General features: G+C 71.6%; 107 protein-coding genes and 1 pseudogene (2 of these 108 only partly in view). 68 read left to right on the forward strand and 40 right to left on the reverse strand.

Features of this window, described 5'->3' with window-relative positions; all coding sequences use genetic code 11:
* Positions 1–337, reverse strand: the 5' portion of a protein-coding gene (locus ACFV3I_RS07995; protein WP_247638597.1) for a hypothetical protein. The gene continues 839 nt to the left of window position 1, outside the view; only the first 337 of its 1,176 coding nucleotides appear in the window; it begins with the start codon at positions 335–337; the stop codon falls past the left edge of the window.
* Positions 321–1,556 carry a hypothetical protein gene (locus ACFV3I_RS08000; protein ID WP_378822679.1) on the reverse strand — a complete coding sequence of 412 codons (1,236 nt, stop codon included), beginning with the start codon at positions 1,554–1,556 and terminating at the stop codon, positions 321–323. Before ACFV3I_RS08000 ends, ACFV3I_RS07995 begins: the two co-directional genes overlap by 17 nt.
* A 148-nt stretch (positions 1,557–1,704) precedes the next feature.
* On the opposite strand from ACFV3I_RS08000, the gene ACFV3I_RS08005 reads away from it, so the two are divergent.
* Positions 1,705–2,379, forward strand: a complete 675-nt coding sequence (locus ACFV3I_RS08005; RefSeq protein WP_136029897.1) for a GCN5 family acetyltransferase — start codon at positions 1,705–1,707, stop codon at positions 2,377–2,379.
* A gap of 40 nt (positions 2,380–2,419) precedes the next feature.
* Here the strand turns inward: ACFV3I_RS08005 and ACFV3I_RS08010 are convergent, their stop codons facing one another.
* On the reverse strand, positions 2,420–3,325 hold the full coding sequence (locus tag ACFV3I_RS08010) for an LpxD N-terminal domain-containing protein (protein WP_136037051.1): 906 nt from the start codon (positions 3,323–3,325) through the stop codon (positions 2,420–2,422).
* Positions 3,326–3,391: 66 nt separating this feature from the next.
* Between ACFV3I_RS08010 and ACFV3I_RS08015 the strand changes: the two genes are divergently transcribed.
* From ACFV3I_RS08015 to ACFV3I_RS08070, 12 genes are read left to right on the forward strand one after another with little or no spacing between them, the layout of a single operon-like run.
* Positions 3,392–3,616: an acyl carrier protein gene (locus ACFV3I_RS08015; protein ID WP_136029893.1), complete on the forward strand. Its 225-nt coding sequence runs from the start codon at positions 3,392–3,394 to the stop codon at positions 3,614–3,616.
* Positions 3,609–4,376, forward strand: a complete 768-nt coding sequence (locus tag ACFV3I_RS08020) for an SDR family NAD(P)-dependent oxidoreductase (RefSeq protein ID WP_378822680.1) — start codon at positions 3,609–3,611, stop codon at positions 4,374–4,376. The genes ACFV3I_RS08015 and ACFV3I_RS08020 overlap by 8 nt, the downstream gene beginning before the upstream one ends.
* A gap of 26 nt (positions 4,377–4,402) precedes the next feature.
* Positions 4,403–5,410 (forward strand): 3-oxoacyl-ACP synthase III family protein, encoded by a 1,008-nt coding sequence (locus ACFV3I_RS08025; RefSeq protein ID WP_378822682.1) that lies wholly within the window; start codon positions 4,403–4,405, stop codon positions 5,408–5,410.
* A complete protein-coding gene (locus ACFV3I_RS08030; RefSeq protein WP_366626882.1) occupies positions 5,407–6,576 on the forward strand; it encodes a glycosyltransferase family 1 protein in 1,170 nt (389 codons plus the stop codon). Before ACFV3I_RS08025 ends, ACFV3I_RS08030 begins: the two co-directional genes overlap by 4 nt.
* Complete coding sequence (locus ACFV3I_RS08035) at positions 6,569–7,747, forward strand: hypothetical protein (RefSeq protein WP_378803575.1); 1,179 nt, start codon at positions 6,569–6,571, stop codon at positions 7,745–7,747. The genes ACFV3I_RS08030 and ACFV3I_RS08035 overlap by 8 nt, the downstream gene beginning before the upstream one ends.
* 28 nt (positions 7,748–7,775) lie before the next feature.
* Entirely contained in the window at positions 7,776–8,840 is a 1,065-nt protein-coding gene (gene wecB / locus ACFV3I_RS08040) for a non-hydrolyzing UDP-N-acetylglucosamine 2-epimerase (RefSeq protein WP_378803576.1), read from the forward strand.
* 49 nt (positions 8,841–8,889) lie between these two features.
* Positions 8,890–10,200 carry a nucleotide sugar dehydrogenase gene (locus tag ACFV3I_RS08045; RefSeq protein WP_378803577.1) on the forward strand — a complete coding sequence of 437 codons (1,311 nt, stop codon included), beginning with the start codon at positions 8,890–8,892 and terminating at the stop codon, positions 10,198–10,200.
* A gap of 59 nt (positions 10,201–10,259) precedes the next feature.
* A complete protein-coding gene (gene glf / locus ACFV3I_RS08050) occupies positions 10,260–11,396 on the forward strand; it encodes a UDP-galactopyranose mutase (protein ID WP_136029879.1) in 1,137 nt (378 codons plus the stop codon).
* Between the two features lie 10 nt (positions 11,397–11,406).
* Positions 11,407–12,198 (forward strand): ABC transporter permease, encoded by a 792-nt coding sequence (locus ACFV3I_RS08055; protein ID WP_136029877.1) that lies wholly within the window; start codon positions 11,407–11,409, stop codon positions 12,196–12,198.
* Positions 12,198–13,304, forward strand: a complete 1,107-nt coding sequence (locus ACFV3I_RS08060; RefSeq protein WP_168387290.1) for a hypothetical protein — start codon at positions 12,198–12,200, stop codon at positions 13,302–13,304. The genes ACFV3I_RS08055 and ACFV3I_RS08060 overlap by 1 nt, the downstream gene beginning before the upstream one ends.
* Positions 13,301–13,837: an NUDIX hydrolase gene (locus tag ACFV3I_RS08065; RefSeq protein ID WP_247638603.1), complete on the forward strand. Its 537-nt coding sequence runs from the start codon at positions 13,301–13,303 to the stop codon at positions 13,835–13,837. The genes ACFV3I_RS08060 and ACFV3I_RS08065 overlap by 4 nt, the downstream gene beginning before the upstream one ends.
* Entirely contained in the window at positions 13,837–14,571 is a 735-nt protein-coding gene (locus tag ACFV3I_RS08070) for an ABC transporter ATP-binding protein (RefSeq protein WP_136029875.1), read from the forward strand. The genes ACFV3I_RS08065 and ACFV3I_RS08070 overlap by 1 nt, the downstream gene beginning before the upstream one ends.
* A gap of 39 nt (positions 14,572–14,610) precedes the next feature.
* On the opposite strand, the gene ACFV3I_RS08075 is transcribed toward ACFV3I_RS08070, so the two are convergent.
* The 3 genes from ACFV3I_RS08075 to ACFV3I_RS08085 are packed head-to-tail and all read right to left on the reverse strand — an operon-like array spanning position 14,611 to position 18,090.
* Positions 14,611–15,219 carry a hypothetical protein gene (locus ACFV3I_RS08075; protein WP_247981498.1) on the reverse strand — a complete coding sequence of 203 codons (609 nt, stop codon included), beginning with the start codon at positions 15,217–15,219 and terminating at the stop codon, positions 14,611–14,613.
* Position 15,220: 1 nt separating this feature from the next.
* The gene (locus ACFV3I_RS08080; protein ID WP_136029870.1) at positions 15,221–16,183 is read right to left on the reverse strand and encodes a glycosyltransferase; all 963 of its coding nucleotides are present in this window, start codon (positions 16,181–16,183) and stop codon (positions 15,221–15,223) included.
* Complete coding sequence (locus ACFV3I_RS08085; RefSeq protein ID WP_378803578.1) at positions 16,180–18,090, reverse strand: glycosyltransferase; 1,911 nt, start codon at positions 18,088–18,090, stop codon at positions 16,180–16,182. The genes ACFV3I_RS08080 and ACFV3I_RS08085 overlap by 4 nt, the downstream gene beginning before the upstream one ends.
* Positions 18,091–18,238: 148 nt before the next feature.
* Here ACFV3I_RS08085 and galE point away from each other — a divergent pair, with 148 nt between their 5' ends.
* Positions 18,239–19,228 (forward strand): UDP-glucose 4-epimerase GalE, encoded by a 990-nt coding sequence (gene galE, locus ACFV3I_RS08090; protein ID WP_136029866.1) that lies wholly within the window; start codon positions 18,239–18,241, stop codon positions 19,226–19,228.
* A 15-nt stretch (positions 19,229–19,243) separates the two neighbouring features.
* On the opposite strand, the gene ACFV3I_RS08095 is transcribed toward galE, so the two are convergent.
* Positions 19,244–20,542, reverse strand: coding sequence for an O-antigen ligase family protein (locus ACFV3I_RS08095; protein ID WP_136029864.1), 1,299 nt, complete (start codon positions 20,540–20,542; stop codon positions 19,244–19,246).
* Positions 20,539–21,954 (reverse strand): O-antigen ligase, encoded by a 1,416-nt coding sequence (locus tag ACFV3I_RS08100; RefSeq protein WP_136029863.1) that lies wholly within the window; start codon positions 21,952–21,954, stop codon positions 20,539–20,541. Before ACFV3I_RS08100 ends, ACFV3I_RS08095 begins: the two co-directional genes overlap by 4 nt.
* A 68-nt stretch (positions 21,955–22,022) precedes the next feature.
* Here ACFV3I_RS08100 and manA point away from each other — a divergent pair, with 68 nt between their 5' ends.
* From manA to ACFV3I_RS08120, 4 genes are all read left to right on the forward strand, one after another.
* Positions 22,023–23,150, forward strand: a complete 1,128-nt coding sequence (manA, locus tag ACFV3I_RS08105; protein ID WP_247638605.1) for a mannose-6-phosphate isomerase, class I — start codon at positions 22,023–22,025, stop codon at positions 23,148–23,150.
* Positions 23,151–23,300: 150 nt separating this feature from the next.
* Positions 23,301–23,618: a WhiB family transcriptional regulator gene (locus ACFV3I_RS08110; protein ID WP_136029858.1), complete on the forward strand. Its 318-nt coding sequence runs from the start codon at positions 23,301–23,303 to the stop codon at positions 23,616–23,618.
* An 82-nt stretch (positions 23,619–23,700) separates the two neighbouring features.
* Positions 23,701–26,721, forward strand: coding sequence for a glycosyltransferase (locus tag ACFV3I_RS08115; RefSeq protein WP_378822683.1), 3,021 nt, complete (start codon positions 23,701–23,703; stop codon positions 26,719–26,721).
* On the forward strand, positions 26,718–28,100 hold the full coding sequence (locus ACFV3I_RS08120) for a DUF5719 family protein (protein WP_378822684.1): 1,383 nt from the start codon (positions 26,718–26,720) through the stop codon (positions 28,098–28,100). Before ACFV3I_RS08115 ends, ACFV3I_RS08120 begins: the two co-directional genes overlap by 4 nt.
* Positions 28,101–28,121: 21 nt before the next feature.
* On the opposite strand, the gene ACFV3I_RS08125 is transcribed toward ACFV3I_RS08120, so the two are convergent.
* Positions 28,122–28,544, reverse strand: coding sequence for a hypothetical protein (locus ACFV3I_RS08125; RefSeq protein ID WP_240744592.1), 423 nt, complete (start codon positions 28,542–28,544; stop codon positions 28,122–28,124).
* Between the two features lie 77 nt (positions 28,545–28,621).
* On the opposite strand from ACFV3I_RS08125, the gene ACFV3I_RS08130 reads away from it, so the two are divergent.
* From ACFV3I_RS08130 to ahcY, 5 genes are all read left to right on the forward strand, one after another.
* The gene (locus tag ACFV3I_RS08130) at positions 28,622–28,828 is read left to right on the forward strand and encodes a DUF3499 family protein (protein WP_136032271.1); all 207 of its coding nucleotides are present in this window, start codon (positions 28,622–28,624) and stop codon (positions 28,826–28,828) included.
* A gap of 92 nt (positions 28,829–28,920) precedes the next feature.
* Entirely contained in the window at positions 28,921–29,847 is a 927-nt protein-coding gene (locus tag ACFV3I_RS08135) for an efflux RND transporter periplasmic adaptor subunit (RefSeq protein WP_136036380.1), read from the forward strand.
* Complete coding sequence (locus ACFV3I_RS08140) at positions 29,844–30,593, forward strand: ABC transporter ATP-binding protein (protein ID WP_136032267.1); 750 nt, start codon at positions 29,844–29,846, stop codon at positions 30,591–30,593. The genes ACFV3I_RS08135 and ACFV3I_RS08140 overlap by 4 nt, the downstream gene beginning before the upstream one ends.
* A complete protein-coding gene (locus ACFV3I_RS08145) occupies positions 30,590–31,804 on the forward strand; it encodes an ABC transporter permease (RefSeq protein ID WP_378822685.1) in 1,215 nt (404 codons plus the stop codon). Before ACFV3I_RS08140 ends, ACFV3I_RS08145 begins: the two co-directional genes overlap by 4 nt.
* Before the next feature lie 42 nt (positions 31,805–31,846).
* Complete coding sequence (gene ahcY, locus ACFV3I_RS08150) at positions 31,847–33,292, forward strand: adenosylhomocysteinase (protein WP_378822686.1); 1,446 nt, start codon at positions 31,847–31,849, stop codon at positions 33,290–33,292.
* A 19-nt stretch (positions 33,293–33,311) separates the two neighbouring features.
* Here the strand turns inward: ahcY and ACFV3I_RS08155 are convergent, their stop codons facing one another.
* The gene (locus ACFV3I_RS08155; RefSeq protein ID WP_247638607.1) at positions 33,312–34,121 is read right to left on the reverse strand and encodes an RDD family protein; all 810 of its coding nucleotides are present in this window, start codon (positions 34,119–34,121) and stop codon (positions 33,312–33,314) included.
* A 16-nt stretch (positions 34,122–34,137) separates the two neighbouring features.
* On the opposite strand from ACFV3I_RS08155, the gene ACFV3I_RS08160 reads away from it, so the two are divergent.
* Entirely contained in the window at positions 34,138–35,130 is a 993-nt protein-coding gene (locus ACFV3I_RS08160) for a stage II sporulation protein M (protein ID WP_136032131.1), read from the forward strand.
* 12 nt (positions 35,131–35,142) lie between these two features.
* On the opposite strand, the gene ACFV3I_RS08165 is transcribed toward ACFV3I_RS08160, so the two are convergent.
* The 5 genes from ACFV3I_RS08165 to ACFV3I_RS08185 are packed head-to-tail and all read right to left on the reverse strand — an operon-like array spanning position 35,143 to position 40,700.
* Positions 35,143–36,450, reverse strand: coding sequence for a DUF58 domain-containing protein (locus ACFV3I_RS08165; protein WP_136035404.1), 1,308 nt, complete (start codon positions 36,448–36,450; stop codon positions 35,143–35,145).
* Complete coding sequence (locus ACFV3I_RS08170) at positions 36,451–37,422, reverse strand: MoxR family ATPase (protein WP_136035405.1); 972 nt, start codon at positions 37,420–37,422, stop codon at positions 36,451–36,453. It abuts the gene before it with no gap.
* 52 nt (positions 37,423–37,474) lie between these two features.
* Positions 37,475–38,662 (reverse strand): DUF4350 domain-containing protein, encoded by a 1,188-nt coding sequence (locus ACFV3I_RS08175; protein ID WP_378822687.1) that lies wholly within the window; start codon positions 38,660–38,662, stop codon positions 37,475–37,477.
* Entirely contained in the window at positions 38,659–39,300 is a 642-nt protein-coding gene (locus tag ACFV3I_RS08180; RefSeq protein ID WP_378803583.1) for a DUF4129 domain-containing protein, read from the reverse strand. Before ACFV3I_RS08180 ends, ACFV3I_RS08175 begins: the two co-directional genes overlap by 4 nt.
* On the reverse strand, positions 39,297–40,700 hold the full coding sequence (locus tag ACFV3I_RS08185; protein ID WP_378803584.1) for a hypothetical protein: 1,404 nt from the start codon (positions 40,698–40,700) through the stop codon (positions 39,297–39,299). Before ACFV3I_RS08185 ends, ACFV3I_RS08180 begins: the two co-directional genes overlap by 4 nt.
* Before the next feature lie 95 nt (positions 40,701–40,795).
* On the opposite strand from ACFV3I_RS08185, the gene mtrA reads away from it, so the two are divergent.
* From mtrA to hpf, 5 genes are all read left to right on the forward strand, one after another.
* Positions 40,796–41,476 carry an MtrAB system response regulator MtrA gene (mtrA, locus tag ACFV3I_RS08190; RefSeq protein ID WP_136032889.1) on the forward strand — a complete coding sequence of 227 codons (681 nt, stop codon included), beginning with the start codon at positions 40,796–40,798 and terminating at the stop codon, positions 41,474–41,476.
* Between the two features lie 7 nt (positions 41,477–41,483).
* Positions 41,484–43,163 (forward strand): MtrAB system histidine kinase MtrB, encoded by a 1,680-nt coding sequence (mtrB, locus tag ACFV3I_RS08195; RefSeq protein WP_136032890.1) that lies wholly within the window; start codon positions 41,484–41,486, stop codon positions 43,161–43,163.
* Positions 43,160–44,878, forward strand: coding sequence for an LpqB family beta-propeller domain-containing protein (locus ACFV3I_RS08200; RefSeq protein ID WP_136036241.1), 1,719 nt, complete (start codon positions 43,160–43,162; stop codon positions 44,876–44,878). The genes mtrB and ACFV3I_RS08200 overlap by 4 nt, the downstream gene beginning before the upstream one ends.
* A 92-nt stretch (positions 44,879–44,970) precedes the next feature.
* Positions 44,971–45,618 carry a ComF family protein gene (locus ACFV3I_RS08205; protein ID WP_378803585.1) on the forward strand — a complete coding sequence of 216 codons (648 nt, stop codon included), beginning with the start codon at positions 44,971–44,973 and terminating at the stop codon, positions 45,616–45,618.
* A gap of 131 nt (positions 45,619–45,749) precedes the next feature.
* Positions 45,750–46,406: a ribosome hibernation-promoting factor, HPF/YfiA family gene (gene hpf, locus ACFV3I_RS08210; RefSeq protein WP_136032892.1), complete on the forward strand. Its 657-nt coding sequence runs from the start codon at positions 45,750–45,752 to the stop codon at positions 46,404–46,406.
* Positions 46,407–46,472: 66 nt separating this feature from the next.
* Here hpf and ACFV3I_RS08215 read toward each other — a convergent pair whose 3' ends face one another.
* Together ACFV3I_RS08215 and ACFV3I_RS08220 are read right to left on the reverse strand one after the other, a co-directional pair.
* A complete protein-coding gene (locus ACFV3I_RS08215) occupies positions 46,473–47,798 on the reverse strand; it encodes a hypothetical protein (RefSeq protein WP_206251468.1) in 1,326 nt (441 codons plus the stop codon).
* A gap of 79 nt (positions 47,799–47,877) precedes the next feature.
* Positions 47,878–48,495 carry a PadR family transcriptional regulator gene (locus ACFV3I_RS08220; RefSeq protein ID WP_136032894.1) on the reverse strand — a complete coding sequence of 206 codons (618 nt, stop codon included), beginning with the start codon at positions 48,493–48,495 and terminating at the stop codon, positions 47,878–47,880.
* Between the two features lie 185 nt (positions 48,496–48,680).
* Between ACFV3I_RS08220 and secA the strand changes: the two genes are divergently transcribed.
* Together secA and ACFV3I_RS08230 are read left to right on the forward strand one after the other, a co-directional pair.
* The gene (secA, locus tag ACFV3I_RS08225; protein ID WP_378803586.1) at positions 48,681–51,485 is read left to right on the forward strand and encodes a preprotein translocase subunit SecA; all 2,805 of its coding nucleotides are present in this window, start codon (positions 48,681–48,683) and stop codon (positions 51,483–51,485) included.
* Positions 51,486–51,554: 69 nt separating this feature from the next.
* Positions 51,555–52,781: a pyridoxal phosphate-dependent aminotransferase gene (locus tag ACFV3I_RS08230; RefSeq protein WP_136032898.1), complete on the forward strand. Its 1,227-nt coding sequence runs from the start codon at positions 51,555–51,557 to the stop codon at positions 52,779–52,781.
* Here the strand turns inward: ACFV3I_RS08230 and ACFV3I_RS08235 are convergent.
* Both ACFV3I_RS08235 and ACFV3I_RS08240 read right to left on the reverse strand, forming a co-directional pair.
* Positions 52,672–53,949 (reverse strand): CpaE family protein, encoded by a 1,278-nt coding sequence (locus ACFV3I_RS08235; protein WP_378803587.1) that lies wholly within the window; start codon positions 53,947–53,949, stop codon positions 52,672–52,674. The genes ACFV3I_RS08230 and ACFV3I_RS08235 overlap by 110 nt on opposite strands.
* Positions 53,949–54,569, reverse strand: a complete 621-nt coding sequence (locus ACFV3I_RS08240; protein WP_378803588.1) for an SAF domain-containing protein — start codon at positions 54,567–54,569, stop codon at positions 53,949–53,951. Before ACFV3I_RS08240 ends, ACFV3I_RS08235 begins: the two co-directional genes overlap by 1 nt.
* A gap of 97 nt (positions 54,570–54,666) precedes the next feature.
* Between ACFV3I_RS08240 and ACFV3I_RS08245 the strand changes: the two genes are divergently transcribed.
* Entirely contained in the window at positions 54,667–54,945 is a 279-nt protein-coding gene (locus ACFV3I_RS08245) for a helix-turn-helix domain-containing protein (RefSeq protein ID WP_136032904.1), read from the forward strand.
* On the opposite strand, the gene ACFV3I_RS08250 is transcribed toward ACFV3I_RS08245, so the two are convergent.
* Positions 54,933–55,544, reverse strand: coding sequence for a hypothetical protein (locus tag ACFV3I_RS08250; RefSeq protein ID WP_136032906.1), 612 nt, complete (start codon positions 55,542–55,544; stop codon positions 54,933–54,935). The two genes, ACFV3I_RS08245 and ACFV3I_RS08250, sit on opposite strands and share 13 nt — an antisense overlap.
* 127 nt (positions 55,545–55,671) lie before the next feature.
* Here ACFV3I_RS08250 and ACFV3I_RS08255 point away from each other — a divergent pair, with 127 nt between their 5' ends.
* The gene (locus ACFV3I_RS08255; protein WP_136032908.1) at positions 55,672–56,058 is read left to right on the forward strand and encodes an Rv3235 family protein; all 387 of its coding nucleotides are present in this window, start codon (positions 55,672–55,674) and stop codon (positions 56,056–56,058) included.
* 25 nt (positions 56,059–56,083) lie between these two features.
* Positions 56,084–57,568: a sensor histidine kinase gene (locus ACFV3I_RS08260; protein ID WP_136032911.1), complete on the forward strand. Its 1,485-nt coding sequence runs from the start codon at positions 56,084–56,086 to the stop codon at positions 57,566–57,568.
* A gap of 60 nt (positions 57,569–57,628) precedes the next feature.
* Here ACFV3I_RS08260 and ACFV3I_RS08265 read toward each other — a convergent pair whose 3' ends face one another.
* Positions 57,629–57,877: a WhiB family transcriptional regulator gene (locus ACFV3I_RS08265; protein ID WP_017203224.1), complete on the reverse strand. Its 249-nt coding sequence runs from the start codon at positions 57,875–57,877 to the stop codon at positions 57,629–57,631.
* A 229-nt stretch (positions 57,878–58,106) separates the two neighbouring features.
* Here ACFV3I_RS08265 and ACFV3I_RS08270 point away from each other — a divergent pair, with 229 nt between their 5' ends.
* The gene (locus tag ACFV3I_RS08270; RefSeq protein ID WP_136045625.1) at positions 58,107–58,493 is read left to right on the forward strand and encodes a hypothetical protein; all 387 of its coding nucleotides are present in this window, start codon (positions 58,107–58,109) and stop codon (positions 58,491–58,493) included.
* An 18-nt stretch (positions 58,494–58,511) separates the two neighbouring features.
* On the opposite strand, the gene bcp is transcribed toward ACFV3I_RS08270, so the two are convergent.
* From bcp to aroA, 3 genes are read right to left on the reverse strand one after another with little or no spacing between them, the layout of a single operon-like run.
* Entirely contained in the window at positions 58,512–58,985 is a 474-nt protein-coding gene (gene bcp / locus ACFV3I_RS08275) for a thioredoxin-dependent thiol peroxidase (protein ID WP_136032915.1), read from the reverse strand.
* 9 nt (positions 58,986–58,994) lie between these two features.
* Positions 58,995–60,062 carry a ribosome small subunit-dependent GTPase A gene (rsgA, locus tag ACFV3I_RS08280; protein ID WP_378803589.1) on the reverse strand — a complete coding sequence of 356 codons (1,068 nt, stop codon included), beginning with the start codon at positions 60,060–60,062 and terminating at the stop codon, positions 58,995–58,997.
* 2 nt (positions 60,063–60,064) lie between these two features.
* Positions 60,065–61,381: a 3-phosphoshikimate 1-carboxyvinyltransferase gene (gene aroA / locus ACFV3I_RS08285; RefSeq protein WP_136032919.1), complete on the reverse strand. Its 1,317-nt coding sequence runs from the start codon at positions 61,379–61,381 to the stop codon at positions 60,065–60,067.
* Between the two features lie 71 nt (positions 61,382–61,452).
* Here aroA and ACFV3I_RS08290 point away from each other — a divergent pair, with 71 nt between their 5' ends.
* The 11 genes from ACFV3I_RS08290 (at position 61,453) to ACFV3I_RS08340 (ending at position 72,687) form a co-directional block, all read left to right on the forward strand.
* A complete protein-coding gene (locus tag ACFV3I_RS08290; RefSeq protein ID WP_136032921.1) occupies positions 61,453–62,115 on the forward strand; it encodes a sigma-70 family RNA polymerase sigma factor in 663 nt (220 codons plus the stop codon).
* Positions 62,112–62,357 carry a zf-HC2 domain-containing protein gene (locus tag ACFV3I_RS08295; RefSeq protein WP_136032923.1) on the forward strand — a complete coding sequence of 82 codons (246 nt, stop codon included), beginning with the start codon at positions 62,112–62,114 and terminating at the stop codon, positions 62,355–62,357. The genes ACFV3I_RS08290 and ACFV3I_RS08295 overlap by 4 nt, the downstream gene beginning before the upstream one ends.
* A gap of 42 nt (positions 62,358–62,399) precedes the next feature.
* Positions 62,400–63,701 carry a GNAT family N-acetyltransferase gene (locus ACFV3I_RS08300; RefSeq protein ID WP_378822689.1) on the forward strand — a complete coding sequence of 434 codons (1,302 nt, stop codon included), beginning with the start codon at positions 62,400–62,402 and terminating at the stop codon, positions 63,699–63,701.
* Positions 63,702–63,823: 122 nt separating this feature from the next.
* A complete protein-coding gene (locus ACFV3I_RS08305) occupies positions 63,824–65,488 on the forward strand; it encodes an ABC transporter substrate-binding protein (RefSeq protein WP_378822690.1) in 1,665 nt (554 codons plus the stop codon).
* Positions 65,489–65,529: 41 nt separating this feature from the next.
* Positions 65,530–66,534, forward strand: coding sequence for an ABC transporter permease (locus ACFV3I_RS08310; RefSeq protein ID WP_136032929.1), 1,005 nt, complete (start codon positions 65,530–65,532; stop codon positions 66,532–66,534).
* The gene (locus tag ACFV3I_RS08315) at positions 66,527–67,519 is read left to right on the forward strand and encodes an ABC transporter permease (RefSeq protein WP_378822691.1); all 993 of its coding nucleotides are present in this window, start codon (positions 66,527–66,529) and stop codon (positions 67,517–67,519) included. The genes ACFV3I_RS08310 and ACFV3I_RS08315 overlap by 8 nt, the downstream gene beginning before the upstream one ends.
* Positions 67,516–68,367 (forward strand): ABC transporter ATP-binding protein, encoded by an 852-nt coding sequence (locus tag ACFV3I_RS08320; protein ID WP_378822692.1) that lies wholly within the window; start codon positions 67,516–67,518, stop codon positions 68,365–68,367. The genes ACFV3I_RS08315 and ACFV3I_RS08320 overlap by 4 nt, the downstream gene beginning before the upstream one ends.
* Complete coding sequence (locus ACFV3I_RS08325; protein ID WP_378822693.1) at positions 68,364–69,224, forward strand: ABC transporter ATP-binding protein; 861 nt, start codon at positions 68,364–68,366, stop codon at positions 69,222–69,224. The genes ACFV3I_RS08320 and ACFV3I_RS08325 overlap by 4 nt, the downstream gene beginning before the upstream one ends.
* Positions 69,225–69,251: 27 nt before the next feature.
* Complete coding sequence (locus tag ACFV3I_RS08330; RefSeq protein ID WP_378822694.1) at positions 69,252–70,382, forward strand: ROK family protein; 1,131 nt, start codon at positions 69,252–69,254, stop codon at positions 70,380–70,382.
* A 35-nt stretch (positions 70,383–70,417) separates the two neighbouring features.
* Positions 70,418–71,674: a 6-phospho-beta-glucosidase gene (locus ACFV3I_RS08335; RefSeq protein ID WP_136030860.1), complete on the forward strand. Its 1,257-nt coding sequence runs from the start codon at positions 70,418–70,420 to the stop codon at positions 71,672–71,674.
* Positions 71,671–72,687 (forward strand): N-acetylglucosamine kinase, encoded by a 1,017-nt coding sequence (locus ACFV3I_RS08340; RefSeq protein ID WP_378822695.1) that lies wholly within the window; start codon positions 71,671–71,673, stop codon positions 72,685–72,687. The genes ACFV3I_RS08335 and ACFV3I_RS08340 overlap by 4 nt, the downstream gene beginning before the upstream one ends.
* A gap of 69 nt (positions 72,688–72,756) precedes the next feature.
* Here ACFV3I_RS08340 and ACFV3I_RS08345 read toward each other — a convergent pair whose 3' ends face one another.
* The gene (locus ACFV3I_RS08345; RefSeq protein ID WP_136030864.1) at positions 72,757–76,449 is read right to left on the reverse strand and encodes a multifunctional oxoglutarate decarboxylase/oxoglutarate dehydrogenase thiamine pyrophosphate-binding subunit/dihydrolipoyllysine-residue succinyltransferase subunit; all 3,693 of its coding nucleotides are present in this window, start codon (positions 76,447–76,449) and stop codon (positions 72,757–72,759) included.
* 162 nt (positions 76,450–76,611) lie between these two features.
* Between ACFV3I_RS08345 and ACFV3I_RS08350 the strand changes: the two genes are divergently transcribed.
* The 3 genes from ACFV3I_RS08350 (at position 76,612) to ACFV3I_RS08360 (ending at position 80,555) form a co-directional block, all read left to right on the forward strand.
* On the forward strand, positions 76,612–78,066 hold the full coding sequence (locus ACFV3I_RS08350; RefSeq protein ID WP_136030866.1) for a GuaB1 family IMP dehydrogenase-related protein: 1,455 nt from the start codon (positions 76,612–76,614) through the stop codon (positions 78,064–78,066).
* 111 nt (positions 78,067–78,177) lie between these two features.
* Positions 78,178–79,497 carry a hemolysin family protein gene (locus ACFV3I_RS08355; protein ID WP_136030868.1) on the forward strand — a complete coding sequence of 440 codons (1,320 nt, stop codon included), beginning with the start codon at positions 78,178–78,180 and terminating at the stop codon, positions 79,495–79,497.
* On the forward strand, positions 79,494–80,555 hold the full coding sequence (locus ACFV3I_RS08360) for a hemolysin family protein (protein ID WP_378822696.1): 1,062 nt from the start codon (positions 79,494–79,496) through the stop codon (positions 80,553–80,555). The genes ACFV3I_RS08355 and ACFV3I_RS08360 overlap by 4 nt, the downstream gene beginning before the upstream one ends.
* 69 nt (positions 80,556–80,624) lie before the next feature.
* Here the strand turns inward: ACFV3I_RS08360 and ACFV3I_RS08365 are convergent, their stop codons facing one another.
* Positions 80,625–81,692: an NADH:flavin oxidoreductase/NADH oxidase gene (locus ACFV3I_RS08365; protein WP_378822697.1), complete on the reverse strand. Its 1,068-nt coding sequence runs from the start codon at positions 81,690–81,692 to the stop codon at positions 80,625–80,627.
* A gap of 55 nt (positions 81,693–81,747) precedes the next feature.
* On the opposite strand from ACFV3I_RS08365, the gene ACFV3I_RS08370 reads away from it, so the two are divergent.
* From ACFV3I_RS08370 to ACFV3I_RS08390, 5 genes are read left to right on the forward strand one after another with little or no spacing between them, the layout of a single operon-like run.
* A complete protein-coding gene (locus ACFV3I_RS08370; RefSeq protein ID WP_378822699.1) occupies positions 81,748–82,581 on the forward strand; it encodes an NAD(P)H-hydrate dehydratase in 834 nt (277 codons plus the stop codon).
* Positions 82,578–83,816 carry a hypothetical protein gene (locus tag ACFV3I_RS08375; RefSeq protein WP_378822700.1) on the forward strand — a complete coding sequence of 413 codons (1,239 nt, stop codon included), beginning with the start codon at positions 82,578–82,580 and terminating at the stop codon, positions 83,814–83,816. Before ACFV3I_RS08370 ends, ACFV3I_RS08375 begins: the two co-directional genes overlap by 4 nt.
* 4 nt (positions 83,817–83,820) lie before the next feature.
* Complete coding sequence (locus ACFV3I_RS08380) at positions 83,821–84,156, forward strand: thiamine-binding protein (RefSeq protein WP_136036879.1); 336 nt, start codon at positions 83,821–83,823, stop codon at positions 84,154–84,156.
* A gap of 9 nt (positions 84,157–84,165) precedes the next feature.
* On the forward strand, positions 84,166–85,395 hold the full coding sequence (locus ACFV3I_RS08385; RefSeq protein ID WP_206251449.1) for an MFS transporter: 1,230 nt from the start codon (positions 84,166–84,168) through the stop codon (positions 85,393–85,395).
* A 9-nt stretch (positions 85,396–85,404) separates the two neighbouring features.
* Entirely contained in the window at positions 85,405–86,010 is a 606-nt protein-coding gene (locus ACFV3I_RS08390) for an NUDIX domain-containing protein (RefSeq protein ID WP_247638619.1), read from the forward strand.
* A 2-nt stretch (positions 86,011–86,012) separates the two neighbouring features.
* Here ACFV3I_RS08390 and ACFV3I_RS08395 read toward each other — a convergent pair whose 3' ends face one another.
* Together ACFV3I_RS08395 and ACFV3I_RS08400 are read right to left on the reverse strand one after the other, a co-directional pair.
* On the reverse strand, positions 86,013–87,218 hold the full coding sequence (locus ACFV3I_RS08395) for a homoserine O-acetyltransferase (RefSeq protein WP_136044555.1): 1,206 nt from the start codon (positions 87,216–87,218) through the stop codon (positions 86,013–86,015).
* 106 nt (positions 87,219–87,324) lie between these two features.
* Entirely contained in the window at positions 87,325–88,647 is a 1,323-nt protein-coding gene (locus ACFV3I_RS08400) for a bifunctional o-acetylhomoserine/o-acetylserine sulfhydrylase (protein WP_247638620.1), read from the reverse strand.
* A 209-nt stretch (positions 88,648–88,856) separates the two neighbouring features.
* Between ACFV3I_RS08400 and ACFV3I_RS08405 the strand changes: the two genes are divergently transcribed.
* From ACFV3I_RS08405 to ACFV3I_RS08420, 4 genes are all read left to right on the forward strand, one after another.
* Entirely contained in the window at positions 88,857–89,459 is a 603-nt protein-coding gene (locus ACFV3I_RS08405; protein ID WP_247638621.1) for a hypothetical protein, read from the forward strand.
* 63 nt (positions 89,460–89,522) lie between these two features.
* On the forward strand, positions 89,523–90,305 hold the full coding sequence (locus ACFV3I_RS08410) for an SDR family oxidoreductase (protein WP_247638622.1): 783 nt from the start codon (positions 89,523–89,525) through the stop codon (positions 90,303–90,305).
* Positions 90,305–91,021, forward strand: a complete 717-nt coding sequence (locus ACFV3I_RS08415; RefSeq protein ID WP_136032616.1) for a uracil-DNA glycosylase — start codon at positions 90,305–90,307, stop codon at positions 91,019–91,021. Before ACFV3I_RS08410 ends, ACFV3I_RS08415 begins: the two co-directional genes overlap by 1 nt.
* Before the next feature lie 4 nt (positions 91,022–91,025).
* Positions 91,026–91,643, forward strand: coding sequence for a GNAT family N-acetyltransferase (locus ACFV3I_RS08420; protein WP_136036873.1), 618 nt, complete (start codon positions 91,026–91,028; stop codon positions 91,641–91,643).
* 3 nt (positions 91,644–91,646) lie between these two features.
* Here the strand turns inward: ACFV3I_RS08420 and ACFV3I_RS08425 are convergent, their stop codons facing one another.
* The 6 genes from ACFV3I_RS08425 to ACFV3I_RS08450 form a co-directional block, all read right to left on the reverse strand.
* Complete coding sequence (locus ACFV3I_RS08425) at positions 91,647–92,444, reverse strand: ABC transporter ATP-binding protein (RefSeq protein ID WP_136032612.1); 798 nt, start codon at positions 92,442–92,444, stop codon at positions 91,647–91,649.
* On the reverse strand, positions 92,441–93,232 hold the full coding sequence (locus ACFV3I_RS08430; RefSeq protein ID WP_136044552.1) for an ABC transporter ATP-binding protein: 792 nt from the start codon (positions 93,230–93,232) through the stop codon (positions 92,441–92,443). Before ACFV3I_RS08430 ends, ACFV3I_RS08425 begins: the two co-directional genes overlap by 4 nt.
* Positions 93,229–94,098 (reverse strand): ABC transporter permease, encoded by an 870-nt coding sequence (locus tag ACFV3I_RS08435; RefSeq protein ID WP_136032608.1) that lies wholly within the window; start codon positions 94,096–94,098, stop codon positions 93,229–93,231. The genes ACFV3I_RS08430 and ACFV3I_RS08435 overlap by 4 nt, the downstream gene beginning before the upstream one ends.
* Positions 94,095–95,045, reverse strand: a complete 951-nt coding sequence (locus ACFV3I_RS08440; RefSeq protein WP_136032606.1) for an ABC transporter permease — start codon at positions 95,043–95,045, stop codon at positions 94,095–94,097. Before ACFV3I_RS08440 ends, ACFV3I_RS08435 begins: the two co-directional genes overlap by 4 nt.
* 18 nt (positions 95,046–95,063) lie before the next feature.
* Entirely contained in the window at positions 95,064–96,584 is a 1,521-nt protein-coding gene (locus tag ACFV3I_RS08445; RefSeq protein WP_136036870.1) for an ABC transporter substrate-binding protein, read from the reverse strand.
* Positions 96,585–96,676: 92 nt separating this feature from the next.
* Complete coding sequence (locus ACFV3I_RS08450; RefSeq protein WP_240745409.1) at positions 96,677–97,603, reverse strand: alpha/beta fold hydrolase; 927 nt, start codon at positions 97,601–97,603, stop codon at positions 96,677–96,679.
* Positions 97,604–97,780: 177 nt separating this feature from the next.
* On the opposite strand from ACFV3I_RS08450, the gene ACFV3I_RS08455 reads away from it, so the two are divergent.
* Genes ACFV3I_RS08455 through ACFV3I_RS08465 form a run of 3 tightly spaced genes read left to right on the forward strand, consistent with a single transcriptional unit; the run spans position 97,781 to position 99,490 of the window.
* On the forward strand, positions 97,781–98,257 hold the full coding sequence (locus ACFV3I_RS08455; protein ID WP_378822701.1) for a carboxymuconolactone decarboxylase family protein: 477 nt from the start codon (positions 97,781–97,783) through the stop codon (positions 98,255–98,257).
* Positions 98,254–98,967, forward strand: a complete 714-nt coding sequence (locus ACFV3I_RS08460) for a tyrosine-protein phosphatase (RefSeq protein ID WP_378822702.1) — start codon at positions 98,254–98,256, stop codon at positions 98,965–98,967. The genes ACFV3I_RS08455 and ACFV3I_RS08460 overlap by 4 nt, the downstream gene beginning before the upstream one ends.
* Before the next feature lie 52 nt (positions 98,968–99,019).
* Positions 99,020–99,490: an SIP domain-containing protein gene (locus ACFV3I_RS08465; protein ID WP_136044548.1), complete on the forward strand. Its 471-nt coding sequence runs from the start codon at positions 99,020–99,022 to the stop codon at positions 99,488–99,490.
* Between the two features lies 1 nt (position 99,491).
* Here ACFV3I_RS08465 and ACFV3I_RS08470 read toward each other — a convergent pair whose 3' ends face one another.
* The 4 genes from ACFV3I_RS08470 to ACFV3I_RS08485 all read right to left on the reverse strand — a co-directional run bounded on the left by ACFV3I_RS08470 (position 99,492) and on the right by ACFV3I_RS08485 (position 103,584).
* Positions 99,492–99,935, reverse strand: coding sequence for a Fe-S oxidoreductase (locus ACFV3I_RS08470; protein WP_240744603.1), 444 nt, complete (start codon positions 99,933–99,935; stop codon positions 99,492–99,494).
* Positions 99,932–100,735: an arginase family protein gene (locus ACFV3I_RS08475; RefSeq protein ID WP_247638626.1), complete on the reverse strand. Its 804-nt coding sequence runs from the start codon at positions 100,733–100,735 to the stop codon at positions 99,932–99,934. The genes ACFV3I_RS08470 and ACFV3I_RS08475 overlap by 4 nt, the downstream gene beginning before the upstream one ends.
* Positions 100,736–100,801: 66 nt before the next feature.
* On the reverse strand, positions 100,802–101,548 hold the full coding sequence (locus ACFV3I_RS08480) for a PspA/IM30 family protein (protein ID WP_136032592.1): 747 nt from the start codon (positions 101,546–101,548) through the stop codon (positions 100,802–100,804).
* A 59-nt stretch (positions 101,549–101,607) separates the two neighbouring features.
* Positions 101,608–103,584, reverse strand: a complete 1,977-nt coding sequence (locus ACFV3I_RS08485; protein ID WP_378822703.1) for a TPM domain-containing protein — start codon at positions 103,582–103,584, stop codon at positions 101,608–101,610.
* 53 nt (positions 103,585–103,637) lie between these two features.
* Here ACFV3I_RS08485 and ACFV3I_RS08490 point away from each other — a divergent pair.
* The 5 genes and pseudogenes from ACFV3I_RS08490 to ACFV3I_RS08510 form a co-directional block, all read left to right on the forward strand.
* A pseudogene (locus ACFV3I_RS08490) lies at positions 103,638–104,222 on the forward strand (DUF3097 family protein); the annotation flags it as partial.
* A 44-nt stretch (positions 104,223–104,266) separates the two neighbouring features.
* Entirely contained in the window at positions 104,267–104,992 is a 726-nt protein-coding gene (gene trmB / locus ACFV3I_RS08495; RefSeq protein WP_136032587.1) for a tRNA (guanosine(46)-N7)-methyltransferase TrmB, read from the forward strand.
* A complete protein-coding gene (locus tag ACFV3I_RS08500) occupies positions 104,989–105,873 on the forward strand; it encodes a CPBP family intramembrane glutamic endopeptidase (RefSeq protein WP_378822704.1) in 885 nt (294 codons plus the stop codon). Before trmB ends, ACFV3I_RS08500 begins: the two co-directional genes overlap by 4 nt.
* A gap of 40 nt (positions 105,874–105,913) precedes the next feature.
* Positions 105,914–106,306, forward strand: coding sequence for a DUF1304 domain-containing protein (locus ACFV3I_RS08505; protein WP_378822705.1), 393 nt, complete (start codon positions 105,914–105,916; stop codon positions 106,304–106,306).
* A 50-nt stretch (positions 106,307–106,356) separates the two neighbouring features.
* Positions 106,357–107,433, forward strand: coding sequence for a DNA polymerase IV (locus ACFV3I_RS08510; RefSeq protein ID WP_378822706.1), 1,077 nt, complete (start codon positions 106,357–106,359; stop codon positions 107,431–107,433).
* 2 nt (positions 107,434–107,435) lie between these two features.
* Here the strand turns inward: ACFV3I_RS08510 and ACFV3I_RS08515 are convergent, their stop codons facing one another.
* Both ACFV3I_RS08515 and ACFV3I_RS08520 read right to left on the reverse strand, forming a co-directional pair.
* Positions 107,436–107,837 carry a RidA family protein gene (locus ACFV3I_RS08515; RefSeq protein WP_136035634.1) on the reverse strand — a complete coding sequence of 134 codons (402 nt, stop codon included), beginning with the start codon at positions 107,835–107,837 and terminating at the stop codon, positions 107,436–107,438.
* Between the two features lie 35 nt (positions 107,838–107,872).
* Positions 107,873–108,145 (reverse strand): hypothetical protein, encoded by a 273-nt coding sequence (locus ACFV3I_RS08520; protein ID WP_378822707.1) that lies wholly within the window; start codon positions 108,143–108,145, stop codon positions 107,873–107,875.
* A gap of 35 nt (positions 108,146–108,180) precedes the next feature.
* Between ACFV3I_RS08520 and ACFV3I_RS08525 the strand changes: the two genes are divergently transcribed.
* A complete protein-coding gene (locus ACFV3I_RS08525) occupies positions 108,181–109,845 on the forward strand; it encodes a SulP family inorganic anion transporter (protein ID WP_378822708.1) in 1,665 nt (554 codons plus the stop codon).
* A 279-nt stretch (positions 109,846–110,124) separates the two neighbouring features.
* Positions 110,125–112,309: the 5' portion of a LuxR C-terminal-related transcriptional regulator gene (locus ACFV3I_RS08530; RefSeq protein WP_378822709.1), read on the forward strand. It continues 320 nt past the right edge of the window; 2,185 of the gene's 2,505 nt are visible here — the first part of the coding sequence; the start codon lies at positions 110,125–110,127; the stop codon falls past the right edge of the window.

Below are 112,309 nucleotides of genomic sequence, written 5' to 3' on the forward strand. Positions count from 1 at the left end.
TCGTCGCGATCGCATCGAGCATCGAGCGCTGCCATGCGCGGGAGTGCTCCGCGGTGCGCCAGGTCACGGTGTAGTCGGCGGGGTACTGCAGGAGGTTGTTGCCCGCGTGCACGTAGTTGACCGCGGACACCTCACCCGTCGACTCGGCCGCGCGCGACCACCGGTACCCCTGGCCGGCGTAGTTCACCGGTCCCACCAGCATCCGGATCGGACGGGAGAGGTCGGGCAGCGGCGGCGGGGGCGGGGTCACGCCCTTCGCCCGGTCGACGGTCGACGCGATCGCGTCCTGCACCGGCTTCGGGACGAGCTTCCAGGCGGCTTCAACGCGGGGATGCATCGGTGTCCTCCTCGTGCGGATCAGGGGCGGTGGCATGCAGCCAGGCTTCGTCGAGCACGGCGGCGGAGCGACGGCCGTCGTGGACGGCGCGGACGAACGTGTCGCCGGTGGCGCGGAGGGCGTCGAGGCCTTCGTGTGCGGCGAGCTCGCGCAGGACGCCCTCGATCGTGTCGGGCGTGGCCTCGACGATGGGCGGCTCCAGCCCGGTCTCCTCACGGACGGTCGCGCGCACCCGCTCGCTCAGGTGCCCGACGACGATGCAGCCGGACGCGAGGGCCTCGCACGCCGCCACGCCGTAGGAGCCGATGCGCAGCTGATCGATCACCACGTCGGCCGCGGCGAAGCGGTCGGGCATCTGCGCGGTCGGCACGCCCTGGATCAGGTCGAGCTCGATGACCCCCTCCGCCTGCAGCCGCTCGAGCGTGTCGCGGATGAGGTGCGTGCCCTTGATCACCGACACCGAGGGGGCGTGGGCGACCCGGAGACGCGCGCCGGGCGCGCGCGCCGTCCGCGGTCGCTCCCAGCGTGCGACGTCGACGGCCACCGGGAGCCACCGTGCGGTGGGGAGGTCTTCGCGCAGGTCGGGGGTGGAGACGAACACGGGGCGCCCGCTGCTCTCCAGGAATGCGATGTTGCGCGCAGCGACCACCTCGTCTCGCGCGGCGTAGATCTCGGGGTCTGCGTAGTGCGACCACGGGTGGTCGCGCATGTGCCGCGACGGCAGCCGCACGTCGGTGCCGTGGGCGAGGTAGGCCACGTCCACGCCGCGGGTGACGAGCGCTGCCGCCTGCGCGGCCACCGAGCGACCGAGGAGGCGACCGAAGGGTGGCTCCTCCGCCTCGATCAGCACGTGCGTGGCCGTGGTCGCCGCGGCGAACTGGTCACGCTGCCACGCGGTGTCGTTGTGGTAGGTCGGGATCGGCACGACCAGGTCGGAGGGGTAGTCGAAGCCGCCGGGAACCTCGATGGACATCGTGCGCGCCGAGATGCGCGGCGAGCGGCGCTCCAGGGCCCTGCTCCACGCGAACGCCTGGCCGGAGTAGTTGACCGGCGCAATGAGGACGCGGACGGGTCGGTCGTCGAACGCGGTCGTGCCGACGGCTCCGGGGACGGGCTTTCCGTAGCGGCGGGCGGCGATCCGCCCGAGGGGGCTGGTGGGGGAGTCGGCGATGCGGTCGATCGTGGCGTTGACCCACCGGGGGAGTCTGTTCCGGTTCACGTCGTGCGTGCATTCTCCGGGGGACAGGAACTCATCCCGTCAGTATACCGAGGGGGCGCAACGGCGGTCCGACGGCGGGCGACTATCATGGGCGGGGTTGCCGCGGTCCCGTTCCGGTGGACCGGGACCGAATGGAACGGTGGGATCGATGGCCTCGTCAGAGCCGGGCAAGAAGGGCTTCTCGCTCAAGGACTACGCGGAGACGCTTCACGCCTATCTCGACGACGGATACGCCGTCACGAGCTTCGACAAGTACCTCGATGCCCCGCAGGAGAAGCACCTCATCCTCCGGCACGACATCGACAACAGCATCGAGCAGGCCATGCGCGTCGCGCGGGTCGACGCGGAGGCCGGGTGCTCGTCGAGCATCTTCCTGCGCGTGCACGCCCGCGGCTACAGCCTGATGAGTCTGCCGTCGCTCATGATGATCCGCGAGATGGAGGAGCTCGGGCACGAGGTCCAGCTGCACCTCGAGGGCGGCATCGGCGAGGTGCTCGGCGGTGACAACTTCGAGTGGGCCGAGCGTCAGCGCACGGTCTTCGAGACGGCGGTCGGCCGACCGGTCGGCGGGTTCAGCCTGCACGAGCCGGCGCGACTGGGCGGATTCGAGTTCGCGGCGGAGCTCCTCGACCGCTGGTCCGACACGGTGCGCTACCACGCCTACGAGCCGCGGTTCATGATGCCGAACATGAAGTACCTGAGCGACAGCAGCGGCAACTGGCGTGAGGGTCACTTCGCCGAGTGGGTCGGCAAGGTGCCCGTGGTGCAGGTGCTCACCCACCCGTTCTGGTGGTTCGAGAAGGTTCCGGCCGAGAACTACTGATCCGGCCGGAACGACGGAGTCCGCAGCCGGCCGCCCCGGCTCAGCGCTTGTTGTCGCCGAGCCGACGGGCGGGGTTGCCGATGCGGATCTCGTCGTCGGGCACCGACTTCACCGCGACCGCACCGATGCCGAGCAGGGAGTTGCGGCCGAGCGTGACGCCCTGGATGACGGAGGCGTTGGGGCCGATCCAGGCGTCGTCCTCGATCACGACGCTGCCGGAGATCTCCGCGCAGGCCGTGATGATCACGTTGCGGCCGATGCGGCAGTTGTGGGCCACGTGCACGTGGTCGTCGATCTTGGTGTGATCGCCGACGCGGGTCGGGGCGATGGTGCCGGAGCAGACCGTGGTGAAGTTGCCGACCTCGACGTGGTCCTCGATGACGACCGAGCCGAGGTGCGGGATGCGGATGTTGTCGCCGTCGGCGTCGCGCTCCATGCCGAAGCCCTCCTCGCCGATCACGGCGTGGCTCTTGATGAGAGCGTGCGCCCCGATGCGGACGTCGTGTCCGATCACCACGTGATCGCGGATCTCGGCGCCGTCGGCGATCACGGCGCCGGCGCGGACGACGGTGTACTCCCCGATGTGGGCGCCGGGGTGCACCTCGGCGGTCGGGTCGATGCGAGCGGTCGGTGCGATCCCGGGAACGGGCTTGCGGGCGAAGTGCTCGGCGACGGCCAGGGCGAAGGCGGCGCGCGGGTTCTCCACCAGCACCGCCGTCCCCGAGCGGGCGTCGTCGGGGAGGGTGGCGGGGGCGAGGAGCACGGCTCCGGCCTCCAGCGCCTTCGCGGCAGCGGCCGCCGCCGCGACCGGATCGACCACGAACGTCAGGTCTCCCTCGCCGGCCTCGCCGAGCGGGGCGAGACCCGTGACGGAGCGATCCGTGCCGACGAGTTCGCCCGACAGCTGCTGGGCGAGGGCGGAGGCGGTGACGTGGGGCGCGTTCATGCTCCGACCCTACTGCGAACGGCGGGGCGCCCCGGCGGTGCGAGGGGCGGCGGATATGATCGACGCATGGATGAGAAGGCGCTTCTGGAGCTGGTGGCGGAGATCCTCGAGGTCGAGGTGGACGAGGTCGCACTGACCGATGAGCTGGACGCGGTGGGCTGGGACTCGCTCGCGAACATCAGCTTCATCGCGGAGGTCGACGAGGCGATCGGCGTGACGATCGATGCGGACGAGCTCGCGAACGCGAAGACCGTCTCCGACCTGCACGCACTCACCCGTGCCGGTGCCTGAGACCTCCGACTACCTGCACCTCGACGGCCGCGCGGTCGTCGTCACCGGCGCAACCTCGGGCATCGGTCGGCAGACCGCGATCGACCTCTCGCGTCACGGCGCCCGGGTCGCGCTGATCGGACGCCGCGAGGCCGAGCTGGAGGAGACCCGCGGCCTGCTCGCGGGCGAGGGGCACCTGCTGGCGCCGTTCGACCTGACCGACCACGCGGGCGTCGCGGCGCTGCTGCGCGGGATCGCCGCGGAGCTCGGACCGCTCGACGGCCTGGTGCACGCGGCGGGCGTCCACGTGACCGCTCCGCTGCGGATCGCGACGGCCGACCAGACCTCGGCCGTGTTCGACATCAACGTCACGAGCGCGCTGATGCTCGCCAAGGCGTTCCGTCACCCCAAGGTGCGCGCCGAGTCGTCGAGCATCGTCCTGCTGTCGTCGGCGGTCGGCCTGGTCGGGGAAGCAGGAGTGAGCGCGTACGCGGCGAGCAAGGCCGCCGTCGCATCCCTCGGCAAGTCGCTCGCGCTCGAGCTGGCGCGGGAGGGTGTGCGCGTCAACAGCATCGCCGCCGGGATCGTCGAGACCGCGCTGACCGAACGGCTGCGCGCCTCGGTGGGTGCCGCGGCCTGGGACGAGATCGAGGCGGCGCACCCGCTCGGCCTCGGCACCGTGGAAGACGTGGCGGGGGCGGCGCTGTATCTGCTCTCCCCGGTCTCGCGCTGGGTCACCGGTTCGGTGATGGTGGTGGACGGCGGGTACACCGCGAGGTGACCGCTCCCGGCCCGTAGACTGGGGGCATGGGTGCCCGCATCGCTGCCGTCGACTACTACCTGCCCGAGACCGTCCTCAGCAATGAGGATCTCTCCCGAGAGTTCCCGGAGTGGAGCGTCGAGAAGATCTCCGGCAAGACCGGGATCGACCGCCGCCACATCTCCGGTCCCGACGAGTTCTCGTCCGACCTCGCCATCGCGGCCGCGCGGCGTCTGTTCGAGCGCGACGGCATCGACCCCCAGTCGATCGACTACGTGATCCTCTGCACGCAGAGCCCCGACTACTACCTCCCCTCGACCGCCTGCATCGTGCAGGACGCCCTGGGCATCCCCACCTCGGCGGGCGCGACCGACATCACGCTGGGCTGCTCCGGCTACATCTACGCCCTGGGTCTCGCCAAGGGCCTGATCGAGTCGGGCCAGGCCGCGAACGTGCTGGTCGTCACCGCCGACACCTACACCAAGTTCATCAACCCGGCCGACAAGTCCGTGCGCACGATCTTCGGCGACGGCGCGGCCGCGACCCTCGTGACCGCGGACGGCTCCGACACCTCGCTCACCGCCATGACGTACGGCACGGACGGCTCGGGCGGCAAGAGCCTCATCGTCCCGAACGGGGGTCTGCGCGCGGGCGCTGCGCTCCAGCCGAAGGCCGACACGACCGTGCGGGAGCTCGTCGCCTCGGGCTATGACCTGTACATGGACGGCCCCGACATCTTCAACTTCACCCTCCGCGTGGTGCCGGAGACGGTCGAGGAGATCCTCGCCAAGGCGCAGCTGGAGCAGGACGAGATCGACCTGTTCGTGTTCCACCAGGCGAACGCCTTCATGCTCGAGCACCTGCGCAAGAAGCTCAAGGTGCCCGCCGAGAAGTTCTTCGTGTCGCTCGCCGAGTCCGGCAACACGGTGTCGTCCACCATCCCGATCGCGCTCGCCGACGCCGAACGCCAGGGCGCCCTGGTGCCCGGCATGCGCGTGATGCTCCTCGGCTTCGGTGTCGGTCTCTCCTGGGGTGGGCTGGTCGCGACGTGGTGAGCGCCTCCGCCCCGCGCCCGACGCTCCTCATCCTCTCCTTCGTGCCGATCGACGGTGACCCGCGCGTCATCAAGCAGGTGCGCCGCTTCGTCGACGAGTACGACGTGACGACGTGCTCGCCCGGACCGTCGCCGCACCCCGGCGTCACGCACGTCGAGATCCGTGGCGACCTCCCGCCCAAGCAGGACATCGTGACCAGGGTGCGCGACGAGTTCGCGCGGCGGACCGAGGGGTTCCGCCGGATGTACTTCCAGTCGCCCGGCGTGCTCGAGACCATCCACCTGCTGCGCGGGCGGCGCTTCGACGCGGTGATCGCCAACGACGCCGAGACCGTGGGCGTCGCGTGCCGGCTCTTCGGCGCCGACCGCGTGCACGCCGACCTGCACGAGTTCTTCCCGGACATGGGCTTCGAGGACACGCCGCTCGGCCGTCGGCACCAGCGCTACTGGTCGTGGATGACGAAGCACCTGGTGTCGCAGGCGCACTCGTCCACGACGGTCGGCGGCGAGATCGCCAAGCGGTACCACGAGTACGGCCTCCAGCCCGGGGTGGTGACGAACTCGACGCACCTGCGCGACCTCCCGTACCGTCCCGTGGGTTCCGCGATCCGGCTCGTGCACAGCGGCAACCCGTTCCACGAGCGCAGCCTCGGCGAGATCATGCGTGCGGTGGCGGCGTCCCCGGTCGAGGTCACCTTCGACCTCTACCTCACGTGGCAGCCCGAGAAGACGCGCTCCGAGTTCGTGGCGCTCGCCGAGGAGCTGGGGCCGCGGATCACGGTGCACGACCCCGTGCCGCAGTCCGTGCTCATCGAGACGCTCAACGAGTACGACCTCGGCATCCACATCCTGCAGCCGGTGAGCACCAACAACGTGATGGCACTGCCGAACAAGTTCTTCGACTACGTCCAGGCGCGCCTCGGCATCGTTGTCGGCCCGTCGGTCGAGATGGCGCGCATCGTGCGCGACCATGGCCTCGGCGTCGTCACGGACGGCTTCGACGAGGCATCGATCGCCGCGACCATCGACGCGCTCACCCCCGAGCGCGTCGACGGGTTCAAGCAGGCCGCGATGCGGGCGGCCGATGCGCTCTCCGCGGAGCGGCAGGTCGAGGTGTGGGCGCGGGCCGTGGAGGAGATCGTCGCCGGCTCGGCGGGCCGTGCCTGACGTCGGGGCGCGGGCGTATCGCCTCGCGCAGAAGCTCGTGCCCTCGTCGATCGCGGGGTACGTGCTCCCCGGGCACGTGCGCCAGTTCCGCGAGACCGGTGTCACCGTGGCCCGCGACGCCCCGCGGCGACTGCTCATCGCGCCGGTGAACTCGGCGGGGCAGGGGTACGCGTGGGCGCGCGCCGCCGAGACGCTGCCCGGCGTCGCCGCCGCCAGCGCCATGTTCCGCGGGGGTGACGACGTGTTCGGGTTCCACGCCGATCACCTCATCCCCGCGACGGCACTGGTCGGCAACGCTCGCTGGCGCCGGGCGCAGCACCGCGCGATCCTTCAGGGCTTCACGCACGTGCTGATCGAATCCGGGCGTCACCTGTCCGAGCTCGACGGCGACCCGCTGGAGCTGGTGCGAGAGCTGCAGGCGGCGGGGGTCCGCGTGGCGCTCGTGTGGCACGGGAGCGACATCCGTCTCCCGAGTGCGCACGCCGCGCGCGAGCCGGACTCGCCCTTCCACGGTGATCGCTATGCCGGGACAGCCGTGCTCGAGGAGATCGCCGAGCGGCACGCGCGCTTCGCAGAGGCCGCCGGGGTGCCCGTGTTCGTCTCGACTCCGGATCTGCTGCCGTTCGCGCCGGGTGCCACCTGGCTCCCCGTCGTGGTGGATCCGCGATCCTGGGCCGCGGCGGGGAACCGCCCTGCGCTCTCGGGCGACGGGCCACTGCGCGTCGTGCACGCCCCGTCGAGCGCCGGCCTGAAGGGCAGCGACCGCATCGCCGCAGCCGTGCAGCGGCTCGAGGCCGAGGGCCTCATCGACTACACCGAGGTGCGGGGCGTCCCCGCCGAGCGGATGCCGGAGCTGTACGGCGGCGCCGACGTCGTCCTCGACCAGTTCCTCGCCGGTGCCTACGGCGTCGCGGTGTGCGAGGCACTGGCGGCCGGTCGCCTGGTGGTCAGCCACGTGTCGGACGAGACCCGCGGTGCGGTGCGCGCGGCCAGCGGACACGAGCTCCCCGTGGTGCAGGCCAGGGCGGCGGAGCTGGAAAGCGTGCTGCGCGAGGTCGCCGCGAATCGCGCGCGCTCTGCGACGCGAGCCGCCGCGGGGCCGGCGTTCGTGCGCGCGGTGCACGACGGGACGATGTCGGCGGAGGCGCTGCGGCCGTTCCTCGACGCGTGAGCCGCCGGGCTCCGTAGAGTAGATGCTCGTGAAGATCGTCAGCGTCGTCGGCGCGCGCCCCCAGTTCGTCAAGCTCGCCCCGATCCACCATGCCGCCCGCGCGGCCGGGGTGGAGCACGTGATCGTGCACACCGGACAGCACTACGACCCGCTGCTGTCTGACGTGTTCTTCGAGGATCTGGGGATCGGCGCCCCCGACGTGCACCTCGGCGTGGGCAGCGGCTCGCACGGCGTGCAGACCGGAGCGATGCTGGGTGCCCTCGACGCGGTGTTCGACGAGCACCGCCCCGACTGGGTGCTGGTGTACGGCGACACGAACTCGACCGTGGCGGCGGCGCTGAGCGCGGTCAAGCTGCACATCCCTGTGGCGCACCTGGAGGCGGGGCTGCGCAGCTTCAACCGTCGCATGCCGGAGGAGCACAACCGCGTGCTGACCGACCACGCCGCCGACCTTCTTCTCGCACCGACGCAGGTCGCCGTCGACCACCTCACGCGCGAAGGGCTGGCCGAGCGCACCGTGCTGGTGGGCGATGTGATGACCGATGTGCTGTTCGACGTGCGCGACCGTGTCGCCCGGCGTGCCGCCGACGAGGGGGAGCGCCTGGACGCCGCCGAGGGGAAGTACTACCTGGCGACGATCCACCGCGCCGAGAACACCGATGACCCGGCGCGGCTGCGGCAGGTGGTCGAGGCCCTGGCGGGGCTCGACCGTCCCGTCGTGCTGCTGGCCCACCCGCGCGTGGTGGCCAAGGCGGCCGCGCACGGCATCGACCTCGACCGCGGCTCGCTCACCTCCCGCCCGCCGCTCGCCTACCCCGACCTGATCGCGGCCGCGGCGGCGAGTGCCGGTGTGGTGACCGACTCGGGCGGGCTGCAGAAGGAGGCGTTCCTGCTGCGCGTGCCGTGCACGACCGTGCGCACCGAGACGGAGTGGGTCGAGACGGTGGAGCTGGGCTGGAACGTGCTCGCGAACACGCGCGAGGAGATCGCGGCGGCCGTGACGCGTCCTCGACCGGCGGTCACGGACGCGGCACCGTACGGCGACGGGCACGCCGCCGAGCGCGTGATCGCGGTGCTGTCCGAGCGTCGCTGAGGCCCACCCGCGAGGAGCCGGGTACCCGCGCCGGAATATACTCGAACCCATGCGTATCGCCGTCGTGGCCCTCGGAAAGATCGGCCTCCCCCTCGCCGTCCAGTTCGCCAGCAAGGGACACGACGTGGTCGGGGTCGACGTCAATGCGGCCCTCGTCGACAGCGTCAACCGGGGCGTCGAGCCGTTCCCCGGCGAGGCGCAGCTGCAGGAGAAGCTGACGGCGGCGCTCGAGGCCGGACGGCTGCGGGCGACGACCGACTACGCGGAGGCGATCCCCGGGGCTGATGCCGTGGTCGTGGTCGTGCCGCTGTTCGTGAACGAGGAGACCGCGGAGCCCGAGTTCGGGTGGATGGACGCGGCCACCCGCTCGCTCGCCGAGCACCTGACCCCCGGCACGCTGGTGTCGTACGAGACCACGCTGCCGGTCGGGGTGACGCGCGGCCGCTGGAAGCCCCTGCTCGAGGAGGTCTCCGGGCTGCGCGAGGGGGAGGACTTCCACGTGGTGTTCTCCCCGGAGCGTGTGTTCTCGGGGCGGATCTTCGCCGACCTGCGCAAGTACCCCAAGCTGATCGGCGCGCTCTCCGACGAGGGGGCCCGCCGCGCCGTCGCGTTCTACGAGTCGGTGCTCGACTTCGACGAGCGTCCCGACCTGCCGCGCACGAACGGGGTGTGGGACCTGCAGAGCGCCGAGGCGGCCGAGATGGCCAAGCTCGCCGAGACCACCTACCGCGACGTGAACATCGGCCTGGCGAACCAGTTCGCCCTCTTCGCGGGTGCCAACGGCATCGACGTGTACCAGGTGATCGAGGCGTGCAACTCGCAGGTCTTCAGTCACATCCACCGCCCCGGCATCGCGGTGGGCGGCCACTGCATCCCGGTCTACCCCAAGCTGTACCTGTCGACCGACCCCGACGCCGACATCGTGCGCACGGCGCGCGTGTTCAACGAGTCGATGCCAGAGCGCCTGGTGGCTCAGGCCGAGGGCATGCTCGGCGACCTGTCCGGACTCCGGGCGGTCGTGCTGGGCGCGGCGTACCGCGGCGGGGTGAAGGAGACCGCGTTCTCCGGTGTCTTCCCCACCGTCGAGGCACTGCGACGCCGTGGCGCCGAGGTGCGCGTGCACGACCCGCTGTACACGGACGACGAGCTGCGCGCCCTGGGACTCGAGCCCTACGCGCTCGGGGAGGGCGTCGACCTCGCGATCGTGCAGACCGATCACGCCGAGTACCGCACGCTCCGTCCCGTCCAGCTGCCGGGCGTGCGGCTCCTGGTCGACGGCCGCGCCGTGACCGACGCGGAGGCCTGGGCCGGCACGCCGCGCATGGTCGTCGGCGCCGGCCGCGCCTCCGCCACGGTCTGACGACCCGCGACCGGGCGCCGCGGCTGAAGCTCCCAGCCGCGCGCCGATACGATTGAGGCATGGATCTTCTCGTCGTCGGGTCGGGTTTCTTCGGCCTCACCATCGCTGAGCGTGCCGCGGAAGCCGGCCGCAAGGTGACCGTCATCGACCGCCGCCCCCACATCGGCGGCAACGCCTACAGTGAGGCGGAACCCGAGACGGGGATCGAGGTGCACCGCTACGGGGCGCACCTGTTCCACACGTCGAACGCGACCGTGTGGGAGTACGTCAACCGCTTCACCACGTTCACGAACTACGTGCACCGGGTCTACACGACCCACAAGGGCACGGTGTTCCCGATGCCGGTGAACCTGGGCACGATCAACCAGTTCTTCCAGGCGGCCTACACGCCGGACCAGGCGCGTGCTCTGGTGAAGGAGCAGGCGGGGGAGTTCGACGTGAAGTCCGCCGCGAACTTCGAGGAGAAGGGCATCGCGCTCGTCGGCCGTCCGCTGTTCGAGGCGTTCTTCCGCGACTACACCGCCAAGCAGTGGCAGACCGACCCGCAGAAGCTGTCCGGCGACATCATCAGCCGCCTGCCCGTGCGCTACACGTACGACAACCGTTACTTCAACGACACGTGGGAGGGACTGCCGACCGACGGGTACACCGCGTGGCTCGAGCGCATGGCGGACCACCCCCGCATCGAGGTGAAGCTCGGCGTCGACTACTTCGACGAGGCGCAGCCGCTGAACAAGAGGGCGACCGTCGGCCAGGTGCCCGTGGTCTACACGGGGCCGGTCGACCGCTACTTCGACTATGCGGAGGGCGCCCTGAGCTGGCGCACGCTCGACTTCGAGCAGGAGGTGCTGAACGTCCGCGACTTCCAGGGCACCAGCGTCATGAACTACCCCGACATGGACGTGCCCTACACGCGCATCCACGAGTTCAAGCACTTCCACCCGGAGCGCAAAGACGTCTACGACTCCGACAAGACCGTCATCATGCGCGAGTTCTCCCGCTTCGCCGAGCGCGAGGACGAGCCCTACTACCCGGTGAACACGCCGACCGACCGCGAGGGGCTGCTGGCCTACCGCGAGCTGGCGAAGGGCGAGAAGGACGTGCACTTCGGCGGGCGTCTGGGCACGTACCAGTACCTCGACATGCACATGGCCATCGGGTCGGCGCTGTCGCTCTGGAACAACACTCTCTCCTAGACTCGGAACCGTGAGTCACGCTGCTGTCGGGGCGCCCGGGACGCCCCGGCGCTATCTGCATTCGCTGTGGCTGCTGTCCGCCCGCGACCTGAAGGTGCGGTACGCGACGAGCGCCCTCGGCTACCTGTGGTCGGTGCTAGATCCGCTGGTGATGAGCGCCATCTACTGGTTCGTGTTCACGCAGGTGTTCCATCGGAGCGTGGGCGAGGACCCGTACATCGTGTTCCTCATCGTGGCGCTGCTGCCGTGGGTGTGGTTCAACACCTCGGTGTCGGATTTTACGAGGGCGTTCAAGAAGGATTCGCGTCTCGTGCGCTCGACGGCGATCCCGCGGTCGATCTGGGTCAACCGCATCGTGCTGAGCAAGGGCATCGAGTTCCTGTTCTCGATCCCCGTGCTGGTGCTGTTCGCGGTGTTCAGCGGAGCCACGGTGAACGTGATGCTGCTGTGGTTCCCGGTCGCGCTCCTCCTGCAGATCATGCTGCTGGTCGGGCTCGGTCTGCTGGTCGCGCCGCTGTGCGTGCTGTACACGGATCTGGAGCGGACGACGGCGCTGATCCTCCGCGCGCTGTTCTACGCCTCGCCCGTCATCTACAGCTTCGAAGACCTCCCGGCGCCCTTCGACGTGATCGGGGCGTTCAACCCGCTCGCCGGGATCTTCACGCTCTACCGCGTGGGCTTCTTCCCCGATCTGTGGGACCCGATGCCGGTGATCGTGAGCGTCGTGATGTGCGTGGTCATCCTGGCGCTCGGCGTGTGGACGTTCCGGAGCCTCGAGCGCCCGGTGCTGAAGGAACTGTGATGTCTGCGGCTGCACGCGTGCTCATCGCTGAGCTCGACGCGCCCGCCCAGGCGGCGCTCTTCGACGGGGCTGCCGATGCGCGGGAGGCGATCACCGAGCTGACGGGGATGCTCCGGATCGGCATGCTCGTCTCCAGCGAGATCCTGGTGACCGACGCCATGCTGCTCGACGGGGCGTACTTCCTGACGCTGGGTCCGGACGGTGTCATGCGGGAGCTCGGCGCGACGCCGGGACGGTATCCCCTCACGATCACGGGCGTGCACCCGACGCTGCGCGAAGGTCTGGATGCTCGGCTCGCGAACGACGCGTTCCACTGGTCGCTTCCCGCTCTGCGCGGTGCGGTCGGGATCCCGGCGGAGGTCCGCCGCGGGTGGGACGAATGGCTGCGGTTCGTCGAGACGGGGATCATCCGGTACGAGCAGCAGACGGGTGGCGACGCACCCTTGCGCACGGGCACTCCGCCGGCCTCGTCGCCGGAGGCGCTGCGCGTGATCGCCGACGCGCGACTCGACGAGGTGCGGTTCCGCAGCGTGGCGTGGCAGCGCATCGAGGCGCTCCCGCTCGCGGAGGCCGATCGGGAGGCGGTGCGTCGCTGGTGGGGCGACGCGTACCTGCGCATGATCGCGGAGAACGCGGGAGCGGACTGGGTGACGTTCGGCGCCGAGGCCGACGGGCACCTCGCTCGCGCCGCGCACGACGTGGAGCTGCCGCTGTCGACGACGCTGGTCGCGTGGGCGCGGGAGTCCACCCCCGCCACGATCGCGGTCGCCTGGGACGCCTCTCATCGTCAGCGGCACCGCCTGCGCGAGCGGCCGACGTGGTCGCGCATGCGCGGGCTCGCTTTTGCGGCCACCCAGGTGACGGCCGTGTCGTCGCGGGGCTTCGTGCTGCTGACGTCGATCGCGAAGCTCGTCATCGCGCTCTGCGTGGTCGCCCTCGCCGTGCCAGGCCTCGGGCTCGGCTCCGTGGACAACGTCTGGACCTGGGTGGCCTTCGTCGGCGCCATCGCCACGACCGTGCCCTTCGACTCGCTCGGTGCCCTCAGGGAGCTTCTCGTCCGCGATCCGCAGGCACGGTTCGTCCTGCACAGGGGAGCGCGCTCATGACCGATGGATTCACCCCGGTGTACGCGAGCTCCGACGGGCTCCCGGTGCGGCTCGAGGCCGCCGCGCGGCGCGCCGCCGACGGGTCCGCCTACACGCACCACCGCCTCGTCGTCTCCGACGGGCGAGCAGGAGCGGTGATCGTGGCCCGCGACGCGGATCGGCTGCTGCTCGTGCTGAGCGCCCGGGAAGCCGCGGAGGCCGAGCTCTGGGAGCTCCCTCGCGGGGCGGGAGAAGCCGATGAGACGGCCGCCGAGACCGCCCTCAGAGAGCTGCGGGAGGAGACCGGCCTGCGCGGCCGCGACCCGCAGGTGCTGGGGTCGTACGTGACCGACTCGTCGATCTTCCCTCAGGAGGTCGCCGTCGTGGAGTGCCGCATCGACCAGGACGCGCCGGCGACCGTGCCGGACGGGGAAGTCTCCGACCGGCGCTGGCTGCCGCTCGCGGAACTGGCGCATGCCGTGCAGGACGGGACGATCCGTGATGCCCACACGCTCGCGGCCATCGCCGTCCTCTCATCGAGGGGGGAGCTGTGATGTCCGCGGCAATCGAGGTACAGGGGCTCGGCGTCCGTTTCCGCCGCAACCGGAGGGGGCGGCGCAGCTTCAAGGACCTGTTCAGCGGGGCATCGCGCCGTTCGCGCCCCGGCGAGTTCTGGGCGTTGCGCGATGTCTCGTTCACGGTGCAGCCGGGGGAGTCGATCGGTGTGGTCGGCCGCAATGGACAGGGGAAGTCGACGCTGCTGCGCTTGGTCGCCGGCGTGCTGCTCCCCGATGAGGGGTCGGTGCATGTCAACGGAGGCGTGGCGCCGCTCATCGAGATCACCGGCGGTTTCGTCGGTGATCTGACGGTGCGGGAGAACGTGCGTCTCACCGCGGGTCTCCACGGCATGTCGCGCGACGAGGTCTCGCGCCGCTACGACGACATCATCGCGTTCGCCGAGCTCGCCGGCTTCGAGGAGACGCCCTACAAGCACCTCTCCAACGGCATGAAGGTGCGGCTGGCGTTCTCTGTCGTGTCACAGCTCGACGAGCCGATCCTCCTCGTCGACGAGGTCCTCGCCGTCGGTGACAAGGCGTTCCGCGACAAGTGCTACAAACGCATCGACGAGCTGCTCGCGGAGGGGCGCACGCTGTTCTTCGTGAGCCACAACGAGCGCGACCTGCGCCGGTTCTGCACGCGCGGGCTGTACCTCGACAAGGGCGCGCTCGCGCTGGACGCACCGATCGGCGAGGTGCTCGACCGCTACAACGCCGACTACGCGGTCTGAGCCTCCACGCCCGCACGGTCGGGGCGAGGTCGCCGGGGCTCAGAGGCCGACGAGGCTCCGCAGGCTCTGCGCCGCCGTGCGCGCGGCATCGACCGCGCCGGCGGTGTTCCCGCCGTCGGTGATCGCCGTCCGCAGCTCGCTGAGCCGCTGCGTGTACGAGGCGGTGCCGTCGCGCCAGCTGTCCGCGATCGACGACGGTGCCGGGAGGTCGGACAGGCGTCGCGCGTCTTCCTGCAGTGTGTCCACCACGGGCAGTGCGTCCTGACCACTCGCGCCCGCGACGATGTCGAGCCCGCGCAGCGCGTCGGCCAGCGGCCCGGAGACCTGTCCGCGGAAAGCCTCCACGGTGGGGTCGACGACCGGCGGCTGCGTCACGATCGGCGTCTGGCTCGGCTGCGGGCCCGCCGTCGGCGTGGCCGTGGGCGTCGGCGTCGCGGTCGGCGTGGGGGTCGAGCTCGGCGAGGGCGAGGCGCTCGGTCCGGGCGTCGGGCCGTCTCCGCGAGGCAGGAGGAAGAACAGCAGGGCACCGATGATCGCGAGGGCGAGCACCGAGAGGCCGACGATCAGCCACACCCGCCCCTTGCGCTCAGGGGTGGGCGGAAGCGGGGCCCAGCGGAGCTCCGGCTGCGGTTCCTGCGGATCGGTCACGTCATGCCTCCAGAGGGGTCATCGGCTGCCACGACCGGTCGCGGCCCACGCGGCCGCCGTCGCGGATCCCGCGGAACAGGTTGCTCGTGCCCCGCACCGTGCGCTCGACGAAGACGAGCCGGATGAGCTCCTTCGCGAACGTCGCCGCGGTGCCGAGGCCGAACAGCACAGGGTTGTACACGCCGTGGACGCGGTAGTACTGCTTGATGAAGCCGCGGTTGCGCATGATGTAGTACCGGTAGGCGTTGCTCGACGCGTTCATGTGCCGGATGCCCATGTCCCACTGCTTGATCTCGCGCGTGCGACGCAGCACGAACTCGTCCACGATGACCGCGGTGGTCAGGCGCGAGGCCAGCCAGCCGTACATCTGGTCGTCCCAGTAGATGAAGAACCGCGGGTCGGGGAGCCCGATCTGCTGCACGATCGAGCGGTGGATGAACATGCCCTCGAAGCAGCCGCTGTTCATGTGCTTGTAGCCCGACTCGTCGAAGCCGGCCGGGGCGAACGGGATCGGGATGCCCATGCGCTCGGCGATGCGGTACTGCCAGTAGAACTCGCTGCCGTCGTAGTCGTACCGGCGGCCCTGGATGCTCTTGAAGCGCGGCGCCCAGCGGCCCATCCTGGCGAGGCCGTCCGGCAGCACCTCCACGTCGTCGTCCATCATCCAGATCCACTCGGACCCGAGCTCGTACGCGGTGCGCATGCCCTCGCTGAAGCCTCCGGACCCGCCCGTGTTCGTCTGCAGGCGCCGGTACACGATCTCGGTGCCGATGTCGTCACGGAACGACTCGACCACGTCGGTGGTGTCGTCGGCCGACGCGTTGTCGATGATGACCACGCGGCCCGGCTTCGGGTCCATCGCGGTGATGCTGGTGAGCAGCCCGGACAACAGGTGCGAACGGTTGAAGGTGACGATGACGATGGTCGCTGCGGTGGGGTCGAATGCAGCGGGGGCCGCGGTCATGCCTTCTCCTCGAAGATCTGCTGCCAGGACTGGGGGGAGACGAGATCGGGCATCGCCTCGCGGTAGCGCGCCCGCAGCTCCGGCCACCGGCGCCGGAGCTCGGCGTGCAGCCGGACGCTCTCGCGCAGCATGCGGCGGTACTGGCGGCGGTCGCGCGTGTAGATGTTCTTTCCGGAGCCGTCGGCCGTGCTCACCAGCACGCTGTCGAAGGAGGGGACGCGCCACCACTGGGCATCCTCCTTGCCGAACTCGGCCTCCGGCTGCACGACGTTCGCCGGGTGCGGACGGTGCATCCAGTGCGACACCAGCGTGGTCAGCGTGAACCAGCGCAGCCGCAGACCGGTCGGGTTGTCGAGGTCGTTCTTCGACACCTGCTTGTACACCTGGCGCCCGCGACGCGAGTAGAGCACGCGCGACGGGTCGCGGTGCACCACGGTCTCGGGGAACTCGGCGGCGAGGGCCCGCGCGGCGGGCATCGCGGTACGGATGTTCCGGCGCATGTGCTCCGGCCCCGACAGCACGTCGCGCAGCGCCCTGGCACGGAGGGCGACCGGGTAGTACTGCATCATCATCAGGTGCTTGAGGTCGACGCGCCGGCTGTGCCGGAGCAGGCGACCTCCGCGCGGGACCTCCGAGTGCAGGAGCCCGGCCACGATGCGGTTCCTGGCATGGAAGTAGGCCTGCCAGTCGATCGTGTCGTCCTTGTTCACCCAGGAGACGTGCCACAGGGCGACGCCCGGCATCGAGACGGTGGGGAATCCGGCCTCCCCGGCGCGCAGGCAGAACTCCGCGTCGTCCCATTTGATGAACGCGGGGAGGGCGAGGCCGACCGCACGGACCGCCTCGACCGGGATGAGGCACATCCACCAGCCGTTGTAGTCGGCGTCCATGCGCATGTGCAGCAGCGTCGACTGGCGCAGGTTCGACACCCCGAAGTCGTGCGGCATCTGCTCCTGGTACAGGTTGCGCCACATGAACGGCGCCTGGTCGACCACCTCGGCCCACCCGTGCAGCTTGGGCCGGTCGAGCAGATCGAACATGTGGCCGCCCACCAGCACGGGCGTGGTCGCGTACTGTCCGAACACGATCGACCGGCGCAGCGACTCCGGCTCCAGGCGCACGTCGTCGTCGAGCAGCTGCACGAAGTCGCTCTCCGGGCGCTGCAGCGTTTCGTGCATCGCCCTGGCGAAGCCGCCGGAGCCGCCCAGGTTCGGCTGCCGGATCACCCGCAGGGTCTCGCCGAGGCGTTCGGCGACGTCGTCGTAGCCGTCCTGCTCCTGGACCAGCTGCGTGCCCTGGTCGACGAGGAAGATGCGGTCGACGAACTCGAGGGCATCGGGCGAGGCGGCCAGGGCGCGCAGCGTCTCGACGCAGTAGTCGGGCTTGTTGAACGTGGTGATCCCGAGCGAGGCCTTGCCGGTGCGGGCCGGCTCGTGCTCGGTGGTCCACTCGGCGCCCTCCAGCACGGCAGGCTTCTCGTCGGCGACCACGTCGAACCAGATCCATCCGCCGTCGCTGTACTGCGTCAGCGCCAGGTCGAACGACGTCGTGGCCTCTCCGGTGACCTCGCGTGTGGCGACCCGCTGGCGCACGCCGCTGCCGTTCGAGCGGTAGACGAGGATCGTGGCGGGTCCGGTCGTGCGGACCGTGAGCTGCACCTCGCGCACGCTCGTCCAGTGCTGCCAGTACGACGCGGGGAAGGCGTTGAAGTAGGTGCCGAGGGAGACGCGGCGACCGGCGACGATGCGCGCACGGTGACGGCCGAGGATGTTGCCCAGGTGCGCCCTGTTGGACACCCGGACGGGCTCGTTCTCGATCACGGACCAGGTCTCGGGGTCGGCGTAGAGCGGGAGCAGGTCGGGGTCGCGATCGAGCGGGAAGACGACATTCTGAAGGACGTGGGCCACAGGGAGGTTCTCCGATGTTGGTGTCGCGGGACGCCGCCGGTGGGCAGCGCGCGACTCGACGAGCAGTGAGTAGCCTACCGTTCGTCACCTCGGGATCCGCGGAGAGCCTCCCCGGTCGCGCCCAGCCCGCCTGGTTAGACTGACCGCGATGAAGGTACTGATCACCGGCGGCGCCGGCTACATCGGATCGACCGTGGCGACGGCATGCATCGAGGCCGGGATCGAGGTCGTCGTGCTCGACGACCTCTCCAAGGGGCTCGAGGTGTTCGGCGACGGACGCAACCTCTACGTCGGCGACATCGCCGATCACGCGGTGCTGGACCGGCTGCTGGCCGACCACCCCGACATCGACGCCGTCGTCCACTGCGCGGCGCGCGTGGTCGTGCCGGAGTCGGTCGCCGACCCCCTGGGCTACTACGACAGCAACGTGGGCAAGACGATCGTGCTGCTGCAGCGGCTGCGCGACGCGGGTGTCCCGCGCGTCGTGTTCAGCTCCTCGGCCTCGGTGTACGCGGGGGAGTCGGGTGACGGCGTCGACGAGAGCGGTGCCCTGGCGCCCGCGAGCCCCTACGCGACCACCAAGGCCATGGTGGAGCAGATCCTCGCCGACGCAGCGGCCGCCGGCGACTTCCGGGCGATCGCGCTGCGCTACTTCAACCCGATCGGCGCCGACCCCCGCCTGCGCACGGGGCTGCAGAACCCCACGCCCTCGCACGCGCTGGGCAAGATCATGCAGGCGCACGCCTCGGGCGAGCCCTTCACCATCACCGGCACCGACTGGGCCACGCGCGACGGCTCCGGGCTGCGCGACTACGTGCACGTCTGGGACCTGGCTCTCGCGCACGTCGCCGCGGTGCAGCGGTTCGACCGCGTGGCCACGCCCGACGAGCCGTACCAGGTGATCAACCTGGGCACGGGCGACGGCGTCACGGTGCGCGAGCTCGTGCAGGCGTTCGAGCGGGTCACGGGCGAGGTGCTGCCGGTGGTCGAGACCGGCCGACGCCCGGGCGACCAGGCGGGCGCGTACGCGATCGTCGACCGTGCCGCCGCGGTGCTGGACTGGCGCGCCGAGCGCTCGGTCGACGACGGTGTGCGCGATGCACTGGCCTGGTCGGAGAAGCTCCGCTCGCTGCGCTGACTTCCGGCGCGGACCCTAGCCCTGGGGGCGGAGGGTCGGGATGGCCCCGGTGTGCGCGGCGTCGATGTTCTCGCGCCATGAGCGGGACTGCCCGGCGCGCAGGGCGCACAGCACGAGCAGGAACCAGCCGGCACCCACCAGCGTGAAGCTCTCGAACATCGAATCGACGGCGAGCGTCACGAGCGTGATCGGCGTCCACGCGTAGACCACGGATCGGCGCACGCTCGCCACCAGCCAGGAGCGGATGAGGGCGACTCCTCCCAGCAGCAGGAACAGCACGAGGCCGGCCGTGCCGAGCTGCAGCAGCACATCGAAGAACGCGTTCAGCGCGCTCTGGTGGTGCTCGCCCAGCTGGAAGTTGATGAACGTGAACGGATACTCCCCGCGAGCCCAGTCGCCGAACCAGCCCCACCCCGTGATCGGCTTGATCGACACGAAGTCGAGGATCATGTTCCACAGGGTCGCCCGCATCGAGAAATCGGAGCCGGCGTCCAGCAGCGCGATGATCTGGTGCCGCAGCGCGAACGCCACCGCCAGGGCGAGGGCGACCAGCGCCCCGAGGCCCCACTGGACCATGGTGCGACGCGCGGGGGAGGTGTGCCGCACGATCGTGAGCGCCACCGTCACGATGCCGACCGCCACCGCCAGGACGAGCACCGTCGGCGAGGAGGACAGGAACGCCAGCCCGCCGGCGAGGGCGATCGACACGACCGCGAGCGGCGGGTCCACCGACTGCGTGCGCCACTCGATCACGAAGGTGATCAGCGCGATCACGGCGATGAAGCCGAGCATGTTGCGGCTGCCGAAGACGCCCTGCACCGGTCCGCCGAGCGCGAGGTCGCCCTGCACGCCGAGGAACGAGAACGGGATGTCGAGCAGCACGCCGGACAGGATCTCCACGCCCAGCGAGAGCGTCAGGAGCACCCGCAGCGCGTCGCCCAGCGCCCGCACGGTCTGGAGGGTGTCGCGGATGTGGCCGACCGTGATGGCGAGGAACGCGAAGCCCAGCAGGGAGAGCCAGCCGAAGAACGTGTCCGAACGATCGGTCGTCCACACCAGGCTCACCAGTGCCCAGCCGAGGAACGCGATCAGCGACGAGGGCGCGAGGCGCAGCAGCGACAGCTCCTCGCGGCGCACCCAGAGGATCGCGGCTCCCAGCACGCAGAGCAGCGTGACGATCGTGGCGAGGGTGACGGGAGACGTCATCCGCTCGATCAGGAACGAGCCGAACACCGCCAGCAGCACCGCAAGCGTGAAGGCCCGCGCGAACTCCGCCGACCCGAGGAGCCGGGTGATCGTGCGACCCGGCGTCACGGCACCCGCCGCTGCGTCGTCCCGCGCTCGAACACGAGGTCGCGCTCACCCACGCCCACGAGCGGCACGGACTTCAGCTTGAACGACAACAGGACCAGCAGCAGCCAGCCCCACAGCATGATCGGCGTGGACTCGGTCAGGCCCTGCACGAGCAGCACGATGGTGTAGAGGCTCGGCAGCAGGGTGATCGGCGAGAACGGTCGGTGCGCGTCGAGGTCCCACCGCGGACGGTCGACCGCGAAGAACCAGGAGCGCCACAGCAGGCTGCCGTAGGCGACGGCCATCAGCACGACGCCGAGCACGCCCAGCTGCAGCAGCACGTCGAGCCACATGTTGTGCGCGTGGAACACCGTGATGCCGTGGTCGACGATCCAGTGGTCGAACGCGGGATCGCTCGGCACCCACGGGCTGGAGAAGCCGTTGCCGAACAGGGGGTGCTCGCCCGCGCGCTCCAGGACCTTGGTCCAGATCTTCTCCGAGCGCCCGGTCAGGTCGGCGCTGCGGCCGAGGAGCGACAGCAGGGGCCCGCGCAGCAGCCAGACGGCGGCCCCGACGATCACGGTCGAGCCGATGGCGACGACGTACACGCGCGTGCGGGCGCTCGGGGTCGACGCCCGCCGCATGACCAGTGCCACCACCAGCACCACCACAGCGGCGCCCGCGCACACCAGCGCCGTGGCGGAGGAGGTGCGCAGCAGGAAGTAGGCCGCGAGGATCATCCACAGCGCGAGGGTGGTGCGCCACCGCGCCCGTGCCGCGAACAGCACGCCGAACGTGATGAGAGCGAACAGCGACACGATCGCGAGCAGGTTCGCGTTGCCCACGATGCCCTGGATGCGGCCACCGTCGAACAGGTTGTCGCGCACCCAGTACCACTGCGGGTCGATCTCGCCGTCCGGCAGGTCGACGAAGTTCGGCAGCAGGGGGCCGTGCAGCACGAGGGACACCCACAGCTCGAGGGCGAGCGACAGTCCGAGGATCCACTTGAAGGCGGAGGACAGCGCGCGCACGATCTCGTGCCAGGTGAGCACGTGCGCGATGAAGAGGCCGTTCACGGTGACCGCGGCGAGCAGCAGCCCGGTCGCGATCGTCGGCCCGCGCCACTGCGACCATGCCACGGACACCAGCGCGAGTGCGGTGTAGCCCAGCGCGGCCCACGGCAGGCGTCGCCAGCGGAAGGGCTGCGGACGACGACGCGCGAGCATCGGGATGCCGATCGCGAGGGTCGCGACGGTGAAGAGTCCCAGCACGGCGGCGGCGCCGACCACGCCGAGCAGGTTGTAGACGGCGGAGTGCGCGAAGGCCACGAAGAGCACGAGGATGACGTACCCGCGCAGCAGCAGGTGCCCCGTCGACTCGCGCTCCGGCGCGGTGGGAAGGGGGGCCACCGGGTGCTTGGTGTACTGGGCCATCGCGTTCAGGCTACCGCGACGGACGCGCGGCGATCCTGAGCGACGCAGCGGGGCTCTACGCTGGGGGCATGCTGCTCGCGCTCACGAACGCCCCCCGCGACTACGCCTGGGGATCCGAGACCCTGCTGGCCGATCTGGAGGGGCGCACCCCGACGGGCGCACCGGAGGCCGAGGTGTGGTTCGGCGACCACCCCGGCGACCCGGCGGAGGTCGTGGGCGACGGCACGCTCGACCGCGTCACGGGCGGCACCCTGCCCTACCTGCTGAAGCTGCTCGCAGCCGGGAGCCCGCTGTCGATCCAGGTGCATCCGACGATCGAGCAGGCGAAGGCCGGGTGGGCGAAGGAGAGCGCACGGCCCCTCGACGACCCCGAGCGCAACTACCGGGACGACAACCACAAGCCCGAGCTCATCGTCGCGCTGAGCGAGCGCTTCGAGTCGCTGAGCGGACTGCGCCCCGTCGCCGAGTCGCTCCGGCTCCTCGACACGCTCGCGCCGGGACCGGGGGTTTCCCGGCTCCGGGAGCTCCTCCAGCAGGAGTCCGACCCGCTGGGCTCCGCGATCGGCTGGCTGCTCGGCGGCGACGCCCAGGCGGAGGTCGACGAGATCACGGCCGCCGTGATCGCCGCGGCCGCGGGCGAGGCGGGGGAGTGGACCGAGACGGTGCGGGCGGTCGCCGGCATCGCGGGGCACTACCCTGGCGACCCCGGCGTGGTGGTGGCGCTGCTGATGAACCACGTCGTGCTGCGCCGCGGTGAGGGCGTGTTCCTGCGGGCCGGGCTGCTGCACGCCTATCTCTCCGGTCTCGGTGTGGAGATCATGGCGGCGAGCGACAACGTGCTGCGCGGCGGACTGACCCCGAAGCGCATCGACGTCGCCGAGCTGCTGCACATCCTCGACACGACGACGGGCGAGGTGCCGGTGCTGCGTCCGCAGGACGGCCAGGCGATCACCGAGTACCCGGTGCCCGTGCCGGACTTCGCGCTGCGGCGGGTCGCGCTGGACGGCGAGCCGGTGACGCTCGCGGTGGACGGCCCGACGATGGTGCTCGCGACCTCGGGTGCGGTGCGGGTGGCCACGGCGACGGGGGAGGAGCTCACGGCGGCGGTCGGCACGGCGGTGTTCGCGGACGCCGAGGAGCGCACGCTCACCCTCGGTGGTGCGGGCGAGGCGTTCGTGGCGACGCCCGGGCGCTGACACGACCGCGACACGCCGACGGGCGTCCATGAACCTTCAAGAATCCGTTGAGGGTTTACGATCCGCGACTTGACCCGAGCGAATCACACCGGTGTAATTAGGTGAGCACGGCCCGCCAGGGGGGCGGTTTTTGAAGGGTTGGAGGTCGACATGACGGGTTACCGTTCCGATGTGCCGGAGAACTGGTTCGTCGATCCGGTCAACCTCGGTGTTCCCGGGGTTCGCCGGTCCGACCCGGACGACGACAACGCCCTCGCCTGGCAGAGCGACGCGCTCTGCTCGCAGACCGACCCCGAGGCCTTCTTCCCCGAGAAGGGCGGCTCGACGCGCGACGCCAAGCGCATCTGCACCGCGTGCGACGTCCGTGGCGAATGCCTCGAATACGCGCTGAGCAACGACGAGCGCTTCGGCATCTGGGGCGGTCTCTCCGAGCGCGAGCGCCGCAAGCTCAAGCGCCGCGCCAGCTGAGGCGATCACGCCGCGCGGCTTCGCGGGCGCGCCGGGGTCCCTGACCCGACGCCGACGATCGCGCGCATAGGCTGACCACGTCATGCCAGCCCGAGTTCACGCCATCATCGTCGCGCGCCCCGGCCCCTCGGCCCGCGCGCAGCTGCTCCGCACACTCGACGCCGTGCGATCCCAGACGCTCGCCCCCGACGCCGTCACGCTCGTCCTGTGCGGTGATGCGGCGACCGCTCGCGAGAGCGAAGCCGTCGCGAACACGGTGGAGGGCATCATCGAGGCGCGGCCGTCGACCTCGTTCGCGGAGGCGATCGATCTCGCCAGGCCTCGGGTGCCGGAGGGGTCTGCGATCTGGCTGCTGGCCCAGGACACCGCCCCCCACCCGCGGGCGCTCGAACGACTCGTCGGCACGCTGGAGCGCTCGCCGTCCGCCGCGATCGTTGCTCCCAAGGTCGTGGCCACCGACAACGACCGGGAGATCGTGTCACTCGGTGTGAGCATGACCGCGCTCGGCCGATCGGTCGAGCTCGCCGCCGGGGAGCTCGACCAGGGCCAGCACGACCGCATGGACGATGCGCTCGGCGCCGACATCCGCGGCCTGCTGATCCGCGGGGAGGTGCGCGACGCGCTGCGGCCCGATCCGGCACTCGCGGGCGCCGACGAAGGACTCGACCTCGGGGTGCGCGCGCGCCTGGGCGGCGGGCGCGTCGTGCTCGCGCCGAGCGCCCGGGTCTCCGCCGCGCCGGACGGCCCCGCCGCCCTGCCCTCCGGGCGCTCCCGCCGCGCGTACGTCACGCGCCTCGCGCAGCTGCACCGCCGTCTGGCCTATGCGCCCCTTCCGGCCGTGCCGCTGCACTGGCTGTCGCTGCTGCCGCTCGCGCTGTGGCGGTCGATCACGCACCTGATCGGCAAGCGACCCGAGGCCGTGCTGCCCGAGTGGGGCGCCGCGCTGGCCGCGATGCTGCGATTCGGGGCCGTCGCCCGCTCGCGCGCACGCATCCGGGCCTTCCGCACGTCCTCCTGGGCCAGCATCGCCCCGCTCCGGGTGACCTCGGCGCAACTGCGCCGACGGCTCGACGACGGGCACGGCAGCGAGCACGGCGCGGTGAGCGAGCTGCGCTTCTTCTCCGGCGGCGGCGCATGGGTCGTGCTGGCCGCCCTGGTCGTGGGCATCGCCTCCTTCACCACGCTGCTCGCCTGGCCGACCATCGGGGGCGGTGGCCTGCTGCCGCTGCGCCAGACCGTCGCGGCGCTGTGGGGCGACGCGGCCTGGGGCACCCGCGGACTGGGCCTGGACGTGGTCGGCCCCGCCGATCCCTTCGCCGCCGTGGTCGCGGTGCTCGGCTCGCTGTGGCCGGCCGGCCCCTCGTTCACTCTCGTGCTGCTGTGGATCCTGGCGCTGCCCCTGGCGGTGCTCGGCGGGTGGTTCGCCGCGACCCGTGTGACCGATCGCGCCGGACTGCGGATCTTCGCCGGGATCGCCTGGGCGCTGGCACCCACGTTCCTCACCGCGCTCGTCGACGGCCGCCCCGCCGCGGTGCTCGCCCACCTCCTGCTGCCGTGGCTGTTCCACTCCGCGGTCGTCGCGCACCGCTCGTGGGGTGCCGCGGGCAGCGCCTCGCTGCTGCTGGCCGCGGTGCTCGCCTGTGCGCCCTCGCTCGCCCCCGCGCTCGCTCTGCTGTGGCTCGTGACGCTGGGCATCGTGATCGGCACGGCTCAGTTCCGCGGCGCCGGTCGTCTGCTGTGGCTCCCGCTGCCCACGGCCGTGCTGTTCGGGCCGTTGATCTCCTGGCAGCTTCTGCACGGCACGCCCCTGGCACTGCTCGCCGACCCGGGACTCACGTGGGCGGGACCGCAGGCCGGAGCAGACGCGGTCGGCCGCCTCGCGATCGCCCTCGGCTTCCCGACGACCGACCTCGCGGGCTGGGCGACCGTCGCGCCCGGCGGTCTCGGCACGTGGGCGGCCCTCCTGTGCGCACCGCTCGCGCTGCTCGCCCTCGCCTCGGCCGTCTCACCGCGGTGGCGCGCGGGCATCACGCTGCTGGTGGTCGCCGTCGCCGGTGTCGCGACGGCCTTCCTCGCGGTCGGCGTCAGCGTCTCGTTCGCGCAGGGCACCCCCGTACCGATCTGGCCGGGCACCGGGCTGAGCCTCGCGTGGATCGGAGTGCTCGGCGCGGCGACCGTCACGCTCGACACGGCGCTCCCGCTGCCGCGGCTGCGCACCGTGGCGACCACCGTCACGGCGGCCGCCCTCCTGGTGTGTGCCCTGCCCGCCCTCACCGCGTTCCACACCGATCGATCCGTGCTCACCAACGGGCCGGAGTCGACGCTGCCCGCCTACGTGGCCGCGCAGGCGGCGGGCGACCGCGCGATCTCGACGCTCATCCTCACCCCGCAGAACGACGGCGGACTCGCGGTCGAGGTGGTCCGCGGAGCCAGCGAGACCCTCGGGGCCCAGACCACCATGCTCTCGACCGCCGTCGAGCCCCAGGGCACCGACACCGGCACGCTCGCGGTCGACCTGATCTCCGCCCGCGACTTCGATGCACCGGCCGAACTCGCCGCGGAGGGCATCAGCTACGTGCTGATCGCCCAGGTCGCGGGCGAGGGCGACCGGGCCCGTGCGCTGCGCACGGCCTCGATCGCCGCGATCGACCAGCGCCCGGGTCTCGTCCACGCGGGCACCACCGAGCGCGGAGTGCTGTGGCGGCTCGAGGGCGAGGCCGCGGCACCGGCGTCGCTCACCGCGGCGCAGGAGGGCACGGCGCGGCTCGTGATCACCCTGCAGCTGCTCGTGGTGCTGGCCGCGCTGCTGCTGTCCATCCCGACCAGGGCGTCGCGGCGTGCCGCCAGGGCGCAGTCGCGCATCGTCGGGCGGGCGCCGGAGGAGCCGATGGTGCTGCCGCGTCACGCCGAGGATCTCCCGGCCGCGGTCGTGGAGGACCCGCCCGTCGGCGCGGTCGAGGATCCGCAGGACGAACCGGCTCTGACGGACGAGGCCCTGGCGCCCATCGCCGAACCGGTTCCCGAGGCCGAGGTCGAGCCCGCGGACGCCGCGGAATCGGACGACGACACCCCCGCACCGCAGCCCGAGGAGGAGCGCCGATGAGCGGCAACCGCGCATTCCGGGTCGCCGCGACCAGCGCCCGCGTCGTGACGGGCGTGGCCGTGGCCGCCGCCTGCGTGATCGGGGTCGTCGCGGCCGTGCACGCGCCCTGGCCCACCGTGGCGCACGAACCGGCGCAGGAGCAGGTCACTCCGCTGCCCGGCGACAGCGTGCTGGTCTGCAACGGCGACTTCCGGGCGCTCGGACGCGACTCGTCCGCACCGCTCGACATGACAGCGGCCGCAGCCCCCACGCTCACCACCGGCGGTACGTCGGGAGATCCGGCCTCGTCGGGAGTGGCGACGCCCGACCTCGCCGACGGCGACGAGGTCGCCGTGCTCACCGGTGCCGTGGAGGGCCGCACGGCTCCGCTGATCGCGGGCGCCGAGTCGTTCACCCTCGCCGCGGACGACCTGGCGGGCTTCGCGGCCACTCCGTGCACGGTGCCGCGCCTGGAGTCCTGGCTCGTCGGCGGTGCGGTGGGCACCGGCACCGAGGACATCGTCATCCTCACCAACGCGGCCGAGGTGCCGTCCACCGTCACCCTCACCGTGTACGGCGAGACGCGCGGCGGCCGCACCGTCATCATCCCGGCGCGCACGCAGACCGCCCTTCCGCTGACGTCGATCGCCGCCGGCAACGAGGCACCGGTCGTCAAGGTGAGCGCGGTCGGGGCTCCGGTGCGCGCCGTCCTGCAGTCGTCGCTCGTGCGCGTGCTCGACCCCGCCGGCATCGACCTGCAGGAGGCCGTGGCCGGCGCGCAGCAGAACGTGGTCATCACGGGGGTCCAGACGTTCACGTCCGACGGCGACGAGGCCGACATGACCGTGCTGCGGTTGCTGGCACCCGGCGCCGACGCCATGGCGAAGGTCACGGTGCACAGCGAGGGCTCCTCGCCGACGACGGACGAGTTCTCCGTCCCGCTCGACCCCGACGTCCCCGCGCAGGTCGCGCTCAGCGGGCTCGAGCCGGGACGCTACACCGTGGAGATCGAGGCGGAGGCCCCGGTCGTCGCCGCCGTCCGCCAGCAGGACGGCTTCGGACGCGACACCGACTTCGCGTGGGTGACTCCGGCCGCCCAGCTCGACGACCAGGCCGCGGTCGCCGTGCCCGCCGGTCCCGCCCCGCGGCTGCAGCTCGCCAACACGGGCGACGAGGACGCGACCGTCACGGTCGAGCCGATCGACGGCGGTCAGCCGCAGGAGGTGTCGGTGCCGGCGGGGCAGACCCGCGGTATCGACGTGACCGCGCGGACGACCTACCTGCTGCGCACCACCGGACCCGTGCACGCCGCGGTGACCCTGACCGCCGCCGGCGCGCTCGGCGTGCTGCCGGTGCCGCCGTCGCCCGGCGTGGAGAAGTCGATCACGGTCTACCCCTGATCCGGGGGTCGAGGCGCGGGGTCAGTGGTCGTGGCCGAGGTCCCACGGCTCGCGGCCGACGTACTCGGCGGCGGCCCGGAACACCGCGCTCTCGATCGCCATACGGCGGTGCGCGGCGTCGTCGTGCCCCGGAGGGAGCAGTCGCTCGATCGGGATGCGGAACAGCACGATCCGTCGCCCCTCGCGGTCCAGGTGCCAGCGCGGCACCTCCCCGTCGCCCTCGGCCGCGGGGAGCGCCCCGATCTCGAAGCGCACCTCCTGCAGCTCGGGCCAGGTGCCGCGGAGGAACTCCACCGCGGTGCCCACCGTGAGGTCGAACCGGTCGAGCCGCCCGTCGAGCGGTGCGAGCGGCGGGCGGACGACCTCGCTGCGCCCGAGTCGTCCGTGGCGTCCGTGCCTCGCGCCGCGTCGGGCGGTGGGGGCGTGGGCGCGACGACGGGGCATGCCGAAAGTCTAGGCGCTGCGCGCGCGCTCGGCGCGGCATCCGCTCCGCTCGCGACGGGGGTCGTAGCGTGAAGGGGATGGACGGACGACTCTGCTCGAAGGTCGGCTGCGCGCGTGAGGCCGTGGCCACCCTCACCTACGACTACGGCGACCAGATGGCCGCTCTCGGACCGCTCGGAACGGCGAACGACCCGCAGGCGCACGACCTGTGCGCCCCGCACGCCGACCGGCTCTCGGTGCCGGCGGGCTGGCTCGTGATCCGCCACGAGGCCCTGCGCGCCTGATCCGACACGCGGGCGGAGGCACCGTGGCCCCTGCCGATTCCTGGGTACTCTGACGGCGGCGGTGTCACGGCGGCGCGGCCGGAAAGGCTACCGTGCTCGTCTGGCGTCGCTGGGTCCTGCCCCTGCTGCTCGTGGTCATCTTCGGCGCCTGCGCCGCCGCACTCGTGAAGATCGCCTTCTTCCCCGACCGGTCAGAGGCGATCGTGAGCCCCGAGGCGGGCATCACCGATCCGGTTGTGGCGGTCGAGCGGGGGGCCGTCGTCAACGCGCTCAGCCTGGACGGCACGGTCGCGCGCGACGAGAGCTATCCGGTGCGCAGCGAGCTCAACGGCACGGTCACTGCGGTGCACGTGGCCGACGGTGCGAGCGTCGCGGCCGGGCAGAAGCTGTTCACCGTGCGCCAGGACGACCCGCGCAAGGACATCGACGTGCTGGCGCCCGAGGCCGGCGACGTGTCGGAGCTCGCGATCGTGAAGGGCCAGGCCACCACGGTGGGCACGGAGACGTACACGCTCACCCCGGCCCGCTACCACCTGCAGGCGACCGTGGAGCCCGTGCAGCTGTACCGGCTCGTCAACGCGCCGACCGAGGCCACGGTGACCATCACGGGCGGCCCCGCCCCGTTCCCGTGCACGGGCGTGCGGGTGCAGGTGAGCGAGGAGGGCACCGCGAGCGTGCGCTGCGCGATCCCCGCCGATCAGACCGTGTTCGCCGGCCTGCCCGCCACGATGGATCTCGCGCTCGGACAGGTCGACGATGCGCTGGTGATCCCGGTCACGGCGGTGCAGGGCGGCGCTGGCACCGGAAAGGTGTGGGTCGACGCGGGCGACGGCGGCGAGCCGGAGGAGCGCGAGGTCGCCCTCGGCGTCAACGACGGTTCGATGGTGGAGGTGACCGACGGGCTCGCGGAGGGCGACAGCATCCGCCAGTTCGTGCCGGGCTTCGTCGCACCCGTCGAGGAGTTCTGCTACGAGATCTCCCCGGGCGTCGAGCAGTGCGACAGCGGGATGAGCTGGTGACGCTGGTCGCGCTGGAGGGCGTCGCCAAGAGCGTCCTCCTGCCCGACGACTCGCGCCTGGAGATCCTCCGCAGCGTCGACCTCGAGGTCGGCGCGGGCGACCACGTGTCGATCGTGGGACGGTCGGGTTCGGGCAAGTCGACGCTGCTCAACATCCTCGGCATGCTCGATGCCCCCACGTCCGGGACGGTGTCGTTCGAGGGGCGGGAGGTCCGCCGGATGCGCTCCGGTCGCCTCGACCGTCTCCGGGGTGAGAACGTGGGCTTCGTGTTCCAGCAGTTCAACCTGCTGCCCGGTCGCACCGCGCTGGACAACGTCATGATGCCGCTCGGCCACGCGCGCGGACGGCTGTTCTGGGACCGCCGCCGCATCGCCGCCGACATGCTGGAGCGCGTCGGACTCGGGCACCGCGTCGACCAGGTCGCCGACCGGCTCTCCGGCGGGGAGCAGCAGCGTGTCGCGATCGCCCGCGCGCTCGTACGCCGCCCGGTGCTGATCCTCGCCGACGAGCCGACCGGCGCCCTCGACATCGACACCGGCGCGACCGTGATGGCCCTGCTCGACGAGGTCGCGACCGAGACCGACGCCGCCCTCGTCACGATCACGCACGACCTGCACGTCGCGGCCCGCGCGCGCCGCCACTACCGCCTGGACGCCGGGCGGCTGGAGCCGGCCGACCTCACGAAGGCGTTCGAGGCGTCCACGCTCGCCGCCTCGGTGCCCGGAGCCGCGGAGGTCGCGTCGTGACCGGGTTCCTCGGAGCGCTCTCCGACGCCTGGGCCGAGATCCGGGTGCACAAGCTCCGTGTGCTGCTCAGCCTCATCGGCATCGCCGTGTCGGTGGGCGCGCTCACCGCGGTCGTGGCGATCTCGGAGTACCAGCGCCAGTTCCAGGAGGAGCAGTCGGACCGCTGGGGCGGCCGTGCGGCCACTGTGGTCGTGGCGGTGTCGGCCGACGACGGCACCCCGGTCGACGCGGACGAGGTGGACGAGCGCTTCCGCAGGGCCTCGGAGCGCTTCGGCTTCAGTCACACCGCCCGGATCGCCCAGGGCCTCTCGCTCGGCGTGGCGCTGCCCGACGGCGTGACCCCGGTGAACACCCGGCTGGTCGACCCTGCGTACTCGCAGATCCACCGGGAGAAGCTGCTCGAGGGCCGGTGGCTGCACGACGGCGACCTTGAGGCGCTCGCACCGGCGGTGGTCATCAGCGAGCCGCTGTGGGAGCGCATCGGGCGGGTCCCGGTCGCCCAGCACCCCACGATCACCGTCACCGGAGACGCCGGCGGCACCTACCAGGTGGTCGGGGTCGTTCCGCGGCAGGGCTTCGGCGACGAGGAGCTCCGTCTGGACCTGCTGTACGACGCCTACCGTGACCGCGTCGACGCGCTGCCGGAGGAGACGTTCACCCAGTACGAGGTGTGGCTCGGCCCCGACGAGGTCGACGGGATCGCGCCGGTGCTCGCGATGGACCTCCGCGCCGGGCTGCCGGAGGGGCAGACGGTGTCGGTGAGCCGCTCGGACTGGGCGGCGCAACCCGGCACCGCCGACGCTCAGGCCACGTTCGAGATGGTCACGGGCGGCATCGCGTCGCTGATCCTCGCGCTCGGCGCGCTCAGCCTGATCAACATCCAGCTCGTCGCGATGCGCCAGCGGGTGCGGGAGATCGGGGTGCGACGGGCCTTCGGCGCGAGTTCCGGCCGGGTGTTCTTCGCGGTGTTCCTGGAGAGTCTGGTGGCGACGACCGTGGCGGGGGCGATCGGCATCGCGATCGTCGTGGCGGTGCTGCGCTCCGAGTGGCTGATCGGCTCGATGTTCCCCGGTATCCAGGACATCCCGCCGTTCCCCATGCGGGCGGCGCTGGTCGGTCTCGTCGCCTCGGTCGTGGTCGGCGCGGTGTCGGGCTTCATCCCCGCGCTCGTGGCGCTGCGGGTCAAGGTGATCGACGCCATCCGGTTCTGACACACGGGCGGTGCGTCCGCGACCTGATGGAACAATGGGCCCATGCCTGAGCTCGAGTACCGCATCGCCGATCTGTCCCTCGCCGACGCCGGACGGCACCAGCTGCGGCTCGCCGAGAACGAGATGCCAGGGCTCATGGCCCTGCGCGCGGAGTTCGGCGCGGCGCAGCCGCTCAGGGGCGCGCGCATCGCGGGGTCGCTGCACATGACCGTGCAGACGGCCGTGCTGATCGAGACGCTCGTGGCGCTCGGCGCCGAGGTGCGCTGGGCCAGCTGCAACATCTTCTCCACGCAGGACGAGGCGGCCGCGGCGGTCGTGGTCGGCCCGCACGGCACGGTGGACGCGCCCGCCGGTGTGCCCGTGTTCGCGTGGAAGGGCGAGACGCTCGAGGAGTACTGGGCGTGCACCGAGCGGATCTTCGACTGGTCGGCGTCGGGCGTCGACGGCCCGAACCTCATCCTCGACGACGGCGGCGACGCCACGCTGCTGGTGCACAAGGGCGTCGAGTTCGAGCGGGCGGGCGTCGTCCCCGATGCCGCCGAGGGCGACCCGCACGAGTACCGTGTGATCCTCGACCTGCTGCGTCGGTCCCTCACGGCGTCGCCCGACCGCTGGACGCGGGTGGCCGCGGGGCTGATCGGCGTCACGGAGGAGACCACCACGGGCGTGCACCGCCTGTACGAGCTCGCGGCGTCGGGAGATCTGCTGTTCCCGGCCATCAACGTCAACGACGCGGTCACGAAGAGCAAGTTCGACAACAGGTACGGCATCCGTCACTCGCTGCCCGACGGGCTGAACCGGGCGACCGACGTGCTGATCGGCGGCAAGGTCGCGTTCGTGTGCGGCTACGGCGACGTGGGCAAGGGAGCGGCCGAGGCGCTGCGCGGTCAGGGCGCCCGGGTCATCGTGAGCGAGGTCGACCCCATCTGCGCGCTGCAGGCCGCGATGGACGGCTTCGAGGTGGCGCGTCTGATCGACGTGGCCGGCGGGGTCGACATCGTCGTGACCGGGACCGGCAACCGCGACGTGGTGACGGTGGAGCACCTGCTGGCGCTCAAGCACCTCGCGATCGTCGCGAACGTCGGCCACTTCGACAACGAGATCGACATGGCGGGGCTGGAGGCGCTCGACGGTGCGGAGAAGGTCGAGATCAAGCCGCAGGTGCACGAGTGGCGCCTGCCGAGCGGTCGCAGCGTGCTCGTGCTCAGCGAGGGCCGGCTGATGAACCTCGGGAACGCGACCGGGCACCCGTCGTTCGTGATGAGCGCGTCGTTCACGAACCAGGTCCTCGCCCAGCTCGAGCTGTTCACGAACGCGGCGGCGTACCCGGTCGGGGTTCACGTGCTGCCCAAGGCACTCGACGAGAAGGTCGCGCGTCTGCACCTGGACGCGCTGGGCGTGCGGCTCACCACGCTCACCGAGAGCCAGGCGGCGTACATCGGGGTGCCCGTCGAGGGGCCGTACAAGCTCGACCACTACCGCTACTGAGCGCGGCGGAGAGGCGAGGTCAGACGCCGACGCGGCGACCCGTCAGCCGCTCGGCGCGGCGGTCTGCGTTCTCCAGGGCCCGCCGCTCGCGCTCCCGCCGCAGCACCGTGATGCCCACGAGCACGAGCTCGGCGGGGGCGGCGGGCACCGGCGACACGAACGGCGCCGCCTCCGCGAGCAGTCCCTGCGCCACCCGCTCGCGCGCGGCGGGCATCATCCGCGGCGCGCTCTCCAGGAACTGCGAGATGCGGCGCGCCAGGCGATCGGGCAGCCGGGCGACGTCGGCGATCTGCGCCCATCCGGCGAGCTGCGGCGGAAGCACGGGCGCGTGCCCGGTCAGCCGTGGCGTGCGCACGCGCTGGCTGTACGTGCCGGCGACGAGGTCGCCCAGTCGCTGCGAGCGGGAGGTGAACGCGCCCACCAGCACCGCCAGGCCACCGAACGTGAGGTAGATCTCCAGCACGCCGAGGAGCGCGCGGATGAAGGCGTGCCGGAACCCGGCGGCGCCGCCGTCCAGGCGCACGATGCGCCCGCCGACCGCGAGCTTGCCAAGGCTGCGTCCCTTCAGGGCGACCTCCATCGTGATCGGCAGGACGACGAAGCTCACCACGAGCGCGGCGACGGTAGCGATGCGGTCGGTCGCCTCGTCGAGCACGCCGGCGTCGAGCAGCCAGATGCGCAGGAAGATCCACAGCACGAAGACGCCGTAGCCCACGAGCATGTCGATGATCGCTCCCGCGGCGCGGAGCACGAACCCGACCGGCTGCACGTCGATCGCGACCGCCTCACCGGAGAGCACCTCGTCGGAGACGTCGATCTGCGCGGACATGAGTACAGTAAATCAGGTGGATGCCGATGCCCTGACCGACGTCCGCCGGTCCGAGTGGGAGCGGCTGGATCAGCTCAGCCGCGCTCGCCTCGACGGCGCGGGGGTCGACGAGCTCATCGTGCGCTACCGCGCCGCATCCGCCGACCTCGCCGAGCTCAAGACCTCCGTCGGCGACTCGCCGCAGGGCGCCTACCTCTCGACGATCCTGGTGCGCGCGCGACTGCGGCTCACCGGCGCCTCCGACAGCATCCTCACCCAGGTCGGGCGCTTCTTCGGGCTCCAGCTCCCCGCCGCCCTGTACCGGCTGCGCTGGACCACCCTGATCATCGCGGTCGCGTTCATCGCGGTCGCCGTGGGCGTCGCGGGCTGGATCGCGAGCGATCCGGCGCTGGTGGCGACGCTCGGCCCGCCCGACGCCCTGGAGCAGTACGCCGACGAGAGCTTCACCGGGTACTACACCGAGAACCCCGCTGCCGTGTTCATGGGCATGGTGTGGACGAACAACGCCTGGATCGCGATGCAGTGCGTGCTGTTCGGCGTCACGGGCATCTGGCCGATCTACATGCTGCTGCAGAACGCCATCGGGCTCGGCACGTCAGGCGCGGTCATGGCGGCCCACGACAAGGCCGACCTCATGGTGCTCTACATCCTGCCGCACGGCATGCTCGAGATGACCTGCATCTTCGTCGCAGCCGCCGCCGGGCTGCACGTGTTCTGGGCGTGGGTGGCGCCGGGTCGCCGGTCGCGCGGTGAAGCGCTCGCGGAGGAGGGGCGGGCCCTCGCCACGGTCGCGATCGGGCTCGTCTTCGCCCTGTTCCTGTCGGGCCTGGTGGAGGGTTTCGTCACGGGCTGGGCGCTGCCGTGGCCGGTCAAGATCGGCATCGGGGCCGCGGCGCTCGCCGTGTTCCTCGTCTACATGCTCGCCATCGGCGGACGGGCGTATCGCCGCGGGGAGAGCGGCGACCTGGTCGAGTACGAGGCCGGCACGCCGCGGCTCGTCGCCGGCTGACGACGGCCCCGGTCACAGCCGTCCGGCGGCCTTGAGCTCCAGGTAGCGGTCGGCAATCCGGGGTGGGAGCGCCTCGGGGTCGGCGGCGATGGCCTCGCCGCCCGCCCGCCGGATCGCGTCGGCCACGTTCTCCGCGTCGCGGAGCGTCCGCTCGGCCGCTGCGGCGACGTACACCTCCTCGCGCGAGCCCCTGGCGCGCGCCAGTGCGGCGATCCCGTCGTCGGTGACCGAGCCGACCAGCACGGTCGTCGCCCGCGACGCGGTCGGGAATGCGCCGAGGAAGCCGCGTGCGGACTCCGCCGCGTCCTGCGCCGTGAGCGCGACGATCAGCGAGGGGCGCGTGGTCAGGGTGCGCACCGCCGCGAACGCGCTCTGCCAGTCGGTGTCCACCAGTCGTGCGTGCACGGGGGCCATGGCATCGGTGAGCGCGGGAAGGAGCGCGGTGCCGTCGACGCCGGTGACCCTGGCCCGGACGACCCGGTCGAACATCAGCAGGTGCACGTGGTCGCCCGCGCGGGAGGCGAGGGCCGCGAGCAGGAGCGCGGCCTCGAGGCTCGCATCCAGGCGGGTGCCGTCGCCCACGCGGGCCGCTGCCGTGCGACCCGTGTCGACGAGGATGACGACGTGGCGGTCGCGTTCCGGGCGCCAGGTCCGCAGCATCGTGGTCCCGGCCCTGGCGGTCGCGCGCCAGTCGATCGAGCGCACGTCGTCGCCCCGGACATACTCGCGCAACGAGTCGAACTCGGTGCCCTGACCGCGCACCTGGATGCTCGTGTTGCCGTCGAGCTCCCGCAGCCGGGCGAGCCGGGAGGGGAGGTGCTTGCGGGAGCTGAACGCGGGCAGCACGCGGATGGCGCCGCGGACGAGGTGGCGCGCCTGCCGTCCCGCGATGCCGAGGGGCCCGCGCGAGCGGATCACGACGAACTCGCTCACCAGCTCGCCGCGACGGCGAGGATGCAGCGGCAGCTCGACCCGTCCGCGCTCACCCGACGCGATGCGCAGGCGCTGGCGCTCCAGGGGCGCACCGGCGGTGGGCTGCCAGGCGTCGCGGATCACGGCGTCGAGCGTCCGCGTTCCGTGGTTGTGCAGGGCGACGCTGACCGGCACGGGTTCGCCGAGGCGCGCCCGCGCGGGCAGCCGGCGGGTGACGGTCACCGCGCGGGGACTCGCCGCCCGCACCACGTCGAACACCACGAGCAGGGCGCACAGCGCGAGCCAGCCTCCGAGCACGGCGTACGGCGGCACCCCCGCGAGACCGGTTAGGACCAGCGGGACGATGCCGACGGCGAGGGCGACGGCGAGGCGTCCGGTGACGAACACCTAGATCGGCACCCTGGTCTGCTGCACCACGGAGGTGAGCACCGCGTCGGCGGACACGCCCTCCATCTGCGCGTCGGGCCGCAGCTGCAGCCGGTGGCGCCAGACGGGGACGAGCATGGTCTGCACGTGGTCGGGCGTCACGGCCGTCGACGCGTTGAGCCAGGCCCAGGCCTTGGCGGCAGCGAGGAGTCCGGTCGAGGCGCGCGGGCTCGCGCCGAGCTCCACGGAGGGGGACTGGCGGGTGGCCCGTGCCAGGTCGACGACGTAGCCGAGCACGTCGTCCGTGACCTCGACGGCGGCGGCCGCGTGCTGGGCGGCGCGGATCTCCTCGGCGGACACCACGGCTTCGACGCCCGTGAGCTCGCGCGGCGAGAAGCCCTGCGCGTGGCGCCGCAGCACCGACACCTCGGCGTCGCGCTCCGGCATGCCGACGACGAGCTTCATCAGGAACCGGTCGAGCTGCGCCTCGGGGAGCGAGTACGTGCCCTCGTGCTCGATCGGGTTCTGGGTCGCGGCGACCAGGAACGGATCGGGCAGCGTGCGGCTCACGCCGTCGGCCGACACCTGACGCTCCTCCATGGCCTCCAGGAGCGCGGCCTGCGTCTTCGGCGGCGTGCGGTTGATCTCGTCCGCCAGCAGGATGTGCGTGAACACGGGTCCGGCGCGGAAGTCGAACTCGCCCGTCCTGGCGTCGTACACGAGTGAGCCGGTCACGTCGCCGGGCATGAGGTCTGGCGTGAACTGCACGCGCTTGGTGTCGAGCCCCAGGGCCCTGGCGAACGACCGCACGACCAGCGTCTTCGCGACGCCGGGCACGCCCTCCAGGAGCACGTGACCGCGGGCGAGCAGCGACACCAGCAGACCGGTGACGGTGCCCGCCTGGCCGACCACGGCCTTGTCGACCTCGGTGCGGACGCGGTGCATGGCCTGGCGCAGCGCGGCGTCGTCGATGGGACGGTTGTCGTCGGTCACGGGGTCTCCTCGGATTCCGGGGTGAGCGGGGGTCGGTCGGGGCGGCGGGGCGTCATCCGTCGTCGCTCCGCGCGGTGCGGGCCGTGTCCTCGACGGCGGTCTCGAGCTCGTCGAGCTGGCGCGCGAGGGCGATCAGGGCGGCGTCGTCGGCGGGTGGCGCTCCGGCGAGCAGCGCCTGCAGGGTGCCGCGGGGGATCCGCAGCCGGTCGGCGGCGGCGTCGGCGACCTCGTCGGCTCCGGCCTGGACGGCGAGCCCGAGCCGGACGGCGAGCCGTCGGCGGGTCCCTTCGCGCAGCGCTTCGGCCGCGTGCGGGGCGTCGGCGGCCTTGGCGGTGAGCCGGGCGCGTCCGAGCATCGTCTCCGAGGCCCGGACGGTGACCGGCAGCGTCTCGGCGACGAGCGGGCCGAAGCGCCGCCCTCTCGCCAACGCCACCGCGAGTCCGGCGGCGAGGAGCAAGAGGATGGCCGGGGTGACCCAGTCCGGCGTGAGGCTGCCGAGCGTGTCCGGTGCGGCCGTGCCCTCGACGTCGGAGTCCTGGAAGGAGGGGACGTACCAGACGAGGCGGTCGGACTGGCCGAGCAGCGCGAGGCCGAGGGCGGCGTTGCCGTTCTCGGCGAGGAAGGCGTTGCTGAACAGCTTGGTGCCGTCGACGATCGTGCGACGGTTGCCGTCGCGGTCGTCCACGAGCACGGCCGCGCCGCTGTCGTCGCCGAAGCAGGCGTCGACGCCGCTCGCGGGCGAGAACAGGCGGTCGGGCCGGATCGTGCCCACCTCGGCGAACTCGGGCACGGCGCAGTCGGCCGCGGCGGTGGAGACGCTGCCCGGCGCGGGCTCGCCGATCCGCAGTTCCCCGAGCAGGTGCGTGCCGGTGGAGAGGAAGACCACGCGTGCGGCCGGCGCGATGAGGTCGGCGATCGCGTCGTCGCTCAGGGTGTACGGGTTGGTCATGGCCAGCGTGGCATCGTCGTCCAGTGCGGCGCGGACCTCGGCGCGGCTGCGGGCGACCTCGACCTCGACGCCCCGGTCGCGGAGGATCTCGGCGAGGGCGAGCGCCCCCGTGTCGCTGCGGCTCTCCGGGTCGAGGGCACCGCGAGCGCCGGGGCTGCTGGCGGCGAACTGCGAGGCGGCATAGGCCACGACGAGCACGAGGATGCCGATGAGCGCCCAGCCGACGATCGCGCCCGTGCGGCGAGGGCGCCGCTCGGCCGTCGTGGCGTCCTGCGGGGTGACGAGGGTCATGCGGGTACCGCCTCCGGTCGCCGCGCGCGCAGGCGGTCGTCGGTCGCGGCGAGCTCGCGGTAGGTCTCCTCGGAGGCGGGGTGGCGCAGGTAGCGCACATCGTCGAAGGCGGCGGCGGCGCGGCGCATCGCGTCGGACTCCTCGGCGAACACGAGGCTCGCCGATCGTGCGATGGCCTGCGCGGTCGCGCCGGGCGCGGGGTCGATGAGGTCGCGTTCGAGGAGGCTGCGCGCGATGGCCCGGTAGCGCAGCACCACGGCCGTGTTCCAGTCGCCGTCGCGCGCGCTGCGCTCGGCATCGGTGCGCAGCTGCGCGGCGGTGCGGTCGTCGTCGGCGCCCAGCAGGTGCGCGTGGCCGCGACGTACCGCGCGGGACCGCCGGGGGCGCCCCCACACGAGCAGGGCCGTGATCAGGGCGGCGGCGATCAGCAGGACCACGGCGATGAGTGCGACGGGGCCGACGCTCTCTCCGTTGCCGGAGCTGAACAGATCGGCGAGGAACCGTCCGACGTCGCGGGCGAGCAGATCGAACCAGGTCGGCTTGGCGTCGGCGTAGCGCGGGTTGGCGAGCTCCTCCTCGGCCCACCGCCGCGCTTCATCGCCGTCGGGGATGAAGACCTCGTCGAACCGGAGCATCATGCGGAGCGGTCACCGCCACCGGGAGCCGTGCCGTCGCCCTCGGGCGCGGGAGCGGGCGTCGCCGGAGCCGCGGGACGCGGGGCCGGGGCGGGCGGGGGCGCGGGGGCGAAGGCCGGCGCGGGTGCCGGCGGGTACGCGGGTGCCGGCGGGAACCCAGGCACGGGCTGAGACGCGGGTGCCGGCGGGTACGCGGGGGAGGGCGCGCCGCCGAACCCCGGGGTCGTTCCGGCCGGCGGCGGACCGTAGGGATACGGCTGCGGCGGGGCCTGGGGGTACCCGTACCCCTGTGTCATCATCACGTGCTCCGGAACCTGACGCGGCGGCGGGGCGGAGGTGACGGCGCGGGCGGTGTCCACCACGAACGGGTCGCCGAGCTGGTCCTCACTCGCACCGAGGTCGAGGCGCTCCACATAGGAGAGGAGCGTCTGGTCCAGGCCCTCGTAGCGCATGCGGCAGTCGAGGTAGACCAGCACACCGCCCGTGCTCTGCACCACGATCGTGATCGCCTGCAGGATCAGCAGGAGCACCTGCGGGGCGAGGAGGGCGAAGACGTAGCCGATCACCGCACTCGGCTCGCTGGCGCCGGTCGGCGCGATCACGGTTCCGAGGAACGACGACACCAGCGCCGTGGGGATGCTCACCACCTGCATCGCCAGCCCCATGATGAGGCTGATCAGGAACGTCACTCCGAACGCGACCCAGAAGCGACCGCGCGTGAGACGCCACGACCGCACGAACGCGTCGCGGAAGCGGGCGCGCTCCAGCACCAGGATCGACGGGACGAGAAGCAGCTTGGTCGTCAGCCAGATGGTCAGGGGGATCGCGGCGATCGCCAGCAGGACCACCACGATGATCACGATGCCGATCAGCTCCGGCGTGCCGCCCAGACCGCCCGCGGTGAGCGCTCCGATGATGGCGACCACGATCGCGATGCCGCCGAACATCGCGAGCACCGAGAGCGATGCGAAGCCGGCGAGCCGCCAGAACGCGGGGAGCATACGGCGCCAGAGCATGCGCAGCGAGGCCTTCCGCCCGACGGCGGCGTACCCGATGTCGGCGGCCACCACGCCCTGCATCATCGCGGTGAAGGCGATCGACGCGAGCCCGACGATCAGCCCGGCGATCACGTTGATGGCGATCGTGCCGGCGAGCACGGCCTCGAAGTCGGGCGACGAGGGAGACACCGTCTCGAGGCGGGTGAAGGTGGTGAACAGCACGACACCCATGACACCGGCGGTCGCGATGACGACGACGAACTGGATCACGACGGCGAACCCGAACAGCACCTTCGGGTTGTGGCGGAGCGCCGCGAAGGCCTTGCCGAGCAGCATGCCGAACGTCAGCGGATGAAGGGGGATGATCCCCTTCTTGGGGGCTGGGGTCCACGTCTGGCCGCTCACGGGCCTCCCTCCGTCGTGCGCTCCCATCGTGTCATATCCTCGCGGTGAGGCGCAGACCTGCGGAGGGCGGTACTCGGTGCCATAAGGTAACAGTTATGACCTCACGCATCCTCGTGGTCGACGACGACACGGCGCTCGCCGAGATGATCGGCATCGTGCTGCGCACGGAGGGCTTCGAGCCGGTCTTCTGCGCGGACGGCGCGCGCGCGGTCGACGAGTGGCGCGCACAGCGTCCCGACCTGGTGCTGCTGGACCTCATGCTCCCCGGCATGGACGGCATCGAGATCTGCACGCGGATCCGGGCGGAGTCCGGGGTGCCGATCATCATGCTCACGGCGCGCAGCGACACCGCGGACGTGGTGCGTGGCCTCGAAGTGGGCGCAGACGACTACATGGTCAAGCCGTTCAACCCGAAGGAACTGGTCGCCCGCATCCGCACCCGGCTGCGCCCGACCCCGCAGACCACCAGCGAACAGCTGCGCATCGGAGACCTCACGGTCGACGTCGACGCGCACGAGGTCCGCCGGGGCACCACGCCCATCGCCCTGACGCCGTTGGAGTTCCAGCTGCTCGTGGCCCTCGCCTCCAAGCCGCAGCAGGTGTTCTCGCGCGAGATGCTGCTCGAGCAGGTGTGGGGCTACCACTACAAGGCCGACACCAGACTGGTGAACGTGCACGTGCAGCGGCTGCGCGCGAAGGTCGAGCTCGACCCGGACAACCCGAAGATCGTGATGACCGTGCGCGGTGTGGGCTACCGCGCCGGCAGCGTCGCCTAGGCGCACGATGGCCGCGACGACAGCGACCACGGCCGTCGCTGTGCTGCGCGACTGGCGTGGCTGGCCGGCCGTGATCTCGGCGCTGTGGCGGCGGTCGCTGCGGTTCCGCACCCTGGCGATCACCCTGGTCGCGACCTCGCTGGCGATCTTCATCACGTGCGTCACCATGGCGCTCGTGATCCAGAACGACCTGTTCGTCTCCCGCAAGAACGTCGCCCTGGAGGACGCGCGCCGCGCGGTCGACCAGGCGCAGAGCATCCTCGACGTGGCCGAGGTGGGCGACGACCCCGCGGCGCTCACCGACCTGTGGAACAGCATCCCCGACACGCTGGCGCGCACGTCCAGCGCCGATCAACTGGCCGGGTTCAAGATCGAGGACGAGCCGGGAGGGGTACGACTGAACGGCTTCACGGCCGGCCTCACCGCCAACCTCCTCAGCCCCGAGCTGAAGACGAGGGTGGAGGAGCTCGACTACGTCCAGGCGTGGCAGTCGGTCGCGCTGCCGGTCGAGGACGGGGGAGAGGTTCCCGGCATCATCGTGGGGCAGCAGCTCCAGGTGCCGGAGGCCGGCCCGTTCGCGATCTACTTCGCGTACGACCTGGCCGATGCCGATCAGACGCTGGTGTTCGTGCAGCGCACGCTGTGGATCGCCGGGATCGGCCTGGTGGCGATCGTCGCCGCGATCTCGTGGATCGTGCTGCGTACGGTGTCGACGCCGATCGTGCAGGCCGCGGAGACCAGCGCGCGCCTCGCCGCGGGCGACCTCGGCGTGCGGCTGGAGGTGCACGGCGAGGATGAGCTCGCGACCCTCGGCCGGTCGTTCAACGCCATGGCCGACAGCATCGAGGCGCAGATCAAGGAGCTCGGGGAGCTGTCGATGGTGCAGCAGCGCTTCGTGTCGGACGTCTCCCACGAGCTCCGCACGCCGCTGACGACGATCCGTCTCGCCGCCGACATGCTCAACGACCACCGTGACGAGTTCGACGCGACCACCGCCAGGGCGACCGAACTGCTGCACGCGCAGGTGCAGCGCTTCGAGACTCTGCTGTCCGACCTGCTGGAGATCAGCCGGTACGACGCGGGGTCCGTGCAGCTGGAGCTCGAGGCGACGAGCCTCGCGCACCTCGCGGAAGACGTCATCGAGCAGATGCGGCCGCTCGCCGACGGCCGCGGCTCGGAGCTGCGGCTCGTCGCACCGGGCGGCTACTCGCCGGTGGACATGGATCCGCGCCGGGTGCGTCGAGTGCTGCGCAACCTGGTCGGCAACGCGATCGAGCACGGCGAGGGCCGGCCGATCGTGGTCACCGTCGACAGCAATCAGCACGCGGTGGCGGCGGGTGTACGCGATTTCGGCCTCGGCATGGACCCGGCCGACGCCGAGCGCGTGTTCGACCGGTTCTGGCGCGCCGATCCCTCCCGGCAGCGCACGATCGGTGGCACGGGGCTCGGACTGTCGATCGCTTTGGGCGACGCCACCCTGCACGGCGGTACGCTCGCGGTGTGGTCCGAGTTGGGCGTCGGGTCGAACTTCGTGCTGACCATCCCTCGCCACGACGGTGTTCTCGACGGGCCGAGCCCGGTCCCGGTGGAGCCTCAGGAGCCGCTGGCGGAACTGGGCGACGCGACGCAGCCGATCTCGATCGCGGAGATGTACTCGGAGCTGCTCGAGGGGAGGGAGGAACCGTGAGCGCACGCAGGTCGCGACGTCTCGCGCTCGCCGCCGCCCTGGGCATCGTGGCGCTGCTCCTCCCCGCCTGCGCCGGTCTGCCCACGAGCGGCGATGTCGCGGTGGGTCTCAAGCTCGGCGAGTCGCCGCAGGATGTGGACGTCCTCCCCGTCGCCTCCGGTCCCATCGCCGGAGCCGGTCCGGAGGAGATCGTCGAAGGCTTCCTGGAGGCCGGGATCACGACGTCGGACAACTGGGACACGGCGCGCGAGTTCCTCGCCCCGGCGCTGCAGCGCAGCTGGGCACCGTCGGCGGGCGTGTCGATCGACGTCGGCCCCGAGGCGCGGACGCTGTCGTCCACGGTGCCGGAGGACGAGGTGGAACAGGCGGACACCGCCGAGGTGCAGGTGCAGCTCGACCTGGTGGCGAGCGTGGACGGGGCGGGTGCCTACAGCGGCGCGCCCGGCGACTCCAGCGTCCCCTTCGCGCTGGAGCGCATGGACGACGGCGAGTGGCGCATCACCCAGGCGCCCGACGGCATCGTGATCGACGAGGCGCGGTTCCCGAAGGTGTTCGAGGGGTATCCGCTGCAGTGGTTCGACTCCTCGTGGTCGCGCCTCGTGCCGGACATGCGGTGGTTCCCCCGACGCCAGAGCCCGGCGACGACCGTCACGCAGGCGCTCGTGAGCGGAACGCCGTCGGAGTGGCTGGACCCGGCCGTGCAGACCGCGTTCCCCGCCGACGTGCAGTTGGCGCAGGACGCGGTGCCGATCACCGGACAGGTGGCTCAGGTCGCTCTGACGCGTCCGGCGTCCGGACTGGACCAGACCACGCTCGCCCGCATGCGCACGCAGTTGCAGTCCACGCTGAAGGCCGCCGGGGTGAACGTCACGCAGGTGCGCTTCAGCGTCGACGGCAGGTCCCTCGACGCGGGGGTGGTCGAGCTCGCAGGCACCCCGGCGGACGTCGGGACGCTCGTGCTGCGGAACGGCGAGTTCGGGCGGATCGTCGGCGACGAGATCTCCCCGATCCCGGACATCAGCGAGCAGATCGTCGCGATCCCGCAGCCGATCCTGGCGATCGACGTCGGCATCGACGACTCCTACGCGGTCGTGCAGCTCGACGACGGTCACGTGTACCGGGTGGCGAAGTCCGGACGCGATGAGTTGGACGCGCGCGCCGGTCTGGTCGAGCCGTCTCTCGACCCCTTCGGCTACGCGTGGTCCGTCCCGGAGGGTGATCCCCAGGCGGTGCAGGCCTCGGGGAGTGATGCGGCCCCGCACGCCGTGGCGAACGCCTGGCCGAGCGCCTCCTCCATCTCCGACCTGCGCGTGTCGGCGGACGGTGCCCGGGTCGCCGCGGTGATCGTGGTCGGCGGGCAGCGGTGGGTCGTGGTGGCGGCGATCGTGCGCGACTCGGCGGGCGTGCCGACCGAGCTCGGCGACCTCGTGCAGCTGTTCCAGCTCCCGGAGCCGTCCACCGGGCTCGTGTGGCTCGGGCCCGACCGGCTCGCCGTGCTGGCCTCTCCCAGCAGTCCGCGGCTCGTGCTGCAGGCCGTGGGCGGGCCGGGGTCGTCCGAGACGGCGCCGGTCGATGCGATCTCGATCTCCGGCGCGCGCACGCCCGCTGGTGTGCGGATCCTCGGTGCCGCCGGTCAGTTGTACGCGCACGCGGGATCGGCGTGGCGCGAGGTGACGGAGGGCATCACGGTCCTGGCGACCCGGGCGGGGGAGTGACCTCTCCTCCACGGTGACGGATCTCGCGGTGCGGCCCGCGGGTCGTGCTCGCGACGACCGCCGCGGAGCGGGCCCGGAGACACCATGAAGGCATGCCCGTGCCCTCCGCCCTCCGTTCCGTCGTGCTCGAGGCGGCCGCGCTGCTGCTGTCGGCGGTCTGCGGCGGGTGCGGCCTGCCCGGCACGCTGCTGTGCGACGTCTGTCGAGCCGAGCTGATCCCCGACCCGCGGGCGGTGCGCACGCCCGAGGGTCGGAACGTCCACGTGGCGCTGACCTATCAGGGCGTGGCGGCGCGATGCCTGCGCCGCCTCAAAGACGAGGGCGAGACCCTCCTCGCGCGCCCGCTGGGGTCCGCGCTGGCTGCCGTGCTCGGGCCCGCGGTGAGCCACGGAGCCCTCGTCGTGCCGGTGCCGACGTCGCGCCGTGCGTTCCGGCGCCGCGGCTTCCGGGTGCCCGATCTGCTGGTGCGGCGGGCGGGGGCGAGCACCACGCGGGTGTTGCGCTGGACCAGGGCGGCGCACGACCAGCGCAGCCTCGGTGCGATGGAGCGGCGCGACAACGTCCGCGCCGCGATGCGTGCCGTCGCGGACGGGCGCGGCGCGGCGGTCGTCGTGGTGGACGACGTGGTCACCACCGGAGCGACCCTGGACGAGGCCGCGCGGGCGCTCGAGGAGGCCGGGTATGAGGTGATCGCGCTGGTCGCGCTCGCCGCCACGCCGACGAACGCGGTATCCGGATGAGGTTCATCGGAGACTCACCGGGGACACAGGGCCGACACCCGTGACTTCCGTCGCCGGTCGGACTACGGTGGGGTGTCACAAGGCGACCACGGTCCGCCCTTGGCCGGGAGGACCGGGACAAGGAGGCAGCAATGGAAACGAGTATCGTCGGCGTCGGGGTGGGTATCACCGATCGCTTCCGCACCGTCGTCGAAGAGAAGATCGCCAAGATCGAGACTCTCGCAGCCAAGGCGCAACGTCTGGACGTCAAGGTCACCCACCGCGTGTATCGAAACGGGCGCGTCCCCGATGAGACGGTCGAGCTGACGCTCATCGGCAAGGGTCCCGTGGTCCGGGCCGAGGCGGTCGACGGCGACAAGTTCGTCGCGCTGGATCTCGCGGTCGACAAGATGACGGAGCAGTTGCGCCGCGCGAAGGAGAAGCGCGTCGACGGACGCCAGCACCCGCGCGGCCCGCACTTCGAGAAGGGCAGCGGATCGCTCGAGGGCATCGACGTGCAGCCGGCATCGGTCGAGGTCCTGCACGCCGTCGCGACCGGCAGCATCCCCGTGCAGAACGACGAGGAAGAGGAGTACTCGCCCGTCGTCATCCGCACCAAGAGCTTCGATGCGGAGTGGATGACCGTGGAGGAGGCGGTCGACCGGATGGAGCTCGTCGGGCACGACTTCTTCCTCTTCGTCGATGCCCGCACCGACCATCCCAGCGTGGTGTATCGCCGCAAGGGCTGGGACTACGGCGTGATCGCGCTGAGCACGCAGGCACCGCCGGCGGAGGCACTCGCCTCCTGAGCTCGGCAGACGCACGAACGGCCCGATCCATCGCGGATCGGGCCGTTTCGCGTGGTCAGGGGTGCGTCAGTCGAAGATGCCGTCGAGGATGCTGCCGATGACGAGTCCGCCGAGGATGCCGGAGGCGAGGTCGCCGCCGCCCATGCCACCACCCCGGCGCGGACCGCCGCCCCAACCGCCGCCCCAGTCCTGGTCCTGCGGGCGCGAGGAGTCGATGTCGCGCTGCGCGAGCTGCAGCGCCTCGGCGGCGAGGTGCGCGACCCGTCGCGCCTGCACGAGCGCGGCCTCTCTGGTGTCCTCCGCCGGCAGGAGGTCGCTCAGGTCGACGCGCAGGCGCTCGGCCTCGGCGAGTCGTGTGCGCGCATCCGCCCCGATCCAGCCGCGGTGTCCGGCGATCAGGCCGCGTGCCACGCCCAGCTGACGGTCCGCGTCGTCGATCGCGTGCTGTACCTGGGCGAGCGACGGCAGCGGATTCTCGGCGCGGTGCCTGGCCTTGGCGATGGCGTCGTCGAGCGCCGAGTTGGCCTCGCGCAGTCGCGACAGCTCGGCGAACGGATCATTCGGCTGGCCGGCCGGGGTCAGCGAGGCGAGCGCGGCCTGCAGCGCCGCCACCGCCTCGGCGACCGCGGGCACCGCGGGGGCGTTGCGGGCGGCGATCAGGTCGCCGCGGGAGTCGGCGATGACCTCGGCGAGGGTGGACTCGGCGCGGAGCGCTTCGATCTCGAAGTCCTCGACCGCGTCCAGCAGTGCGGCGGCTCGCCGCGTCGCCTCGGTCGCGGTCTCGAGGGCGAGGTTGGCTTCCTCGTTCTGCTTGGCCTCGCGGCGTCGCTCGGAGATGTCGGCGCTGTGGGTGGCGAAGCGGATCAGCTGCTGCGCCTCGGCGGCGCTCGCCGTGATCTGGTGCATCGCCGAGTCGGCGTAGCGCGCGGAGAGACGGGAGACCGTCTCGTCCGTCTGGGGGATCCGCGCGGCGAGGGCCTCGGCGTCGGCGCGCACCTGGGCGATGATCTGGGGTGCGCGGCGCACCTTCGCGACCGACTCCGCGAGGACGGTCGTCTTCTCGTCCAGGAGGTCTTCGGCCCAGTCGCACAGCTGCAGGATGCGCGCGTTGCGGGTGCGCAGCTCCTCGGCGGTGTCGGGGATCTCGTCGTGGTTGAGCTGATGAAGCTGGAACGCCTCGCGCAGGTGCGTGCGCACGGAGGTCAGGGCGGCCTTGAGGTCGGCGGTCAGGGACTCGCCCAGCTCGGCCTCGGCGAACACGAGCTCATCGGCGGTGGTGCGGATGCGCTCGTCGGCTCCGACGAGGGCCTGCTCGGCACGCCGTGCGAGGTCGGCGTCCTGAGCGGCGAGCTCTTCCTGTTCGCGTTTGCGTCTACCCCAAAATCCAGCCATGAGGCGATCCTAGTTTCCCCGGTGACCGCGCGGGCTGAGCATCCGCTCCAGGCGAACGTGCCGTACGACCGCGGCGGTCTCAGGCGACGGGTTCGGGCCGACGCTGCTGCGCGGCTCCGGCGGGGCGGCCGCGCTTGGGTCGCTCGGTCGCGAGACCGAGCGCGAGCTGAGGATGCGGGTGTGCGGCGAGACGGCGCTCGGTGTGCTCCAGCCACCGCACCTCGGCCTCGGCCGCGAAGATCATGGAGTCGGTCACGAGCGACCAGGCCAGAGCCTCCGCGCTGTCGGCGTCGTGACCGGTGAAGGCGGCGTCGCGCAGAGCCGCGAGCCGGCGCTCAGAGGACGCGCGCTGCGCGCGGATGACGTCGGCGGCGTCGACCCCGGGGAGCGTCGCCGCCATCGCGACCTTGACGGCGAGCTCTTCGCGCGCCGGTTGGATCCGCTCGACGGGGTCGGACAGCCAGCGGGCCACCTCGGCCGATCCGTCCGGCGTGATCCGCCAGTACACGTGGCCGTGCTCGTCGGCGTCGCCCCGCTGCACCATGCCGTCGCGCTCGAGTCGTTCGAGCGTGTTGTAGATCTGTCCCACGTTCAGGGTCCAGGTCGACCCCGTTCGACGGGCGAACTCGTGACGGAGCTGGTACCCGTAGCAGGCGCCCTGATCGAGGATGGCGAGCAGGCTGTGGCGGACGGACATGGCCGGACTCCTCTGCGTGACGGACGGAAGCATGCCGAGTATATGCATACTCGGCAACACCGCCGCGGCGCGGCACGATATGCCGTGCAGGCGACGCGCAGGTCACAGACCGGTAACATGGCAAAGTATGCCTGGCGATCGCCTCTCGGCGGCCGGCAAGGACCCAATGACAGGGAGAGACATCCGTGGCCAATCCTCTTGAGAAGCTGCTGCGCGCCGGTGAAGGACGCATCATCCGTCGCCTCAATCAGGTGGTCAAGGCCGTGAACGCCCTGGAAGACGACATCTCGGAGCTCACGGACGACGAGCTCCGCAACGAGACGGCGGAGCTCCGCGCGCGGTACGAGAAGGGGGAGACCCTCGACCAGCTCATGCCGGAGGCCTTCGCGGCAGTGCGCGAGGCGGCCAAGCGGACCCTGGGCATGCGCGCCTACGACGTGCAGATCATGGGTGGCGCGGCGCTCCACCTCGGCAACATCGCCGAGATGAAGACCGGTGAGGGCAAGACCCTGGTCGCGACCTTCCCGGCCTACCTCAACGCCATCGCCGGCAAGGGCGTGCACGTGATCACCGTGAACGACTTCCTCGCGAACTACCAGGCCGAGCTGATGGGACGCGTTTACCGCGCCCTCGGCATGACCACCGGCATCATCGTCTCCGGGCAGACTCCGGCGGTGCGTCGCGAGCAGTACGCCGCCGACATCACCTACGGCACGAACAACGAGTTCGGCTTCGACTATCTGCGCGACAACATGGCCTGGCGCAAGGAAGACCTCGTCCAGCGCGAGCACTTCTTCGCGATCGTCGACGAGGTCGACTCGATCCTCATCGACGAGGCCCGGACGCCGCTCATCATCTCCGGACCCTCCTCGGGCGAGGCGAACCGCTGGTTCGCGGAGTTCGCCAAGATCGCCCGCACGCTCGAGGCCGGTGTGGACTACGAGGTCGACGAGAAGAAGCGCACGGTCGGTGTGCTCGAGCCGGGCATCGAGAAGGTCGAGGACTACCTCGGCATCGACAACCTCTACGAGTCGGCGAACACTCCGTTGATCTCGTTCCTCAACAACTCGATCAAGGCGCTCGCCCTGTTCAAGCGCGACACCGACTACGTCGTGATGAACGACGAGGTCATGATCGTCGACGAGCACACCGGACGCATCCTCGTGGGCCGCCGTTACAACGAGGGCATCCACCAGGCGATCGAGGCCAAGGAGGGCGTGCCCGTCAAGGCCGAGAACCAGACGCTCGCGACGGTCACCCTGCAGAACTACTTCCGCCTCTACGAGAAGCTGGCCGGCATGACCGGTACGGCCGAGACCGAGGCCGCGGAGTTCATGTCCACCTACAAGCTCGGCGTCATCCCGATCCCGACCAACCGGCCGATGATCCGTAAGGACCAGTCCGACCTCGTCTACAAGAACGAGACGGCGAAGTTCGCCCAGGTCGTCGAGGACATCGCGGAGCGGCACGTCGCCGGCCAGCCCGTGCTCGTCGGCACGGTCAGCGTCGAGAAGAGCGAGTACCTCTCGCGGCTGCTGGCCAAGAAGGGCATCAAGCACGAGGTCCTGAACGCGAAGAACCACGCGCGTGAGGCCGAGATCGTCGCGCGCGCCGGCCGCCTGGGGGCCGTCACCGTCGCCACGAACATGGCCGGTCGCGGTACCGACATCATGCTCGGCGGCAACGCCGAGTTCCTCGCGGTGCAGGAACTGAAGTCCAAGGGCCTCGACCCGGTCGAGACCCCCGACGAGTACGAGGTCGCGTGGGACGAGACCTACGAGGCCATGAAGGCCGTGGTCGCGGAGGAGGCCACCAAGGTCATCGAGGCCGGGGGACTGTACGTCCTCGGCACGGAGCGGCATGAGTCCCGTCGTATCGACAACCAGCTCCGCGGTCGTTCCGGTCGTCAGGGCGACCCGGGCGAGAGCCGGTTCTACCTCAGCCTGACCGACGACCTCATGCGCCTGTTCCAGTCCGGCGCCGCCGAGGCGATCCTGGCCCGCACCAACTTCCCCGACGACGTGCCGATCGAGTCCGGCCTGGTCTCCCGCGCGATCCGCAGCGCCCAGTCGCAGGTCGAGGCGCGCAACGCCGAGATGCGCAAGAACGTCCTCAAGTACGACGACGTGCTGAACCGGCAGCGCGAGGCGATCTACGCCGACCGTCGCCACATCCTGCAGGGCGACGACATCGCCGACCGGGTGCAGCACTTCATCGAGGACGCGATCAGCGGCGTCGTGCGCGACCACACCGGCGAGGGTCACAACGAGAGCTGGGACTTCGACGCGCTGTGGACCGAGCTCAAGACGCTCTATCCGGTCGGAGTGACCATCGACGAGGTCGTGTCGGAGGCTGCGGGCCGCAAGGGCGGGATCACCGCGGAGGGTCTCACGCGCGAGCTGCTGTCCGACGCGAAGATCGCGTACGAGAAGCGCGAGGAGTCGCTGGGCGAGGCCGCCACGCGTGAGCTGGAGCGCCGTGTGGTGCTGCAGGTGCTCGACCGCCGCTGGCGCGATCACCTCTACGAGATGGACTACCTGAAGGACGGCATCGGCCTGCGTGCCATGGCCCAGCGCGACCCGCTCATCGAGTACCAGCGCGAGGGGTACGCGATGTTCCAGTCGATGATGGGGCAGATCAAGGAGGAGTCCGTCGGCTACCTCTACAACCTCGAGGTCGAGGTGCGCCGCGTCGGCGATGCGCAGACCGCGGAGGTCGAGGCGAAGGGCCTCGCCACCGACGGGGGCGAGCAGCGACTGGAGTACTCCGCCGCGAACGACGCCGGCGAGGTCGAGGTGCGCAACGACCGCGGGCAGGTGCAGCAGGCGGCGACCGACCGTCTGCGTCAGGCGGCCGCACGGGCGCAGACACCCCCGTCCGCCCCCGAGGAGGAGGCGCCGCGCGGCGCGTTCGGCCAGCGCACCGAGGCCCCCGCACCGGCCGCCGGCAACCGCGAGCAGCGTCGGGCGCAGGGCAAGAAGAAGAAGTGACCCGAGCAGGGTGAGAGGAGGGCCAGTCCGTGCGGATTGGCCCTCCTTTCGTCCCTGTAGGCTTGATCGATGACACCATCGCGCACCTTCGACCAGTCGTCGAAGCTCAAGAACGTCCTGTACGAGATCCGCGGAAACGCCCTCGTCGAGGCGGCGCGACTGGAGGCAGAGGGCCACCGGATCCTCAAGCTGAACACGGGCAACCCCGCGATCTTCGGCTTCGACGCCCCGCATCAGATCGTGCACGACATGCTGGCAGCCCTTCCCACGGCGCACGGCTACAGCGACAGCAAGGGCATCATCTCCGCGCGACGCGCCGTGGTGAGCCGGTACGAGCAGGTCGAGGGCTTCCCGCGGTTCGACCCCGACGACGTGTACCTCGGCAACGGCGTGTCCGAGCTCATCACCATGACCATGCAGGCGCTGCTCGACGAGGGCGACGAGGTGCTGATCCCGACGCCCGACTATCCGCTGTGGACCGCCATGACCAGCCTCGCGGGTGGCACGCCGGTGCACTACGTGTGCGATGAGAACAACGGCTGGCAGCCCGATCTGGAAGATCTCCGGTCCAAGATCACGCCGCGGACCAAAGCCATGGTCATCATCAACCCGAACAACCCGACCGGTGTCGTGTACTCGCGCGCGGTGCTGGAGGGCCTGGTGCAGATCGCCAGGGAGCATCAGCTGCTCATCCTGTCGGACGAGATCTACGACCGCATCCTGTTCGACGATGCGGTGCACATCCCCACGGCGACCCTCGCGCCCGACCTGCTGTGCCTCACGTTCAACGGCCTCTCGAAGACGTATCGTGTGGCGGGCTACCGCTCGGGGTGGATGGTGATCACGGGGCCGCAGGACCATGCGAAGGGCTTCATCGAGGGCATCACACTGCTGGCGTCGACCCGACTGTGCCCGAACGTACCCGCGCAGCACGCCGTGCAGGCGGCGCTCTCCGGGGTGCAGTCGATCGATGCGCTGATCGCGCCGACCGGTCGCCTGCACGAGCAGCGGGACATCGCATGGGAAGGCCTGGAGGCGATCCCGGGGGTGACGTGCGTGAAGCCCCAGGGGGCGCTGTACGCCTTCCCGCGTCTCGACCCCGAGGTGCATGAGATCCGTGACGACGCGAAGCTGGTGTACGACCTGCTGGTGTCGGAGCACATCCTGGTCGTGCAGGGCACCGGATTCAACTGGCCGAATCCCGATCACCTGCGGTTGGTGACCCTGCCAGAGCCGCGAGTGCTGAGCGAAGCCGTCGAGCGACTGGGGAACTTCCTCTCGAGCTACCGCCAGTAGGCGCGGCGACGGCGGGCGCGGGGGAGAGCGACAGCGCGAGTCGACGCACCCCCGCGACGAGGGCGGAACGCGGAGTGAGGTCGGCCATGGGCCGCGCGTGCAGCAGGGCCGCGTCTGCCGCGCGCTGGTCGAACGGCAGGAAGACGATGTCGGTGATCCCGGCGAACCGTTCGAGAGTCCGGCGGACCTGTCCCCGGGCGTCAATGCCGAGCGGCCCGGGGCGTACGGCGTTGACCACCACCGTGATGGGCGTGGAGCCGACGAGTCGGCGGACCTCGGCGTGGTCTCGGAGGAAGCGGCTGATGCCGACCGGGTCGGCGGCCGCGACGGCCACGATCCGGTCGGCTTCGGCGAGGGTCGCCGCGGTTGCCGCGTGGCGGCGAGGGCCGACCAGATCGTAGGTCGCCTCGTCGTCGGCGTCGACCGCGGCTGCCACGTCGACCACCGTCTCCTCCGCCCACTCCCGGCAGGCCGCGAGGAGGACGTGGAGTCGATGCGCCGAGAGTTCGGGCCAGCGAGTCGGACGATTGATGCCGCACAGCACGTCGAACTCCACACCGCCCGCGCCGACGCGTGCCGCCAGCCTGGCGAGCTCGGCGCTGTCGAGTGCCCCGGTCTCCGCGCGGCGGCAGGCAGCGGCGATTCCCGGGGCGTCGTCGCCGAGCCCGAGGAGAAGCGCGAGCGAGGGAGCGACCGTGTCCGCATCCAGCAGCGCTGTGCGGCGGCCCGTGCGCGCCAGCTCCACGGCCAACTGGATCGCGACCGTCGAGCGGCCGGGAGCTCCCTGGGGCCCCCAGACCGCGATGATCCTCGGGGAGGCGCTCCGAGGCGTCTCGGCGACGGCGGGCGAGGCCTCCGCGTGGAGCGCTGCCGCCACCTCCCAGCCGGGGGCATCCGTGCGCAGCGCCGACGGAAGGCCGAGTCGTGCCAGGAGACGACTGTCGGAATCGCCGAGCGCCACGATACGGACACCCGCCCGGTCACATGCGGCGATCAGGTCCGGAGTCAGCGCGTCGCGCGAGGCGGGAACGATCACCGCATCCACGCCGGCGTGAAGATGCTCGCGAACGCTCGACGGACCATCGATGGCGACCGCGTCCACTCCTTCCAGGAGGAGCTCGGCGGCGAGCTGGTCCGCCCGATCCTTCGGGAGCGCGACCAGGACCATCACGATCCGGCACCGACAGGGATCACGGAGAGCGCGGCGCCCCCGGTGGCGGCCGCGAGCACGTCGGCGACGTCGGTCCGGTCGACGACGATCTCCACCTTCGTGCCGCTCTCCGTCAGCATGCCGTCGTCTTCGAGAACCGTCCGCACCACCGCGTCGCCGACGAGGACGCGCGGGGCGTCGAACGTCCTGCCGTCGTCTCTCGCGGGTGCCTGCCACACCTCGACGTCGGCGCCGGGGCCGATCGAATCGGGGATCGCGGTCGTGGTCTCGATCACGACGGTGGTGGTGCGGTCGTCCTTCTCGTCGGCCACCGCGGACCGGGGGAGCAGCTCGCCCTTCGTGAGGGTGCGCCGCGCGATCTGCCCCGGCTCGAGCCGACCTGGACCCACGTACCGATCCGTGAGTGCGCCGATGCTGACCTGGGCCACCTCGAAGTCGTCAGCGGTGAGAACCTCGCCGCGCGCGATGGTCCGCCGCGCCTGCAGGAGCGGTTCGGTCCGGTCGGATGCCGCGACGAGCAGCCATACCCCGGCGATCGAGATGACGACGAGGGCGATGCCGACCAGGAAGCGCAGGTCGGCGCGGAAAGCCGGGCGCGGACGCGAGTGGGAAGCCATGGCGATATCGTCACAGAACCGCGGAGAGGGCTCGCGGAGTTATCCACATACGCGGGACACCCGCCTCCGTCGGTGGCCCCTCGACCAGAATGTGGGTATGACACCCGCTCCGACCCCCGCACCGCAGTTCCTCGCTCCCGCGCAGGTCGCGGAGCTCCTGAGCATCGACGTGGCCGAGGTGATCGGCCTCATCCACGAGGGGCGACTGCGCGGCGCGCAACTGGGTTCGCCCGCGCGCTGGCGCGTGGAGGAGGCCAGCATCGAGGGGTACCTCGCCGAGCAGTCGGAAGAGGCACGCAGGATGGCGCTGTGGCGTCAGTCGCAGACCGCGAGCTTCCCCGAGGTGTGGGGAACGTCCGCGGCTCACACGCGCTGATCGCCGGAGAAGCGCACGACGACGAGCGCCGCGTACGGGACGATGCGGAACCCGCGCACCGCAGCGGCTCGCCGCGACTCCCCGGTGTCGTGCAGCGCCAGATCGAGGTGATCGGCGGCGGCGCGATCGATCGTGCCGTGCACGTCGTCTCCGTGTCGTGTGGTCAGGTGGACGGGTACGCGTCGTCGCGCGAGGTCGCGCAGCACGAAGCCGATCGGCATACGCTCGCGGAGGGTGCGCTCGGCGGGCCGATGCTCGTCGAGGCTGGAGAGCATGGCGCCGTGGTCGACGGCGAGACCCGTGATCGCGGGGAGGGGAATCAGCAGGGCCGACGCGGCAGCCCTCGCCTCCTGCGGTACCCGCGAGACCGCTGCGATCCAGTCGACGCCGAGGGATCGGAGCGTCACCGGAAGCCGGTGGCCGTCCGCCAGGTCGACGACCGCGTCGGCGTCGGCGGCGCAGAGCTGCCGGAGACGCGAGTGCAGGTCGAGTCGGGAGATGCGGAGCCGCTCGGACTCCGCATCCAGCGCGGCGCGCTCCGCCTCCCACTCCGAGGCGAGCTGGCTCTCGAGGTCGTCGAAGAGGCGGTCCCAGTGCACCCGACAGAGCGTAGGGGGAGCGCGGGTCGGATGTACGAGTTATCCACATAGTTCCGCTGATCGCCCCCGCGCGGGTGCTCGCGCGTGCTCGACTGTCGCCGTTCGTCCGCCGACCGGAGAGTTCGCCATGATGCTTCACGAGTACTTCGCCCCGCAGCCGACGCCCACGCGTCAGCTTCCCGATCCCGCACCGCTGCTGCGCCGTCTCACGCACGGTGTCCTGGAAGTGCTCGCCGGTGTGCGGGAGATCGATCAGCTCGCGCGATGGTTCAGCGAGGACGCGTACCGGAGTCTGGTCGTGCGTTCGAACCTGGCGGCACGGGCGAGGAGCGCGCGGGGTGTGCCGCCGGCGCGACCGACGTTCGTGATCCGTTCGCTCCGGGTCACGGAGCCGGTCGACGGCGTGATCGAAGCGGTCGTCGTCGTGGCAGGTCCCGGACGGACCAGGGCGGTCGCGGTGCGACTCGAAGGGCTCGATCGACGATGGCGGGCGACGTCGCTGGCCATCCTCTGAGGCGGTGCGGCCCTAGGCTGGGTAGGTGTCAACCCTCAGCGACCTCGCCCAGACCCAGGGCCTTCTGACCGACGACGACATCGAGTGGCTGCACCGTCTTGCCGGTGACGGTCAGCTCCTCGCCGACCTGGCCTCCGCGGACATCGTGCTGTGGATCCAGACGGAGGACGGGTCCTTCATCGCCGTCGCCCACGCCCGTCCGAGCGGCGCGGCGACGCTGTTCTACCGGGACATCGTCGGCGAGCGTGTTCGTCCGCAGTGGCGCACGCAGGTCCAGGGCGCTTTCGAGTCGGCGGAGATCGTGGACTCCTCCTCGCCGGATTGGTTCGAGGAGACGCCCACGCGCGTGCGGGCGGTTCCGATCGTGATCACCCGCCGCGGCGACGACGTGGCGCCCTCCGTCATCGGGGTCGTGACCCGCCACACCAACCTCGGCGAGGTCCGCACGCCGTCGCGGCAGCAGATCACGTTCGACGAGTGCGCGAACGACCTGTTCCGCATGATCGCGGACGGCAGCTTCCCCGACCCGGCCGCACCGACCTCACCCCGTCGCGGAGCGCCGCGTGCGTCCGACGGCCTGATCCGCATCGACGTCGACGGGATCACCACCTTCGCGAGCCCGAACGCGCTCTCGGCGTTCAACCGCATGGGATTCGACGACGAGCTCGAGGGGGAATCGCTCGCGGAGGTCACGACCCGGCTGGTACCGCCCTCGCGGCAGGTCGACGAGTCGCTGCCGGTCGTCGTCACCGGCCGCGCACCGTGGCGCACCGACATCGAGGCGCGCGGTGTGACCGTCTCGTTGCGCGCGATCCCGCTGAAGGACCACGGCACCCGCATCGGCGCGATCGTGCTCTGCCGCGATGTCTCGGAACTGCGGCATCAGGAGCAGGAGCTGATCACGAAGGACGCGACCATCCGGGAGATCCACCACCGGGTGAAGAACAACCTGCAGACCGTGGCGTCGCTGCTACGGATCCAGGCGCGTCGCACGCACTCCGACGAGGCCCGAGACGCGCTCACGCAGGCCATGCGCCGGGTCGACGCGATCGCCGTCGTGCACGACACGCTGGCCCAGGGACTCACCCAGAAGGTCGACTTCGACGAGGTGTTCGATCGGGTCCTCAAGCTGGTCGCAGAGGTGGCGTCCGCGCCGAACACCCGGGCTCGTACGCAGTCGACGGGGCGCTTCGGGGTGCTCCCGAGCGAGTACGCCACGCCGCTCGCCCTCGCCCTGACGGAGGTCGTCACGAACGCAGTGGAGCACGGGCTCGCGGGTCAGGAGGGCTCGGTGACCATCGACGCCCAGCGCACCGAGGACAACCTCCGCGTCACCGTGCGCGACACCGGCCACGGGCTGCCGGAGGGGCGCGTCGGTCAGGGCCTTGGTACGCAGATCATCCGCACGCTCATCCAGGGGGAGCTCGGCGGGTCGATCGAGTGGCGCGGCAGCGAGGGTGAGGGCACCGAGGTGGTCATCGACATCCCGCTGCGATGGCTGGAGCGCTGAACGCGGACACCGGACAGACGGAAGCGGCCTGAGATCTGATCTCAGGCCGCTTCGAAGTCGTCAGGAGGCGCGGCGGGCGCGGGCGGCGCGGCGCTTGAGTGCGCGGCGCTCGTCCTCGGACAGGCCGCCCCAGACGCCCGAGTCCTGGCTGGTCTCCAGGGCGTACTGCAGGCAGATCTCGGTGACGGTGCACGTGGCGCAGACCGTCTTGGCCTTCTCGATCTGGTCGACGGCCGGTCCGGTATTGCCGACGGGAAAGAAAAGCTCGGGGTCGACGGTCAGGCAGGCGGCCTTATCGCGCCAGTCCATGGGGGCTCCTCGGTGTGGATTTCATGAGATGTCGCGATGCGACTTCTCGATTCGGGCGGCGGTTCGGGTTCCGCTACCCTGTTGAGATGCGGGCGGATGCCCGCCGATTGTGATGCGAACGCGAACGTTCGCCCCACGCCGCTGTGGGAGCACATGACTTTCTCTATTCTGTTACATGGATACCCTGAAATCAAGGGTTTTCTCTGCTTTGCACCCCCAGGAGGACCCCGTGCGCGCACCGGGAATCGCCCTCGCCGCGTCCGCGGTGCTCGCTCTGGAAGCCGCCGCGCTCGTCGTGTTCGCGGCGATCGAGGTGGCCGGTCTCGGTGCGGGGGACGCGGCGTCGTCGACGACGGCGATCGCGCTCATCGTGCTGACCCTGATCGGCGCAGCGGCCCTCGTCGCGTTCGCCGTGGGGACGCGTTCCGGGCGGTCGTGGGCGCGCTCCGGCGGGGTGGTGGCTCAGGTGCTCGCGGTCGCCCTGGCGCTGGGATCGCTCACGGTGCAGCCGGTGCCGTGGGCGTTCGTGCTGGGACTCGCGGTTCCGGGAGTCGTCGGCTTCGCGCTGCTCATCTCCAGCGCGCGACGCGAAGGCGAGCGCCGCGGGGCGGAGTGACGCCCCACGGCGCCATGCTCACGCGTCGATGCCGAGCTGCTTGCGCAGTCGCGCCACGTGTCCCGTGGCCTTCACGTTGTACTGCGCGAGCGTGATCACGCCCTCCTCGTCGAGTACGAAGGTCGAACGGATCACGCCCTCGACCACCTTGCCGTAGTTCATCTTCTCGCCCCAGGCGCCGTACGCCTCGTGGACCGCGTGGTCGGGGTCGCTGAGCAGCGGGAACGTGAGAGCGTCGCGTTCGCGGAAGGTGGTCAGGGTGGCGGGGTCGTCGCGGGAGACCCCGACGACCTGGTAGCCGGCACCCTGCAGCGACGAGATGCTGTCGCGGAAGTCGCAGGCCTCGGTCGTGCACCCGGGGGTCATCGCAGCGGGGTAGAAGTAGAGCACGGTCTTGCGGCCGCGCAGGTCGGCCAGGGAGACGGGGTTCCCGTCCTGGTCGAGGAGGGAGAAGTCAGGGGCGGCAGTACCGGGTTCCAGGCGCTCAGTCACCCGTCCACTTTATCGGCCGGGAGTCTGCTCCGCCTTGTCGGCGAACGTCTGCAGGAGGCGCTGCAGCGAGTCGAGGCGCGCGCGGCCCGTCTCGCTCAGCTCTCCGCGCTCCGCGGCCTCGATGAGGGCGCAGTCCGGCGCATCGGGCAGGTGGGTGCAGCCTCGGGGGCAGTTCTCCGCGATCACGGCGAGTTCCGTGAACGCCGCCAGGATGTTGGCGGGATCGACGTGTCCGAGGCCGAACGAGCGCACACCGGGAGTGTCGATGACCCATCCCGTGCCGTCCGGACCCTCGTAGCGCAGCGACACGGTCGACGAGGAGGTGTGGCGCCCACGGCCGGTGACCTGGTTGACGTGACCCGTCGCGCGGCCGGCGGACGGGACCAGCGCGTTGACGAGCGTCGACTTCCCGACGCCGGAGTGACCGACGAAGACGGTCGTGTGGCCGACCAGCGCCTCGCCGATCTCCGCGACGGGCATCTCGTCGCGTGCGCTGGTGAAGATGCGCAGGTCGAGGCCGTCGAAGTGGGCGAGGAACTCCGCGGGGTCGGCGAGGTCGGTCTTCGTCACGACCAGCAGCGGGCGGATGCCCGCGTCGAGCGCCGCGACGAGGTAGCGGTCGACCAGGCGGGCCCTCGGCTCCGGGTCGGCGGCGGCGACGACCACGAGCATCTGGTCGGCGTTGGCCACGATCACGCGTTCGACCTGGTCGGTGTCGTCGGCGCTGCGGCGCAGCAGGGACGTGCGGTCGAGGATGCCCACGATCCGCCCGAGCGTGCCCTCGGCGCCCGAGGTGTCGCCCACGACGCGAGCCTGATCGCCGGTCACGATCGGCGTGCGCCGCAGTTCGCGAGCGCGCGCGGCCGTGATCGTGTGCTCCTCGGCCGTGCCCTCGTCGAGGAGGACGGAATAGCGTCCACGATCGACGCCGAGCACGCGGCCGATCTGGGCGTCCTCGTGCGCTGGTCGGCGCTTGGTGCGCGGACGGTTCGCCTTCGGGTTCGGACGCGTGCGGATCGCGCTCTCGTCGTACTCCTCGAAGTCGTCGTCGAGGTCGGTGTCGTCGAGCCAGCTCACCGTCAGCCTCGCAGCATCCGCTCCCAGAGCATCGTGAACTCCGGGAGGGTCTTCGCGGTCGTGCCGATGTCATCGATCTCGACGCCGGGCACCCGCAGTCCGATGAGGGCCCCCGTCGTCGCCATACGGTGATCGTGGTGCGCGGGCCACGTACCCCCGCGCAGGGGGGAAGGCACGATCCGCAGGCCGTCGGGAAGCTCCTCGGCGGTGCCGCCCAGCGCGCGCAGGTTTCCCACGAGCGCCGCGATGCGGTCGGTCTCGTGCAGGCGGATGTGCCCGATGCCGCGGATCGTGGTCGGGGACTCTGCGAATGCCGCGAGACCGACCAGCGTGGGCGTGAGCTCGCTCGCCGCGGAGAGGTCGATGTCGAGGCCGCGGATGCTCGTGCCCGCGCGCACCGTGAGGGTGCCACCGTGGCGGGACACGTGGGCGCCGGCGCTCTGCAGGATCTCCGGCAGGAGCGCGCCGGGCTGCGTCGAGTGCGCCGGCCAGCCGGTGATCGACACCGCTCCGCCGGTGACGAGCGCGGCGGCGAGGAACGGCGCGGCGTTCGACAGATCCGGCTCGATCGCGATCTCTTTCGCACGCGGCACGCCGGCCTCGACCAGCCACTCGCCGACGGCCGGTCGCTCGATGCGGATGCCGCGGCGGCTCAGCGCCTCGATCGTCATGTCGATGTGGGGCAGGCTCGGCAGCCGCTCGCCCGTGTGCACGAGGTGCAGGCCGACATCGAAGCGCGGGGCGGCGAGCAGCAGGCCCGACACGAACTGGCTCGAGGCGGAGGCGTCGATCTCGACCCGGCCGCCGCGGATCCGGCCGTGCCCGCGGATGGTGAACGGCAGCGCCCAGGTGCCCTCGTCGTCGATGTCGACCCCGAGGTCGCGCAGGGCGCTGATCAGGCCGCCCATCGGACGATGCAGCGCGGTCTCGTGGGCCGTGAGGTGCACGTCGTTCTCGGCGAGACCCGCGAGCGGGGAGATGAAGCGCATGACCGTGCCCGCCTGACCGCAGTCGATGGTGACACCGCCGTGCAGCTTCGCCGGGGTGACGACGAGATCGGGACCGAACTCGTGACCGCCGTCGACCTCCTCCACGCCGACGCCGAGGGCGCGCAGGGCCTCGATCATGCGCTGGGAGTCGTCGCTGTGGAGCGGGGCGATCAGACGCCCCGGCCCGTCGGCGATCGCCGCGATGATGAGCTCACGGTTCGTCAGAGACTTCGATCCGGGGATCGTGAGCTCGGCGCGCACCGGCGCGTCGGTGGTGGGCGCGGGATAGGCGCCCTGCACACGGGAGGGGGAATACCTTTTGGCGCTCATCGGTTCTCACCTTAGTAAACAGGACGCCGTCATCGTGAGAAGCGGCGCACCCGAGGCAGGAAGGGATGGGCATGCCCGCGACGTTGGAGCGCGAGGTGATCGACCTCCGCGGCCTAGACTGGCCGGTGATGGATGACACCGCAACCGCAGACACCGTCGGCGACCCTCGACGCGAGTTCGAGGAGCAGGCGCTCCCCTTCATGGACCAGCTGTACGCGGCGGCCATGCGCATGACCAGGAACCCGGCGGACGCCGCCGACCTGGTGCAGGAGACCTTCGTGAAGGCGTACGGGTCGTGGTCGACCTTCTCCCAGGGCACGAACCTCAAGGCCTGGCTGTACCGCATCCTGACGAACACGTACATCAACATCTACCGCAAGCGTCAGCGCGAGCCGTTCCAGGGCACCATCGACGAGCTCGAGGACTGGCAGCTCGGCGGTGCCGAGTCGACCACCGCCTCGCACAGTCGCTCCGCGGAAGCCGAGGCGATCGACCGCATGCCGGCCTCGGTCGTGAAGGATGCGCTGCAGGCCGTCCCGGAGGACTTCCGGCTGGCGGTGTATCTGGCGGATGTCGAGGGCTTCGCGTATCAGGAGATCGCCGACATCATGAAGACCCCCATCGGCACCGTGATGAGCCGTCTGCACCGTGGCAGGCGGATGCTGCGGGAGCTGCTGGCCGACTATGCCGCCGAGCGAGGCATCGCCGCGGCTGAACCGAGGAGCACGAAATGAGCGACTGCGGCTGCGACAAGGCCCGTCAGGATCTGGAGGAGTACCTCCGCAACGAGGTGTGCAAGACCGAGCACGCCGAGATCCGCGAGCATCTCGAGAACTGCCCGTCCTGCCGGGACGAGGCGCTCGTGGCCACCACCCTCACCGAGGTCGTGGCGCGCGCCTGCAAGGAGACCGCTCCCGAGGAGCTGCGCGACCAGGTGTTCGCCCGCCTGCGCGAGGTGCAGGCCGCGCAGCACTGACTGGCCCGCTCGCGCGTCGGCGGCGGCCAATAGGCTGGTCGCATGGCCCTCATCGATGCACGCGGGATCCCCGCCGATCAGACCTCCGTCGACCGTCTGGCAGGGGAGGGGCTCGACTACCGGGTGCTCGACCTGGATGACGCCGCGGCGGTCGAAGCGTTCCAGCGCGCGCTGGCCCGTGGCTTCCTGGGCGCGGAACCCACCGCCGAGACTCTTGCGGACGGGCTGCCCACCGTGCGCAGCCGCCGCAACATCGGGGTCTATGAGCGCGACGCGGCGACCGCGCCGCACCCCGTCGCCACGATCGACTCCTGGGTGACGCCCATGACGGTGCCCGGCGGCGAGATCGGCCTGTGGGCGATCAGCGGGGTCACGGTCTCCGGGACGCACCGGCGCCGCGGTATCGCCCGCGCCCTGCTGGAGGGCGAGCTGCGCGCCGCCGCAGACGCCGGGGTCGCGGTCGCCGGGCTCACGGCATCGGAGGCGACGATCTACGGCCGCTACGGGTTCGGGTCTGCCGTGCCGGTCGCGCGGTTCACGGTCGATACGCGGCGCGCGGGCTGGGACGGCCCCGCACCGCAGGGGCGCATCGAGTACCTGGATCGTGAGCAGCTCGCACAGGAGCTCGGCGCGGTGCACGAGCGCGCGCGCGGTGCGCGGTCGGGACAGGTGCCGGGGTGGCGTGCGCGCTGGACGGGCCTCGCCGGTCTGCAGTCGTCGGACACCGACCGTGACCGCGTGCGGGGCGTGCGACACGTCGACGCCGACGGCGTGGTCCGCGGCGTGATGGCGTACGCGGTCAGCGAGAAGGGCGAGTCGTTCCGGTTCGCCCTGCACGTGCGACTGCTGGTCGCCGAGACTCCGGAGTCGATCGCGATGCTGTGGCGGTTCGCGCTGCAGCACGACCTGGTGGACGAGGTGACCGCCGACCTGCGCCCGCTCGATGATGCGCTGCCGTGGCTGGTCGCCGACCCGCGCGGCGTGACCCAGATCGTGCACGACCACGGCTGGCTGCGCATCCTCGATGTGCCTGCCGCCCTCGTGGGGCGCCGGTACTCGTCTCCGCTCGACGTCGTGATCCGGGTGGAAGACCCGCTGGGCTTCGCCGAGGGGGAGTGGCGCATGCGGGTGGACGGCGCGGGGCGTGCCGAGGTCGAGTCGGCCTCGGGCGAGGAGGCGGACGTCACGCTCTCGGTGTCGGCGCTGTCGTCGCTGTACGCGGGCAGCGTGCGCGCGGCCTCGCTGGCGGGTGCCGGCCGCATCAGCGGCTCCCCGGAGGCCGTGGGGGCGCTCGACCGGGCCCTGGCCGCGTTCCCCGCCCCGTCGCTCGACATCTGGTACTGACCTCGAATCGAATAACTAGAAACCTCTTTACTGGAAAGAGCCTTTACTATAACCTCGCCTCAGAGCGGATGCCTGTCCGCTCTGCTCGACTTCCGCAACGAAGCTCTTGAGACGAGGTTTCCATGCACGTCAACCGCTGGAGGAAGACCCTTCCTCTCGTCGCCGGTGCCGCCGCCCTCGCGCTGGCACTGGCCGGCTGCACGCCCGGTGGCAGCGCATCCGGCACAGATCGCCCGCTGCGCATGTGGTCAGGGTCGATGACGCCGATCACCAACAACTTCAACCCGTTCGCGGTGGACACCGCGACACACATGACGTTCGGCGCGATCTACGAGCCGCTGTTCTTCTTCAACCAGCTGTCCGCCGACCCGCCGGTCGGGATGCTCGGCGACACGTACGAGTTCAGTGACGACGGCACCGTCCTCACCATCACGATCAAGCCCGACCTGAAGTGGAGCGACGGCGAGGACCTCACCGCCGAGGACGTCGCCTTCAGCCTGGGCTACGGCTCGAACCTCGACCCCGACATGGTGTCCGCCGAGGCCACGGACGACACCACGGTCGTCGTGACGTACTCGTCGGCGAAGTTCACGGCGACGCCCCTCATCCTCGGCTCGACCTGGATCATCCCGAAGCACATCTGGTCGGACATCGACGACTACATGACCGAGACGAACCCCGAGCCGGTCGGCTCCGGGCCCTACATGCTCAAGTCGTTCACCGACGCCGCCTACACGCTCGAGGCGAACCCGCTGTTCCGCGACGGCCCGCCCGAGATCACCGAGGTGCAGGACATCGGCATCGACTCCAACCAGTCCTCTGAGGATCTGCTCAAGACCGGCAAGCTCGACTGGGTCGGCCAGTTCATCGCCAACCCGGACGGCGTGACCTCCAACGGCCGCATCAGCACGATGAATCAGCAGCAGGACCCGACCGTGATCGTCACCTGCGCCGACACGTCGATGGGCTGCGCGGGTGCCCAGACCGACCCGGCCGTGCGCCAGGCGCTCAACCTCGCGATCGACCGAGCGGCCATCAGCAGCAAGGCGTTCGCCGGGCTGTCCGGCGAGGCGTCGCCCAGCTTCGCCCTGCTGCCGCGCGACGAGAAGTGGCTGAGCGATCCGTCCCTGGCGGTCAGCCCCCAGGAGCCCGACGCGGCGACCGCCGAGGGCATCCTGGAAGGCGCCGGCTACACCAAGGGCTCCGACGGCTTCTACGGCAAGGACGGCACCGCGATCGAGCTCGACCTGTTCTCGCCCGACGGCTGGACCGACTACAACGACGCCGCCAAGCTCATCAGCGCACAGGCCGCGGAGGCCGGCATCCGCGTGAACGCGCGCACGGTGTCGGAGGCCGAGTACTGGACGCCGATCTCGACCGGCGACTTCCAGCTCGCCCTCTACGGCATCACGCAGTCGCTGGTCGCCGACCCGTACTCCAACTACGACCAGTACTTCACCACGGCCGCCAGCGCCAAGGTCGGCGAGGAGCCCACCAAGGGACAGAACTACGCCCGCTACACCAACCCCGTCGTCGACGCCGCGGTGAAGCAGGCCGGCGCGACGCAGGACGAGGCGATCAAGAAGGAGGCGTACGCCGCGGTGCAGGCCGAGATCGCGCGTGACCTGCCCTACATCCCGGTCGTGCTGAACGCCTCGCAGTCGTTCTTCAACACGGCCGACTTCACGGGCTGGCCGACGGAGGACGACATGTACGCGGCACCACTGCCGTACCTGTCGACGGCCTCCGCGGTCATCCTCACGCACCTGCGCCCGGCGAAGAAGTAGGGCACAGCACCCATGGCTCGATCCGATGAGAGGAGAGGCTCGTGAAGTTCTGGATGCGCCGCATCGCGTTCTACATCATCACGCTCTGGGCCGCGATCTCCCTCAACTTCCTGCTGCCGCGGCTGCTGCCCGGCGACCCCGCCGCGATCATGCTGGGCAAGCTCCGGCGCGCGAACGGTGGACGACCGCTGTCCGAGGAGACGATCGCGGCGATCACCTCCATCCTCGGCGCGGAGAAGGGATCGACGCTGTGGGATCAATACCTCGCCTACTGGGGTCGGCTGCTGCACGGTGATCTCGGGGTCTCGTCGACCCGATACCCGGCCCCGGTAGGCGAGCTCATCGCCGCGGCTCTGCCGTGGACGGTGACGCTCGTCGGAGCAGCCACCATCATCTCGTTCGTGCTCGGGATCCTCGCGGGCGCCTGGGTCGGATGGCTCCGCGGGACCTGGGTCGACCAGCTGGTGCCGGTGACCACGTTCCTGCAGTCCATCCCGTACTTCTGGCTCGCGCTGGTGCTCGTCGCGGTGTTCTCGGTGCAACTGGGGTTGTTGCCGATCATCGGCGGCTACGACGTGTTCGAGTTCCCGGCGGGTCCGGAGTGGACACCCGCGTTCTTCGCGAGTGCGTTCGTGCACGCCCTGTTGCCGGCGGCCACGATCGTGATCTCCTCGGTCGGCGGCTGGCTGCTCGGGATGCGGAACATGATGGTGCAGACGATGTCGGAGGACTACGTGCTCACGGCGGAGGCGAAGGGGCTGCGGCCCTCCCGGATCCGCCGGGCCTATGCGGCGCGCAACGCGTCGATCCCGAGCCTCGCCGGCTTCGGCATCGCGCTGGGCTTCGTCGTTGCAGGCTCGATCGTGACGGAGCAGGTGTTCAGCTACCCCGGACTCGGCAAGCTCATGATCCAGTCCGTCCAGGGACTCGACTACGCCCTGATGCAGGGGGTGTTCCTCGTCATCACGCTGACCGTGCTGGCGGCCAACTTCCTGATCGACCTCCTGTACGGCTTCATCGACCCGAGGGTGCGCCGCGATGGCTGATCTGATCGTCTCCCCGTCCGAGTCCACGCACGCCGTGGCCGTCGCCCGGTCGGCGCGCCTGCGCCGCGGACTCCCGCGCCTGTCGGGCAAGCTCCTCGTCGGGATGATCGTGCTCGCCGCGATCGTGCTGTTCGGGCTGATCGGCCCGCTCCTGCTCGGCGATCCGCGTGACGCGAGCTTCGAGCCGCTGCTGCCGCCGAGCCCCGAGCACCCGTTCGGCACCACCAAGCTGGGCTTCGACGTGCTCGCGCAGGTCGCGACCGGCACGCAGGGCTCGCTCTTCGTCGGTGCGGTCGCGGGCGTCGTGGCGCTGTTCCTCGCGTTGGTGTTCGGCGTGCTCGCCGGCTATTTCGGCGGAGCGCTCGACGAGACCCTGATGCTCGCGACCAACATCATGCTCGTGATCCCCGGGCTCCCGCTCGTCATGGTGATCGCCGCCTACGTGCAGCACACGGAGGGCCTGGGCGACCTGGCCCGCAGCTCTCTGCTGGTGGCGCTGGTGCTCGGGATCACCGGCTGGGCGGGGTCGGCGGTGGTGCTCCGCGGGACGGCGCGGTCGCTGCGCACGAGGGACTACGTCGCCGCGGCGGTCGTCGCGGGCGAGCGACCGCTGCGGGTGATCTTCGTCGAGATCCTCCCGAACCTGGTGCCGCTGCTCGCCGCGCAGCTGATCTTCGGGGTGATCTTCGCGGTGCTCGGCGAAGCGGGGCTGTCGTACCTCGGCCTCGGACCGACCGGGTCGATCACCCTGGGCACGGTGCTCAACGACGCCCAGACCGGTCAGGCGGTGGGAAGCGGCGCCTGGTGGTGGTTCGTGCCGCCCGGCCTGATCATCGCGCTGATCGGCACGGCCCTGTCGCTGATCAACTTCGCGATCGACGAGATCGTGAACCCGAAGCTGCGCCTCGCGCCGGTGGCCGCGCGCCGCCAGCGCCGAGCACGTCGCGCCGGTCGTGGCGTCGGCGGGGATGGAGCGGTCGCATGAGCGAGGCGGTGCTGACCGCGAGGAACGTGTCGATCGAGTATGAGGTGGATCCGCCGGTCAGGGCGGTGCGGGATGTGTCGCTGACGCTGCATCGTGGCGAGATCCTGGGGTTGGCGGGGGAGTCGGGGTGTGGGAAGACGACGCTCGCGTATGGGATGAATCGGTTGTTGAAGGCTCCGGCGTTGATGACCCAGGGCGAGATCGTGTTCCATGACCGGGATGGTCATGACATCGATGTGGTGGGCCTGGATGGGGAGGGGTTGCGGGCGTTCCGGTGGGACAAGATCTCGATGGTGTTCCAGGGGGCGATGAACTCGTTGAATCCGGTGATCAGTGTGAGGGCGCAGATCTTCGACATCTTCGACACGCACCGTCCGGGGATGAGTAAGAGGGCGAAGCGGGAGCGGGCGGAGGAGCTGCTGACGCTGGTGGGGGTGGATCCGAACCGGTTGACGAGTTTCCCGCACGAGCTGTCGGGCGGGATGCGGCAGCGGATGATGATCGCGATGGCGTTGGCGCTCGATCCGCAGGTGATGATCATGGACGAGCCCACGACGGCGTTGGATGTGGTGGTGCAGCGGGGCATCATCCGGGAGATCATGCGGTTGCGGGAGAGGTTGGGGTTCGCGGTGATCTTCATCACGCATGACCTGCCGATGCTGATCGAGATCAGTGATCGGATCGCGGTGATGCTGCAGGGGCGGATCGTGGAGCAGGGCACGGCGGAGGAGATCTACCGGACCCCGCAGCACGAGTACACGAAACGGCTGCTGTCGAGTTTCCCGTCGTTGACCGGGGAGCGGGGCGATTTCGTCCGCACGGGTATGAGCCAGGAGGGCATCCGATGACCGCCATCGCCGACACCACCACCGCGACCGGCACCCTGGAGGCGCGGAATCTGGTGAAGGACTTCACCCTGCGCTCCGGGTTCCGCACGAGTGTGTTGCATGCGGTGAAGGACGTGTCGTTCACGATCGAGGCCGGGAAGACGGTCGCGCTGGTGGGGGAGTCGGGGTCGGGGAAGTCGACGATCGCACGGATGCTGATGAAGCTGGAGACGCCCACCTCCGGGTCCATCCTCCTCGACGGTGTCGAGTCCGGCACCCGGGGTCGGGGGTTGGAGCGGTACCGGTCGGATGTGCAGATGGTGTTCCAGGACCCGTTCGCGTCGTTGAACCCGTTCCACACGATCGTGCATCACCTGGAGCGTCCGATCCGCCTGCACCACCCGAAGCTGTCCGGGACGGCGGTGCGAGCGCGGGCGCTCGAGCTGCTCGAACGGGTCCGGCTGACCCCGGGGGAGAGCTTCGCCGAGCGCCGCCCGCACGAGCTGTCCGGCGGGCAGCGGCAGCGCGTCGCGATCGCGAGGGCGCTGGCCCCAGGGGCACGGTTCATCGTCGCCGACGAGCCGGTGAGCATGTTGGACGTGTCGATCCGGCTCGGGGTCCTGAACCTGCTGGCCGAGCTGCAGCGGGAAGAGAACCTGGGCGTGCTGTACATCACCCACGACCTCGCCACAGCCCGCCACTTCTCCGATGAGATCATGGTGCTCTACAAGGGCGACGTCGTCGAACGCGGACCCGCCGACCAGGTCATCCTCCACCCGCAGCACGAGTACACCAAGACCCTCCTCGGTGCCGCCCCCGAACCCGAGAACCTCGGCCGCCTTCGCGACCACGTCCGCGCTGAACTCGGCATCGCCTGAGTCGGTCGCGGGGAAGGAACACACACCATGGCACAGATCGACCCAGGCACCTCGGCATGGCTGCGCACCAGGAACGATCGCGAAGCGCTGCGACTCATCCTCGAGCACGGCCCGCTGACCCGCACGCGACTCGGCGAGCTGTCCGGGATGTCGAAGCCGACCGCCACGCAGATGATCGCGCGACTCGAGCGCGCCGACCTCGTGCTGCCGGTGGGGGAGGTCGCGGGCAGTCGCGGCCCGAGCGCGGTGAGCTGGGGCGTGCGGACCGACCGGGTGGCGGGGGTCGCGGTGAGCATGCTCGACGGCAGCATCCAGGCGACACTCGTCGACGCCACCGGCCAGGAGCATCCGGTGGTCGACCTTCCGGTGATCGGCGAGGAACGCTCGCCCGAGCAGGACATCGCGCGCGCCGTCGATGCCGCATGCGCCGCCGCCGAAGCCGACCGCGACACGATCGAGGCCGTGACGATCGGCGTGCAGGCCGCGGTGGGTCAGGGGCAGGACACCCTGTCGCTCACGGACTCGCTGCCGGGGTGGCCCGCGACGGGCGCCAGAGCCCGGATCGAGGCCGCGCTCGGTGTCGCGGTGACGCTGGAGAACGACGTCAACCTCGCCACGATGGCCGAGCGTGCGGTCGGCGTGGCCCAGGACGTCGACAGCTTCGCGTTCCTCTGGGCGGGTGTGGGCCTCGGTGTCGGCGTCGACCTGGGTGGCACCATCCACCGCGGCGCGCACGGCAGTGCCGGGGAGATCGGCTACCTGACCGTGGCCGCCGGCACCGGTCAGCCCGGAGCCGTGACCACGGATCTGCTCGGCTCGCAGGTGATCCTCGACCTCCTGCCCCCCGACGACGACGGCCTCGCCGCACTCGCGCTGCACGACGAGGTGCTGCGGATGGTCGCCGACCGCATCGCGCTGACCATCGAGCCCGTGCTGGTCGTGCTCGACCCCGCCCTGATCGTGCTCGGCGGGCCGACCAACCTCGCGGGAGGACAGCGGCTCGCCGAGCTCGTGGCCGAGCGTGCCGCCGGAGAGGAACGGCCGACCCCGGAGGTGCGCCTGAGCGGAACGGGCGACAGCGCCGTGCTCCTCGGTGCCCGCCGGCTCCTGGTCGAGCAGATCCGCACGATCCTCGAAGACCGCATCCCCACCGACTGACGCCCACCGGGCACCCGCCCGAACAAGGAGGACAGATGAAACTCGCCATCGTCGGCGGAGGATCGACCTATACGCCGGAGCTGATCGACGGGTTCGTCCGGCTGCAGCGTGAACTGCCGATCGAGGAGCTCGTGCTCGTCGACACGGATCCCGACCGCCTGAGGCTCGTGGGCGGCATCTCCCGCCGCATGATGGCGCGGGGAGGGCATCCCGCGCGACTGCTCACGACCACCGACCTCGCGGCGGGTGTGAGCGACGCCGACGCCGTGCTCATCCAGCTCCGCGTGGGTGGCCAGGACGCCCGCGAGCAGGACGAGAGCTGGCCGCACGACGTCGACTGCATCGGGCAGGAGACCACGGGCCCCGGCGGACTCGCGAAGGCGCTGCGCACGGTCCCGGTGGTGCTGCGCATCGCCGACGTCGTGCGTCGCCACGCCAAGCCCGAGGCGTGGATCGTGGACTTCACCAACCCGGTCGGCATCGTCACCCGCGCCCTGCTGGAGGACGGGCACCGCGCCGTCGGACTGTGCAACGTGGCGATCGGCTTCCAGCGGCGTTTCGCCGAGGAGGCCGGAGTCGCGCCCGACCGCGTCACCCTCGCCCACGTGGGGCTCAACCACCTCACCTGGGAGCGCGGCGTGTACATCGACGGCGTCGACCAGCTCCCCGAGGCCCTCGCGACGCGGGGGCGAGAACTGGCCGACACGGTCGAGCTCCCGCCCGCCCTGCTCGCGCAGCTCGGCGTGCTGCCCTCGTACTACCTGCGGTACTACTACGCGCACGACGAGGTGCTGCACGAACAGCGTCACCACGCGACCCGCGCGGTCGAGGTGCGCGCGATCGAGCACGAGCTGCTGGCGCTCTACGCCGACCCCTCCGTCGACACCAAGCCCGAGATCCTCGAGCGGCGCGGCGGGGCGTTCTACTCCGAGGCGGCCATCGAGCTGCTGATCGCGATCCGCGGGGGCGCCGAGGTGCCGCGCGTGGTGAACCTCCGCAACGACGGGGTACTGCCGTTCCTCCCCGACGACCACGTGATCGAGGTGCCCGCCCGGTATCGCGACGGTCGCTTCCTCGCCGAGCCCGTGGCGGCACTGCCCGACGACATCCGCGGACTGATCTCCGCGGTCGCAGGCTACGAGCGGCTCGCGCTCGACGCGGCGACCGCCGGCGGGCGTGACCGCGTGCTGCGGGCGATGCGTGCGCACCCGCTCGTCCTGCAGCACGAGCGCGCCGAGAAGCTGACCGATCTGCTGCTCGCCGCCAACGCGCGATACCTGGAGTGGGCGTGACCCGCCGCGACCGGAACCGGCTCGTCCTCGCGGCGGACGGCGGCGGCTCCAAGACCGACGTGGTGCTGCTCGACACCGCGGGAGAGGTGCTCGCGTGGGAGCGCGGGACCGGGTCGAGCCCGCAGATCGACGGACTCGCCCCGTCGGTCCGCGTGATCGACGGGCTCGTGCGGCGCGCCCTCGGCGACCGCGACCCGCGTGACCTCGACGTCGTGGGGCTGTACCTGTCCGGACTCGACCTCGCGGAGGAGATCGCGGCGTTCCGTGCGGCCATCGCGCCGCTGCCCTGGTCGCCGGGCGCGATCGTGGAGAACGACCTGCACGCACTCCTGCGCGCCGGAACCGACGCGCAGGACGCCGTCGCCGTGATCTGCGGCACGGGCATGAACGCCATCGGGGTGCGGGCGGATGGGGCGCAGGTGCGCTTCCCCGCGTTGGGCCCGCTCTCGGGCGACTGGGGCGGGGGCGCCGAACTGGGCGACGCGGTCGTATGGCACGCCGCACGGGCCGAGGACGGCCGGGGACCGCACACCCTGCTGGTCGAGCGGCTTCTCGCCGCGGTCGACGCCTCCTCGGTCGCCGCGCTCATCGAGGACGTGCACCTCGGACGACGGCCGGCTCAGGCCTTCGCGGCTCTCGCACCGCTGCTGTTCGAGGCGGCGGCCGCGGGGGACGAGGTCGCACGGCAGGTGGTGCGGCGTCAGGCGGACGAGGTCGTGGCGTTCGTGCGCGCCTGCGTCGACCGGCTCGGGCTGCGCGCGGTCGAGCTGCCGGTGCTGTTCGGCGGCGGAGTCGCACGAGGCCGAGACCCGCTGCTGCTCGCGAGCATCCACGCGGGGCTTGCGGAGCACGCGCCCTCAGCGCGGCTGGAGATCGTGGACGCGCCGCCTGTGCTGGGGGCGGCGCTCCTCGTGCTCGACGCCGCGGGGGCGGAGGCGACCGCGAAGGTACGCGCCCGCGACCACCTCAGCTCGGATCTTCGGCACGCGGCCGAACCCGTCGTGGCGCGCTGAGACCGCCCTCGCCGCAACGGGAACGGGCGCCGCGACCGAGTGGTCGCGGCGCCCGTTGCGGTCGAACGGTCAGCCGAGCGTGACGGCCGAGCGCAGCAGCGTCGCCTGCTCCGCGGCGTGCACCTTCGACGATCCGGTCGCGGGCGAAGCGGACGCCGGGCGCGAGATCGGACGGAACGTGCGGTCGCCGGGGACATCCGCGAATGCGAGCGCGAGGAACGGCCAGGCACCCTGGTTCTCCGGCTCCTCCTGCACCCACACGAGCTCGGCGTTCGGGTAGGAGTCGGTGATGGCCTTGAGCTCGTCGATCGGCGTCGGGTACAGCTGCTCCAGGCGCACCAGGGCCACCTCGGGGTTCGGGTTCTTCTCCAGCTCGGCGCGCAGATCCCAGTGCACCTTGCCCGAGTGCACGAGCACGCGCTTGACGGCCGAACGGTCGAGACCGCGGTCGTCGTCGATGACCGGCTCGAAACGGCCCTGCGTGAAGGCCTCGACCGGGCTCGTCGCCCCGCGCAGGCGCAGCATCGCCTTCGGGGTGAACACGATCAGCGGCTTGCGCGGCCGGGCGTAGGCCTGGCGGCGCAGCAGGTGGAAGTGCGAGGCCGGGGTCGACGGACGCGCGACGATCATGTTCTCCTGAGCGCACAGCTGCAGGAAGCGCTCGATGCGGGCGGAGGAGTGATCCGGTCCCTGGCCCTCGTAGCCGTGGGGGAGCAGGAGCGTGACGCTGGACTGCTGACCCCACTTCTGCTCGGCGGCGGAGATGTACTCGTCGATGACCGACTGGGCGCCGTTGACGAAGTCGCCGAACTGCGCCTCCCACAGCACGAGCGCTTCGGGCGCCTCGACCGAGTAGCCGTACTCGAATCCGAGCGCGGCGTACTCGCTGAGCAGGGAGTCGTAGACGAAGAAGCGGCCCTGCGCGTCGGACAGGTTCGACAGCGGCAGCCACTCCTGGCCGTTCGCGCGGTCGTGCAGCGCGGCGTGGCGCTGGACGAACGTGCCGCGGCGCGAGTCCTGTCCGGCGAGCCGCACCGGGGTGCCCTCGACCAGCAGCGACCCGAAGGCGAGGAGCTCGCCGAAGCCCCAGTCGATGTTGCCGTTGCGGCTCATGTCGAGGCGCTTCTCCAGCAGCTGCTGGATCTTCGGGTGCACCGTGAAGCCCTCGGGCTTGTTCACGAACGCGTCACCGATCAGCTGGATGACCTCGGCGGGGACGCCGGTGATCTCGGGTGCGCCCACCTGGTCCTCGACCGGCGGGAGCTCGGGCGCGATCGGCGTGGCACCCGTCTCGGCGGCGTGCGTCTCGGCGAAAGCGATCTCCAGGCGGTTCTGGAAGTCGGCCTTGGCCTCGTCGTACTCCTCCTCGGTGATGTCACCGCGACCGACCAGCGACTCCGTGTACAGGCGGCGCACCGACCGCTTGGCCTGGATGAGGTCGGTCATGAGCGGCTGCGTCATCGACGGGTCGTCGCCCTCGTTGTGACCGCGACGGCGGTAGCAGACCAGGTCGATCACGACGTCGCGGTGGAAGCGCTCGCGGTACTCGAACGCCAGCTGCGCGACGTGGATGACGGCCTCGGGGTCGTCGCCGTTCACGTGGAAGATGGGCGCCTGGATCGTCTTGGCCACGTCGGTCGCGTACACCGAGGTGCGGGCGTCGCTCGGGGTGGTCGTGAAGCCCACCTGGTTGTTGACCACGACGTGGATGGTGCCGCCCGTGCGGTAGCCGCGCAGCTGCGACATCTGCAGGGTCTCCACGACGACGCCCTGACCGGCGAAGGCCGCGTCGCCGTGCACGAGGATGGGCAGCCAGGCGAACGTGCCGATCGGCTTACGGTCCTGCTTGGCGCGGACGATGCCCTCCAGCACGCCGTCGACGGTCTCGAGGTGCGAGGGGTTGGCGGCGAGGTACACCGGGAGCGAGGAGCCGTCGTCGGCGACGAACGTGCCCTCCGTGCCGAGGTGGTACTTCACGTCGCCGGAGCCGCGCTGGTTGCCGGGCATCTGCGTGCCCTCGAACTCCCGGAACACCTGGCCGTAGGTCTTGCCGGCGATGTTGGTCAGCACGTTGAGGCGGCCGCGGTGGGCCATGCCGATCGCCGCGCCCTCGAGGCCCGCGGTCGCCGCGCCCTGGAGGATCTCGTCGAGCAGCGGGATGAGCGACTCGCCGCCCTCCAGCGAGAACCGCTTCTGGCCGACGAACTTCGTCTGCAGGAAGGTCTCGAACGCCTCGGCCTCGTTCAGCTTGCGGAGCACCCGCAGCTGCTCGTCGTGGCCGGGCTTCTGGTACTTGACCTCGACCTTCTCCTGGAACCAGCGGCGCTGCTCCGGGTCCTGGATGTGCATGTACTCGATGCCGAGCGTGCGGCAGTACGAGTCGCGCAGCACGCCGAGGATGTCGCGCAGCTTCGCCACGCGGCGCCCGCCGAAGCCGCCCGTGACGAACTCGCGGTCGAGGTCCCAGAAGGTCAGCCCGTGGCTCTCGATCTCCAGGTCGGGGTGCGAGCGCTGCACGTACTCGAGCGGGTCGATGTCGGCCATCAGATGGCCGCGCACGCGGAAGGAGTTGATCAGCTCCTGCACGCGGGACTGCTTGTCGACGCGCTCGGCCAGGTCGACCGCGATGTCGGGGTTCCAGCGGATCGGCGCGTACGGGATGCGCAGCGCGGCGAAGATGTCGTCGTAGAACCCGCGCTGCCCGATCAGCAGCTCGTGCACCTTCTTCAGGAACTCGCCGGACCCTGCGCCCTGGATGACACGGTGGTCGTAGGTGCTGGTGAGGGTGATGGTCTTGCCGATCGCGAGCTCGTTGAGCGTCTTCTCGCTCGCGCCCTGGAACTCGGCCGGGTACTCGAGGGCGCCGGCGCCGATGATGCAGCCCTGGCCCTTCATGAGACGCGGCACCGAGTGCACCGTGCCGATGCCGCCCGGGTTGGTGAGCGACACCGTGGTGCCCTGGAAGTCGGTGGCGGTGAGCTTGTTGCCGCGGGCGCGGGTGACCAGGTCCTCGTACGCGGCGAGGTACTCGGTGAAGGTCATGGTGTCGGCGCGCTTGATGCTCGGCACCATGAGGGCGCGCGTGCCGTCGGGCTTGGGCAGGTCGATCGCGATGCCGAGGTTGACGTGCGCGGGGGCGACGACGGAGGGCTTGCCGTCGACCTCGGCGTAGAACACGTTCTGGCTGCGGAACTCGTCGAGCGTGCGGATGAGCGCCCAACCGATGAGGTGCGTGAAGCTGACCTTGCCGCCGCGCGTGCGGGCCATGTGGTTGTTGATGACGATGCGGTTGTCGATCATCAGCTTGGCGGGGACGGTGCGGACGCTGGTCGCGGTGGGGACGGTGAGCGACTCGTCCATGTTCGCGGCGAGGGTCTTGGGCAGACCGCGCAGCGGCGTGACCTTGTCCTCTTCGGAGGACTCGACCGGCTCCTTCGACTCGGGCTTGGGCTTCGGCGCCTGCGCGGGGATCGGGGCGGCCGCGGCGGGCTTGGCCGTCGTGCGGGCGACGGGCTGCGCACCGATCACGGGGATGGGCGCGGTGACCGGATGCGCGGGTGCGGCTGCGGTGTCAGCCGGAGCGGATCCCGTCGCGCTCGTCCCGGCGGCCGTGGCCTCGGAGTGGTACTGCTCCAGGATGGGCCACCACTCCTTGTCGACCGAGTCGCGGTTCTCCTTGAACTGCTCGTAGAGCTCTTCGACGAGCCAGGAATTGGCTCCGAACCCCCCGTCGCCACCGACGCCGGTCACCTGGTTCGACACGCTCTATCGCCCTCTTTCATCGCTGAAGATCTTCGGTGCGGAGGCACGACGCAGGAATGCGTTCGGGCGCGCACACTCTCGACCATCAAGCCTAACCTGTTTCGCCCGGGTAATCGTCGAAGCCACCCGCCCGCGCCGTCCCGATCTCGGTACCGTGGAGGCATGGAGTTCTCAGGCGCGCAGCCCACCGTCGATCTGACCTATTCGGACGTCTTCCTGGTGCCGCGCCGGTCGGGCGTCACCAGTCGGCTCCAGGTCGATCTGGCCCCGCACGACGGCACCCCGGCGACCCTGCCGCTGGTGGCCGCGAACATGAACTCGGTCACCGGGCCCCGCCTCGCCGCGGTGCTCGCCCGGCGCGGTGCGCTCGGCGTGCTGCCGCAGGACCTCCCGCTGCAGGAGCTCGACGCGGCGATCCGCGATGTGAAGAGCCAGCCCGTGCTGTGGGACACGCCGATCGTGCTGCCCCCGCACGCCACGGTGGCCGAGGCGCTGCGACTGCTGCCGGCCACCAGCGGTCACGGGATCGTGGTCGCCCAGGGGTCCGGCCCGATCGACGTGGAGCGGATCCTCGGCATCCTGCCGGCGACCCGCCTCGCGACCGCCCTCCCCGACGCGCAGCTGGGCGACCTTGTCCACCGCGGCAGCCCGTCGATCGACGCCGACGACATCGGCTCGGAGCGGCACGCGTTCGACGTGATCACCGAGGCGGACGTCGACATGGTCACCGTGGTCCACCACGGGCACCTCGTCGGCACGCTGAGCGCCCGCAGCGCCCTTCGCGCCACGCTGTACCGCCCCGCCGTCGACGCGGACGGACGACTCGCGGTGGCCGCGGCGGTCGGCATCAACGGCGACGTCGCCGCGAAGGCCCGCGCGCTCGCCGGTGCCGGGGTGGACGTGCTGGTGCTCGACACCGCCCACGGCCACCAGGAGGGCATGCTCCGCGCACTGCGCACGGTGGCCGAGCTCGGCCTCGGCCTCCCGATCGTCGCGGGCAACATCGTCACGGCCGACGGCGTGCGCGACCTCGTCGATGCGGGGGCCACGATCCTCAAGGTCGGCGTCGGCCCCGGCGCGATGTGCACGACGCGCATGATGACCGCCGTGGGGCGCCCGCAGTTCTCGGCAGTGCTGGAGACGGCGCAGGCCGCCCGCGAGGCCGGAGCGCACGTGTGGGCGGACGGGGGAGTGCGCTACCCGCGCGACGTCGCTCTCGCACTGGCAGCCGGCGCGGCCTCGGTGATGATCGGCTCGTGGTTCGCCGGCACGATCGAGGCGCCGGGCGAGCTGCAGCGCGACGCGGAGGGCCGCCTGTTCAAGGAGTCGTGGGGGATGGCGTCGACCAAGGCCGTGCAGGCGCGGTTCGAGCGCCTCGACGCATACGAGCGCGCCCGCAAGGAGCTGTTCGCCGAGGGCATCTCCTCCTCGAAGATCTACCTCGACCCGCTGCGGCCGGGTGTGGAGGACCTGCTCGACATGATCACGTCCGGCGTGCGGTCGTCGTTCACGTACGCGGGTGCCGCGACCGTGCCGGAGTTCCACGAGCGCGCGCTGGTCGGCCTGCAGTCCGCGGCCGGCTACGAGGAGGGCAAGGCGCTGCCGGTGAGCTGGTAGCACGGGCGCGGTCATGGCGGCGTTCTGTAGAATCGAGCGCACTATGGACGACCCCCCCAGTTGCCGAACATCGCCCCACCGTCCCGAACTCTCCGCGGAGAGGAATAGCTGATGGATTTCATCATGTTGGGCGTGGGGCTCCTGCTCACGGTCGGCACCGGCCTCTTCGTCGCGAGCGAGTTCGCCCTGGTCAATCTCGACCGGGCCGAACTGGAGGCGCGACAGGCCCGGGGCGAATCCCGGCTCTCGCTCACGATCAGCGCTCTCAAGCACACCTCGACGCACCTGTCGTCCGCGCAGCTCGGCATCACGCTGACCACGCTGCTCACCGGTTACACGATGGAGCCGGCGCTGTCGAACCTCCTGCGCCCGACGCTCGTCGCCTGGAGCATCCCCGAGGCCGCGGTCGCCCCGATCGCGACCGTCGTGGCGATGTTCGTGGCCACGGTGCTGTCGATGATCCTGGGTGAGCTGGTCCCGAAGAACTTCGCGCTCGCGCTGCCCCTGGCGACCGCGAAGCTCGTGATCCCGTTCCAGACCGCGTTCACGGCCGTGTTCAAGCCCGCGATCGTGGTGCTCAACGGCAGCGCGAACGGCGTGCTGCGCGGCATGGGCATCGAGCCCAAGGAGGAGCTGTCCGGCGCCAGGAGCGCGGAGGAGCTGTCGTCTCTGGTACGCCGCTCCGCGAGCGCCGGGCTGCTGGAGGCCGACACGGCGACGCTGCTCGACCGCACCCTGACGTTCTCACGCCTCACGGCCGCCGACGTGATGACGGCCCGTCCGAGCATGCACGCGATCGCCGCGGGCGACTCGGTCGACGACGTGATCCAGCTCGCGCGCCGCACGGGCCACAGCCGCTTCCCGGTGTTCGACGAGGACCTCGACGACATCACCGGCGTCGTGCACCTGAAGGCCGCGATCGCCGTGCCGCGGGAGCGGCGGGCCGAGGTGCCCGTCGGCGCCCTGGCGACCGAGCCGCTGCGCGTGCCGGAGACCGCCCACGTCGACGCGCTGATCTCCGACCTCCGCGGCCGCGGCTACCAGCTGGCCGTCGTGGTCGACGAGTACGGCGGCACGGCGGGCATCGTGACCCTGGAGGACCTGGTGGAGGAGCTCGTGGGCGAGGTGTCCGACGAGCACGACCGCACGCGGGCCGGCATCATCCGCAACCGCGACGGGATCACGTTCCCCGGCGAGCTGCGCCCCGATGAGCTGCGCAGCCGTGCGGGCGTCGACGTGCCGGAGGGCGACGTGTACGACACCGTGGGCGGCTACGTCATGAGCGTGCTGGAGCGCGTGCCGGTCGTCGGCGACGAGGTGCCGCTGGAGAGCGGCACGCTGCACGTCGTCCGGATGGACGGCCGCCGGGTGGACCGGGTGCGCTACGTGCCCAGACCGGACTCCCTCGAGGCCGAGGAGGTGTCGCGATGAGCGATTGGGTCGGCCTCGCCTGGCTGGTCGTGCTGCTGGCGGCGAACGCGTTCTTCGTCGGCGCGGAGTTCGCGGTGATCTCCGCGCGGCGCTCGCAGATCGAGCCGCGCGCCGAGCGCGGGTCCCGGGCCGCGAAGACGGCGCTGTACGCGATGGAGCACGCCACGCTCATGCTCGCGACCTCGCAGCTGGGCATCACGATCTGCTCCCTGCTGATCCTGAACGTGTCGGAGCCGGCGATCCACCACCTGCTCGCGGTGCCGATGCACGCGCTGGGCTGGGCCGACGGCGCGGTCGACGTGGTCTCGTTCGTGATCGCGCTGCTCGTCGTCTCGTTCCTGCACGTGGTGTTCGGCGAGATGGTGCCGAAGAACCTGGCGTTCTCGGTGCCCGACCGCGCGGTGCTGATCCTCGCGTCGCCGCTGGTCTGGATCTCGAAGGTGTTCATGCCGGTGATCTGGCTGCTCAACGCGGCAGCCAACGGCGTGCTACGGCTGTTCCGCGTCGAGCCGAAGAACGAGGCGGCCTCGACCTTCACGCTCGACGAGGTGGCCACGATCGTGAGCCAGTCCCGTCGCGAGGGCGTGCTGATGGACACCGCGGGCACCGTGACCGCCGCCGTCGAGTTCACCGACAAGAAGGCGCGCGACGTGGCGGTGCCGCTGGGCGACCTCGTGACGCTGCCGCAGACCACGACGCCGGACGACATCGAGAAGGCCGTGGCCCGCTACGGGTTCTCGCGCTACGTGATCGTCGACGACGAGGACGCCCCGATCGGGTACGTGCACCTGAAGGACATCCTGCGCGCCTCGGAGGGGCCGGACGCGGACACGAAGGTGCACGAGCCGATCCCGGGCAAGCGGATCCACCACATGGTCCCCGTGCAGGAGGACACCGACCTGGAGGACGCGCTCGCCGTGATGCGACGCGCCGGCCGTCACCTGGCGAAGGTGCGCGACTCGGCGGGCGAGACGACGGCGGTGCTGTTCCTGGAGGACATCCTGGAGGAGCTCGTCGGTGAGGTGCAGGACGCGACGCGGCGCGTGCGCGGGCACTGACACCACAGCCGTCCAGCGCGAAGGCCGCCGTTCCCGATGGGGCGGCGGCCTTCGTCGTCGAGAGGCGGTTCAGCGCCAGCGGGCGCGCTCGTACTGCGGCGGCCACGCGACCTCGGCACCGAGCTCGTGCGCCGCACGCAGCGCGAAGTGCGGGTCGCGCAGCCACTCCCGACCGGCGAAGATCGCATCCGCCGCGCCGTCGGCCAGCACCTGCTCGGCCTGTGCGGCCGCGGTGATGAGGCCGACCGCCGACACCGGGATGCGGCCGCCCTGGCGCACGGTCTCCGCGAGCGGCACCTGGTAGCCGGGCGACACGGCGATGCGCTGGTGCGCGACGAGCCCGCCGCTGGACACATCGATCAGGTCGGCACCGTGCTCGGTCGCCCACGCCCCGACCACTGCGGCCTCGTCTGGCGTGAACCCGCCCTCGGCGTGGTCGGTCGCCGAGATCCGCACGAACACCGGGACGTCGTCGCCGGCGGTCGCGCGCACGGCGTCGAGCACCCGCAGCAGCAGCCGGGCACGGTTGTGGAGCGAGCCGCCGTACTCGTCGTCGCGGTGGTTCGACAGCGGTGACAGGAACTGGTGCAGCAGGTAGCCGTGCGCGCCGTGCAACTCCAGCACGTCGAAGCCGGCGTCGAGCGCGCGCCGCGCCGACGTGGCGAACGCCTCGACCACGCGGTCGATGCCCGCCGCGTCGAGGGCGACCGGATCCGCGAACCCGTCGAAGGCCACGGCGGACGGAGCCACGGTGGTCCAGCCGCCCTCGGTCGCGGGCACGGAGCCGCGCTCGGGCGCCCACGGCCACCATGTCGACGCCTTGCGACCCGCGTGCGCGAGCTGGATGCCGGCGAGCGAGCCCCGGTCGTGGATCGCCCGGACGACGGGGGCGAGGGCGTCGCGCTGCTCGTCGGTCCACAGCCCGAGGTCGCGCGGCGAGATGCGACCCTCCGGCACCACGGCGGTGGCCTCGGTGACGATCAGCCCGGCGCCGCCCGAGGCGAACTGCGCCAGGTGGGCGTGGTGCCACTCCTGCGCGACGCCGTCGAGGGCGCTGTACATGCACATCGGGGAGACCCACAGGCGGTTGCGGAACGTGGTCGAGCGGATGGTCAACGGGGAGAAGAGGAGGCTCACGGTTCGACGCTACCGGGGCTCGGGAGGCGGCGGGGCCGCCCGCTAACGTGGAGGCATGAGCGAAGCGCGCGAGTGGTCACGCGGCGACACGGCCCGGTTCGTCCGCGCCGCGACACGCGACGACGACAAGTACTCGCGCGGCGTGGTGGCCCTGCGCACCGGTTCGCCCGCGTACCCCGGGGCCGCGGTGCTCGGTGTCGAGGCCGCATGGCGCGCCGGCGCGGGCTTCGTGCGGTATGCGGGAGAGCAGCGCGTGATCGACGCCGTGCTCGCCCGCCGCCCGGAGACCGTGGGCGGGCCCGACACCGGGCGCACCCGGGTCGGAGCGTGGGTCATCGGCTCCGGCACCGACCCCGAGGAGCGGACGGACGCCGAGGCGCGGGCGCTGCGCGAGATCGTGTCGGGCACGGCCCCGGTCGTGATCGACGCCGGCGCACTCGACCTGGCGTCCGGCGCGACCGCGCCGTTCGTGGTGACCCCGCACGCGGGGGAGTTCGCCCGGCTTCGGGAGCGCCTCGGTCTGGTCGACGCGGATCAGGACACGGCGGCCGAGGTACGACGGATGGCCGCGGAGCTGCACGGCGTCGTGCTGCGCAAGGGGGCCCGCACGCTGATCGCGGGACCCGACGGCCCGGTGATCGCCGTGGACGCGGGCACCGGGTGGCTCGCGACCGCGGGCACGGGCGATGTGCTGGCCGGCGTGCTCGGGGCCGTGATCGCGGCCAACCCCGGTGCTCCGCTCGCCGAGGTGGCCGCGGCCGGCACCTGGCTGCACGGGCACGCCGCGCGCATCGCCGCGGGGGTGGGTGGGGGCGGCACGGGCCACCCGATCGTCGCGCTGGACGTGGCGGAGGCGCTGCCCCTCGCGATCGCGGACGTCCTGTCGTGACCCGGCGCGTGCCCGCCCGGACGATCGCGCTGTGGGCCGCGTTCCTCCTGGTGCATCTGCTCACCGCGCTCGCGGGGTGGATCTACCCGAGCCAGCCGATGGGCGACGTCGTGCTGGTGTACGAGCCCTGGTCGTCGGCGGCGCTCGGCGGCGGCCCGGTCGTGGGCGTCACCGAACCGTGGGTGTACCCCCAGCTCGCGCTGCTGCCGATGCTGCTCACCGGGCTCCTGGCCACCCCGCTCGTGCCCCTGCTCGGCGTCTCGTCCGCGTACCTCGTGGCCTGGGCGGTGCTGGTGGGCGTGCTCGACGCTGTCGCGTTCGCCGTGCTGGTCGGGCGTCGTGCGGGCCGGGCGCGCACGGCCGCGGCGTGGTTCTGGTGCGCCGCGCTCCTGCTGCTCGGACCCATCGCGCTGTACCGGATCGACGCGGTCACCGTGCCGATCGCGGTCGTCGCCGGCCTGTGGCTGCTGTCGCGGCCCGCGCTCGCCGCTGCCCTCCTGACGGTCGGCGCGTGGATCAAGATCTGGCCGGGCGCGCTGCTGCTCGCGGCGGTGGTGGCCGGGCGCCGGCGGTGGCGGCAGCTCGTGGCGGCGCTGGTGGTCACGGCCGTCGTGCTCGGGGGGCTCGTGCTGCTCGGTGCCCGGTCGGAGATCCTCGGGTTCCTCACCGCGCAGACCGGTCGCGGCCTGCAGATCGAGGCGGTCGCGGCGACGCCGTTCCTGTGGCTCGCGGTGGCCGGTGCCGCCCGCATCGAGTACAGCTTCGACATCCTCACGTTCCAGATCACCGCGCCGGGCGTCGATGCGGTCGCCGCGGTCCTCACGCCGCTGATGGCCGTGGCGGTCGTCGCGGTCACCGCCCTCGGGGCGGTCAAGGCCACGCGCGGTGCGGTGTTCGGCCGGTTGTTCCCGCCGCTCGCGCTCGCGCTCGTGACGGTGCTGATCGTCGGCAACAAGGTGGGGTCGCCGCAGTTCCAGACCTGGCTTCTCGCGCCCGTGATCCTCTGGATCGTGTGGGACAGGGCGCGCGCGACGGTGCCCGCCGTGCTGGTGCTGGCGCTGTGCCTGGTCACCTGCCTGATCTACCCGCTCACCTACGACGCGCTGCTGCGGGCCGAGCCCGTGCCCGTGCTGCTGCTCACGCTGCGCAACGTGCTGCTCATCGTCCTGACCGTCGTGAGCTTGCGCGCCGTCCTGCGTGTTCCCGCCGTCCGTCCCCCTCGAATCAAGGAGTGAACCCATGCTGATCGCCTTCTCCGTCGCCCCCAGCGGCACACCGGCCGACGGTGCCGTCGACCGCTCCGACGCCTCCGTCCACGACGCGGTGGCCGCCGCCGTGCGCGTGGTGCGGGCCTCCGGACTCCCGCACCGCACGACGAGCATGTTCACCGAGATCGAGGGCCCCGACTGGGACAGCGTGATGGACGTGGTCAAGCGTGCGACCGAGGCGGTCATGCCGTTCGGCTCCCGCGTGTCCCTCGTGCTCAAGGCCGACATCCGTCCGGGGTACTCGGGCGAGCTCGACGCGAAGGTCGAGCGCCTGGAGGCGGCGATCGACGAGGCCGACGCCCGCTAAGCTGAACCGGTGAATCCCTCGACCGCATCGAGGGGTGCGGCGAAGAGGGCGCTCCTCTCTCTCGCCATCGGCAGCTTCGGCATCGGCATGACCGAATTCGTCGTGATGGGGCTGCTCCCGAACATCGCCGCCGACCTGCTGCCGTCCGTCTGGGCGACCAGCCAGGAGGAGGCGCTGAGCCAGGCCGGCTGGCTGATCTCGCTCTACGCGCTCGGCGTGGTGATCGGCGCGCCGACGATCGCGGGTTTCGTCGCCCGGTTCCCGCGCCACCGCGTGATGATCGTGCTGGCGCTCGCGCTCGCCGTGTTCAACGCGCTGACCGTCGTGCTGCCCACGTTCGAGCTGGTCGGTGCATCGCGGTTCCTGGCGGGCCTGCCGCACGGCGCCTACTTCGGGATCGGCGCGCTCGTGGCCGCCGAGGTGATGGGGCCGGGCAACCGCGCGAAGGGCGTCGCCTTCATCCTCACCGGGCTCACGGTGGCGAACGTCGTGGGGGTGCCGCTGGGCACGTTCCTCGGGCAGCAGTGGGGCTGGCGTGCCGCGTTCGCCGTCGTCGCGCTGGTGTTCGCCCTCGCCACGCTCTGCATCGCCCTGTTCGTGCCGGCGCACCCGGGCGACCCCGGTCGCACGATGCGCGCGGAGCTCGGGGTGTTCCGCATCGGACAGGTGTGGTTCACGCTCGGCGTCGGCGCGATCGGCTTCGGCGGCTTCTTCGCCGTCTACAGCTACATCGCGCCGCTGGTCACCGAGGTCGCGGGGTCACCCGAGTGGGCGGTGCCGATCGTGCTGGTGCTGATGGGGCTGGGTATGACCGCGGGCAACCTGGTCGGCGGGCACCTCGCCGACATCGACCTCCGGCGCACGCTGCTGGGTGGCCTGGCCGCGATGGGCGTCGTGTTCGCGCTGCTGGCGGTGCTGTCGTTCTGGATCGTGAGCCTCGGCCTGCTGGTGGTGCTGGTCGGCTTTGTCTCGTCCGTGCTCAGCCCCACCATCCAGACGCGGCTCATGGACGTCGCGGGCGACAACCAGTCGATCGCCGCGGCCATGAACCACTCCGCGCTGAACGTCGGCAACAGCCTCGGCGCGTTCCTGGGCGGCGTCGTGATCGCACTCGGCTGGGGCTTCACCGCTCCCGCGTGGACCGGCGCCGCGCTCGCGGTCGCCGGACTGCTCATCGCGCTGCTGTCGTACGGGGTGGAGGCGCGTCGCGCCCCAGCGGTCGTCGTACTCGCGTCGTAGAGTGACGGGGTGACGATCCCCGACGACGAGCTGCCGCTGGCGGGGACGGCCGTGCTGCTGCGACCCGCCGACGAGGGCTTCCGCGTGCTGCTGCTGCGGCGACCGGAGCGCGGCTCGTTCGCCGGAGCCTGGGTGTTCCCCGGCGGCAAGGTCGAGCAGGGCGACCGCCGCGACGGCGCCGAGCGCGTGGACGATGCGCGGCGGGCGGCGGTGCGCGAGACCGCGGAGGAGGTGGGCCTCGCGATCGACGGGCTCGTGCCCCTGTCGGAGTGGCGGCCGCCCGCGGAGGCTCCCGTCCGCATCCGCACCTGGTTCTTCCTCGCCGAGGCCCCGCGGGCCGAGGCCGTGCCGTCCGAGGCGGAGGTCGCGGAGCTCGCCTGGGTCACCCCGGCGGAGGCCCTCGGCCGACACGCGTCGGGGGAGTGGACGCTGTTCCCGCCCACCTGGGTCACGCTGCACCGGCTGTCGATGCACGACCGGGCCTCCGCGGCGCTCGCGTCGGCCGGGGCGGCGGAGCTGTTCCAGACGCGTGTGCTCGACGGCGGGCGGGCCTTCGCGTGGGAGCAGGGCACGCTGCACGCCGCGGCACGTCCGTGGAGCTTCGCCCCGGCGTGAGCTCAGGCGTCGAGGAGGCGTCGCAGCTGCGTGCCGACCGCGTCGGTCTCGATCAGGAAGCCGTCGTGGCCGAAGTCGCTCGCCAGCACCACCGCGTCGTCGTCGAGCACGGTGGGGATGCTGCGGGCGATACGCTGCTGGCCGTCGACGGGGAACAGCCGGTCGCTGTCGATGCCGAGCACGAGGGTCGTGGCCGTCACCGCGCGCAGCGCCTCCTCCACACCACCGCGACCGCGCCCCACGTCGTGAGAGTTCATGGCCTCGACCAGGGTGATGTAGCTGTTGGCGTCGAACCGGCGCGTGAACTTGTTGCCGTGGAAGTCGAGGTACGACTCCACCGCGAAGCGTCCGCCGTGCCCGAGCGGTGACACGTCGGACTGCCACGACCGCTGGAACCGCTGGTTGAGCTCGATCGGGCTGCGGTAGTTCAGCAGGGCCATGCGCCGGGCGAGGGCGAGGCCGCGGTGGGGGCCGTCGCCGTCGGAGAGGTCGTAGTACTCGCCGCCCTGGAAGCGCGGATCCATGCGGATGGTCTCGAGCTGCACCGTGTTCAGGGCGATCTGGTCGGCCGTCGTCACCGGTGGCGAGGACAGCACGGCGAGCCGCTCGACGCGGGCGGGATGGGTGACCGCCCACTCCAGCGCGTGCATGCCGCCCATCGAGCCGCCGATCACCGCCGCCCAGGTGTCGATGCCGAGCGCGTCGGCCAGGCGCACCTGCGCGGCCACCTGATCGCGGATCGTGAGGTAGGGGAAGCGCGACGCCCACTCGTAGCCGTCGGGGGCGATGCTTGCCGGTCCGGTCGAGCCCTGGCAGCCGCCGAGCATGTTCGGCGCGATCACGAACCACCGGTCGGTGTCGAGCGCCGCGCCCGGCCCGACGATGTCCTCCCACCAGCCGGCCGTGGGGTGTCCGGCCCCTGCCTCGCCGCGCACGTGGCTGTCGCCGGTGAGCGCGTGGAGCACGAGCACGGCGTTGTCCCGTGCGGCGTTCAGCTCGCCCCAGGTCTCGTACGCCAGCCGGATGCCGGGGAGCTCGGCCCCGCTCTCGGTGCGGAACGACCCGAAGGCGGCGAAGCGGCGCCCGCCCACGGGGTCTCCGTCGCGCCACGCGCCGGTCGCGGGCGGTCGGGCACGGAGCAGACGGACGTCGGCCTCCGTCACGGGTGCCGACGGCACCGTGTCCTCGGAGGTCGTCTGCCAGTCCATCCCCCCATTCTCGCCTGGCGGGCGGCGCTCCGGCGGCAGGTTACGCGGCGGGGACGACGGATGCCCCGGACCGCGTGGTCCGGGGCATCCGTGCGAGACGGTCCGCTCAGGCGCGGGCGGCCTCCGAGACGGCGCGCGCGGCGGCGAGGGCCTGGTCGAGGTCGGCCTTCAGGTCGTCGATGTTCTCGAGCCCCACCGACAGACGCACGAGGCCCGGCGTGACACCCGCCGTGAGCTGCTGCTCGGGCGTGAGCTGCGCGTGCGTCGTGGAGGCGGGGTGGATGACGAGCGAGCGCACGTCGCCGATGTTGGCGAGGTGGCTGAACAGCGACAGGCTGTTGACGAACTCGCGACCGGCCTCCACGCCGCCCTTGAGCTCGAACGACAGGACCGCGCCGACGCCCTTCGGCGCGTACTCGTTCGCCTTGGCGTACCACGGCGAGGAGGGCAGACCCGAGTAGTTGACCGACGCGACGTCGTCGCGGCCGTCCAGCCACTCGGCGATCTCCTGGGCGTTCTGCACGTGGCGCTCGATGCGCAGCGACAGGGTCTCCACGCCCTGGATGAGGTTCCACGCGCTCTGCGGCGCGATGGAGGAGCCGAGGTCGCGCAGCAGCTGCACGCGGGCCTTGATGATGTAGGCGAGCGCGTCGCCGACCGCGGCCGTGTAGCTCGCGCCGTGGTACGAGGGGTCGGGCTCGGTGAGGCCGGGGAACTTCTCGACGTTCTCCGACCACGCGAAGCGGCCGCCGTCGATCACGACGCCGCCGATGGTCGTGCCGTGGCCGCCGAGGAACTTGGTGATCGAGTGGACGACGATGTCGGCGCCGTGCTCGAACGGGCGGATGAGGTAGGGCGTCGCGATCGTGTTGTCGACGATCAGGGGGACCCCGTTCTCGTGCGCGATGTCGGCGACCGTGCGGATGTCGAGCACGTTGATCTGCGGGTTGCCGATCGTCTCGGCGAAGAACAGCTTGGTGTTCGGACGGACGGCGCGGCGCCACTCCTCGGGGTCGTCCTGGTTCTCGACGAACGTGACCTCGATGCCGAGCTTGGCGAGCGTGTACTTGAAGAGGTTGTAGGTGCCGCCGTAGATCGAGCTGGAGGCGACGAAGTGGTCGCCGGCCTGGGCGATGTTGAGGATCGCGAAGGTCGAGGCGGCCTGGCCGCTGGACAGGACGAGGGCGCCGGTGCCCCCTTCGAGGGCCGCGAGGCGCTGCTCGAGCACGTCCTGGGTCGGGTTCTGGATGCGGGTGTAGATGTTGCCGAACTCGGCCAGCGCGAACAGGTTCGCGGCGTGGTCGGCGTTGTCGAACACGTACGACGTGGTCTGGTAGATCGGCGTCGCACGCGCCTTCGTGACCGGGTCGGGTGCGGCGCCCGAGTGGATCTGCTTGGTCTCGAAACGCCAGGTCTCGGGTGCGGACATGTGTTCCCCCTGGAACGGTCGGAAGTCGGATGGCTGGTGCCCTTGCAGCGAGAGTACGGAACTTCCCCCGCTGTCAACAGCGGCCGGGAAATGTGACGTAACACAGCGCTCCTCACCTCGAGCGGAGGACGCAGGTCTTCCGCTCGGCCGCCGTGCCGGTTACCGTACCTGCCAGGCGCGGCCGACGGGCCGGCGGACAGGAGACCCCCATGACTGTCGACCACCTCGGTGCGGGCGCACACGATGACGAACCCCGGGGCCTGCCCCGCCGGACCGTGCTGGCGGGCGCGGTCTGGTCCGTGCCGGTGATCGCGCTGGTGACCGCCGCGCCGGCCGCGGCGGCGTCGGCCGAAGGGCTGGGCCGATTCGTGATCGAGACCATGCAGGGCGGCACCTGGGTGGACCCGCAGTACTACGGCGCATCGATCCAGCTGCGCAACGACGACACGCAGGCGGCCACGATCCCGGTGGCGGACATCACCAGCGGCACGGTCACCGTCACCATGAATCGAGCCGACGTCGGCGCGCTGCAACCGGTCGTCATCGCGAACGCCGGCGGGTCGAGCCCGTCCGTTCCCGCGCTCCCGGCGACCGACCCGACCTGGACCGCGGGGGGCGTGACCGACAACGGCGACGGCACCGTGACGTACACACTGGCGTACGTGGGCAGCGTCGCGGGGCAGGGGGTCACGCACGTCACGTTCGGCATCCTCGGTCCGACGCCGCTGAACTCGGGTATCCCCGTGACGGTCACCTCGACGGGGAGCCCCAGCGACGGCACCGTGCACACGCGCACCGCCACGCTGTTCTGACGTTCGCGGCACCACGGCGATCGTCGCTCGGGAATCGGGTGAGGACATCGTACGGTGGAGGGCATGGCGAACAGACGTGCAGTGGTGACAGGGGCGAGTTCCGGGATCGGCGCGGCGACGGTGCGCGCGCTGCGGGGGCGGGGATGGGACGTGGTCGGCGTCGCCCGCCGGGAGGACCGCCTGCGGGCCCTGGCGGCGGAGACCGGGGCCTCGGTGATCGCGTGCGACCTGACCGACGGTGCCGCCGTGTCGGCCCTGGTCGGAGAGCTCGAGCGTTCGGGTCCGCTGCACGCGCTGGTGCAGGTCGCCGGGGGCGCGCGCGGGACGGACCGCGTGGAGGATGCCGCGATCGACGACTGGCAGTGGATGTTCGACGCGAACGTGCTGGCCACGCAGCGCCTGGTCGCGGGCCTCCTGCCCCTCCTGCGGGCGACGGCCGAGGTGGACGGGCACGCCGACACGGTGTTCGTGACCTCGACCGCCGCGCAGACGGCGTATCCGGGCGGGGCGGGGTACAACGCGGCGAAGGCGGCCGAGGCGATGCTGGTGCGGGCCCTGCGCCAGGAGCTCAACGGCGAGCCCATCCGGGTCGTGGAGGTCGCGCCGGGGATGGTGCACACGGAGGAGTTCACGCTCAACCGTCTCGGCGGCGACGCGGTCGCGGCGGAGGCGGTGTACGCCGGGGTGGAGGCGCCCCTCCTGGCCGACGACGTCGCCGATGTGATCGCCTACGCGCTGGGGGCTCCCGCACACGTCAATCTCGACCTGATCACGATGCGCCCGGTGGCGCAGTCCGCCCAGCACCTGCTCGCGCGGGGTCCGCTGCGCGTGCGGACCGCGGAGTGATGGCGGGCCGCGGCCTCGCCGAGCTCGCGCGCGACGGACTGATCGATCCGGGCTGGGCGGAGGCTCTGGCTCCCGCGCAGGAGCGGATCACCGCGCTCGGCGAGCGGCTCCGTGCGGAACAGGCGGCCGGTCGCGGCTACCTTCCCGCGGGCGAGAACGTGCTGCGGGCGTTCCAGCGGCCGCTGTCGGAGGTGCGGGTGCTCATCACGGGGCAGGACCCGTACCCCACGCCGGGGCATCCGATCGGGCTGTCGTTCGCGGTGGACCGCCACGTGCGACCGCTGCCGCGGAGTCTGACGAACATCTACAAGGAGCGCGAGAGCGACCTCGGTCTCCCGCCCGCGCCGCACGGCGACCTCACGGCGTGGAGCGACCAGGGCGTGCTGCTGCTCAACCGGGTGCTCACCGTGCAGCCGGGCGCGGCGGGCTCGCACCGCCGCTGGGGCTGGGAGGAGGTGACAGAGCTCGCGATCCGTGCGCTCGTCGCCCGGGACCAGCCGCTCGTCGCCGTGCTGTGGGGCAGGGACGCCGCGAACCTCCGTCCGCTGCTCGGCGACACGCCGGTGATCGAATCCGCGCACCCGTCGCCGCTCTCGGCGAGCCGCGGCTTCTTCGGTTCGCGGCCCTTCTCCCGCGCCAACGCGCTGCTGGCGGAGGCGGGCGGCGACCCGGTGGACTGGCGGGTGGAGGGCGAGGCGGAGGCGTCCCTAAGCTGAGCGCATGCAGTTCGAGCCGGGGGACCGTCGCCGGGTGCTGCCGCGCCATCTGCGACCGGCACCGGCTCCCGAGGTCTTCGCGTACGCCATCCGGCCCGCGCGTCCCGCCGACCTCCCTCACGTGCGCGAGATCTACAACCACTTCGTGAGCAACTCGGCGGTCACGCTCGACGAGCGCCGCAGCACGATCCCGTCCTGGCGGGAGAAGTATGCGCTGCTCGACCGTCTCGGGCTCCCGTTCCTGGTGGCGGTGTCGCCATCGGGGGCCGTGCTGGGCTACGCGGTGGCGCAGCCGTGGGCGGGCAAGAACGCGTACCGCTACACGGTCGAGGACTCGATCTACCTCGGCCCGGGGGCGGGCGGGAAGGGGCTGGGGTCGGCGCTCCTGCAGGCGCTCATCGAGGCGTGCGAGCAGCGCGGCATCCGCGAGATGGTCGCGGTGATCAGCGACCGCGGGGCCGAGGCGTCGATCCGGTTGCACGAGAAGCTCGGCTTCGTCGAGGCGGGGCGGATGGGACGTGTCGGACACAAGTTCGGCCGCGACCTCGGCACCGTGTATCTGCGCCGGGCGCTGCGCCCGTCCCGTCCGCGTCGCGGCGCGCTGTTCGGCCGCTCCCGCTGAGCCTCAGCCCTCCGCAGGGCCGGGGATGACCGGGATCGCCGCCAGCAGCGCCCGCGTGTAGTCGTGCGCGGGGTGCAGCAGCACGTCCGCCGTCGCACCGCGCTCGACGATGCGGCCGTCCTTCATCACCACGACCGTGTCGCACAGGTTCTGCACCACGCCGATGTCGTGCGAGACGAGCAGCAGCGTCAGCTCGGAGGTCGCCTTGAGCTCGCGCAGCAGGTCGAGGATCTGCGCGCGCACCGTGACGTCGAGGGCGGACAGCGGCTCGTCGCCCACGAGGATGCGCGGACGATGCACGATCGCGCGGGCGAGGGCGATGCGCTGCCGCTGCCCGCCGGAGAACTCGTGCGGGTAGCGGTCGCCCATGTCCGGCTCGAGCCCGACCTGGGCGAGCACTTCCCGTACGCGTGCCCGGTGGTCGCCCTCGATGCCCAGGGCCCACAGGGGCTCCCGCACGATCTGGCCCGCGGTCATGCGGGGGTCGAGCGAGGCGTACGGGTCCTGGAACACGAGCCCGGTCTGCCGTCGCAGCCAGTGCAGCGCCCGGGCGGAGGCCGCGGCGTCGACCGCACGACCGTCCACCGCGACCGTTCCGGCGGTCGGGCGGTCGAGCCCGAGGAGCAGCCGCACCAGGGTGGACTTGCCCGACCCCGACTCGCCGATGATACCGACCGACGACCCCTCGACCACGTCGAGGTCGGTGGGCTCCAGCGCGGTCTGCCGCCGCGTTCGCTCGAAGGTCGTGCGCTTCGGTACCACGAAGTCCCGCCGCAGGCCGCGTGCCTCGATCAGGCTCATGCCGCACCGCCTTCCGGCCGCCACAGGGTCGCGGTCGCATCGCGCAGCAGCCCCTGCGTCACGGGGGAGGCGGGGGTGCTCAGCAGGGTCGACACGGGTGCGGCCTCGACGACCCTGCCGTGTTCGAGCACCACGCCGGCGGTCGCCACCTGGGCCAGCACCGCGAGGTCGTGCGTGATGAACACGAGCGACATGCCCTCGTCTTCCACGAGCCCCAGCAGCAGGGACAGGATCTCCGCCTGGATCGTCACGTCGAGCGCCGTGGTGGGTTCGTCGGCGATGAGCAGCCGAGGGCGGCAGGCGAGGGCCATCGCGATCGCCACCCGCTGCCGCTGCCCGCCCGAGAGCTGGTGCGGGTAGCGGTCGACGATGGTCTCGGGGTCGGGGAGCCGCACGCGTGCCGCCTGGGCGATCGCGCGCTCCCTGGCCTCGCGCTTCCCGAGACCCTGGTGGATACGGATCGACTCGGCGATCTGCCGCCCCACGGTACGGATCGGGTTCAGGGCGGTGCGTGGCTCCTGGAACACGATGCCGATGTCGTCGCCGCGCAGCCGCGCGAGCTCCCGGTCGGGAAGGCCGATCAGCTCGGTGCCGTCCCAGCGGATGCTGCCGTGCGCGGTCGCCCCGTCCGGGAGCAGCCCGAGCACTGCAAGCGCCGTGAGCGACTTTCCGGAGCCGGATTCGCCGATCAGCCCGACCCTGGCGCCATCGGGCACCTCGAACGACACGCCGTCGACCAGGCGTCGCCCGTCGAGCTCGACGACCAGGTCCTCCACCACCAGGCTCACGCGACCACCGCCGGGGTGTGCGTCTCAGCGGCGCGGTGCCGCAGGGTCGGGTCGGTCGCCTCGCGCAGTCCGTCGCCCAGCAGGTTGAGCGCCAGCACGGTGAGGGTGATGGTCAGTCCCGGCCAGATGACCGTGAGCGGGTGCACGCCGATGTAGCGCTGCAGGTCGGCGAGCAGCAGACCCCAGCTCGGCTCGACCACCGAGGCGCCGAAGCCGAGGTAGGACAGGCCGGCCTCGGCGAGCACGGCCACCGCCATCGACCACGACAGCTGCACGATGAACACCGGGGCCACGTTCGGCAGCAGGTGGCGCACGAGCGTCTGCGCCGGTGTCAGCCCCGAGGCGCGGGCGGCGAGGATGAAGTCGCTCTGCTGCACGCGGCGCAGCTCGGGGCGCGTGACCCGGGCGATGTTCACGCCGAACCCGATGCCGACCGCCCAGATGACGACCCACAGCGACCCGCCCCAGACCGACGAGATCATCATGGCGATGAGCAGCACCGGGAACGCGATCAGGATGTCGACGAGCACGGCCACGGTCTCGCGCACGAGCCGCGTGGTGAGCGCTCCGAGGGCCGCGAGCGCGATGCCGACGAGCGTGGCGATGAGGCCGGCGCCGACACTGACGAACACGGTCGTGCGGGCGCCGGCCATCAGCAGACTGAGGATGTCGCGCCCGGTGTCGTCGGTGCCCAGCAGGTGGGGGAGGCCCGGCGGCAGCCAACGGTCGCCGATGTCGGAGGCGCGCGGGTCGAACGGCGTCCAGAACAGCGATACGAGGGCCGCGAGCGCGATGACGGCGACCACGATCAGGCCGAAGCGTCCGGTCGCGGTCTGCCACAGCCGGTGCAGCCAGCGGGGGGTCATGCGGCCTCCCGCTGTCTGGGGTCGATCGCGCGATGCAGCAGGTCGACCACGAAGCCCACGACCAGGACGAACCCGGTGAGCACGAGCAGCTCGCTCTGCACCTTGATCAGGTCGCGCGTGCCCACGTCGGCCACCAGCATCCGGCCGATACCGGGCAGGGTGAACAGCTGCTCGATCACGACGGAGCCGACGATGATCCCGGCGACCTGGAGCCCGAGCACCGTCACGATCGACAGCCCGACCGCCGGGATGCCGTGCTGGATCAGGGCGCGCGTGCGGGTGAGCCCTTTGGCCGCGGCCGTGCGCACGAAATCCTGACCGGCGGCCTGGAGCGTGGCGCTGCGCACGAACCGCATGAGCATCGCGCCCTCCACGATCCCGATGGTCAGCGCGGGAAGCAGCAGCGCCTCGATGGCTCGGCCCGGGGTCGACCAGCCGGTGCGCGGAAAGCCCTGCGGCGGGAGCCAGCCGAGCCACACGGAGAACACCACGATCAGCATCATGCCCGCCCAGACCACCGGAACGGCCGCGAGCGCCTGCGCACCGACGCTGAGCGCCGTCCCGCCGCGCCGGCCGCGCAGAAGGGCCGCGAGGATCCCGAACGGCACGGCGATGAGCACCGCGATCAGCAGCGACAGCAGGCCGAGCGGCACCGTGACCTGCGCCTTGAGCAGCAGCTCCTCGCCGACGGACGCGCCGGAGAGGAGGGAGGTGCCGAGGTCGCCGCGGAAGATGCCGCCGATCCAGTCGGTGTACTGCGCGAGCAGGGGACGGTTCAGGCCGAGCGACTCCCGGAGGGCTTCGACCTCGGAGGGCGAGGCCTGGGTCCCGGCGATGAGCTGGGCGACGTCACCGGGGAACACCCGGAGGGTCAGGAAGATGAGCGCGCTCGACACGAGGAGCCCTGCGATGAGCAGGGCCCCTCGGACGAGCGCGTAGCGCAGCACGGGGTCGGAACCGGGCGCTCAGTCGGCGCTGCTGACGGTGACGTCCGCCAGGTTGATGCGCGAGTTGATCGAGTCCTCCGGGAAGCCCGAGACGATCGGGCTGACCGCGGTGATGGTCTCGCCGTTGTACAGCCAGTCGGCCGCGTGGTCCTCCGACACGATGCGGGCGGCCTGGGCGAGCAGCTTCGCCGACGCGTCGGGGTCGACCTCGGCCAGCGCCTGGGCGTACAGGTCCTGCACCTCGGCGTTGTCGTAGCCGAAGTAGTAGTCCGGGTTGGCGAAGTTGCCGAAGTCGCGCGGCTCGACGTGCAGCACGAAGCTGAGGTCGTAGTCCTTGTTGGTGTAGACGTCTTCGAGCCAGGTCGGGAACTCCACCGAGTCGACCTCGAGGTTCACGCCGACCTTGTCGAAGTCGGAGATGAGCACCTTCGGGACGGTCGTGCCGTAGAACGAGGGGATCGTGAGCGTGAGGTCGAGGTCCTCCTGCCCCGCCTCGGCCAGCAGCTCCTTCGCGCGCTCCGGGTCGTAGGAGATCACGTCGGAGAGGTCCTCGTAGCCCGGGTCGAGCTCGGGGATCGGCCCGTACAGCGGGGTGCCGGCTCCGACGGCCTCGATCAGCGCGTCGTGGTCGATCGCCAGGCGCAGCGCCTCACGCACGCGCACGTCGTCGAGCGGCGCCTTCTTGTTGTTGAACGCGAGCGTGGCTTTGTCGGTCGTGCGGCCCTTCGTGAGGGTGAAGTCGCCGGAGTCCTCCAGCTGTGATGCGAGGTTCGGGTCGACGGCGGTGAGCACGTCGACGTCGCCGGCGAGCGCCGCGTTCACGCCGGCGGTGAAGTCGGGGATGTACTGGAACTCGACCTCGGCGACGCTCACCGGGTCGCCCCAGTACTCGTCGTTGCGCGCGAACGTGATGGTGCTGCCCTTGTTCCAGCGCGAGAGCGTGAACGGGCCGGTGCCGTTCTCCGCGGTCTTCAGATCGGTCGTGTCGCCGGTCTTGAACACGAGTCCGGCCGGGCCCGTGAGTGCGAACAGGAAGTTCTGGTTCGGCGCAGACAGCACGATCTGCACGGTGGTCGGGTCGGGGGCGGTGATCGAGGCGACCGACGCGAACTCGGCGTTGCCCTGCACGGTGGCGTCGGTGCGCACGGTCTCGTACGACGAGACGACGTCGGCGGAGGTCAGGGGAGTGCCGTCGTGGAAGACGACTCCGTCGTTCAGCGTGAACGTGTAGGTCAGCCCGTCGTCCGACACCTCGTAGTCCGAGGCCAGACGCCCCTCGATCTCGTTCTCCTGCGTGCGGCTGACGAGGCCCTCGTAGATGTTGTCGATGAGGATCTGCTCGAGGGCGGCGCCGCTCGTGTGGCGGATGTCGAGGTTGGTGGGCTCGAGCACGAGCCCCACGTGCAGCGTCGCGTTCGAATCGGGCTCGCCGGTCCCGGTGGAGGGTCCGGGCTCTGCGGAGCCGGAGCAGGCGCTGAGCACGACGGCGGTGGCCGCGAGTGCGGAGATCAGCGCGAGGCGTCGGTGACGAAAGAACATGGGTGTTTCCTCTCGGTGCGGCAGGTGCTGTGTGCCGGTGGGACGAGCCTAGGGTTGCGGGGAGGTGCGGGGGTCGGCGACGGAACGGAACGTCATATTCCGCCGGTCGCCGACGTGGTGCGCGAGGTCAGGAGCGCAGCCAGCTCGGCGGGCGCGGTCTCCTGCACGTTGTGGGTGGCGTCGAGCACCACCACGCGGGCGGCGGGGAGGCGGCGCTGCAGCTCGGCGGCGTCCTCGGCGCTCACGAAGCCCCGCTCCGCCCGGACCAGCGTCAGCGGGGAGCGCACGCCGGCGAGGTCGTCCCAGCCGGTCTCGTGCAGGACGGACGGGGCGGCGGGGGTGCCGGGGTCGTGCGCCGACAGCGCCTGCGCCGCGAGGTGGGCGAAGTGGTGCTTCCACTCGATCCGGCCGTCGTCGCGCACACGCGTGTTGAGGAAGACGCCGCGCTCGGTCTCGGGGCGGGTGCCGCCGAAGCCGAGCGCCATGGCCTTGTCGACCAGCTCGTCGCGGGTGGCGAAGTCGGTCGGGCCCTCGTAGAACGCCCGCAGCGCCGCGGGGCCGGCGGTCACGTCCACTCCCGGCGTGATGTCGACGACCACGAGTTCGGCCACGAGGTCGGGGCGGGCCGCGGCGAGGGCGGCGCCGGTGAGCCCGCCGAGGGACTGGCCGACGACCACCTGCGGCTGGGTCGTCCAGGCGTCGAGCGCGGCGGCCACGTCGGCGGCGAGCACGCGCGGGGTGTAGTCGGCGTCGTCGCGCCACGAGGAGTCGCCGTGACCGGCGAGGTCGATCGCGAGCACCGGCTGCTGCAGGGCCAGCGCGGTCGTGTCCCACGTGTGCGCGTTGAGCCCGGCCCCGTGCAGGAGCGTGATCCGGGGCTCGCCCGTGCCGAACCGGAGGGCGCTGAGGGTGCGGCCGTCCGCGAGCGGTAGTGTCAGGCGCTGCACCTCCGGGAGGGGGACGCCGAGCGCTTCGGCCTGTGCGGGAAGATAGGTGAACTCGCTGGTGTCGATCGCCACGGGGCTATTCTGCGCCCCTGCCACGCCGACGCGGAAATGCGAGAGCATTGTGACAAAAAGCTGCGGTCGATTACTTCTCGTTTCGATGTACATCATCGCGAGTAGCTTGACCTTCTGCATTTCCGGGTGTGCGCGCTCGCCGGTCGCTGCGCCTCGACCGCGCCATATCATGGAGGCATGACCGAACAGCGCGTGCATCTCTCCAAGACCGAGCCGGCTGCGTATCAGGCCCTCGACGCGTTCTCCAAGACGGTCGGCTCCATCTGTGCGGCGAACGGGATCAATGACCGGCTCAAGGAGCTCGTCATGATCCACTGCTCGCAGTTGAACGGGTGCAGCTATTGCACGCGCATCCATGTCGATCGCGCGGCCGCCGCCGGGATCGACGCCGACACGCTCACGCAGATCCCCGTGTGGCGCGAGAGCGGGGTCTTCAGCGACCGGGAGCGGGCAGCGCTCGAGCTCGCCGAGGCGTTCACGTTCATCGCGGAGGACGGCATCTCCGACGAGGTGTACGACCTGGTCGGCAGCGTCTTCACCGAGAAGGAGTACGCCGCGCTGAGCTGGGCCTGCGTATCGATCAACGCATTCAACCGCATCGTCATCGCCGGTCGCTACCCGGTGCCGCCGCGCACCGCACCGGCCGCGTCATGACCGTTCTCGACGTCGAGGGCGTCTCGAACGTCCGAGACGTGGGCGGGATGCAGGCGGAAGGTGGGCGCATCCGCTCGGGTGTGCTGCTGCGGTCCGGTCAGCTCTCCACCGCGACGCCCGCCGGGGCCGCTGTCCTGCGGGACGCCGTGGCGCGCATCGTGGATCTGCGCGACGGGGAGGAGGTCGCCGCGGAGCCGAGCGAGATCGACGGGCCGGAGACGACGCACCTGCCGCTCTTCCTCGGGTCCGTCCGCTCCTTCTTCGAGTCGGACGTGAGCCTCGACGGCCTGTACCTGCACCTGCTGGAGGAGAGCGGCGACCGGCTGGTGGAGGCCGTCCGCATCATCGCCGCCGGCGACCCGACCCTGGTGCACTGCACGGTGGGCAAGGACCGCACCGGGGTGACCGTCGCGCTCGCCCTGTCGGCCGTCGGCGCCGATCGGGAGGCGGTGATCGCGGATTACGCGCTCACCGAGTCGCAGCTGCCGCCGGAGCGCTCGCGGCGCATCGCGGAGTACCTGCGCTCACAGCACCCGGAGGCGGTGCACGCGGTGGCCCTTGCCACGCAGTCGCCCGCCGACGTCATGCGACGGCTGCTCGCGCAGGTCGATGAGCGCTGGGGCTCGGCGGCGGGATACCTGCGCGCCAACGGCATGACCGAGGGCGAGCTCGACGCCCTGCGTGCCGCCCTGGTCGAGCCCATCGACTGAGGTCGACGGGGAAGGTTAGGCAAGCCTTCACTTGGTGTAGCATGGAGCCATCATGACCACCTCGCTCGAGATCCGCGGAGCCCGCGCTGCACGTCGTGCCGCGCGTCGCCGCGCCCACCACCTGGTGACGGCCGATGAGCACTCCCTCGCGGAGCTCGAGGCCTTCCTGGCCACGCTGCCCCTGTGTGCCTCCGGTCGCATCTTCATCGAGGTGCCCGAGGTGTCCGACATCGGCGTGATCGAGGCACCCGGTCGCATGACGGTCACCTGGCTCGCGCGTGGACAGCGCTCGGGAACCCCGGGCAGCGGTCGCGCCTGCGCCGCGGGACAGGCGCTCGCCCGTGCCACCTGCGCCTGGGCCGACGAGATGATGTGCGACGACGAGGTGGAGACCCACGTCACGCTGCTGGGCGGCTACCTCGGCACGGCCGACATCGTCGAGCACCTCACCGGCGCCCTCGGCATCGCCCCCGGTCTGATCCACGCACCGGAGCGCTTCGGCCTCCTGCCGATCGCGCGCTGACTCAGCGCGGACGACGGACGTAGTTGCCGTCTTCCAGCCCCGCCTCGATTTCGAAGCGGTTGCGCAGCGGGTCGCGCCCCGCGAACAGGTACAGCACCGGCATCAGGAACCCGTAGCGCAGCCACTGCTCCTTGTGCACCGCCTCGTGTCGCAGGACCGCGTCGCTCGGCGGTTCGTCACCGGTGAGGAAGCAGCCACCGACGCACACACCGCCGCGGTTGAACGTCCACGAGGGCATGCCGCGGAAGATCCACAGGCCGTTGCGTCGCTCGACCCGCCCCGTGCTCCACAGGGAGCCCCAGAGCCAGCCGACGGCTGTGCCCCAGGCGTAGCCCAGGCGGCTGATGGGGGAGCGCAGCAAGAACGCGGGGATGCGACGATCCGCACGCCGCCCGCGGCGCAGCCGTTCGGCGGCCTCGTCCTGCCAGCCCTCCGGCGGCGTCACGCGACCGCTCCGACCAGGCGCAGCAGCGCGCCCAGATCGTCGACCGCGTCGGCAGGGGACCGCGGCGCGAAGCCGGCGATCGTCGCCCCGGCCAGCGGGATGCTCTCCCGCAGGCGGCGGATGGCGGCGCTCAGGGCGGCGGGAGACACCCCGAACGGCACCGCGGAGGACACTCCGGCGAAGGCGGCGGGGTCGAGCACGTCGACGTCGATGTGGACCCACACGCGGCGGGCGCCCGTGGCCCGCACCGCGGCGGCCAGTGCGTCCGGATCGTCGAGATCGGCGACCGACAGACCGGTGAGCGCGGCGAGCGGATCGACCTCGGCGTCGTCGACGTTGCGGACGCCGACGGTCACCACGCGCTCCCGCGGCACACCGGGGGACAGCGCGAGCTGCTCCTCGCCCTCGCCGAGCACCGCGCGCAGCGCCATGCCCGAGAAGGCACCGGACGGGGAGGTCTCCGGCGTGTGCAGGTCGGCATGCGCGTCGCACCACACGACCGCCACATCGTCCGTCCCCCCGGGGAGCGCGTCGAGTGCCGCGACCGTGATGCTGCAGTCGCCGCCGATCAGCACCGTGTCGGCCGTGAGGTGCTCGCGCACCAGCTCGCGCGTCCGCTGCAGGGCGCTGAGGCGTCGCACCCCCGTCCCGAGGGACTCGCCCGCCTCGACGGGCACCTCCAGCACGGTGGTCGCCGCGCGCGGGAGATCGCCGGCGATCGCCGACGCCCCGTCGACCAGGAGCATCGCCCGCGCGGCGGGCGAACCCTGCCACTGCGGCACGACGAGGAAGCGGACCATGGGAAGACCTCTCGACAGCGGAAGTGCTGATGCCCCGGGCACGCGGCCCGGGGCATCAGCGAGGGATCAGGAACCTTCGAGTGCCTGACGGGGAGCAGCGCCCCCGGCCTTGAGCTCGGCCAGGCGCGCCTCGACCTCGGTCAGCTCGCCGAGGTCCTCCAGGCTCTCGAACTGCGCATCGAGGCTCGACGCGGCCAGCTCGGCCTTGCCCTGCGCGATGGCCTCCTGGCGGCGGACCTTGTCCTCGAAGCGGCCCAGCTCGCTGGTCGGGTCGAGCACGTTGATCGAGCTCACCGCGTCCTGCACCTTGGTCTGCGCCTCGGCGACCTTGGCGCGGGCGAGCAGCTCGCTGCGCTTGTTCTTGAGTTCGTTGAGCTTGTCCTTCATGCCGTTGAGGCCGGTCTTGAGCTTGTCGACGATCTCCGTCTGCGCGGCGATCTGCGGCTCGGCGCCGGTCGCCTCACGCTCGGCGCTGATCTGGCGCTGCAGGGCGATCTTGGCGAGGTTGTCGAACTTGTCGGCGTCGGCGGTGTTGCCGGCACCGCGCATCTCATCGGCCTTGCGGCTCGCGGCGAGGGCCTTGTTGCCCCACTCGGTGGCGGCCTGCACGTCTTCCTCGTGATCGCGCTCGAGCAGACGCAGGTTGCCGATGGTCTCCGCGATGGCGGACTCGGCGTCGGCGATGCTGTTGGTGTAGTCGCGGACGAGCTGGTCGAGCATCTTCTGCGGGTCTTCCGCAGAATCCAGGAGGGCGTTGATGTTCGCGCGGACGAGGGTGGAGATCCGTCCGAAGATGGACTGCTTGGCGGTCATGCGTGGTTCCTTTCAGAGGGTCGTCGTAAAGAGCGTGTCGTACGTGTCTGTGCGGGGGATCAGAAGCGTCGCCCCCCGGAGCGTCCGCGGCTGCCTCCGCCTCCGAAGCCGGAGCTGCGGAAGCCGCCGCCGCCGGAGGAGCGCCAGCCGCTGCTGCTGCGACGCGAGGACCCGCCCCCGCCGCCCGCCAGCAGTCCGCCGATGATCCCGCCGAGGATGTCGCCGCCGATGCCGGAGCCGCCCGAGCCGGTCGAGCCGCCGAAGAGCCCGCCCCAGCTGTCGTCGGCGGCCACGGTCGGGCCGTACGAGCGCACGTCGGACTCGGCCGCCGCGGTCGCCTGTCTGGCGAGGTCGAGCACCCTGGTCGCCTCGGCGAGTGCCCGCTCGACGTCGGTCGTGCGCAGGCTCAGCGCCTGCGTGAGTGCGGCCTCGGCGCTCGCGAGGCGCGTCCGCGCGGCGGAGCCGACCGTGCCGCGGCGGGTCTCGATGAACTCCCTCGTCGCGCGGATCTCGGAGTTCGCCTGGGCCAGCGTGGGCTCGAGCAGCTGTTGCGCACGGCGCGCGCGGTCGACGGCCTCGCGTCCCTGCGCGAGCGCGGCGTCGATCTGCGTGTTCGCGGCCGTGAGCGCGTCGAGTGCGCGCTGCGGATTCTTCGCCGTGCCGGTCAGATCGGCCTGTGCGACCTGCAGCTGCTGGGCGGTGGCGGAGGCCGCGGCGGCGATCGCGCCGGACGGGTCGGGCAGCTGCGCGGCGGCGGCGAGGTCGGACTGCAGCTCCGCGACCAGGGCGGTGGCGGCCCGCTGCGTGGCGGACAGCTCCGTGCCGAGCGCCACGATCGCCCGCACCAGTTGGCCGGCCTGCGCCACGGACTGCTCCGCGGTGCGGATCGCGAACGCCGCCTCGCCCGATCGCCCGGCGGCGATCGCCTGCTCGGCAGCCTGGATCGAGCGGTCGGCGAGGGCTGCACGCTCCTGCGCCTGCGTCGGGTTGTCGGCCACCGTGGGGAACGCGGCCGGATCGTACGCGGCCGAGAGCGCGGCGAGCGACGAGGCGGCGGTCGGCAGCAGCGGGGTCAGTGCGGCGCGCTCTCCGCGCACGCGCTCGAGCTCCTGCGGCGCGTTCTGCTCCAGCTGGCGCAGTGCGTCGAACGCCTCGGTGTTCTCGTCGAGCACGCGGTCGATCTCGTCGGCGAGCTGGATGATGCGGATGTGCCACGCCCGGCGGTCATGGACGGAGTCCTCGATCTCGTCGTCGAGCTTCTGCCGCAGGTCGAACGCCTCCGCGATCTTCGCCTTGGCCTCGTCGACCGCGCGCGTGAACTCGGCCGTCGCCCCGTCGCCGAACTGCGCCACCGCGAAGCCGAGCTCCTCGCGGCTGGACGTGATGGCGTCGTCGGCCTGCACGAGCGCGGCACCGGCCTGCTGCTCGACCTGCGCGTCGGTGAGCGTGGAGAACGGGTCGGCGGGGTCGGGGGTCTCGGGCATCGCGCCGCGCTCGCGGATGGCGGCGTTGCGCCGCGCACGGCGGACGAGCGAGACCACGAGCCAGATCAGCAGCAGCACGACGACGACCGCGACCACGATGAGCGTCACCCGCAGGGCACCCGCGCCGCCGTCGCCCTGGATCCGGTCGGCCGCGAGGGTGATCGCGCCCGCCCAGTCCCCGGCTCCCGCGAGCGGTGCGATGTCGTTCTCGATGCCGTCGAGCTGGCTGTTGCTCAGCGGACCGGAGGAGTCGGCGGAGATGTAGAGGCTGCGGCCGTCGACCGCGATCGCGAGCAGGTACTGCGACGGGCCGAGGTTGTTCGCCGACGCCACCGCGTCGGCCCAGTCCGCGCTGTCGGAGGGGTTGGTGAAGTCGTCGACGAGGACGACGAAGAGGTCGGCCGAGGAGTTGGCCGAGAGCTCCTGCAAGCGGGTCTCGACGGTGCTCTTCTCGGACGGGCTCAGGACCCCGGCCTGATCGGTGACGTACCCGGCGTCGAGCGTGAGCGGATCGGTGGCGGAGGCGGCGGACGTGCTGAACGTCCCGATCATCGCGGCCAGCAGAAGTGCGGCCAGCGCAAGCCACCGTTTCGTCCGCCGCGAAGGAGCAGGGACCGCGACGCACGGCCTCCGGCTCGTTCGCAGTCGCCGACCAGCGCGCCAGGACCGCGCTTCCCAGCCGCATCCTCGTCGAGGGACGCCACGATGCCGAGCTGGTCGAGAAGGTGTGGGGCGCCGACCTGCGGGTGGAGGGCGTCGTGGTGGAGTATCTGCAGGGCGTCGACCTGCTCGACGAGCTCCTCGCCGCCGAGCCGCCCAGCCGCGAGCGGCGCTACGGCGTGCTGGTGGACCACCTCGTGCCGGGATCGAAGGAGTCGCGCATCGCCGAGGCCGTGGCCCGCGGACCCCACGGTCGGCACGTGCGCATCGTCGGCCACCCATTCGTCGACGTGTGGCAGTGCGTCACCCCGCAGGCGCTGGGCATCGCGGCGTGGCCCGAGATCCCGCGCGGCGTGGACTGGAAGACGGGCATCTGCCGCGCGTTCGGATGGCCGCACGAGACCCAGGCCGACACCGCGCGGGCCTGGCAGCACATCCTGTCCAAAGTCACCACGTATCGCGACCTCGAACCCGCGCTGCTCGGCCGTGTGGAGGAGCTGATCGACTTCGTCACGGAGCCGGCGGGCTAGCGCTCCGGTCCGGGCGGCGGAGCGCCGACGGCTACCCTGGAACCATGCCCGAACCCCGCACGTTCCGCGACGAACCGGTGTCTTTCGTGCGCCGCAGCGGCCGGATGTCCGACGCGCAGGAGCGCGCCTTCGCCGAGCTCGGCCCGCAGTACCTGCTGGACGTGCCGCGCGACGTGGCCTGGACCTCGGTGCACCCGGAAGCACGGCTCGACCCCGCGGCCGAGTACGGCAGGCACGCCGACCTGTACGTCGAGATCGGCTCGGGCCAGGGCCACGCGATCGTCGCCGCCGCGACCTCCCGCCCGGACGACGACTTCCTGGCGGTCGAGGTGTTCCGGGCGGGACTCGCGCGCACCATGCTCGATGCCGACCGGGAGGGCGCGCGCAACCTCCGCGTGGTCGAGGCCAACGCGCCCGAGGTGCTGTCGTCGTACCTGCCCGAGGGTGCCGCGCGCGAGGTGTGGATCTTCTTCCCCGACCCCTGGCACAAGAAGCGGCACACCAAGCGCCGCCTCGTCCGTGCGGGCTTCGGGGCGACCGCGGCCAGGGCGCTGCGCGACGGCGGTCTGCTGCGGCTCGCGACCGACTGGGAGGACTATGCGCTCCAGATGCGCGAGGTGCTCGACGAGGATCCGCTCTTCGAGCGCGCGTTCGACGGTGAGTGGGCGGAGCGCTTCGACGGGCGCGTGATGACGGCCTTCGAGCGGAAGGGCATCGCGAAGGGACGCGACATCCGCGACCTCGTATACCGTCGGCGGGCGCGCGCGTGACCCTGCCCGCGACGGCCACCTCCCTCCGTGCGGGCGGCGTGGTGGCGGCCGCGCTCGTGTGCGCCGCGGCTCCGGCGTTCTTCGTGCTGGAACTGCCCTGGCTCGGGTGGCTGCTGCTCGCGGTCGGGGTCGCTGCGGCGTGGTTCGCGGAGCGCTCGGGGAACGTCCGACGGACGGACGCGACGGAGGCTGGCGCGGTGCCGGAGGACGGGCGGCGACGGACCCCGTCGCTCGCGCGCGACCTGTCGCTCATCGCGGTCGGCATGCTGATCGTGAGCGTCATCCCGCTCGCCGCGGAGCTGGACAACCTCGCGATGCTGCGCTTCACCCTCGCGCTGGGCGGCGCGGTCGCCGTGCCGTACCTGATCTCCCGCTTCGTGTACGGCGACCGGGCGATCTCGTTCCCGTGGCGCACGGGTCGGCGCTGGGGGCGGCTCCAGTGGGGCTGGCTGGTGGCCGTGCTCGTGCTGGGCTGGCTGATCCTGCCGTACTACTTCATCACCAGCGGCGTCTACCAGAACTGGCCGGTGGTCGACACGCCCGACCTCATCGCCCGCCTGTTCGTCGGCGTCGGCGCGGTCGGCATCTGGGACGAGCTGTTCTTCATCTGCACCGTCTTCGCCCTGCTGCGGCGGCACTTCCCTGACGCCCTGGCGAACGTGCTCCAGTCGATCGTGTTCGTGTCGTTCCTGTGGGAGCTGGGCTATCGCGAGTGGGGACCGCTGCTGACCATCCCGTTCGCGCTGCTGCAGGGCTTCATCTTCCTCCGCACGCACTCTCTCGCCTACGTGGTGACCGTCCACCTGCTGTTCGACGCCGTCGTGTTCGCGGTCCTCGTCCATGCCCACAACCCCGGGCTGCTGCCGGTCTTCCTCGTGTGAGCGGCTTGCCCCGCCGCGCCCCGTGACGGGACAATCGGGTGTGCTCATCGTCGGACTCGTCCTCGCCGCGGCCGCTGCGGCCTTCCACGTCTTCATCTTCGCGCTCGAATCCCTGCGCTGGACCGAGCCGGAGACCCGCAAGATCTTCGGCGTCGCGAGCGAGGCCGACGCCGTGACCATGAAGCAGCTCGCGTTCAACCAGGGCTTCTACAACCTGTTCCTGGCGCTCACGACGCTGCTGGGCATCGGGCTCGTGATCGTCGGCGCCGTCACGGTGGGCGTGACGCTCGTGCTGGCCGGCACCGGGATGATGCTCGCCGCGTCCCTCGTGCTGGTGCTCTCCGATCGCTCGAAGGCACGCGCCGCCGCGATGCAGGGAACCCTGCCGCTGCTCGCCGTGCTCGCGACCGCGATCGGGCTCGGCCTGGGCTGAACCCCGGCGCGAGGGGTGACTTTTGCCCGCACAGCCGCCACACTCGGTGCATGGCCGAGTGGGTGCTGCACGTGGACATGGACCAGTTCATCGCCGCCGTCGAGGTGCTGCGCCGCCCCGAGCTCGCCGGTCGACCCGTGATCGTCGGCGGGCGCGGCGACCCCACCGAGCGCGCGGTCGTCTCCACCGCCTCGTACGAGGCGAGGGCCTACGGGATCGGCTCGGGCATGCCGTTGAAGATCGCCGCGCGCAAGGCGCCGGAGGACGCGGTGTTCCTTCCGGTCGACCACGAGGAGTACGAGCGGGCGTCGGACGCGGTGATGTCGGCGCTGCGGGAGCTGCCGGGCGTGGTGGTGGAGGTGCTCGGTTGGGACGAGTGCTTCCTCGGTGTCTCTGCCGACGACCCGGAAGGGGTCGCGCGGGCGGCGCAGGCGGCGGTGCGGGAGGCGACCGCACTGCACTGCTCGGTCGGCATCGGGGACAACAAGGTGCGCGCCAAGATCGCGACCGAGTTCGGAAAGCCGCGGGGGGTGTTCCGCCTCACGTCCGACAACTGGTTCGAGGTGATGGGCGAGCGCGGGACGAGAGAGCTGTGGGGGATCGGCCCCAAGGTGCAGAAGCGTCTGGCCGGGCACGGCATCACGACCGTGCGCGAGCTGGCCGACGCGGACGAGCAGGAGCTGATCGCCGAATTCGGGCCGCGGATGGGCGTGTGGTACCACGGCCTCGGCTCCGGGCTCGGGCCCACCGCGGTCGACGACACCCCCTGGGTCGCCCGCAGCCACAGCCGGGAGACCACCTACCAGCAGAACCTCACGACGCCCGAGCAGGTGGAGGCGGCGCTCCGGGAGCTCGCCGGACAGGCCTTCGACGACTGCGCGAAGGAGGGGCGGGCCGTCGTGCGTGTGCACCTCAAGGTGCGCTACGCCCCGTTCGACACCAAAACCTTCGGCCACAAGCTGCCCGCCCCCGCCACCCGCCGCGACGAGGTGGTGGCGGAGGCCCTGCGGCTCGGCGCCACCCTCGACCCCGCGCGGGAGGTGCGGCTGCTCGGCGTGCGGGCGGAGATGACGCCGCCGGACACCCCGGACACGGTGGAGCGTACCCCCGTGCGCGGCCGCCTCTGACCTCAGTCGCGGATGACCGCGGCGACCGCGCTCACCTCGATCAGGGCGCCGGGGACCCCGAGCCCTGCCACGAGAGCGGCTGTCACGAGCGGCGGCGCCCCCTCGCGCGCCAGCGTGGGCGCCACGGCACCGTACGCGGCGCGGAGATCGGCATCCTGATGGATCAGGATCGTCCAGCTGAGGACGTCGTCGAGCGACGCGCCCGCCGACTCGAGCGCCACCCGCGCGTTCTGCACCGCGCGCACGGACTGCTCGCCGACGTCGGTCGAGACGACGGCACCGGACTCGTCGACGCCGTTCTGGCCCCCGACGTAGATGGTCGTCGCCCCGGGAGGCACGACCGCGACATGGCTGAAGGCCGGGCTGGCCACGAGGCCGGCCGGCTGCGTGAGTGTGATCTGCATGCGCGCATCCTCCTCCCGGCCACCGACATCGGCATTCAGACCCGGGTCCGCTGCCACGTCGGCCGACGGTGGAGCGTGCGGATGGTCCACGGACCGTGAGGGCGCGCGGCGGGGTTCGCGCCCCCACGACCGTGCCCTTCGAGAGGGCCCCAGACGATCGCGAGATCGAGCACGTCGGTGTCGTCGGACTTCGACGGCACGGTGGGACGATACTCGCGGTGGGAGCGCTGCCGCACCGGGTGGCGCGCGAGTTCACCCGGGTGATCGGCGGGGCGGCCCGGCCGGAAGCGCGCGGCGCGTCGGTCCACCGCAGTACGCTTCCCTCACGGTGGAGGGAGAACGGATGGGCGCGAGGCGCAGGCCGCCCTGGCTGCTCAGCACTCTCGACGGGTATCGACGCGGATGGATGACGGGCGACGTCGTCGCCGGTCTCGCCGCGGGAGCCGTGGTCGTGCCGCAGGCGATGGCCTATGCGACGATCGCCAACCTCCCCGTGCAGGTGGGCCTCTACACGTGCATCGTGCCGATGCTGGTGTACGCGGTGCTGGGCGGCAGTCGCGCCATGAGCGTGTCGACCACGTCGACCATCGCCACGCTGACCGCCACGACCCTGGTCTCGGCCGGGGTCGCCGCGGGGTCGGACGACGCCCTCGGCTCGCTCATGATGCTCACGCTCCTCGTGGGCGCGATCCTGCTGCTGGCGCGGCTGTGCCGCCTCGGGAGCCTGGTGGAGAACATCAGCGGGGCGACCGTTCTGGGGCTCAAGATCGGGGTCGGTGCGACCGTGGCCGTCGGGCAGCTGCCGAAACTCCTGGGAGAGACGTTCGACTTCTCCGGACACGGCTTCCTGCGGTCGCTCGTCGCCGTGGGCGAGGCGGCGGCGAGTGTGAACCCGGCGACCGTGCTGCTGTCGGCCGGATCGATCGCGGTGCTGCTGCTGTGCCGACGCTTCCTCCCCCGGGTCCCTGGCGCCCTGGTGGTCGTGCTCGGAGGCATCCTCCTGGTGGGCCTGGGCCACGTCGACCGGCTCGGCGTCGATCTGATCGAACCGGTCCCCAGCGGCCTTCCCGTGCCCGGGGTGCCCGACTTCGCACAGGCTCCCGTCCTCGTTCCCGGTGCCCTCGCGATCGCCGTGATGGCGTTCCTCGAGTCGGCGGCGGTCGCCCGCAGCCTGCGACGGCCCGCCGAGCCTCCGATCGACAGCGACCAGGAGCTGCTCGCCACGGGCGCGGCCAACACGGTCGGCTCGTTCTTCGCCGCGATGCCGGCCGCCGGGGGCTTCTCCCAGAGCGCGGTGAACCAGGGCGCCGGGGCGCGCACCCAACTCGCGACGCTCGTCACCGTGGTCCTCGCGGTGCTCGTGGCGCTGTTCCTCGGCCCGGTCCTGAGCCTGCTGCCGGAGGCCACCCTCGCCGCGCTGGTGTTCATCGCGGTCGTCGGACTGGTCGACGTGCCGCAGCTCGTGCGCTGGTTCCGGATCAGCCGCACGGACTTCTGGATCGCGACCGCGGTCGCGGTGATCGGACTGACGGCCGGGCTGCTCCCGGCCGTCGCGATCGGGGTGGTCGTGACGCTGATCCTGGTGCTGCGCGAGCTGAACGTGCCGCGGGTGCGCGTGACGACGCGCGTGGGCCCCGTGGTCGCGATCGAGCTGGAGCGGGGACTGTACACCGCGAACGCCCTCGCGAACGAACGGCTCGTGCTCGACACCGTCGCGGGTCTGCAGCCCCCGGTGACCGCGGTGGTGCTCGGGCTGCAGCAGCAGACGGCGGTGTCCATCACCGTGCTCGACGCGCTGGAGGAACTGGATCGCGAGCTTGCGCAGCGGGGGGTGACGATGCACGTCGCGGCCCTGCCTGACGGGGCGGCGGAGGTCGCCGGGCGGGTGCCCTGGTTCGCGGGACTGGAACGGCAGGGACGGGTGCACGCGACCGTCGACATCGGGGTGGGCACCGCCGGCGGCGTGCAGGGCGACGTGCACCCGGACGACGCCCGCGACGACCGCTGACCCGCGCGAGGGGGAGGCCGCGGCGGGCCGACACGGCGCGGCGCTGATCTGGCGGGGCCGCGGTCCCTCATCGCGGGCGTCGGCGGGTCGGGGCGTCGGCCCCGCCGTGAGCAGGGGCATGCCCTTGCGGAACCGCTCTCATCGGGGAATATACTGCCGCCGAGGGGGAGAGCCGCTTCAGGATCGGGGGGACCGATGACGGAAGATGCTCGACACGGAGGTGGGACGACCAGTCCCATCCCCACATCGATGAAGGGCGAGGTACGGAGGGAACGACTGTTGACCCGGCTCAGCGCCGCGATGGAGGAGCCGTGGTCGCTCACGCTCGTGGGCGCGCCGGCCGGCGCCGGCAAGACGCGGCTGCTCGCGCAGTGGTCGCGTGAGCTGCGCGAGCACGCCGACGTCGAGGTCGTGTGGGTCGCGATGGAGCGCGGCGACGGCGTCGACACCCTGATCGCGGGTCTCGAACGGATCCCCGATCCCGCACTGCAGCGCGGCTTCGCCCGCGTGCCCCGCGGTCACGGGGCGGCCACCATGCGCGGACTCGCCAGGGCGCTCGACGCGGCCCGCAGACGGATCGTGATCATCGTCGACGACGTGCACCACCTTCAGGACGACGAGTCCGCCCACCTGATGTCGGTGTTCGTGCAGACGGTCCCCGGTGACGTGCACGTCGTGCTGTCCGGTCGCGGCACGCGCATGATCCCGCTGGCCCGTCGTCGGCTCAGCGGCATCGCTCTCGAACTCGACGGTGCTGCCCTGGCGTTCCGTCCACACGAGATCCAGGCGTTCTTCGCGCTCCGCGACCTGCACCTGAACCCGAGCGAGATCGCCGCGCTGCTGACCCGCACCGCGGGGTGGGCCGCGGCGCTGCAGCTCATGATGCTCAACGCCCCCGGCGGGGGCCCGGTCGGGGCCTACCCGCTCCGGGGAGACGACCCCGACGTGGTCGACTACTTCGTGGAGGAGGTCTTCGGAGACCTCAGTGACGAGCTGCGCGGCTTCCTGGAGACGACGGCCGTCCCCGAGTCGTTCACGACCGCACTCGCGACCGCCCTCTGCGGCAGCGCACGCGCGGGCGCTCTGATCGAGCGGTTGCTGCGGCTCAACGTGCTCGCCGGCCCGGACGGCGCGGACCCCCCGCGGTACCACTACCACCCGCTGCTGCGCGCTTTCCTACTCGGGCGCCTGCGCGCCAGGGGCAGCAGCGAGCCCGCCCGGCTCGAGGGCATCGCGTCGGCGTGGTTCGACGGGCAGGGAGAAGCCCTTCCCGCACTGGTCCACGCCGTGCGCAGCGGAGAGGAGTTCTGCGTCTCGGCGATCCTCCGTCGCAGCGGCATGCAGCTCGTGCTCGACGGCCACCCCGACGAGGTCGTCGCGGCGACCGGGGAGCTGACCGCGCAGCGCCGCGCGGAGCCGGGGGTGCGGATGCTGATCGCGGCGGCCGAGCTCACCCGCGGGAACGCGTCCGCGGCGGTCGCGGCGCTGTCGTCGACGCCGGAGACGGACGAGTCGGACGTGCACCGGGCGTGGAGGCGGGGGCTCGCGCTGCACACGGCACTGCGCCGAGGGGGGATCGACGACGCGCTCGCCGCGGTGGGCTCGGAGCTCCGCACGCCGACGGGCGAGGAGCGGATCGACGCCTACGCGACGCTGCAGCTCGCGATGGCCCAGCTCTTCACCGGCCGGCTGGAGCAGTCCGAGGTGTCGGCCAGACGGGCGGCCGACCTGGCGCGGGCGATCGGTGCCGTATCGGCGGAGCTGCAGGCGGAGACCGCGCTCCTCACGGCAGCCCTGTTCCGCGGGCGGCTGCGCGAGGTGATGGATGCGAGTGCGGCCCTGGACGAGCGGTGGCATGAGCTCGGCGCACCGGACAACGCGTTCGTCGAGGTCGCCCGGGTGTGGCGATCGTGGGTGCCGTACGAGGCCATGAACCTGCTCGACGCGAGTCCGGCGCTGCTGCCGTCGGCGCGGGTCCTCGACGCGGGAGGGGAGACCGCGATCGCGCGGGGGCTGCACGGGTTGCAGGCACTGCTCGCCGCGGACGCGGTCGACGACGCCCACGCCGCGGCCATGGCGCTGTTCGACTTCCTTGCGCCGCGGGAGGACCTCCCGTTGCCGGTGCACTGGTACGCCATGATGGCGCCGTTCGTGGTGCACGCGTTCCACCGTCTGAACGAGCCCACGATCCGCGACCGCTTCATCGACGAGGTGGAGGCGGCGCTCGGCGAGACCGGGGACGTGCTGGTCCTCCGTGCGCTCGCCGCGATGCACGACCGACGGCCCGGTGTCGCGCGCGGAGCCCTCGTCCCGGTGCTGGAGGGGGCCGCACGCTGCCTGCTGCCGGCGTCGATGATCGACGCCTGGCTGGTGGAGTCGCACCTCGACGTGGAGGACGCCGAGCCGGATCGGGCGCAGTTCGCCCTCGCCACCGCGCTCGCGCTCGCCGAGCCGGAGGACCACG

This window comes from Microbacterium sp. NPDC059771 (genome assembly GCF_042732495.1).
In the GTDB taxonomy this organism is placed as follows: Bacteria; Actinomycetota; Actinomycetes; order Actinomycetales; family Microbacteriaceae; genus Microbacterium; species Microbacterium sufflavum.

What these genes read in the sequence shown, in the direction of transcription:
- ACFV3I_RS08115 (WP_378822683.1), top strand. Translation starts at nt 23,701, where the DNA reads ATGCCAGCCCGAGTTCACGCCATCATCGTCGCGCGCCCCGGCCCCTCG.
- ACFV3I_RS08420 (WP_136036873.1), top strand. Translation starts at nt 91,026, where the DNA reads ATGCAGTTCGAGCCGGGGGACCGTCGCCGGGTGCTGCCGCGCCATCTG.
- ACFV3I_RS08435 (WP_136032608.1), bottom strand. Translation starts at nt 94,098, where the DNA reads ATGACCCCCCGCTGGCTGCACCGGCTGTGGCAGACCGCGACCGGACGC.
- ACFV3I_RS08475 (WP_247638626.1), bottom strand. Translation starts at nt 100,735, where the DNA reads ATGGTCCGCTTCCTCGTCGTGCCGCAGTGGCAGGGTTCGCCCGCCGCG.
- ACFV3I_RS08485 (WP_378822703.1), bottom strand. Translation starts at nt 103,584, where the DNA reads ATGATCGGGACGTTCAGCACGTCCGCCGCCTCCGCCACCGATCCGCTC.
- ACFV3I_RS08220 (WP_136032894.1), bottom strand. Translation starts at nt 48,495, where the DNA reads ATGTCCGTCCGCCACAGCCTGCTCGCCATCCTCGATCAGGGCGCCTGC.
- ACFV3I_RS08005 (WP_136029897.1), top strand. Translation starts at nt 1,705, where the DNA reads ATGGCCTCGTCAGAGCCGGGCAAGAAGGGCTTCTCGCTCAAGGACTAC.
- ACFV3I_RS08100 (WP_136029863.1), bottom strand. Translation starts at nt 21,954, where the DNA reads ATGGCCCAGTACACCAAGCACCCGGTGGCCCCCCTTCCCACCGCGCCG.
- ACFV3I_RS08400 (WP_247638620.1), bottom strand. Translation starts at nt 88,647, where the DNA reads ATGTCCGCACCCGAGACCTGGCGTTTCGAGACCAAGCAGATCCACTCG.
- ACFV3I_RS08515 (WP_136035634.1), bottom strand. Translation starts at nt 107,837, where the DNA reads ATGCAGATCACACTCACGCAGCCGGCCGGCCTCGTGGCCAGCCCGGCC.
- ACFV3I_RS08425 (WP_136032612.1), bottom strand. Translation starts at nt 92,444, where the DNA reads ATGAGCCTGATCGAGGCACGCGGCCTGCGGCGGGACTTCGTGGTACCG.
- ACFV3I_RS08180 (WP_378803583.1), bottom strand. Translation starts at nt 39,300, where the DNA reads ATGATGCTCCGGTTCGACGAGGTCTTCATCCCCGACGGCGATGAAGCG.
- ACFV3I_RS08445 (WP_136036870.1), bottom strand. Translation starts at nt 96,584, where the DNA reads ATGTTCTTTCGTCACCGACGCCTCGCGCTGATCTCCGCACTCGCGGCC.
- mtrB (WP_136032890.1), top strand. Translation starts at nt 41,484, where the DNA reads ATGGCCGCGACGACAGCGACCACGGCCGTCGCTGTGCTGCGCGACTGG.
- ACFV3I_RS08255 (WP_136032908.1), top strand. Translation starts at nt 55,672, where the DNA reads ATGATGCTTCACGAGTACTTCGCCCCGCAGCCGACGCCCACGCGTCAG.
- ahcY (WP_378822686.1), top strand. Translation starts at nt 31,847, where the DNA reads ATGCCTGAGCTCGAGTACCGCATCGCCGATCTGTCCCTCGCCGACGCC.
- ACFV3I_RS08205 (WP_378803585.1), top strand. Translation starts at nt 44,971, where the DNA reads ATGCCCGTGCCCTCCGCCCTCCGTTCCGTCGTGCTCGAGGCGGCCGCG.
- ACFV3I_RS08215 (WP_206251468.1), bottom strand. Translation starts at nt 47,798, where the DNA reads ATGGCTGGATTTTGGGGTAGACGCAAACGCGAACAGGAAGAGCTCGCC.
- ACFV3I_RS08460 (WP_378822702.1), top strand. Translation starts at nt 98,254, where the DNA reads ATGACCGTTCTCGACGTCGAGGGCGTCTCGAACGTCCGAGACGTGGGC.
- ACFV3I_RS08045 (WP_378803577.1), top strand. Translation starts at nt 8,890, where the DNA reads ATGCGTATCGCCGTCGTGGCCCTCGGAAAGATCGGCCTCCCCCTCGCC.
- ACFV3I_RS08110 (WP_136029858.1), top strand. Translation starts at nt 23,301, where the DNA reads ATGACGGGTTACCGTTCCGATGTGCCGGAGAACTGGTTCGTCGATCCG.
- ACFV3I_RS08070 (WP_136029875.1), top strand. Translation starts at nt 13,837, where the DNA reads ATGTCCGCGGCAATCGAGGTACAGGGGCTCGGCGTCCGTTTCCGCCGC.
- mtrA (WP_136032889.1), top strand. Translation starts at nt 40,796, where the DNA reads ATGACCTCACGCATCCTCGTGGTCGACGACGACACGGCGCTCGCCGAG.
- ACFV3I_RS08315 (WP_378822691.1), top strand. Translation starts at nt 66,527, where the DNA reads ATGGCTGATCTGATCGTCTCCCCGTCCGAGTCCACGCACGCCGTGGCC.
- manA (WP_247638605.1), top strand. Translation starts at nt 22,023, where the DNA reads ATGCTGCTCGCGCTCACGAACGCCCCCCGCGACTACGCCTGGGGATCC.
- ACFV3I_RS08320 (WP_378822692.1), top strand. Translation starts at nt 67,516, where the DNA reads ATGAGCGAGGCGGTGCTGACCGCGAGGAACGTGTCGATCGAGTATGAG.
- ACFV3I_RS08175 (WP_378822687.1), bottom strand. Translation starts at nt 38,662, where the DNA reads ATGACCCTCGTCACCCCGCAGGACGCCACGACGGCCGAGCGGCGCCCT.
- ACFV3I_RS08300 (WP_378822689.1), top strand. Translation starts at nt 62,400, where the DNA reads ATGGCCCTCATCGATGCACGCGGGATCCCCGCCGATCAGACCTCCGTC.
- ACFV3I_RS08060 (WP_168387290.1), top strand. Translation starts at nt 12,198, where the DNA reads ATGTCTGCGGCTGCACGCGTGCTCATCGCTGAGCTCGACGCGCCCGCC.
- ACFV3I_RS08080 (WP_136029870.1), bottom strand. Translation starts at nt 16,183, where the DNA reads ATGACCGCGGCCCCCGCTGCATTCGACCCCACCGCAGCGACCATCGTC.
- ACFV3I_RS08455 (WP_378822701.1), top strand. Translation starts at nt 97,781, where the DNA reads ATGACCGAACAGCGCGTGCATCTCTCCAAGACCGAGCCGGCTGCGTAT.
- ACFV3I_RS08415 (WP_136032616.1), top strand. Translation starts at nt 90,305, where the DNA reads ATGGCGGGCCGCGGCCTCGCCGAGCTCGCGCGCGACGGACTGATCGAT.
- ACFV3I_RS08405 (WP_247638621.1), top strand. Translation starts at nt 88,857, where the DNA reads ATGACTGTCGACCACCTCGGTGCGGGCGCACACGATGACGAACCCCGG.
- trmB (WP_136032587.1), top strand. Translation starts at nt 104,267, where the DNA reads ATGCCCGAACCCCGCACGTTCCGCGACGAACCGGTGTCTTTCGTGCGC.
- ACFV3I_RS08380 (WP_136036879.1), top strand. Translation starts at nt 83,821, where the DNA reads ATGCTGATCGCCTTCTCCGTCGCCCCCAGCGGCACACCGGCCGACGGT.
- ACFV3I_RS08295 (WP_136032923.1), top strand. Translation starts at nt 62,112, where the DNA reads ATGAGCGACTGCGGCTGCGACAAGGCCCGTCAGGATCTGGAGGAGTAC.
- ACFV3I_RS08465 (WP_136044548.1), top strand. Translation starts at nt 99,020, where the DNA reads ATGACCACCTCGCTCGAGATCCGCGGAGCCCGCGCTGCACGTCGTGCC.
- galE (WP_136029866.1), top strand. Translation starts at nt 18,239, where the DNA reads ATGAAGGTACTGATCACCGGCGGCGCCGGCTACATCGGATCGACCGTG.
- ACFV3I_RS08265 (WP_017203224.1), bottom strand. Translation starts at nt 57,877, where the DNA reads ATGGACTGGCGCGATAAGGCCGCCTGCCTGACCGTCGACCCCGAGCTT.
- ACFV3I_RS08025 (WP_378822682.1), top strand. Translation starts at nt 4,403, where the DNA reads ATGGGTGCCCGCATCGCTGCCGTCGACTACTACCTGCCCGAGACCGTC.
- ACFV3I_RS08335 (WP_136030860.1), top strand. Translation starts at nt 70,418, where the DNA reads ATGAAACTCGCCATCGTCGGCGGAGGATCGACCTATACGCCGGAGCTG.
- aroA (WP_136032919.1), bottom strand. Translation starts at nt 61,381, where the DNA reads ATGAGCGCCAAAAGGTATTCCCCCTCCCGTGTGCAGGGCGCCTATCCC.
- ACFV3I_RS08325 (WP_378822693.1), top strand. Translation starts at nt 68,364, where the DNA reads ATGACCGCCATCGCCGACACCACCACCGCGACCGGCACCCTGGAGGCG.
- ACFV3I_RS08155 (WP_247638607.1), bottom strand. Translation starts at nt 34,121, where the DNA reads ATGTCCGCGCAGATCGACGTCTCCGACGAGGTGCTCTCCGGTGAGGCG.
- ACFV3I_RS08290 (WP_136032921.1), top strand. Translation starts at nt 61,453, where the DNA reads ATGCCCGCGACGTTGGAGCGCGAGGTGATCGACCTCCGCGGCCTAGAC.
- ACFV3I_RS08065 (WP_247638603.1), top strand. Translation starts at nt 13,301, where the DNA reads ATGACCGATGGATTCACCCCGGTGTACGCGAGCTCCGACGGGCTCCCG.
- ACFV3I_RS08125 (WP_240744592.1), bottom strand. Translation starts at nt 28,544, where the DNA reads ATGCCCCGTCGTCGCGCCCACGCCCCCACCGCCCGACGCGGCGCGAGG.
- ACFV3I_RS08130 (WP_136032271.1), top strand. Translation starts at nt 28,622, where the DNA reads ATGGACGGACGACTCTGCTCGAAGGTCGGCTGCGCGCGTGAGGCCGTG.
- glf (WP_136029879.1), top strand. Translation starts at nt 10,260, where the DNA reads ATGGATCTTCTCGTCGTCGGGTCGGGTTTCTTCGGCCTCACCATCGCT.
- ACFV3I_RS08510 (WP_378822706.1), top strand. Translation starts at nt 106,357, where the DNA reads ATGGCCGAGTGGGTGCTGCACGTGGACATGGACCAGTTCATCGCCGCC.
- ACFV3I_RS08355 (WP_136030868.1), top strand. Translation starts at nt 78,178, where the DNA reads ATGGATTTCATCATGTTGGGCGTGGGGCTCCTGCTCACGGTCGGCACC.
- ACFV3I_RS08305 (WP_378822690.1), top strand. Translation starts at nt 63,824, where the DNA reads ATGCACGTCAACCGCTGGAGGAAGACCCTTCCTCTCGTCGCCGGTGCC.
- ACFV3I_RS08370 (WP_378822699.1), top strand. Translation starts at nt 81,748, where the DNA reads ATGAGCGAAGCGCGCGAGTGGTCACGCGGCGACACGGCCCGGTTCGTC.
- ACFV3I_RS08350 (WP_136030866.1), top strand. Translation starts at nt 76,612, where the DNA reads ATGGAGTTCTCAGGCGCGCAGCCCACCGTCGATCTGACCTATTCGGAC.
- ACFV3I_RS08010 (WP_136037051.1), bottom strand. Translation starts at nt 3,325, where the DNA reads ATGAACGCGCCCCACGTCACCGCCTCCGCCCTCGCCCAGCAGCTGTCG.
- ACFV3I_RS08360 (WP_378822696.1), top strand. Translation starts at nt 79,494, where the DNA reads ATGAGCGATTGGGTCGGCCTCGCCTGGCTGGTCGTGCTGCTGGCGGCG.
- ACFV3I_RS08230 (WP_136032898.1), top strand. Translation starts at nt 51,555, where the DNA reads ATGACACCATCGCGCACCTTCGACCAGTCGTCGAAGCTCAAGAACGTC.
- ACFV3I_RS08525 (WP_378822708.1), top strand. Translation starts at nt 108,181, where the DNA reads ATGGGCGCGAGGCGCAGGCCGCCCTGGCTGCTCAGCACTCTCGACGGG.
- ACFV3I_RS08480 (WP_136032592.1), bottom strand. Translation starts at nt 101,548, where the DNA reads ATGACCGCCAAGCAGTCCATCTTCGGACGGATCTCCACCCTCGTCCGC.
- ACFV3I_RS08240 (WP_378803588.1), bottom strand. Translation starts at nt 54,569, where the DNA reads ATGGCTTCCCACTCGCGTCCGCGCCCGGCTTTCCGCGCCGACCTGCGC.
- ACFV3I_RS08120 (WP_378822684.1), top strand. Translation starts at nt 26,718, where the DNA reads ATGAGCGGCAACCGCGCATTCCGGGTCGCCGCGACCAGCGCCCGCGTC.
- ACFV3I_RS08015 (WP_136029893.1), top strand. Translation starts at nt 3,392, where the DNA reads ATGGATGAGAAGGCGCTTCTGGAGCTGGTGGCGGAGATCCTCGAGGTC.
- hpf (WP_136032892.1), top strand. Translation starts at nt 45,750, where the DNA reads ATGGAAACGAGTATCGTCGGCGTCGGGGTGGGTATCACCGATCGCTTC.
- ACFV3I_RS08245 (WP_136032904.1), top strand. Translation starts at nt 54,667, where the DNA reads ATGACACCCGCTCCGACCCCCGCACCGCAGTTCCTCGCTCCCGCGCAG.
- ACFV3I_RS08235 (WP_378803587.1), bottom strand. Translation starts at nt 53,949, where the DNA reads ATGGTCCTGGTCGCGCTCCCGAAGGATCGGGCGGACCAGCTCGCCGCC.
- ACFV3I_RS08395 (WP_136044555.1), bottom strand. Translation starts at nt 87,218, where the DNA reads ATGGACTGGCAGACGACCTCCGAGGACACGGTGCCGTCGGCACCCGTG.
- ACFV3I_RS08330 (WP_378822694.1), top strand. Translation starts at nt 69,252, where the DNA reads ATGGCACAGATCGACCCAGGCACCTCGGCATGGCTGCGCACCAGGAAC.
- ACFV3I_RS08410 (WP_247638622.1), top strand. Translation starts at nt 89,523, where the DNA reads ATGGCGAACAGACGTGCAGTGGTGACAGGGGCGAGTTCCGGGATCGGC.